This is a genomic window from Xanthomonas sp. WHRI 10207 (assembly GCF_040202975.1).
Taxonomy (GTDB): Bacteria; Pseudomonadota; Gammaproteobacteria; order Xanthomonadales; family Xanthomonadaceae; genus Xanthomonas.
In genome coordinates this window covers 791,986-907,328 of record NZ_JBEGDX010000001.1, presented here as the reverse complement: position 1 = coordinate 907,328, position 115,343 = coordinate 791,986, and the positions used below count along the sequence as shown (strand labels likewise).

Sequence of the window (115,343 nt, the reverse complement as noted above, 5' to 3'; positions counted from 1 at the left end):
AGACATGCGGCGCGGCCATGCTGGTGCCGCTCATTTCCACCATCAGGCTGGCCGGATCTTTGGGGTCGAAGTCGTAATACGCCGAGACGATTTTTTCGCCCGGCGCCACCACGTCGGGCTTGCCGCGGCCGTCGGCGGTGGGCCCGCGCGAAGAAAAATACGACACGCCGTAATTGTGCGGGCTGCTCTTGTGCACCGAGCCGACCACGATGGCCTCTTCCAGATTGCCCGGGTCGCTGATCGATAGATCCATGTTGGCCGGATAGGCATCGCCATCCTTGCCCATCAACCAGGCCAGCCCTTCGTTGCCGGCAGCCACCACCACCAGCACACCCTGCCGCCATAGCCGCCGCAACTCGTTGCAGAGTGGCGTAAAGCCGCAGCCATAGCTTTCCGGGTCGAAATAGCCGCCCAGGCTCAGATTCACCCCATGGATGACCAGCTCGCCTGCGCGCTCGTTGATGGCAGCCACCTGCTGCACGGCCTTGATCATCCACGAATCGCGCCCATCGCCGGCGTCGTCCAGCACCTTGAAGCCATACAGCTGCGCGTCCGGCGCCATGCCGGCAAATTCCAGCGGCGGGCCCGGCTTGCCCTGCGCATCCGGCAGCGTCGCCTGGCAGTGGCCGGCAATGATCCCGGCGATGTGGGTGCCGTGGCCGTGCCGATCGAGCCGGGCAAACGCATCGCCGTCGGCCCGCGTCAATCGCTTGGGCGCACCGCGCCGGGTGCAATCCCATTGCGCCACCACGGTATCGCGCTGGCCTTTGACGAAGAAATGCGGGTGACTGGCGGCGATGCCGGTATCCAGCACCGCCCAGCCGATCTGCTGCCCGCGCGCACGATAAGCATTGCGTGCTGCATCGGCATGCAGCACGTTGCCGGAGATGTGAATCAGCGCGCGCTTGCCGGCATCGCGCCACACCCGGCGAAACCCCAGCGCGCGGTAGCGACTCTGCAGCGATTCGATTTCGAAGCGGGTCAGGCGCGCGGACACGAAGCGCTGCAACCCGTCTTCCAACTCGATCGCCTCATCCAATGCGTCGCCCTCCAGGCCGGTGCTGCGCGCAGCGACTTCGCGCAGATGGCGCACCAGCACCGCCCGCACCCCGGCCGGATCGTTGCCGGCGAGCCGCCGGTCCAGTTCGATCAGGACTTCATGCCGATGCTCTGGGCCGTGCGCTTCGAGCTGCTCGCTGAGGTCCTTGATCAACACCGCATTGGAGACAGGCTGATCGAAGCCCATACCCACCGCCTGACGCACCGCTGCGCGTACCTGCGGGATCGACAAATAGCCCGAGCCCGAATGCGGGTTGTGCTGCCAGTCGGGATTGATCCGCGCCCCGGCAATGTTTTCGAAACGCCCCTTCGCGTTGGCGATGTCGTCGGTCAGATCCGGGTCCAGCGCGATCGGGTCACGCGTCTCGGCCACGTTGATCCACTGCTGCACGCACGCCGGGAACGGCAGCTTGCGGGTGCCGGTCCAGCGCTTGAACATGCTGCGCACCTGCGGCAACCCGAGCGGCGACCCCACGGTCAGGAACAGCGTCACCTCGCAGTCGGCCGCCTCAAGCTGCCGCAGCACGTCGTAAGCGATCATCGAGCCCTGGCTATGCGCGACCACCACGAACGGCCCGCCGCCTGCACGCAGCCGCTGGGTCAGGCTGTCGCGCATCGATGCCGCACGCTCGGGCACGAAGAACAGGTCGTGCACGTCCTGCAGCAACGCCGCAGAAATCAGCCGCAGCAGCACGCGGTTGATCGCATCGATCGGGCCCTTTGCCTGCACGCTGCCGGGTGCGCTCGCAGTCTCCAGTTCGTCGAGCAAACGATGCAGGTCGGCCCGCTCCTGATCGCTTTGTGCCAACGCATCGGCGAGCACGTGCAGATCCTGCCCGCCCGGCACCAGGCCGAGCGTACTCAATGCACGCTGCACGCTCTGGTTGAGCGCCGGCCCCACATCGCGACCATCGCAATTGCCGGGCTCTGCCACCGGATAGCGCTCGCGATTGACCCAGTACGCCAGCCGGGTGCGCTCGCCCATCGGACGCCCGAACAACGCCTTGTCCCACTGACAACGCAACACTTCGGCCGGCGGCTTGTTGCCGATGCCGTGGATGTAGATCACGGTGCGCGCCTTTCCCTGCACGCGGGCTGCCGCGGCGGCTTGTGCGCCTGACTTAGGCGCGCGCTTCTGTTGCGGCCGTGCCGGCTGTTTGGCAGTTGCAGTGGCCGGGCGCGGTGCTGCGCGTGTCGAACGTGGACGTGGGGGCTTACCTGTCGCCATCGCTTCGCTCCTTCGTTTACAGACTGTTCGGTCCGGTAGGACTGAAGCCACTGTAAGCGCTGTCCATCTCACCACTTGTGACAGGGCGCGCCGATCCCTACACTGACCACGTCAGCGTTTGATGCTTTCCCCGGGGGTGCACTGGTTTCGACGGGGGTCGCGAAGTCGCTTGGCGCATGCCGAGGGGGCAGCTTTCCTCGTTAATCCAGCAGCAAACTTTTAGTTGCCAACGACGACAACTACGGTTCGGACTTCGCTATCGCCGCTTAATTGGCTTTAGTTGTAGTTCTACAGCCGCCTAAGGCGAACCCCCGAAACTACTTGTGCCCGTGCTCGTAGATGTAGGGTCATTATCACGGAACCGCCGGTGGTGGCTGCCTGTCAGCTACCGGCTAAATCAAGCAGGCTGGTTTCCAGGTGCGCTTTGCCCGCCGTGCTGCCTGGGAATGAGATCTAACGGAGGGATAAGCATGTAGTGCCGGGGATGGAGTGCTTCCGGACGGCGGTTCGATTCCGCCCACCTCCACCACACAGCGGTCCTAAGAAGACCGACTAAGGCCGGGAATCCTCGAAAGAGGTTCCCGGCCTTTTTCATGGGCGCTGCGGCAGCCCGCCGCGTCAATTAGTGACGCGGGCTGTCGGTTCGGACGTGGTAACGATCGACCCTGCGAGAGGGCGGTCACACGCGCGGGCTAACGCAACGTCGCCGCGGAGTTGGTCAAACAGTGCGAGCAGCTCGGTCGCTTCCTGCTGCAGCAGGACCAGTGCGCTCTTGTTGGGCTCATCCATTGCATCTACCCCGACGGCGCTCGCCAGCGCTCCTGATGCACTCGAAGCAAACCGCATGCCAGCGTGCCGGTGCTGGTTGCTGCTCCGGCACTGGCTGGACCAACTAGCGCGACTCAGTGCCTGCAATGCGTGGCGCTTTCAAGCCCGGCTATGGCAATGGCCAGGTTGACGCCCTCCTCCTGGCTACACGTCGGCTCTGCACCGCTGGCGAACAAGGCGTTCAGCTCAGGCGGAGTCGAGTTGCCGTTGCGCTTCGGCGTGTATGGCCTCCATGGCATGCCCCCCCCCCTGCCGGCACTTCGCCCGGCGAACATGGCGCTGCGTTGATCGGGGAAGGTAGGCGCAAGCGCGGCGCCTGCGAGCTCGCGCTTCTCTACCCGTGCAGCTGTTTCGATGCGCCCAACCGCGGCCCAAGGCTCGCCGATGCCACGGCTTAGGGCGGCGCGACAAATCAGCCGACCGGTTAGAAGAAAAATACCCAAGGCACGCTTGGTTCTGCAGTGCGGCATGAGCGTACTGGCACCAGGGCATGGCACCGAGTCCTGCCTGCCCGCCTGCCAGATGGCTGATTGGCTGACTGATCGGCTGACTAACTGATTGAGGCACGGCGCTTGCATCGGCCTCAACCAGACAATCGGTGTTGGGGAACACGGTGTTGACCAAGAAAGCAAAACGCCATGCCGCTGGGGCTTTATTGCTCGGGGGAGCCATCTTCGTCCTGATCGGCATCGGCGGCTACTTCACCACGCAGCGCTCGCTGGCTGATGCGGGCTGGGTGACGCATACGCAGGAAGTGCTGGCAGGCATCGACGAAATCCAGGCCGGGCTGCTGTCGGCGGAGTCGTCGGTGCGTGGCTACGTGCTGACCGACAACGAGGCGTTCTTGGGCGTGTATGCCGATGCGATCGGGCGCCTGCCCGAGCGCATCGTACGGCTGGAGGCACTGGTGCAGGACAACCCGGTACAGGGACGCAATGTACGCGTGCTCAGCCGATTGGTGGACACACGACTGGTGCAGATCAACGATCTGCTGCACAGCTATCGCAGCCATGGCCTGGATGGCGCGCGCGGGTCGATTGCGCGCGGCGTGTTCCAGACCTCCTCGGCGTTGCGGCGCCAGGTGCAAACCATGACCGAGCTGGAACGTCACCAGCTGGTGAAGCGGACGCAGACCAATGCACTCAGTGCGCAGTGGGTGCTGCGGATGACCGTGACCGGCATCGTCAGCGGGCTACTGGTGATGCTGCTGGCTTACCGCTTGCTGGCGCGCGAGCTGCAACGCCGCGTGCGTGCCGAGGACGAGGCCAGCCATACCAGCGAGCAGTTGGTCGAGTCGTTTGCGACGCTGGAGCGCACCTCTGCGGGACTGGAAGCCTTGTCGCGCTACTCGGGATTGCTGCAAAACTGCCGCGATGCCGAAGAAGCGCTGGAAATTACCGCACGCACGATTGCGCCGCTGATTCCCGGCGCGGCCGGTGCGGTGTATTTGCTGCGCGCATCGCGCGATCGCGCCGAGCAGGTGGTGGCCTGGGGCGCGATGGCCGACGACGACAGCGCAAGCATCGCGCCGGAGACATGCTGGGCGCTGCGCCGCGATCGCACGCACGTGGTGGAAGATGCCAGCCAGGGCATGCTGTGTCGCCATACCGGCGCCAATCTTCCGACGCACGCCAGCACGGTATGCATTCCATTGTCGGCACAGGGCACACAGCTGGGCATGCTGGCGCTGCGCAGCGACCAACCAGGCGGCCTGAGTTCACTGACCGTGGCCGAAGCGGCGGCGGAACAACTCTCGCTGGTGCTGCATAGCCTGCGTCTGCGCGAAACACTGCGTCAGCAATCGATCCGCGACCCGCTCACCGGCCTGTACAACCGCCGCTATCTGGAAGAAGCGCTCAATCACGAACTGGCACGCTGCACGCGCCGAGTGCAGCCGTTGTCGGTGCTGATGCTGGACGTTGATCACTTCAAGCGGTTCAACGATCTGCATGGGCACAGCGGCGGCGACCGGGTGCTGGCGGCAATCGGCGAACTGCTGCTGGCGCAGACCCGTGGCGAAGATATCTGCTGCCGCTACGGTGGCGAAGAATTGACGATCATCCTGCCCGAGGTGGATCTGGCCACTGCGCGAAGGATGGCGGAAAAGTTGCGCGCCGGGATCGAGGGGTTGCAGGTGATGGCCGATGGCGTGTCGCTGCCGAAGATCACCGCATCGTTTGGCGCGGCGAGCTTTCCCGAGCACGCGGGCAATGCGGCGCAACTGCTGCGGCGCGCAGACGAAGCGCTGTACCGTGCCAAGCAAGCCGGGCGCAATCAGGTCATCAGCGCGCCGGAAGCGGCCGGCACAGAGTTGGCGCAGGAGTCCTGACAGCCGACAGGCCGATCGCAGATCCCGGCGATCGCAGCGCGATGATTGGATACGCGATATTTGATCGTCAGCCGGTCGCAAGGCGTCGGCCCGTCGCCAGGCCACCCCAGCGCGACTATGCATATACACTTATATCCGCAAGCCACAGATCATGAGAGGCGGTTCGCTGGGCAAGACGGCGTCGCCGAAGATGCGGCCTGACGCACCATGCCGACACAAGCACTCGCCGTGCCTGCCATACGTGTCGGCCGATTCTTCAGTAGCGCTGCATCACTGACCGGCCCGCCCATCCGCGTCGGCGGGAATCAGCCCTTCTCCAGCCAGCATGCCGTCGATGCGGGCACGCACCTAGAGGTCGCATCGTCGGGCTCGGCGCTGCGCAGTACCGCTTCGGTGCGCGCCTGGAAATCCGATAGTCGAAATCCGCATCTTCATCTGCAGGCAGCTGCGGCAGTCCGTTCTGCAACGCATCGAGGCGCGTCGCTAGCTCTTAGCGTTTTAGGCATAACAGGCTCCGACTCACAGCCGATACGGTTACCACACGGCCGTCAACAACGCACCAAGCCTTGCCATGCAACGCTTCATTTTCCTACCCGCTACAGCGGTAATTGCATGCTCAACTTTCGCGCAACCCGGCCGATAATGATGCCGACTCCGACAGAACCTTGCCTGTGATCCTTCACCTGCGGCGGGATTTCCGCCTCGGCATCGTCAAGATGCTTGGGCCAATCACCGCGCTGTTGCTTTGCCTCTATGCGGTGTACCTGGCCATGACCGGCCAGGCGATTGCGTGCCTCATCACTGCAGCGCTGGGTGTGCTGGCGATCTGGCGCGGCTGGCAGATGCGCGCGGCAGAACGCACGGGCGCTGGCGGTGTCTGGTTGGCATCGATCAATGTCGCCGGCTGCCTGGTGGCCTGCTGGACCGGGGGCGACGGCGCCCTGCCCTGGCTGTTTCCGGTGCTGGCAACCAATTATTTTCTGTGCGGGCCGCAACGCGCGGTGTTGCTGAGCCTGCCGTTGATGGTGGCATTGTTGTTCTTGCCCGGCTTGATCGTCAGCCCCGGTCAGGGCGTGTCGACGGTGGTGGTGACGCTGGTGACGTTGGCGGTGGGGTATTCGTTCTCGCTGCGCATGCAGGACGACCGCGTGCATCTGGAAGAGCTGGCGTCGCTGGATGCACTGACCGGCTTGCCCAACCGGCGCATGCTCGAACGCGCGTTGACCCATCAGATCGATCAGCGCCAACCGCAGGAGCGGCTCAACAGTCTGATCATCCTGGACCTGGACCATTTCAAAGAGGTCAACGATCTGTACGGGCATGCCGCAGGCGATGCCGCGCTGTCGGATCTGGCAACCATCTTGCGTTACGAAGTGCGCGAGCCGCATCAGGTGTTCCGGTTTGGCGGCGAAGAATTCGTGGTGTTGCTGCGCGCCGGCTCATCGGCGGAACTGGAAGCGGCCACCGAGCGCTTGCGCAAGGTGATCCGTAATGGGTTGCGTGGCCCGGGAGGACGCATCACGGTCTCGCTGGGAGCTGCGCGCCACGATGGCGAAACGCACTGGCAAGACTGGTTTTCGCGTGCCGATGCGGCACTGTATCTGGCCAAAAACAGCGGCCGCGATAGCGTACGGGTTGCCGACTGAGCACCGCGCCGCTGGCTGGCTGGATCGCGACATCGAACACGACGATTACGATCTTCTGCTAGACGGGGCGACCCAACGGCCGCCCCGTCCATCGGTCAACGATCGACCACCGCCACCGGTGCGGCGGGTGCTTCACCCTGCTTCCAGCCGCCCAGCGCCTTGTACACACCGACCACGCCGACATTGACTGCCGCCTCGGCCTGCGCCAACGCATCATCTGCCGCCAGCTGGGTGCGCTGTGCATCCAGCAAGGTCAGGAAGTCTTCCGAACCCTCGCGGTAACGGATCTGCGCGAGCTGCTCGGCACGTCGCGCGGCATTGGCCTGGTCCACCACGATGGCCAGACGCGCCTGCTGACGGCCGTAGCCGATCAAGGCGTTTTCAGTGTCTTCCAACGCCAGCAACACCGTTTGCTGGTATTGCGCCAATGCACCGTCGGCTTGAGCCTTGCTTGCACGCAGGCGTGCACGCACGGTGCCGAAGTCGAATGCAGCCCAGCTGATCGACGGGGTGATCGACCAGGCCTTTGCATTGCCCTGGGTCAACCTGGCCGCATCGCCGGACAGAAAGCCGACAAAGCCGCTCACGCTGATGCGCGGGAACAGATCGGCGGTGGCCACGCCGACCTGCGCGGTGGCTGCGGCCAGACGGCGCTCGGCGCTACGCACGTCCGGGCGCTGACGCAGCAATCCGGCCGTATCGCCCAGCGGCAACGGGCGCGCGAACGCCGGCATGCTGCGTGCGACCAGAGTGGCATCCAGCGCATTCGGCTGCTGGCCGAGCAACACGGCAAGACGGTGCCGGTATTGCGCCTCGGCGGTTTCCAGCAACGGAATATCCGCTTCGATAGCCTTCAAACGCGCCAGGCTGCTCTGCACATCCAGCTCGCTGCCGGCGCCCAGGTCCCAACGCGTCTGCGTCAGCTTCTGGGTATCGCGCAGATTGGTCAGGGTGCGCTTGGAGACATCGAGCTGCTTCTGGGTGCCGCGCAATTCAAAGTAATTGCGCGCCACTTCGGCTGCGACCGTGACCTGCACGTCCAGCAGGTTGGCCTGCTCGGCGTCGAGATCGGCGCGCGCCGCTTCCGAGGCGCGGCGCTGACGGCCGAACAGATCCAGCTCCCAGGCCGCATCCAGGCCCAGGGTGGTCTGTTCGGTGAGGAAGCGCTGATTGCCGGCGATCACCTGCTGCTGCTCGCGTCGATCGAAGCTGCTCTGCGCAGTGATATGCGGAGCCTGATCGAGACGACGCTCCACAAACACCGCACGTGCCTGCTTCACCCGCGACACCGCAATGCGCAGATCGTGATTGGCGAACAACGCATCGCGCACCAGTTGCTCCAGCACCGGGTCGTCGAACTGCGACCACCAGTTGCCGACCGGGGATTCAGCGCTGAAAGACGCATCCTGCGCGCCCTGCAGCGTGACCGAGGCGGGCGGGTCGGGCCGGTAATCCGGCCCCACCGCGCAACCGCTGAGCACCAGCGCGGCCAGCGCCGCGCCGAGCAATGTCCTTACCATGGCAAGGTGTCTCCCAAGTGGGTGTAGCTGCCGGTGGGGCCGTGCGCATCGATCAATGCCATCTGCACGCTGCTGTGTGCGCCCTGCTCGATGTCGATCTCGCCCTCACCACCGTTCATGTCGGTTTTGACGTAGCCCGGATGGATGGCGTTGACCTTGATCGAGGTGTCGCGCAGCTCGTAGGCCAGATGCACGGTCCAGCTGTTCAAGGCGCTCTTGGAGGCGTTGTAGGCAGGCACCTTGAAAGTGTAGATCGGCGAGCTGGGCTCGCTATGCAGGGTCAGCGAGCCGAGAACGCTGGACACGTTGACGATACGGCCGGCCAGCGAACGCTGCAGCAGCGGCAGGAACGCCTTGGTCACGCCGACCACCGCAAACAGATTGGTGTCGAAGGTGCGCTTCCAGGTGTCCAGGCTTTGCTCGGACGGCTTGCGCTGGATGTCGTCGATCATGATGCCGGCGTTGTTGACCAGGATGTCCAGGTGGCCGTGACGCTCCTTCACCGTGCCGACTGCCGCGGCGATGCTGATCTCGTCATTGACGTCCAGTTGAATCGCTTCCACCGGCAGGCCTTCGGCCTGCAGCTTGAGTGCAGCGGCCACTGCGTCGTCGCGCTTGCGACCGGCCAGCAGCGTGTGCACGCCGGCCTGTGCGAGTTGACGAACGGTTTCCAGGCCGATGCCGCGGGTGGCGCCGGTGACCAGTGCGATCTTGGTGTTGCTCATGTGGTGAATCCTCTTCAATTGGGGAAGTGATTGGCTTACGCCTTGACCGTGTCATGCGAAACGGCGGCCGGTGCAGCGGGCCCGCGACGGGTCACCCACTTGCGCAGCGCCACGTAGAACACGGGGGTCAGGAACAGGCCGAACAAGGTCACGCCCAGCATGCCGGCGAACACGGTGATACCGGTGACCGAGCGCACTTCGGCGCCGGCGCCATGGCCGAACACCAGCGGCACGGTGCCGGCGATGAAGGCGATGGAGGTCATCACGATCGGGCGCAGACGCAGGCGGCAGGCTTCCAGCGCGGCCTCGACAATGCCCTTGCCGTGCATCTCCAGCTCGCGGGCGAATTCCACGATCAGGATCGCGTTCTTGCACGCCAGGCCCATCAACACCACCAGGCCCACCTGCACGAACACGTTGTTGTCGCCGCCGGTGAGCCACACACCGAACAACGCAGACAGCAAGGTCATCGGCACGATCAGGATCACCGCCAGCGGCAGGGTCCAGCTTTCGTACAACGCGGCCAGCACCAGGAACGCCAGCAACACCGCCATCGGGAACACGATCAATGCCGAGTTGCCCTGCGTGGACTGCTGATAACTCAGGTCGGTCCATTCGATGTTCATGCCGTTGGGCAACACCTTCGGCGCCATGCCGGCCAGCGTGTGCATCGCCTCGGTGGACGACAGCACGCGCGGGTCGGCTTCGCCGATCAGATCGGCAGCCGGGTAGCCGTTGTAGCGGATCACCGGATCCGGGCCGTAGGTCTGGCCCAGCGTCACCATGCTGCCGATCGGCACCATTTGGCCGTTGGCATTGCGGGTGCGCAGGTTGGCGATGTCTTCGACGCTGTCGCGGAACTGTCCATCGGCCTGGGCGATCACCTGATAGGTGCGACCGAAGCGATTGAAGTCGTTGATGTACGACGAGCCCAGGTAGGTCTGCAGCGTGTCGAACAGATTGGTCAGCGGCACGCCCTGCGCCTTGGCCTTGTCGCGGTCGACCTTGGCATCGAGCTGCGGCACGTTGGCCTGGTAGGTACCGATCGGGAACTGCATGCCCGGCGTTTGCGCGATCGCACCGGACATCGCATTCACCGCACTCTGCAACTGGCCATAGCCCAGACCTGCACGGTCCTGGATATACAGCGAGTAGCCCGAGCCCTGGCCCAGACCCAGAATCGGCGGCGGCATGAAGGCGAACGCAAAGCCCTGCTGGATCTGACTAATGCGCGCGTTGATTTCCGCATTGATCTGCGCGGCGGTACGGGTGCGCTGACTGAACGGCTTGAGCGTCAGGAACACCGTGCCGGTGTTGGGCGTGTTGGTGAACTGCAGCGGATTCAAGCCCGGGAACGCAATCGCGTGGTCCACGCCTTCGGTCTGCAGCGCGATCTGGGTGATCTGACGGATCACCTCATTGGTGCGCTCCAGCGAAGCGCCTTCCGGCAGCTTGGTACCGGCGATCAGGTACAGCTTGTCCTGGGTCGGAATGAAGCCGCCCGGCACGATCTTGAACATGAAACCGGTGCCGACCAGCAGCAGCAGATACACCATGAACACCGCACCACGCTTGCCCAGCGCACGCGACACCGCGCCCTGATACTTGTGCGAGCTGCTGTTGAAGAAGCGGTTGAACGGGCGGAACAGCCAACCGAACAAGCGATCGATCAACCGCGACGGGCCGTCCTTCGGCGCGTCGTGCGCCTTGAGTAGCATGGCTGCCAGCGCCGGCGACAAGGTCAGCGAGTTGATCGCCGAAATCACCGTGGAAATGGCGATGGTCACCGCGAACTGCTTGTAGAACTGGCCGGTCACGCCCGACAGGAACGCCATCGGCACGAACACTGCGCACAGCACCAGCGCGATGGCGATGATGGGCCCGGACACTTCGCGCATCGCCTGATGCGCAGCTGCCAGCGGGGTAAGACCTTCTTCGATATTACGCTCGACGTTTTCCACCACCACGATCGCATCGTCGACCACGATGCCGATCGCCAACACCAGGCCGAACAGGCTCAAGGTATTGATCGAGAACCCCAGCAGATACAGCGCTGCGAACGTGCCCACCACCGACACCGGCACCGCCAGCAACGGAATGATCGAAGCGCGCCAGGTCTGCAGGAACAGGATCACCACCAGCACCACCAGCAGCACCGCTTCCAGCAGCGTGTGCACCACCGCGCTGATCGAGTCGCGCACGAACACGGTGGGGTCATACGCTGCCGACCAGGCCATGTCCTGCGGGAACTGCTTTTCCAGCTCGGCCATCTTGGCGCGCACGGCGTCCGACAATTCGATCGCGTTGGCACCGGGCGACTGGAACACGCCCATACCCACCGCGTTCTGGTTGTCCAGCTGCGAGCGCAAGGTGTAGTTGCCGGCGCCCAGCTCCAGACGCGCCACGTCGCTCAAGCGCACGATCTCGCCGCTGTTGCCGCTGCGGATCACGATGTTGCCGAACTCTTCTTCAGTGGTCAGGCGGCCCTGCGCATTGATCGACAGCAGGAAGTCGCTCTTGTTCGGCATCGGCTCGGCGCCGAGCTGGCCGGCGGAGACCTGCACGTTCTGCTCGCGGATCGCAGCGACCACGTCGCTGGCGGTAAGCCCGCGCGCGGCCACCTTGTCCGGATTCAGCCAGATACGCATGGCGTAGTCACCCGAACCGAAGATCTGGATCTGGCCCACGCCAGGCAGACGCGACAACTCGTCCTTGACCTTCAAGGTGGCGTAGTTGCTCAGGTACAGCGAGTTGTACTTGCCCTTGGGCGAGGTGAGATGCACCACCATGGTCAGCGTCGGCGACTGCTTCTGGGTGGTCACACCCTGCCGGCGCACGTCTTCGGGCAGACGCGCCTGCGCCTGGCTGACGCGGTTCTGCACCTGCACCTGTGCCTGGTCCGGATCGGTGCCGGGCTTGAAGGTCACGGTGACCACCAGCACGCCGTCCGAGCCAGCCACCGACTTCATGTACATCATGTTTTCGACGCCGTTGATCGCTTCTTCAAGCGGCGTGGCGACGGTCTCGGCGATGACCTTGGGGTTGGCGCCCGGATACACCGCACGCACCTGCACGCTCGGCGGTACCACTTCGGGGTATTCGCTGATGGGCAGCAGCGGCATGGCGATCAGGCCGGCCGCGAAGATGATGATCGACAGCACCGCGGCAAAGATCGGCCGGTCGATGAAAAAACGGGAAAAGTCCATTGGGGTGGTCCTGAAAGAGGTTGCCGCCGGGTGGCGGCGCGGCACAGCGGCCCCGATCCGGTCTGGGTGTCAGGCCGGTGGTCGAAGCGCGATGCAGCGATGAATCAGTTCGACGCGGTGCGTTTGTCCGATGCGGCGGCCATGGCCACGGCCTTGGCATCGACCGGCATGCCGGGCATGAAGATCTTCTGCACGCCATCGACCACGACGCGGTCGCCCGCGGCCAGACCCTTGCGCACGATGCGCAGGCCATCGGCACTGCGACCGAGCTCCACGTCGCGACGCTGCGCCTTGCCGTCCTTGTCGACCACGTACACGTACTTGCGGTCCTGGTCGGTCAACACGGCTTTTTCGTCGACCAGCATGGCCTTGAACTGGCCGCTGCCCAGCAACTGCACGTGCGCATACAGGCCCGGCGTGAACTGCCGCTGCGCGTTGTCGAGCACGGCACGCACCCGAATGGTGCCGGTGCTGCGGGTCACCTGGTTATCCAGGAAATCCACGCGCCCGGCGTGCGGGAAGCCCTGCTCGCCGACCAGGCCGATGCGCACCGGCAACTCGCCGCCGCGTTCGTCCGGACGCTCGCCGTTGCGGGCCATCTGCGAGTAGCGCAGGAAGGTGCCTTCGTCGGCATCGAAGTAAACGAACACCTTGTCCAGCGACACCAGCGTGGTCAGCACGCTGGCGCTGTCGCCGGCGGTGACCAGGTTGCCGGCGGTGACCATCGCGCGCCCGGCGCGGCCGTCGATCGGCGCGCGCACGCGGCTCCAGTCCAGATTGAGCTTGGCGGTGTCCACTGCCGCTTGTGCGGCCAGCAGATCGGCATCGGCCTGATCGGCGGCGGCGCGGCGCTGCTCCCAGATTTCGGTGGAAATGGCCTGCTGGTCGGAGAGTTTGCGCGCACGTGCCGCTTCGCTGCGCGCCAGCGTGGCCTGGGTGCGGGCCCGCACCATCGCTGCGTTGGCGCGGGCGAAATCGGCGCGGTAGCTACGGTCGTCGATGCTGAAGAGCACATCGCCCTTCTTCACTTCGGCGCCTTCGGTGTAATTCACCTTGTCGATGTAGCCGGACACGCGCGGGCGCAATTCGACGCTTTGCACCGCCTCGATGCGGCCGCTGAATTCGTCCCACTGGCTGATCTCTTTCATCAGCACCGGCGCGACGCTGACGCTGGGCGGCGGCGGCGCGCCAGTCTGCGCGGCACCGCCGCCGCAGGCGGCAAGCACGACCGCGAGCACGGCGCCCGTCAGAACAGTACGCATTGGAAAACGGAACGGGGTGGCGTTCGGGGTCATGGAGAGATCTCTCGAGTGGGGATGGGCAAATGCAGACCGGCCAGCCGGTCTACCGACGGCGCGGTAGAAAGACGACGACTGACGGTCACGATGGGTTGTCCGGGCTGGCCAGGCCCGGCGATGAGCGAGACGGCGGCGCGGCCGACATCCACGGCGCGAATCCATTCCGGGCACGCTTCCTTGGCACGGCCCGGCGTGCACACCGGTTGTTCGACCGAGAGCAGATGCACGCGCACGCCCAGCGGTTTGGCTTCTTCATGCAGCACCTGGGCGAGCATGCGGATGGCGGCGGCGGCCACCGAACTGTCGCCGTGTGCCGCCCAGGCGCGCAGCGCGCACGGGCTGCCCAGCAACAGATAGCGGCCGCCGCCGTCGGCTTCGGCCAGCAGCGGCAGCAGGTGGCGTGCCGCCGCCAGATGCGGCAGCACGTCGCGCTCCAGGCGCCGACGCAGTGCCGTCACCGGCCGATCCAGCAAGCGCCCGGCCTTCCGCGGGCTGCCCAGGCTGGCGATCACTGCGCCCAAGGGGCGCGGCCGCTGCGCCAGCTCGGTGGCCAGCGCCTGTGCCGAGGCGTCATCGGCCACCGAGCCTTGCAGGGTCTCCAGCAGCGGGGCATTGCCATGCTGCGCGCGTAGCGCGTCGAGCTTGGCGGCATCGCGTCCAATCACCAGCACCGGCATGCCGGCGTCGAGCAACGCGGTGACGATCCCGGCACCCACGTTGCCCGCACCGCCGATTACGACGGTTTCGGATTGGACCATCCCGATCATGGGACTTTCACTCCCGACATCGGGACAATTCCGCGCTGTATCCAGCGCGCCTGCAGTCCAGTTCGCTGCATGGGCGCACCGCCAGCCTGCCGCTTGGGCGAAGCAGAAAAGCCACGTGAAACGCTGGCACGCGGGCTTCTTGCCGAGGAAACCACCGGATCGAAAGCGCTTTCGATGGCGCTGCGGGCGTTAGAGGACAAGCCGAAGACATCGCACAACCACATGGCCGTGCTCCTGCATGGAGGGGATGCCGCACAAGCTAGGCCTGAAAGTAGCACTTGATTAGTCCGGATTTAGGGGAATAATCGTCCCGCAAGCGGTCCAATCCCTCCTGACCCCCGGAAGGCAGTCCCATGACACACGATCTCAACGACACCCTGATCTTCGTCAAGGTGGTCGAACAAGGCAGCTTCATTGCTGCCGCCAACGCACTTGGCCTGCCCAAGACCACCGTCAGCCGCAAGGTGCAGGAACTGGAAACGCGCTTGGGTGCGCGCCTGCTGCACCGGACCACGCGGCGCATCGGCCTGACCGAAGCCGGCTCGGTGTATCACGAACATTGCCAGCGCATCGCCCGCGAACTGGAAGAAGCCGAAAGCGCAGTCGGGCAATTGCAGTCCGGCCCGCGCGGCTGGCTGCGGTTTACCGTGCCGTATTCGCTTGGCATTACCTGGATCGCGCCATTGCTGGGCGAATTCCATGCGCAATACCCGGAAATCCAGCTGGATATGCATCTGGGCAACGAGAAGCTGGACCTGATCGGCGGCGAAGCCGATCTGGCATTGCGCGTCGGTGCCCTGCCCGATTCGAACCTGGTCGCACGCAAGCTCGGCAGCCTGCGCACGCAGGTGTTTGCCAGCCCGTCGTATATCGAACGCTATGGCGAGCCGCTGCATCCGGACGAGCTGCAATTCCATCGCACGCTGGCATTGCGCAAGAACCGCAACGTGCACAACAACCGCTTTTTCTGGTCGCTTAGCGATGGCAGCGATGTACGCGATTTTCCGGTCAATCCATTGATGGTGGCCAACGATCCGGCTGCGCTCAACGGTGCAGTGTTATGCGGCGAAGGGTTGCTGCTGACCGGCGATGTGATGGCCAAACCGTTCGTGCAATCGGGCTTGGTGCGCCGCGTACTCGCTGGCTGGACCGGGCCGGAAGTGGATTTCAACGCAGTGTTTGCCGGCGGCCGCCTGGTGTCGCCAAAAGTGCGCGCGTTCGTGGACTTTCTGGTGACGCGGATGAACTTCGACGCGGATTACATGATGGCCCAGTGCCCGGCACGGTTGGCTGCGCAAAAGGCCAACAGCGAGGCGGAAGTGGAAGTCGAAGTGGAAGCCGAACGTGCGGAAGGCAAGCGCATTCTGGAACACGTGACTGCGTGACTGCGTGCTTGAGTCGCGCGCGTTAGTCGAGCGGGCTTAGTTAGTCGAGTGGGCTTAGATGGATCCATCTCCCGTCGGGAGAAGCTGCCCGACGGGCGGATGCGGGTACGTGCGCAGGTCGAACTGGCAACATCACGCCGCGCTTTCGCTTGAAATTTCTGGTTCGACATAAAAAAGCAGGCCGCTCTCGCGGCCTGCTTCAGGACTTCTGCGCTAGCGAGGAATCACCAGCGCACACTTCACAGGTACGACGTACTCAACGCATGCCGGTGTTGCTGGCAGCACCTTCCGCACGCAGCGGAATCAAGCGAATTTCCACGCGGCGGTTCTGCGCGCGCCCGGCGTCGGTGCTGTTGTCGGCGATCGGGTAGCGCTTGCCGGCACCCATGGTTTCCATGCGTTCGCGCTGCACGCCCTGTGCGGTCAGATACTGCGCCACGGCGCCGGCACGCTCTTCGGACAGGCGCTGATTCACCGCATCGCTGCCGACGCTATCGGTATGGCCCACCACTTCCACCATGGTCTGGTTGTACTCGCGCAGCGTGGAGGCGACGCCATTGAGCGCACTATAGAACTGCGGCTTCAACGCAGACTTGCCGAAGTCGAAAGTGATGCCGTCGGGAAGGTTCAAGGTGATGTTGTCGCCCTGGCGCTGCACGTCGATACCGGTGTTGGCGGTGCGCTCACGCAGCGCGCGTTCCTGCCGATCCTGGTACTGGCCAACCGCCGCGCCGCTCAGTGCACCGATACCAGCACCGACCATGGCGTGCTGACGACGCTCGGTGGCGCTGTCGCCGGTGAGCAGGCCCGCAGCCACACCGATCGCGGTGCCGATCAGCGCATTGCGGCCGGTACGGTTCTGCTGTTGGGTCTGGTCGCCATATTGATCGCGCTGCACATACGAGCCGCCGGTGGCGCAGGCAGACAGCGCAATGGCGCTGACCAGGGCAACGGCGAGACTCTTGGTGGCTGCTGGGGACATGGTGTTCTCCTGTGGCCGGAACATCCGGCACTCAATCGTGGTGGCGAGGATAAACAGGCCAACGCGACTGGCGCATGATGAAAATGGTCATGGATGACGTACGGATAGCCGTCCATTCAGGAAAACGTTTTCGGTGGCCACATGCGAAAACAAGACGAAAACTGCAGCTGCCTGCGTTGCTACGCGACCGCATCGAAGACGCGTTGGGCGTTGCGACTCGCTTGCACTGCAGACGCACACGCAGATGCCGCAGCACACGCGCCGCAGTCAGCCCCGCGTTTTTGCATAGGCGGCCAACGCCGCATCGCGCCCTTCTGCAAGACCGATGATCGGTGTGCGCGGATACTCCGGTGCGAAGCGTGCGAGCGACAACGGATGCAGCCAGGGAGCGAAGCGTTCCTTCACCGCAAGCTTGCCGAGCTCGGGCACCCAGCGCGTGATGTAGGTGGCCTGCGGATCGAATTTTTCTGCCTGCGTGACCGGGTTGAACACGCGGAAATACGGCGCGGCATCGGCACCGGTGCCGGCCACCCATTGCCAGCCCATGGTGTTGTTGGCCAGGTCCGCATCCACCAGCGTGTCCCAGAACCAGCGCGCGCCTTCGATCCAGTGCACGCGAAGATGCTTGCACAGCAGACTGGCCACGATCATGCGCACACGGTTGTGCATCCAGCCGGTGTGCCAGAGCTGACGCATGCCTGCATCGACGATCGGAATGCCGGTGCGGCCGCGTTGCCAGGCCTGCAATGCGACCGGATCGACCTTGGCCCAGTCAAACCCTTCGAAGCGCGGGTTGAGATTCTGATTGGTGGTGTCCGGGAAGTGATGCAGCAGGTGATAGGCAAAATCGCGCCAACCCAGCTGGCGGATGTAGCCATCGATCTCGGCACCATTGCGCGCGTTGCGATGCGCTTCCAGCGTGCTGGCAATCCGCCACGGTGCGATCTCGCCGAAATGCAGATGCGGCGACAGTTGCGAGGTACCGACGCGATCGGGACGGTCGCGATTTTCGCGATACCCGTTGAGCGCACCGTCGATGAAGATCTCCAGCATTTCATGCGCACCGGCCTCGCCGGGCTGCCAGTGCTCCCAGAATCCTTGGTCCCAGTTCAAGCGCGGCAGCAACTGCAGCGACTCCAGCGCAACGGCTTTTACCTTCGCCGGCAACGGCGGCAAACTGCGCGGCGCCGGCACGGCAGTGGGCAGCTGCAACTGGGTCAGCGCGTTGCGCCAGAACGGGGTAAAAACCTTGTACGGGCCGCCCTGTTGCGTCGACAACTGCCAGGGCTCCAACAGCAACGCGGAATTGCAGCTTTGCACCTCAATGCCGCGCTCACGCAGGCTGCGCTTGATCTGCGCATCGCGCGGCTGGGTGGCCGGCTCGTATTTGCGGTTCCAATACACCGCCACTGCGCCGGTCTGCGCGATCACCTCATCCAGCACCTGCGCACTGTTGCCGGCACGGATGACCAGGCCGCTCCCCAACGCACGCAGCGCGTTGTCCAGCGCCGCAAGCGAACGATGCCGCCAGCTGCGCGAAGCCGCGCCAGGCGCCCACTCGCCTTCTTCGTGCGGTGCGTCGATGTAGAGCGGAATCGGGTCATGCCCGGCATCCAGCGCAGCGCGCAGGGCCGGGTTGTCCTGCAGACGCAGATCGCGACGGAACCAGACGATGGCGTATGACATGCGAACTCGGCAGCGGCGGTGAGGCTGCGCAGCATAAGCCAGCGCACGCAACGATGGCGCGATGCCCGGCCCACTCCGACATGCGGGTCGTCCGCCGGCAGCACACGTTGCGCGGCAGTGGATCGCTCACGCGTGACCGCAGCGCCCTCGATATCGCCCCACGCGCGCTTATGGACGAAGGCGCAAGCGTTGCCGCGCCACTGCCGTTCAACCGCCGCCCACGACCGCAGGCAGCGCTGGCAAGGTACTTACTCGAAGCTGCCCACCGAGTCGTGCGACAGATTGTCGAAGCGGGTGTATTCGCCGAAGAACTTGAGCTTGCACGAGCCGGTCGGTCCGCCACGGTGCTTGCCGATGATGATCTCGGCCAGGCCCTTGTCCGGCGAATTTTCCTTGTTGTAGTAATCGTCGCGGTAGATGAAGACGATCATGTCGGCGTCCTGCTCGATTGCGCCGGATTCGCGCAAGTCGGCCATCACCGGGCGCTTGTCGGTACGGGTTTCCAGCGAGCGGTTGAGCTGCGACAGCGCAATCACCGGCACGTTGAGTTCCTTGGCCAGGCCCTTGAGACCACGCGAGATTTCCGAAATTTCGGTCGCGCGGTTTTCGCTGTTGCCCGGCACCGACATCAGCTGCAGGTAGTCGATGACGATCAGGCCAAGATCGTGTTCGCGCTTGAGCCGGCGGCACTTGGAACGCAGCACTTCCGGCGACACGCCTGGCGTGTCGTCGATGAAGATCTTGGTTTCTTTCAGCATCTTGATCGCGCCGGTCACGCGCGCCCAATCCTCGTCTTCCAGCGCGCCGGTACGCAGACGCTGCGCATTGATGCGGCCGTTGGAGGAGATCAGACGCATCGCCAGCTGCGAGGCCGACATTTCCATCGAAAATACCGCCACGCCCTTCTTGGACTTGATCGCAGCGTATTCGGCGATGTTCAGCGCCAGCGTGGTCTTGCCCATCGCCGGACGCGCGGCCAGGATGATCAGATCGGTCGGCTGCAGGCCGGCGGTCATCGCATCGAAGTCGGTGTAGCCGGTCGGCAGGCCGGTGATGTTGCCGCCGTTTTCGAACCGGTTGCGCAGCTCTTCGAACGCGTCCTTCAATGCGCCCGGCATCGCCACGAAATCGGTGCGCCCGCGCGCGCCTGCTTCGGCGATCTTGAACACCGCTTTTTCCGCCGATGCCAGCAGCTCCACGCTCTCGCGCCCTTCCGGCTGAAAGCCATCGTTGACGATGGTGGTGCCCACTTCGATGAGCTGCCGCAGCACGGCCTTGTCGCGCACGATTTCCGCGTACGCGGCGATATTGGCCGCCGACGGCGTGGTGCTGGCCAGCTCGATCAGATACGCGCCATCGCCCACCTGCTCCAGCTTGCCCTGCGACTCGAACCACTCGCCCAGCGTGACCGCGTCGAACGGACGGTCTTTCTCGTTCAACTCGCGAATCGCGCGGTAGATCAGCCGGTGGTCGCGCCGGTAAAAATCGTTGTCGGTGAGCTGGTCGTTGACCCGATCGAACGCCTCCGGTGCCAGCATCAGCCCGCCAAGCACAGCTTGTTCGGCTTCGACCGAATGCGGCGGCACGCGCAACTGGTCCAGACGCGGCTCGGGACGATCGTAATCGTCGTCGTCACGATCACGATTGCGCTTGGAACGGAAACCAGGACGAGCGGACATGGACGAACAAACCTGACGCGGGGAGACGAGGGCAGGAAGCATAGTCATCGACGGCGCCGACGACCATGCACAACTCTGTGGATAACTGGTGGACAGCCAGTGCATCACCCTTGTACGCGAGCGCTGTCGCAGCAGCCGCGACCCTTGCCCTGCCTGGCTTTCAGCACCCTGACCAGGCTGCCCGGCGAGCGCGTACCCGCCGCGACAACGCTGTGATCAACTCAATGTTTGAGGTGCGCGACCAGGCCCAAAAACGCATCGACAAAGCTCTGCAGGAATTTGCGGCTGTCGGCATTGGCGATCTGATCGTCCGGGCCGAACAGACCGTCCTTGTACTGCAGGAAGACCTCCGGCTGGCCCAGCACATGCATGTTCAGATAGGCCAGCACATTGCGCAGATGCTGCTGTGCAGTCGCGGTACCGATCGGACCGACCGAGATACCGACCACCGCTGCCGGCTTGCCGCTAAACGCGCTGTCGCCGTAAGGACGCGAGCCGGTGTCGATGGCGTTCTTGAGCACTCCGGGAATCGAACGGTTGTACTCGGGCGTGACGAACAACACCGCATCGGCCGCGCAGATCTGCTGCTTTAGCCGCGTGCCCTCGGCCGGGTAGTCGCCGTCGCGGTCCTGGTTGTACAGCGGGATATCGCCGATCTCCACATACTCGAACACGGCCTTGTCGCCAGCCAGATGCTCCAGCGCGCGCGCAAGCTGACGGTTGTACGACTCTGCGCGCAGGCTGCCGACCAGGACGGCAATAGTGATCTTGCTCATGGGGGACGCTCCGTGGAATCAGGGCCCCACCCTACCCAGCCCCATGCTCAGAGCTGGTGAAACGCCGCCCGGCACCGGCGGCTCAACCGGCGGCGCACGCATCGACGGCGCATGGATCACGAGGATTTCGCCTGCAAGGCGTTGACGCTCCGCTCCTACCCGGCCTGATGTTCGAGCCGCGGCGCCCAGCGTCACACTTCACGCGGGCGCAGCAACGCCGTCTCCCGCACCTAGGGACGGTTGATCGCCACGATCATGGTCAGCGCGTCATTGCCGCGCGTTGTTCGCGCCAGTGCGCCTGCCAGGCCTGGAACATCAGCACCGTCCACAGGTGCGTATGCCATTTGCGTTCGCCACCGTTGAAGTCGCGCCATAGCCCGGCCACGGTGTCGGCAGCAAATACGCCCTCGCGCTCCAACGTGCCGTGCGCCAGCAGATCGTCTGCCCAACCATTCAAATCGCCACGCAGCCAGGCGCTGACCGGCGCGCCGAAGCCGCGCTTGCCGCGGTAGACCATCGGATCGGGCAGATAGCGGCACAACACACGCTTGAGCAGGTATTTGCTGACGCCGTCGCGGTACTTGAGCGAGAGCGGCAGCGACCAAGCGAATTCGGCCACGCGCCAGTCCAGCAGCGGTGCGCGCGCCTCCAGGCCCACCGCCATGGTGGTGCGGTCGACCTTGCACAACAGGTCGTCGGGCAGATACGCGGCAAAATCGGCCAGCATCATCGCGTCGGCCGGCGTGCCGGAGCCGTGCAGCGGGTCGGCAAGGCTGTAGAAACTGTCTGGCTCGGTGGCGCCCAGCACCACCGCCGCCGGGTCGCGCCAGCGCGAAATGCGATTGCGGTAAATGTCGCCGATGCCACGCGCGCCGGCCTCGGCCACCAGCGCGGCCAGCCCGCCGGTACGCGAGGATTCGCCATTGCTGCGCGCCGCCACCGCCATCAGGCGGCGCAACGGGCCAGGCACCAAGCCGTGCATGCGCCAGTTGCGCAACGCGCGCTGGTAGCGGCCATAGCCGAAGAACAATTCATCGCCGCCATCGCCGGACAGCGCCACGGTCACGCCGCCGCGTGCCAGGCGTGCCACCAGCGCGGTCGGCACCTGCGACGCATCGGCGAAGGGCTCGTCGAACATGTCCGGCAAGGTCGGCACCACCGCCAGTGCATCGGCGCCGCTGACGTACAGCTCGGTGTGGTCGGTGTGCAGATGCGTGGCCACTTCGCGCGCCAGCGGCGCTTCATCGTGATGCGAACCTTCAAAGCCGATGCTGAAGGTGTGCACCGGCTGGCTGCTTTGCGCCTGCATCATCGCGGTGACGATGGACGAGTCGGTGCCGCCGGACAAAAACACGCCCACGGGCACGTCGGCCACCATGCGTAGCGCCACCGCATCGCGCAGCACGCCATCGAGTTGTTCCTCGGCCTGCGCATCGGTGCCGGTAAATGGCGCTGCCAGAGCGCGCTGCATCGCTTCGCGCGCGTTCCAGAACGGCTGTTGCGCCTGATCGGGACGGTGCGCGGCCGCACCTGCCGCCACGGTCTGCGCATCCATCCGCAACACGCGGCCCGGCATCAACTTGAAGGTGCGCTCGTGGATGCAGGCAGGCGCCGGGATGTAGCCCAGGCGCAGCAGCAAGGTCAGCGCGTCGCGATCGACCCCATTGTCGAAATCCGGGTGCTGCCACAGCGCCTTGAGTTCGGAACCGAACACCAGCGTGTCGCCGGCCCAGCCGTAGTAAAGCGGCTTCTTGCCGACACGGTCGCGCGCCAGGAACAGGCAGTTGTCGCGCTCGTCCCACAGTGCGATGGCGAACATGCCATTGCAGCGGGTCAAGGTGTCGTCCAGCCCCCATTCCACCACCGCTGCCAACAGCACTTCGGTATCGGAATGCCCGCGGAAGCGATGCCCGAGCGCAGCCAGTGCGGCACGCAGTTGCGCAAAGTTGTAGACCTCGCCGTTGTAGGCCAGCACATAGCGGCCGTCGGCCGAGCGCATCGGCTGATGGCCCAGCGGCGACAGATCCAGAATGCTCAGCCGCTGGTGCGCCAGTGCCACGCCGGCCTGCGCATCGCACCAGGTACCTGCATCGTCCGGGCCGCGATGACGCAAGGCCGCGCCCATCGGTCGCACCAGCGCGTCGAGCTGCTCGCCATGCAGACGCGGCGACGCCAGCAGCATTCCTGCCAATCCGCACATGCTCAGCGCTCCTGCCGACTCATGCCGCCACCGCCGCAGGTGCGGGCATCGGCACGAAGCCCGACAGCGCCCGCACGCGTTGCAGCCAGGCACCGATCGCCGGCCAGCGCTCCAGATCGAAACCGCCGTCTTCGGCGCAATGCGTGTACGCAAACAGCGCGATGTCGGCGATGCCGTAGTCGCTCCCGGTGAACCAGGCGTGCTGCTGCAGATGCTGCTCCATCACCGCCAGTGCCTGGTCGCCGCGCACGCGTAGCTGCGGCAATTCGGCGCGGCGTGCGGCATCGCGCGGTGTCCACAGGCTGATGAAACGTGCCACCGCCAGATACGGTTCGTGGCTGTATTGCTCGAAGAACATCCAGCTCAGCGCCTGCGCACGTTGCCACGCATCGGTGGGCAGGTACGGCGTGCCTTCGGCCAGCCAGAACAGGATCGCGTTGGATTCGGTCAGCACGCGGCCGTCGTCGCGTTCCACCATCGGCACCTTGCCATTGGGATTCTTGGCCAGGTACTCGGGCGTGCGGGTCTGCCCCGCCACGCTGTCTACTTCGACCCAGTGATAACGGCTACCCAGCTGCTCCAGCAGCAGACGCACCTTGTAGCAGTTACCGGAACTGGACATGCCATGCACGGTCAACGGGGGACGCACGGTCGACATCAAGCTGGCTCCGCGACAACGACGAGGGGGCTGGCAGTGTCACAGCCCTGTGCGCCTTTGCAAAGCCCTTTGCACGCATCGGCAGCCGCCTGCCGCCACCGGTGCGGGCACTGCAATCGCCAGTCGGACTGCAACAGCGATGGCCCATCTCACCCCGTCGCCACAATCGCCACCGGCACGCCCAGCACGGCGATCACCACACCCAGCAGCGACAGCGTCAACGCCCAGGCACCGAAGGCGCGCGTGCGTCCGCACCCGGTGGCACCGGCAACGGCCTGCACCGAGCACACCGACCACCACAGGCCGCCGAGCATCAACAGCAGCACGCACATCGACAACTGCGCCATGCCGGCCGGATCGCTGGCGCCGCTCTGCAGCAGGGCCGGCTTGCCCTTGAGCGCCACCAGCCCGGCGAGCACGCACACCAGCCATGGCAAGACGCTGCCCGCCATTGCCGGCAGCAGCCGCGCGACCTGCGCCGCGCTACCCATCCAGCGCAACAACTGTTTGAGCAGCACGCAGCCCAGCACCAGCACCGCCCCAACTGCCAGGGCACCGGCAAGCTGCATCCACCATGGCAGCGCATGCAGCCACATCCACGCCGATACCAGCGTGGTCACGGCAAACACCGCCCAGGCACTGCGCCGCAGCCCGACCTGCTGCGGCATGCGCTGCGCCGTGCCGTGCGGGTCGAACAGCAGGCCGCCCAACCCACCGCCACGCCACCAGGCCAGGCAACCCAGCACCAGCACGATCAAAGCCAGCAACCCGACCAGCGGATAGCTCAGCGCCCGCCAATCGGTCGGTTGCTTGCGCCGCTGCGGCTTGAGGTCGTGATTGAAGTACAGCAGGTCGCGCGCACGCTCCATATCGGCCGCCGCACGCGCCACCCCGTTAGCGGGAATGCGGTCGGCGAAGCGCTGCCATTCGCCGACAATTTCGATGCGCCCATCGCGCATCGCAATCGTGCGCGAGAAGCGGAACCAGGGGTTGCTCACGCTCTGCGTGTCTGCATCCACTTTCGTCACCGGGTCGCTCTGCACGCGCACGGTCTGCCGCGCCAGCTGCGGCCCGCGCAGCACCAACGGGCTCTTGCGCGCCTCCTTGGGCAAGCTATCCATCCAGTCGCCGAGCTGAAACAGCGGAAAACCCACTTCATCGCCTTCTGCCACCGGCCATTCCAGCCGATAGGTTTCGTGCGTGCGCACATTCAATGCATCGCTATCGTCGATGGTCGGCGCATCGACCTGTGTCAGCGCGGTGTAGTACTGCTGCATGAACTCCAGATAGCGCTCGCCCATCGCTTGCGCGCCATCGTTTTCGAAGCTCGATGTCACCCGTTCACCGCGTCCCTGCCGATACGTGGTGTCCACGCTGAAAGTGGCGACGCGCTGCGGTTTGCGCAGCGAAATCACGATGTCTTCGATGACCTCCACCTGCGGCAAGGTCGGCATCGGCGCCGGTACGTCGACCAGGGCGTCCTGCCCGGCCAGGACCGGCAATCCACGTACGAACGGCAGCGGCCGACGCTGCGCAAGCGGGCCGTCCTCGCGGTCGCGCGTGGCATCTACCCAGACATCGCCCTGCGGCAGATGTGCGCGCACCACCACATGGTCGAAGGCGTAGGGGCTGGGCAGCCGCTTGTCCAGTGCGGCGCCCTTGTCGCTGCTGACCAGGACCGGTTCGGCGCGGATGCCGGCCAGCTGCAACAACGCAATCAACAAGGTCGCCTTGTCCTTGCAGTCGCCGTAGCGGTTGCGCAACGTCACTTCCGGCGCATGCGGCGCGTGCGAGTTTTCGCCCATGTCCAGGCCGACGTAGCGGATCTCGCCCTGCACGAAAGCCACCGCGCGCAACAATGCGCCCTGCGCATCGTCGCTGTGCAGCCGCAGGCTCTGCCTCATGCTGGCGGCCACCTGCGCATCCTTGAACGCATCCGGATACAACTGCGCGGCCCATGCGGCCACATTCGCCCAGTTGCCGGCAGTGGACACTTCGATCACGCCATACGGGTCCACATCGTCGGGAGCGCCTTTTTCCTCCTGCACCGCGGCGATATTGCTTGCCCCGATGTTCAACAGCGTGACCCCATCGGCACTGCTGACATTGCGGCTGAAGCCTGGCGCGCTGATGCGCCACTGCAAAGCCACGTCGGCGGGATAACGCACACGAATCCGCCGTTCGCCCAGCGGCACGCCGTAGCGCGCATCGAAGATGTCGTAATAGCCCTTGCCGAACACCGGGTTGCTGCCGGTGATGGTCACCCCGTAATCCACCCGGTCGCCGACGCGCAGGTCCGGCAAAGTGATCGACAGCGTCAGCGCACCATCGATCAAGCCTTCTTCCAGGCCGCTTTCGCGGCGTAGCTTGGCGTAATGCGCGCGGCTACGCATATCGATGCGCTGGCCCGCGCGCCAGACATCCAGGCTGTTGAGCTGCAACGTCTGATACTGCGGCTGGTAGTCGATGGAGATCTGCCCGGCCTCGTCCAGACTCTTGGCCCGCTGCACCGTATAACTCAGACGCCGATACGCGCGCGCCGCAGGGCCGGTCAGATCGACCTGATCGGAGACCAGTTCATAGCGCAATCCGCTCGCGCCCGGCACGCTGTCGGGCACCGCATCGGCGACCACCCATGCCGGCGCCGGCGCCATGCTCGGCGCCTCGTTCGCCTGCACCGGTGCGATCGCGATTGCGGCAATCGCACAGATCCCGCACACCGTCCAGAAGACGCCGTGTAGGCGCCGCATCACATCCTTGCCGATCAACACCTACTCCTCGTTAAAACGCGTTGAGTCCCGTCAGCGCACGTCCCACCACCAGCTGATGCACGGTTTCGGTGCCCTCGTAAGTAATCACCGATTCCAGGTTGAGCGCATGCCGGATCGCCACATGTTCGGTGGTGATGCCGGCCGCCCCCAGCAGGTCGCGGCATTCGCGTGCCACGTCCAGCGCCATGCGGCAATTATTCCACTTTGCCAGCGAGATCTGTTCCGGCCGCAACGTCCCGGCCTCCTTCAAACGGCCAAGCTGCAGCGCCAGCAGCTGTGCGGTGGAGATCCGTCGCGCCATGTCGGCCAGCTTGATCTGCGCGCTCTGGGTGGCCGCCAGCGGCCGGCCGAACAGGATGCGCTCGCCCGCGTAGGCCAGCGCCTCGCGCAGGCAGGCCACCGCTGCGCCGATGGCGCCCCAGGCAATGCCGTAACGCGCCTGGTTGAGGCAGCCCAGCGGCGCCTTCAACCCGGCCGCGTTCGGCAGGCGCATCTGCTCGGGCACGAACACGTTGTCCAGGAACAGCGCGGAGGTGACCGAGGCGCGCAGGCTCATCTTGTGGGTGATGTCCTGCGCAGTGAACCCGGGGCTGTCGGTGTCGACCAGAAAGCCGCACACGCCATCGTCGGTGTGCGCCCAGATGATGGCCAGGCTGGCGATGCTGCCGTTGGTGATCCACATCTTGGCGCCGTTCAAGCGCCAGCCGTCGCCATCGCGCACCGCACGGGTGGTCATCGCCGCCGGGTCCGAGCCGCCCTGCGCCTCGCTCAGGCCGAAGCAGCCGATCACGCGGCCTGCGGCCATCTCCGGCAACCAGCGTTGGCGTTGCGCGTCGCTGCCATAGGCATGGATGGGATACATGCACAGCGAGGACTGCACGCTGACGAAACTGCGCAAACCGCTGTCGCCACGCTCCAGTTCCTGGCAGATCAACCCGTAGGACACCGCCCCCAGACCCGCACCGCCATCGCCGACCGGCAGGCTGGCGCCAAGCAATCCCAACTGCGCCAGTTCCGGCACCCATTCGCGTGGGAACCGCCCCGCATCGAAGGCATCGCCGATCGCCGGCAGTACCCGGGCATCGGTAAAACGCGCGACGGCATCCTGCACCGCCCGCTCCTCGTCGGTCAGCAGCGCTCGTACATCGAACAGATCATCGGGACGCACCGGCATGCTGGTTTCCACCACAGGAGAGGCGGCGATTATCTGCCAGTTCCCGGCTCAGCATCGTTGTGTTCGTGAGGTAGCTCGCTGGGCTGAAACGAAAAGAGCCGGCAATGCCGGCTCTCTCGTTGCAGTGATGTCGATCCCTGCGGATTACTGACGGCTGCTCACCGCGTCCTGACGGGTGCCGGGATCGCCCGCCGTCGAGGCGGTCTGAGTCACCAGCTGACCATCGACCACAGCTAGACGATCGCTCGCCGGCTTGTCGTTCATCCGCACGGTCTTTTCGAAACCGTCATAGCGGTAGGTCACGTCGTAGGCCACCACGTTGTCGGCATCGCCCAGCGAAATGCGCTCGCCCGGCTTGCTGTCCATACGCATGGTGCCGGTGGTGCCGTCGGCATTGCGGTAGGTCACGTCGTAGCCCACCACACGCGACGAGCTCGAATTGGCGTTTTCGGTGTGGCACTGGCGTTCGGTGCGATCCACCACGCGGCCACCGACATGGTTGCGGTCCACACGATTGCCGACCATTCCACCACCGACAGCGCCGGCAACGGTCGCCAGCTTGCGGCCATTACCGCCACCCACCTGGTTGCCCAACAGGCCACCGATGACGGCGCCTGCGACGGTGCCGCCGACGTTGCCATCGCGTTCGGGCAGACGTTCCTGTACCACCACGTCGCGGCATACTTCGCGCGGCGAAGAACTGGTGGTGGTTTCGCGGATTGCGGCGCTGTTGACGACCTGCGCGTACTGCGGCTCGCGCTGGGTGATCGGTGCGACCTTGACCACGTCGGCGTATTCCAGACCGCGCGGCGCCGGCTGGCCGTTGGCGACGAAGTCGCCTGACGACGGACGGTTATTCATGAAGGCGGCCGTGGCCACGCCTCCTACCAGCAAGGCACCGGCAGCGACCAGTATAGTTGTCGTGTTGCTCTTCATGACCAGCTCCCTGCGGACGTGCCGCGTTGTTGACGGCGTGATTCCAGCACGTGAACCCTGAACGAAAACGCCCTCGCTCATGAACGCCGCGGTTAAGTTCAGCTAGCGGTTACTTCATGCACTTCTAACAGCCGGAGCTCTCGCATGCGAAATCCTCTGACCGCACGTGCCCTGGACTGGGCGGCCAAGCTGCGCTACCCCACGCTGTTCAAGCTGGCTGCAGCATTGTTTTTGGTCGATGTAGCGTTGCCCGACCCAGTCCCGTTTTTGGACGAACTGCTGTTCGGCCTGACCACGCTGCTGCTGGCGAACTGGAAAACCCGCAAGGCGCCGCTGCCGGCACCGGTGCGCCGCGACTGATGCAGTTGATCGACAGCCATTGCCATCTGGACGCCAGCGAATTCGACCACGACCGCGCTGCGGTGGTTGCCCGCGCGCGCGCGGCCGGCGTCGTGCACCAAGTGGTACCGGCGATCACCGCGGCCAGCTGGCCGAACCTGCGCGCAGTGTGCACGCAGGCTCCGGGCCTGCATCCGGCCTATGGCCTGCATCCGATCTTTCTCGATCAGCACCGCCCCGAGCACCTGGAACTGCTGGCCGAGTGGATCGAACGCGAGCGCCCCTGCGCGATCGGCGAATGCGGGCTGGATTTCTATCTGGAAGGCCTGGATGCGCAGACCCAGCGCGACTATTTCGATGGGCAATTGCGCCTGGCCAAACGCTTCGACCTGCCGCTGATCGTGCACGCACGCCGCGCCACCGAAGAAGTCATCGCGCGCATCAAGGCCATTGGCGGCCTGCGCGGCGTGGTGCACAGCTTTGCCGGCAGCCCCGAGCAGGCGCAGCAGTTGTGGAAGCTGGATTTCATGATCGGCCTGGGCGGCCCGGTCACCTACCCGCGCGCCAATCGCCTGCGCGGCCTGGCCGCAACCATGCCCCTGCAGCACCTGCTGCTGGAAACCGACGCACCCGATCAACCCGATGCCAGCATCCGTGGTGCGCGCAACGAGCCGGCCGCTCTGCGCACGGTGTTGGCGTGCATCGCGCAGCTGCGCGGCGAAGACGCCGAACACATCGCCACGCAAACCACGGCCAACGCGCGCGCCTTGTTCGGCTTGCCGGGCTGATAGACCAGCTGCCGCCGCAGCGCGCGCGTGCAGTTATGGCGACGCGGCAGCAACCTCGGCTACTGGCTTGGACGCAGCGGCCTTGGGCTTGAGCAACATCTCCAGCGCTTTGCCCACCGCCACAAACGCGAACGTGCCGGTGATATGCGTGGCCGCGCCCAGCCCGGCACCGCAATCCAGCTTGAGCGTGGCATCGGCATCGAGCTGCGGGCGAATGCCGCACACGCTGCCGTCGGCCTGCGGGTATTTGACGTTTTCCAGCGAGTACACCGCCGGCACGCCGAAATAGCGCTGCGCATTCTTGGGGAAATTGAAATCGCTACGCAGCTTCTTGCGGATCAGCGCCAGCATCGCATCGTGTTCGGTGCGCGAGACATCGCGCACGCGCACCAGGGTGGGATCGGTGCGCCCGCCGGCGGCACCCACGGTCAGCAGCGGCAGCTTGCGACGGCGGCACCAGGCGATGGTTTCCACCTTGACCCGGAAACTGTCGCAAGCATCGATCACCAGATCCAGCCCATCGCCCAGCAGCGTTTCGATATTGCCGGTGGTGAGAAACGCCTCCACCGCATCGACCTCGATCTCCGGGTTGATCGCCACGCAGCGCTCGGCCATGGCCCGCGCCTTGTTGCGCCCGTACTGCCCGGCCAGCGCCGGCAATTGCCGATTGGTGTTGGATACGCACAGGTCGTCGGCATCGATCAGGCGCAGATGCCCGACGCCGGTCCGTGCCAGCGCCTCCACCACCCACGAACCCACCCCGCCCATGCCGACCACTGCCACGCGGCAGGCGGACAGCCGATCCACCGTGCCGACTCCATACAGCCGGTCGATACCGGCAAAGCGTTCACGCCATTGTGCTTTCATCAGCCTATTTTACGCGCGCCACCTCCCGCGCGTCCGCCCCATCGCACGCCTTCCTGCCGGAGCAGCTCGCCATGTCCGCCACACCTCCCAACCAATCCCGCGCAGCCCGTTACGCCTTCATGCTGGTGCTGGGTGTGTTGATCGGGCTGATCACAACCGTGATGGTGGCGCGTGTGCTGCAGGCGCGGCGCGACCCGGTACCCGACAGCCTGATGCACGTGCTGGACTACCAATTGCGCGCGTTGCAGCCGACGCCGGGCGCCGTCTGCACACCCGCGCAGCAACTGGCGCGGCTGCAATCGCTGCGCTTGCTGGCCGACGAACTGGAACCGGCATTTCCACAGATCGGCGAGGACCGCCGCTTCGGCGAACATGCCCAGGCACTGCGTGTCGCTCTGGAGCAGGCGCAGCGCAGCGCGCCGTCCAGCTGCGCCGCGTTCGTGCCGATCAAACGGCAGATTTCAGAGGCCTGCGAGGCGTGTCACCGCGACTTTCGATGAGGCTGGATGAAGGCGGCGCTCGGGTTTCGTTAAGCCTGGAGTGATCCAGTTGGCAGACCGTTCACCTGGACCAACACAGGATGACGTCGCCGCGGCCCTGACCGCCTTCAGAACCATCCGGAGACATCTCATGAAGACCCGACTGCTTGTTATTGGCCTGGCTGCAACCGCGACCCTGGTCGGCTGCGCCACGTCCCAGCCCCAGTACGGCAGCTATCGCGGCGACCGCGGCTATGACCAGGGCTATTCCCAGCCGGCGCCGCGTTGCGTGGATTGCGGCATCGTGACCCGTATCGATGAAGTCGGCCCCACCCGCTCCGCCCCCACCGGCACCGGCGCGGTGCTCGGCGGTATCGTCGGCGCAGTGGCCGGCCGCCAGATCTCCAAGGAAACCGGCGGCAGCAAGGGCAACAAGAATGTGTCGGCCGTGGCCGGTGCCGCCGCCGGCGCACTGGCAGGCAACGCCATCCAGAACAACGTCACCAGCGACAGCTTCGACGTGCAGGTGCGCATGGACGATGGCCGCGTGGTCGTGGTCAACCAGCGCGATCTGGCCGGCGTGCGCGAAAACGCCTACGTGCGGGTGGTCAACGGCAAGGTGGTGCTGCGCTAAGCAGCGGCTGCCGCCAACGTGCAGACAACAAAAAGGCCCGGTAACGGGCCTTTTTGCTGGACGCGCGATGTATTACCCCCGGTGCCGTGGCTCAGACCAGCTGCACCGCATCGGCCTGCAGGCCTTTTTGACCTTGCACGACGGTAAAACTGACCTTCTGCCCTTCCTTGAGACTCTTGAAGCCCTGGATCTGGATGGCGCGGAAATGGACGAAGACGTCTTCGCCGTTTTCGCGACTGATGAATCCAAAGCCCTTGGCATCGTTGAACCACTTCACGACACCATTCTCGCGTTCGATATTGGACATCTCGACTGACTCCCTACGACACTGTGATGGACTGGCGGTGGCGGCTGTGATTGCAAGGAGGAAGCGAGGTACAAGGATGTAGCGGATCGGGCGATCTACCGCATCAGGCCACGATTCACGGTGACCTTTGCAAACAGCAGCGGCTGCAACTTAACCCGCACAAAACCAATTTTCAAGCATCCCTTGCGTATTTTTATAAAGCCTGAAATAGGACATTTCCAAACCATCATGGATACGACTGTCGTTTATTACGTGCTGGCTGGCGTACTGGTGCTGGTGGGCCTTGCCGGCGTCATCCTGCCCGCGCTGCCGGGCTTGCCGCTGGTCTTTGCCGGGCTGCTGGTGGCCGCCTGGGCCGACGGGTTCACCCATGTCGGTTGGGTTGCGTTGGTGATACTAGGCCTGATCACCGCGCTGTCTTTTGTCATCGACTTCCTGGCCACCCTGTATGGCGCGCAGCGCGTGGGGGCCAGCAAGATGGCGATGTGGGGCTCGGTGCTCGGCGCCATCGCCGGTATTTTCTTCATGCCGATCGGCTTGTTCGTCGGCCCGTTTGCCGGCGCGTGGCTGGGCGAGTACTACCAGACCCGCAAGACCGGCCAGGCCACCAAGGTGGGCTTCGGCACCTGGGTCGGGATCATGCTGGGCACGGCCACCAAGCTGGCGCTGGGCCTGTGCATGCTGGGCGTGTTTGCGATCGCCTGGTTCTTCTGACGCAGCAGTTAAAGCTCCCAAGCCGGCGCGGCCGCCGTCGCTGCAAGCATGCAGAACCCGCAGCGGCAGCGACCTGGCGAGCCTCGCGATATCTGTTTAATCGACCCGCCGCAGATGTTATGCCGCCGTGTACACATCGCGTATGCAGACGCGACCGTTAAGCTACGCGCCTGACGCGCCTGCCTGGCGCCTACACTCGGCCAGACTGCCCATGTCCAAGCACCGCACCCGTCCCCTGATGCTGATCGCCCTGGCCGCCGCGCCGTTGGCGCATGGGCAGGAAATCGCTCCACAACCCGCATCGCCGCAGGCCTGCACGTCCGTGACCTCGGATGCCGCGCGTCTGGCGTGTTACGACCAGGCGCTGGGCTACACCCCGCAGGCGGTGCAGGAAGCAGATGCCGCAGCGCAATTGGCCAAGCAGGCCGCCAAAGCGGAAGACAACCCCAAGAGCAGCCGTATGGGCGATTTCTTTCGCGCCGACGTCCAGCAGCAGCCGAAGGAAGAAGCGGTCGCCAATGCCGGCCGCGGCTCGCTGCTGGATCGCCGCTGGGAACTGGCCAAGGACTCCAAGCTGGGCACGTTTCAGCTGCGTGGCTACAAGCCGGTCTATCTGCTGCCGGCGTTCTGGACCAGCGACACCAACCGCACCCCGCAATCGCCGAATCCGGCCAACTCGGTCAGCACGCCGCAGCAGCTGGACAGCGCCGAGCTGAAGTTCCAGCTGAGCTTCAAGACCAAGGTGGTCGAAGACCTGTTCGGCGACAACGGCGACATCTGGATGGGCTACACCCAGAGCTCGCGGTGGCAGGCCTATAACTCCGATGCATCGCGCCCGTTCCGCGAGACCAATTACGAGCCGGAAGCGATGCTGGTGTTTCGCAACAACTACAGCCTGTTCGGCTGGAAGGGCCGCATGAGCGGCATCAGCCTCAACCACATGTCCAACGGCCGCGAAGATCCGCTGTCGCGTTCCTGGAACCGGGTGATCCTCAACATCGGTCTGGATCGCGAGAACTGGGCGCTGACATTGCGCCCGTGGTTCCGCATCAAGGAAGACCGTGCCGACGACAATAATCCCGACATCGAGGATTACATGGGTCGCGGCGATGCCACCCTGGTCTACAACAAGGATGGGCATGAATTTGCGTTGATCGCGCGGCATTCGCTGCGTGGCGGCGACCGCTCGCATGGCTCGGTGCAGCTGGATTACGGCTTCCCCATCACCAACCTGCTGCGCGGCCATGTGCAGGTGTTCGACGGCTACGGCGAAAGCTTGATCGACTACAACCACAAGGCCACCTATATCGGCCTGGGCGTGTCGTTGCTGGAGTGGTTCTGACGCGCCGATGTCGGGCGGCACGGGTGTAGACACGCACCCGTCGCCTCCTGCGGACATTGCCGCGCCGGTGCTGCATCTGCGCCGCGTCCACAGAAGATCGCCACAAAAAAGCCGGCATTGCTGCCGGCTTTTTTTGTGGCGATGACGATGGCGGTCGGCAGGCGTGTGGAGGATCGCTACTGCCGCTTTTCATGCGCCGACTCAGACGTCGAAGAAATCCACCTTGCCGTCCTTGAGGGTGTAGTAAGCCCCCACGACGCGGCATGCGCCTGCGCTCAGCGGTTCGAGCAAGGCGGGTTCGGAAGCACCGCGCAGGCGGTCGACCGTGCGCTTGACATTGGCCTTGACCGACGCTGCGAGCAGGTCGTCGCCGCCATTCTTCTTGGCGGTCAGCACGGCCGGGACGATCGGTTCGATCATTGCGCCGATCGCGCCGGGGAAGAACGCGCCCTGCTCCACCACCGACACCGCGGCGGCAACCGCGCCGCAGCTTTCGTGGCCCATCACCACCACCAACGGAACGCCGAGCTGGCTCACCGCATATTCGATCGAGCCCAATGCCGTGGTATCGACGGTGTTGCCGGCGTTGCGAACGATGAACATCTCGCCCAGGCCGCGACCGAACAGCAGTTCTGGCGGCACGCGCGAATCCGAGCACGACACCAGGATCACGAACGGGGTCTGGCCCAGCGCCAGTTCCAAGCGGCGCTTGCCGTCGGAGATCACCTTCTTGGGACGGTTCTGGACAAACGCAGCGTTGCCGTCACGCAGGGTCTGCAGCGCCTGCTCGGCATTCAAATCGGTTTTCTTGCTGGGCGCGGCGCGCAACGAAAATGGCAACGACGCGGCGGCGGCGGCCACCGGTGCGCAACATGCGCATTGCAACAGCTTGCGACGGGATACGGACTGCAACATGGTAGAGCCCCTGTTCTCTGGTGTGTCGCGCGATCGTACACCCCAGCGGGCATAACCTAACGGACTCTAGCGGCGCTATCGACGCACTACTTCGCTTTAGCGTGCGCGCCGCGGTCAGGTCCAGTCGGTCAGACCTTCGCGCCGGTAGGTTTCCTGGAACCCCGGCCGGGCCTTCATCCGCTGCGCATGCGCCTTCAGTGCCGGCCAGGTATCGGTCGCACGCGGCATGTTGCGCGACCAGCGCATCAACATGGTCAGCATGAAATCGGCGGCCGATACCGTCTGGCCGAGCAGATAGGGCCCGTGTTCCTGCAGATGCGCATCGACCTGGGTCCAGGCCGCTTCCAGTCTGTTGCGTGCCTGGGCCTGCGCTGCATCGGCGTGGGCAGCGCCGGCCGGCTCGTGCGGGTAGAACCAGGCGCGATAGGCCGGCTGCAAGGTATTGGCGCAGAAAAACATCCACGTGTAGTACGCCGCACGCTCGGGCGTGCCGACCGGCGGCGCCAGCCCGGCTTGCGGGTAGAGATCGGCCAGGTGCATGGCGATCGCGGCCGCTTCGGTCAACACCTGACCGTCCAACACCAGCGTCGGCACCACACCGGCCGGGTTGAGCGCCAGATAGTCCGGCGCCTTTTGCTCGCCGCGCTCGAAATCCAGCGGATGCAGCACGTGGGCAACGTCCAGTTCGATCAGCAGCCAGTGGACGACCAGGGCGGCGGTACTGGGGGTGTGATAAAGCGTGGCGGCCATGCGGGTTCTCGGGTCAGTTGGTACAGGCGCGCAGGCAGGCGAGCTTGCGCGGTTCGCAGCGATTGTCATCGCTCTGCTGGGTGCAGTCGAAGACTTGCGCCATGCAGTTGGCCCGTTGCGCCGGATTCTGTACGTCGTCGCAGCGCTTTCCACGCGGTGCTGCCCTGCTGCTGCAACTGGACTCGCTGGGTCGGTCGGCGCGGCATTGTCGGGCGCTGCTGTTGCACTGCGCGATGCAGCGATCCGCAGCCGAGGGTCCGTTGAACCGAGTCGCGGTGTCGTTTGTCCTGAGCGGCTTGCGCTGTGCGAACGGCCCCGGGGCGGCAGGCGGCGGCGCGTAGTTGCGCGAGGGAAACAACACCGTGGGTGCCTTTTGCTGCTGCGCCGCCGAACTCACGCTCAGGCACAACAACAACGCGATACAGACGAGTCGGAGCATTCCTGTTCTCCTTGAGTTACCGGCCAGTGCAGCGAGCATAGCCGGTTCGCGTGGGGCAACACCGGTCTTCCTTTGTCGAGAGGTCGCAGATGCTCCGCCTCCCGACAGCACTAGACCCGCTGCCGACAACCGCCTCCATCTACCCGGTTATCTGCGGCAAACAGCAAGACGTGTCATCGCCTCGCCGTTCCACATCAAGCCTGACGACCGCACTGGCGTGACGGTCGTCAGCCGGATGCAGACAGTGCGGAGAAAACACACCCGCGTGTCCGCGTACGTCTTGCACCAGCTGGCAGCCCGCCTTGCTGACGGGCTGCGCAGTCGGCGCCAAGAGTGGCTAACAAAACGTAGCGAGCAGTCGTCAGGTGGGTGTGGACGGCGCGCAGGAACCGGAGTGTACGAGTGATACATGAGGATTCCGAGCACCGGCCGCGCCCGCCTGGCGGCTGCACAGTAGTTTTGTCAGCTGCTCTAACGCGGTTACTTCACCACCACCGGAATCTTGCCGATACGCGACTGCCACAACCGCGGGCCGGTCTTGTGCACCGATTCGCCGGTGGAATCCACCGCCACGGTGACCGGCATGTCCTTGACCTCGAATTCGTAGATCGCTTCCATGCCGAGGTCTTCGAACGCCAGCACGCGCGCGGCCTTGATCGCCTTGGACACCAGGTACGCCGAGCCACCGACCGCCATCAGGTACACGGCCTTGTTGTCGCGGATCGCATCGATGGCCGCATCGCCGCGCTCGGACTTGCCGACCATGCCGAGCAGGCCGGTTTGTTCCAGCATCTGGCGGGTGAACTTGTCCATGCGGGTGGCAGTGGTCGGGCCGGCCGGACCGACCACTTCATCGCGCACCGGGTCGACCGGGCCGACGTAATAGATGAAGCGATTGGTGAAGTCGACCGGCAGCGTTTCGCCGCGATTGAGCATGTCGATCATGCGCTTGTGCGCGGCGTCGCGGCCTGTCAGCAGCTTGCCGTTGAGCAGGACCACTTCGCCCGGCTTGAAGCTGGCGACTTCTTCGCGGGTGATGGTGTCCAGGTTCACCCGACGCGCGTTGGTCGGGTTGTAGGTGAGCTTGGGCCAGTCTTCCAGCGACGGCGGGTCCAGCATCACCGGGCCGCTGCCGTCCAGGGTGAAATGCGCGTGGCGGGTGGCGGCGCAGTTGGGAATCAGCGCTACCGGCAAGTTGGCGGCATGGGTGGGATAGTCCTTGACCTTGATGTCGAGCACCGTGGTCAGGCCGCCCAGGCCCTGCGCGCCGATTCCGAGCGCATTGACCTTTTCGTACAGCTCCAGACGCAGTTCTTCGGCACGATTGGAGGCGCCACGCGCCTGCAGGTCGACGATGTCGATCGGCTCCATCAGCGCTTCTTTCGCCAGCAGCATCGCCTTTTCGGCAGTGCCGCCGATGCCGATGCCGAGCATGCCCGGCGGGCACCAGCCGGCGCCCATGGTCGGCACGGTCTTGAGCACCCAATCGACGATGGAATCGGACGGGTTGAGCATGGCGAACTTGCTCTTGGCTTCCGAGCCGCCGCCCTTGGCCGCGACGATCACGTCAAGATGGTCGCCCGGAACGATCTTGGTGTTGACCACTGCCGGCGTGTTGTCTTTGGTATTGGCGCGCTTGCCGGCCGGATCGGCCAGCACGCTGGCGCGCAACTTGTTGTCCGGATGGTTGTAAGCGCGGCGCACGCCTTCGTTGACCATGTCTTCCACGCCCATGGTCGCGTCGTCCCAACGCACGTTCATGCCGATTTCCAGGAACACGGTGACGATGCCGGTGTCCTGGCAGATCGGGCGGTGGCCTTCGGCGCACATGCGCGAGTTGATCAGGATCTGCGCGATGGCGTCCTTGGCGGCCGGCGATTCTTCGCGCTCGTAGGCGGCGGACAGGTTCTTGATGTAGTCGACCGGGTGGTAGTAGCTGATGTACTGCAGCGCATCGGCGACGGACTGGATGAGGTCTTCCTGCTTGATCGAGGTCACGGCTGGCTCTACGGCTGGCTGGGGCAATCCGCACATTTTAGAGCAAACCACGGCCGCGGCCGGATCTGGCATCTATTGAAGCGATTGACTGAGGCCTGCGCCGTGCGCCGCCCAGGCGCGACGGGATGAGAGCGCCACGCTCGCCGGCGACGATGGCGGCTGACCTGCGAGGGCGCAGGGAGCGCTGCGACATCGCACGCATGCCGCACCCGGAACACGGGCACGTGCAGAAGACCGAATGGACCTCCAACGGCTGTGCCGCTCTGGAAAAAGTCTCCGGCATTGCCCCCACGGTAGACGCGCGCCTGCAGGCCGCCGCGGCCCCACTCGACCCGCACAGGCGGTGGCGCTGCTGTCGCGGCTGGCCGAGGCATTGCGTCGAGCGGCAGATATCCCGGGCCGCTGCGATGCGTGCACGTCCTCCCCGGCGAGCGGCCCAACACTCCGCACCGACGCCGCGCGCGGCACACTAGTGCGATGTCAGCTTCCCGTACCAGCGCCACTGCGCCTGCCGCCCCCCGTACCGGCCCTACCCTGCGCGAGCGCCTGGATGCGCTGCGTAATCTGCCCCCGTTCCTGCGCCAGATCTGGCAGACCAGCCGCTGGTTGAGCGCCAGCAGCATCGGCCTGCGTGTGCTGCGCGCGTTGATGCCGGTGGCCACGCTCTACATCGGCAAATTGATCATCGACGAGGCGATTCACCTGGTCGGCCAGCCGCCGGCATTTGAGTCCTTTACGCAGGCGCTCAGCAGCGGGCGCTTGAACCGCTTGCTGGAATTGCTGGCGCTGGAATTGGCGCTGGCGATCGGCTCGGACCTGCTCGGGCGCATGGTCGGTTATGCCGATGCGCTGTTGTCGGAGCTGTTCAATAACGCGGCCAGCGTGCGACTGATGGAACATGCCGCACAACTGGATCTGGAGGATTTCGAAGACCCCGACCGCCAGGACAAGCTGGATCGCGCGCGGCGTCAGACCATGAACCGCATGAACCTGATGAGCCAGTTGTTCGGCCAGGTACAGGATGCAATCACCGTAATCAGCCTGGCGGTGGGGCTGGTGGTGTATGCGCCGTGGTTGATCGTGCTCCTGGCGGTGGCGCTGATCCCGGCCTTCATCGGCGAGGCGCACTTCAATGCGCTGGGCTATTCGCTCAACTTCCAGTGGACGCCGGAGCGCCGCCAGCTCGACTACCTGCGCCAGGTCGGCGCCAGCGTGGAGACTGCAAAAGAAGTCAAAATCCTCAACCTGCACCGCTTCTTGATCGCGCGTTACCGGCGCCTGGCCGACAAGTTCTTCCAGGCCAATCGCGCACTGGCGCGCAAGCGTGCGTCGTGGGGTGCGTTGCTGGCGGCGCTGGGTACGCTGGGCTACTACATGGCCTACGGCTATATCGCCTGGCGCACGGTGCGCGGGGATTTCAGCATCGGCGACCTGACCTTTCTGGCCGGCAGTTTCCTGCGTCTGCGTCAGTTGCTGGAAGGCCTGTTGATCGGGTTTTCGCAGGTCGCCGGCCAGGCCTTGTATCTGGACGATCTGTATTCGTTCTTCAACATCGTGCCGGAAATCCGCTCGCGCCCCAACGCCTTGCCGGTGCCGCGCCCGATCCGCCAGGGTTTCGTGTTCCAGGATGTGGGCTTCCGTTATCCGGACGCCGAGACGTGGACGGTGCGGCATCTGGATTTCGAACTGCGCGCAGGCGAAGTGCTGGCCCTGGTTGGCGAAAACGGCGCCGGCAAGACCACCCTGGTCAAGCTGCTGGCGCGGCTGTACGACCCCGACGAAGGCCGCATCCTGCTCGATGGGCAGGACCTGCGTGACTACGATCTGGACGATTTGCGCGCCAACTTGGGCGTAATCTTTCAGGACTTCGTGCGCTACCACCTGAGCGTGGGCGAGAACATCGGCGTGGGCCAGGTCGATGCGATGGACGATGCGCCGCGGATCCAGGCCGCTGCGCAGCGCGCAATGGCTGGCGAGCTCATCGACAGCCTGCCCGATGGCTACGATCAATTGATCGGCCGCCGCTTCAAGAACAGCGTGGATCTGTCCGGCGGGCAATGGCAGAAGATCGCCATCGCACGCGCCTACATGCGCGATGCGCAGCTGATGATCCTGGACGAACCCACCGCCGCGCTGGATGCGCGCAGCGAGTTCGAGGTGTTCCAGCGCTTCAAGGAGCTGTCCGACAACCGCACCGCGGTGCTGATCTCGCACCGCTTCTCCAGCGTGCGCATGGCCGACCGCATTCTGGTGCTGGCCGACGGGCGCATCGAAGCCAACGGCACCCACGCAGAACTGATGGCACAGGGCGGGCGCTATGCGGAGCTGTTCGAGCTGCAGGCGGCGGGGTATCGGTGATTTTGGGGATTGGGCATTCGGGATTGGGGATTGGCTCGAGCTGCTAGCCCTTTCGCGAGCCCCATACCTTCCAGGTCCCCAGGGGTCCGCTTTTGCGAATCCCAAATCCCAACTCCCGAATCCCAGATAGCCAAATGAGAGTTCATCTCATTTGACCAGCTTGAGGTAGAATTGCCGGGTATTCCTCCCACGACACTAAACCGGTATGTCTTCCGCTTTCGGCGCCGAAACGGTGCTTGAGGTCCGTCATTGGACCGATGCCTACTTCAGCTTCACCACGACCCGCGATGCCGGTTTCCGCTTCGAAAACGGCCAGTTCGTGATGATCGGGCTGGAAACCGAAACGCGGCCGTTGCTGCGCGCGTATTCGATCGCCAGCGCCAACTGGGAAGAGCATCTGGAGTTCTTCAGCATCAAGGTGCCGGACGGCCCGCTGACCTCGCGGCTGCAGCACATCCAACCGGGCGACAAGGTGCTGGTCGGCAAGAAACCCACCGGCACGCTGCTGATCAGCGACCTGCATCCGGGTCGTAATCTGTATCTGCTGGGCACCGGCACCGGCCTGGCGCCGTGGCTGTCGATCATCAAGGATCCGGAAACCTACGAGCGCTTCGACAAGGTGATCCTCACCCAGGGCGTGCGCTTCGTGCAGGATCTGGCCTATCGCGACTACTTCGAACGCGAGCTGCCACAGCACGAATTCCTCGGCGATCTGCTGCGCGAAAAACTGCTGTATTACCCGGCAGTCACCCGTGAAGCGTTTGCCAATCAGGGCCGCCTGACCGAGCTGATGGCCGATGGCCGCATGCAGCAGACGCTGGGCCTGCCGACCCTGGACCCGGCCAACGACCGCTTCATGATCTGCGGCAGCCCGCAGATGCTGGCCGACCTGCGCACGTTGCTGGACGCACGCGGTTTCCAGACCTCGCCACGCATCGGCACCCCGGGGCATTACGTGTTCGAGCGCGCCTTCGTCGAGAAGTGAAGCAACGCGCGGGCATGCCGCTACTGCACTGTCGTAGGAGCGCACCTGGGCGCGACGAAGCGTTCCCGGCACAGCCTCATCCCCGGTAACGCCTCGCATTTTCGGTAACGCCTCGTCGCGCCCGGGTGCGCTCCTACGATCCAGGCGCATCTAAAGATTGGGCGTGAGCCTGCGATGTCACGCGCCCAGCGCACGCTCGATATCGGCGGCCAGAGCCTTCGGCTTGGTGGTCGGTGCGTAAGATGTTCGAGCGCGCCTTCGTCGAGAAGTGAGGCAACGCGCGGGCATGCCTCTACTACAGCGCCGTAGGAGCGCACCTGGGCGCGACGAAGCGTTCCGGGTACAGCCTCATCCCCGGTAACGCCTCGCATTTTCGGTAACGCCTCGTCGCGCCCGGGTGCGCTCCTACGATCCCGCGGTGTTTAAAAGGTTGGCATGCGCCTGCGATGTCACGCGCCCAGCGCACGCTCGATATCGGCGGCCAGAGCCTCCGGCTTGGTGGTGGTGCGTAAGGTGTTCGAGCGCGCCTTCGTCGAGAAGTGAGGCAACGCGCGGGCATATCGCTACTGCACCGCCGTAGGAGCGCACCTGGGCGCGACGAAGCGTTCCCGGTACAGCCTCATCCCCGGTAACGCCTTGCATTTTCGGTAACGCCTCGTCGCGCCCGGGTGCGCTCCTACGAGCCCGCGGTGTTTGAAAGTTTGGGCATGCGCCTGCGATGTCACGCGTCTAGCGCACGCTCGATATCGGCGGCCAGGGCCTCCGGCTTGGTGGTCGGTGCGTAGCGCTCCAACACGGTGCCGTCGCGGCCGATCAGGAACTTGGTGAAATTCCACTTGATCGCCTCCGATCCAAGCACGCCGCGCTGTTCGTGCTTGAGCCATTGCCACAGCGGATGTGCGCTGCTGCCGTTGACCTCGACTTTGGACGCCAGCGGAAAATCCACCGCATAGTCGAGCGAGCAGAACTGCCGGATCTGTGCAGCATCGCCGGGCTCCTGGTGACCGAACTGATCGCACGGGAAACCGATCACTACCAGGCCACGCTCACGATAGCGCTGCCATAAGGCCTGCAACCCTGCGTACTGCGGGGTAAAGCCGCATTTCGAAGCCACATTCACCACCAGCACCACACTGCCGGCGTAGTCGCGCATCGATTGCGTGCGACCGTCCAGGTCGGTGAACTCAAAGGTGGATAGCGCGGTCATCGACAACTCTCGATAGGGAAAGCGCTAGCCTAACCCAGCCCTCTCGGCCCGCCACACCCTCTCCGCACAGCGCTATTTCTCGCCCATGTGACATCTGCGCACCGCGATCCAGCCGCGTATCGTTGGCTGTTCGCAGGTCTGTATGCAGGACGTCCGGCAGCGCATTCGCTGGAGCAGGCCTTGCAGCATGTCCCGATGTGTCGCCGAGCCGCTGGCGGCTGTCCTGGCCAAGTCCCGGCGTCTTGGCGGCCTTGGGTCCTGGCGTGACCTGGCGCATGGTCGCGTCCGCCAGCCAGACATGCCTTTTGTCACACGCCTGTCCCGGCGGGCTGGGTTAGCCTCGGCGGCTCGCACTTTGGAGCCACTCTCTTGACCACCCGTCTCGCTTTTGCCCTGGCCGCCTCCCTGGGACTTGCCATGCCGTCCTACAGCATCGCCGCACCCGCCACCACGCAGGCTGCCACCCAAGCCAACCCCTTCTTTGCCGACAGCACGCTGCCACTGCATTACCCGCAGTTCGACAAGATCAAAGACAGCGACTTCGCACCCGCCTTCGACGCCGGCATGACCGAGCAGTTGAAGGAAGTGGACAAGATCGCCACCCAGAAAGCCAAGCCGAGCTTCGACAACACCATCGTCGCACTGGAAAAGAGCGGCGCCACGCTCGATCGTGCCACCACGGTGTTCTTCAACCTGGTGGGTGCCGACACCAACGATGCACGCAAGAAACTGCAGGCCGACTATTCGGCCAAGTTCGCTGCGCATCGCGATGCGATTTCGCTCAACGGCAAGCTGTTCGCGCGTATCCAGAGCTTGTACGACCAACGCGCCAAGCTGGGCCTGGATGCGCAAGGCCTGCGCCTGGTCGAGAAGTACTACAGCGACTTCGTCCGCGATGGCGCCAAGCTCTCCGATGCCGACAAGACCACGCTCAAGGCGATGAATGCCGAGCTGGCCAACCTGGGCACCACCTTCAGCCAGAACGTGCTGGCCGAGGTCAATGCGGCGGCAGTCGTAGTGGATGACGTCAAGCAGCTCGATGGCCTGTCCGAGGAGCAGATCGCTTCTGCTGCCGAAGCAGCCAAGGCACGCAAGCTAGATGGCAAATACGTGATTGCGCTGCTCAACACCACCGGCCAGCCGCCGCTGACCCAGCTGAAGAATCGCGACCTGCGCAAGAAAATCTATGACGCGTCGGTCTCGCGCGGCAGCCATGGTGGTCAGTACGACAACACCGCGTTGGTGTCGCGCATCATGAAGCTGCGCGCCGACAAGGCCAAGCTGCTCGGCTTCCCGACCTACGCCGCGTACTCGCTGGAAAACCAGACCGCCAAGACCCCGGAAGCGGTCAACGCCATGCTCGGCAAGCTGGCACCGGCCGCGGTGGCCAACGCCAAGCGCGAGGCTGCCGATCTGCAGGCGATGATCGACAAGGAACAAAAAGCCGCACGCAAGCCGACCTTCAAACTCGAAGCCTGGGATTGGGCCTACTACAGCGAGAAGGTGCGCCAGGCCAAGTACAACTTCGACGAGTCGCAGCTCAAGCCGTACTTCGAGCTCAAGAACGTGCTGGAAAGCGGCGTGTTTTATGCAGCCAACCAGGAATATGGCCTGACCTTCAAGCAGCGCATCGACCTGCCGACCTACCGCGACGACATCACCGTCTATGACGTATTCGACGCCGACGGCAAGCAGCTGGCGATCTTCATCGCCGACATGTATGCACGCGAATCCAAGCGCGGTGGCGCATGGATGAACTCGTACGTGTCGCAGTCGGACCTGACCGGTTTCAAGCCGGTGGTGGCCAATCACCTCAACATCCCCAAACCGCCTGCCGGCCAGCCCACGCTGCTGACCTGGGACGAAGTGACCACCATGTTCCATGAGTTCGGGCATGCGCTGCACGGCATGTTCTCCGACGTCAAATACCCGTATTTCTCCGGCACCAGCGTGCCGCGCGACTTTGTGGAGTTCCCCTCGCAGGTCAACGAGATGTGGGCCGACGAGCCGTCCATCCTGAAGAACTACGCCAAGCATTATCAAAACGGCACCCCGATGCCGCAGGCCTTGCTGGACAAGGTGATTGCCGCGTCCAAGTTCAACCAGGGCTTTGCCACCACCGAATATCTGGGTGCGGCGATGCTGGATCAGAACTGGCATCAGATCAGCGCCAACCAGGTGCCCGATGCAGCCGGCGTCATGGCGTTCGAAGCCAAGGCCTTGCAGCAGGACGGCATTGCCTACGCGCCGGTACCGCCGCGCTACAAGACCCCATACTTCAGCCACATCATGGGCGGCTATGCGGCGGGCTATTACGCCTACATCTGGTCCGAAGTGCTGGATGCCAACACCCAGCAATGGTTCAAGCAGAATGGTGGATTGAGCCGCGCCAATGGCGATCGGTTCCGCAAGACGCTGCTGTCGCGCGGTGGCAGCGTGGATGCGATGGAGCTGTTCCAGAACTTTGCCGGGCATGCGCCGCAGATCGAGCCCTTGCTTGAAAAGCGCGGTCTGAGCGCGCAAGGCGGCGATGGCGCCACACCGGAAGCGCCGCAGTCCAAGCCGTGATTGGAGCTGCGTAACGACAACGCCGCCCGGAGCGATCCGGGCGGCGTTGTCGTTTTGGCGATGGCGTGCGTGGCAGCCATCGCGTATCGCTCAGGACTCTACGGCGTCCACGCCATTGAGTAATTTCTTGAGCAGTTTTTCCAGACGCGCCTGTTCGGCCTCGCTGATGTCGCCCGCCTGCTCGTGCAACAGCGTGCATGCTTCCGGCAACAGGCTTTCGATCAACGCCAGCCCGGCCGGTTGCAGGGAGAGCACGATCTTGCGCCGGTCGTCGGGACTGCTGCCCCGTGCGATCAAGCCCTTCTCGCACAACTGATCGGTGAGCCGGGTGATGTTGGCCGGCTTCTCGCTGGCCGCCTCTGCCGCCTCGGTCGGCGTAATGGCCTGCTCGGGCGTGCCGTACAACATCATCAGGATCTCGTATTCCGGCGGACTGATCCCGTACGGCCTGAGTCGCACACAACTGATGGTGTGCAGCCGCTTGTAGAGATGCTTGATCAACCTCACCAGGACAGCCGGCTCCCGCGGAAAGGCTGGATAGCGCGCGCAGGTGTGGTCTACGCGATTTGCGGTTGGATCGAAACTGCTCATATCACCCGTTTGGTTACATTACTGAATGGCCTGAGCATTCAATCACATCACTTGCGGGGCGACATCTCAGCGAGCGAAAAGATGTACATATTCCGGCGCGACCCACGGCATCAACGTGGATGCAGCGACCTCGGCCGTTTGCGTGCCATCCGAATATGGCCCGACCTGATAAGGCGGAAACACGAAGCGCACTGCGGTGATCTGTCCGGCCGCATTCAACACCGGCACGAACTGCGCGAAGTTGTCCACCTGCGCTGCGGTTCCTTCGGCAATCATGCGGTCGGCCGATGCGACCTGTTCGGCCTGTTCTTCGACCGGCACACGATCGGCTTCCACGCGCTGGGTGGCAGCGGCATGCAATTGCGCCGCGACATCGCGGCCGATCTTTTCCCAGCCGGCCGGGTCGGGAATCATCGCTTGCGCGGTCAGTTGCTTGCGCTCCTTGATCAGCCAGACGAAGCGCGCCACCAGCGGATCGCCATGCGCGCCGCCGGTATAGCGGCTGCCATCGGCGGAGACGACGATCAGGTCGGCGGTCTGCAATAGTTTTTCGAATGCCAGCGACAACTCATAGGGCGCTGCCGGTTTGTCGTTGCCCAGACCGGTTACCGCTTCCATCAGTTCGCTGCGGGCGTCCTGCGCATACGTGCGAATCAACGCGGCCAGTTCCGGATACGCATCCAGCCCAGGCGGATAGCTGATCCCGACCATATAAGCCGGCGCGTGTTCGATCACATCTTCCAGCGGGCCACTCTGCACCATCAGCGGTTCCGGAGGCGGCGTTGTCGCTGCGGCCGCATCGGCTGCCGGCTCGGTCGGCTCGACTACTGCCGGTTCGCGCTGCGTACAGCCCGCCAACAGGCCCAGCATCAGCAGACCCCGCACACTCTTGAATCCAAGCAACCGCACCATTCCCACCTGCTCCCCTGATCAAACCACCCACTGCTGTCCGTCAGGCCAGCAGATCCTGAAACTGTTGATGCCGGCGCACGTAGGCGGCGGCGTAACTGCACGCTGGCACGACCTTCAGGCCGGCCTCGCGCGCATGCTGCAAAGCAGACTCGACCAACGCGGCAGCAATACCGCGCCCGGCAATCGCATCCGGCACCAGCGTGTGCGTGATAGTCATGCGCGCACCTTCGAGCTGATACACCAGCTCGGCGCGATGTCCCTCGGTGTCAATAACGAAGCGCTGCTGTGTCGGGTCGTGTTCGGCGTGCACTGTCGCTGCCTCCATCGTGGTATGCGCCCGGCAGTGAATGTGCGGCAAGTGTGACCAGCGCGACGCCGCGCCTGCGTGAAAATGAATCCACGCTGTGACCGTTAGCCCGGCTCGGCAACGACATCCTTAAGTTCGCTCAACCAGCGCCGATAGCTGACTCGAAGGCGCTGCCTGCAACCGGTCTCCGGCCTGGCCAGCGCCCTCGCCTTACCAACGAGGAGTCACGCATGCAAAACGATTCGGCAGGAAACGGCACAGACAGCGACAGCTCACTGCTGGAAGGCTTGTTCCAGTTCGCCATCAACGGCGACACCCACAACCCCGACTTCGCGCAACTCAACGATACCGTCTACGAGCGTCTGCAGCAGGCCTACGGCGCGGTGTCGGGCGCGGCGCTCAGCACCGACCGGGAACGCAGCGCAGCCTGATGCCTGCGGCGCTCCACCTGCCAGGACCTGTGACGCCATGGCGTCGGTCCTGGCCCGGTTGCCGCACGCAACCGCTGCACTGACGCATTACCGCAACGCCGGCCAGCCCGGTACCCGAGCGGCCGGACCCGCCAGCGCCCTCAGCCGAAGCGCGGATTGGATAGCTGCTTCAGAAAGATCTGCCACACCCGCGGCTCCATGATCAGCATGAACATGACACCGAATGCCGCGCCGGCCAGATGCGCGCTGTGGTTGATGCGATCGCCGCCGCGGCGGTCCATCCACAGGCTGTAGCCGACGTAGAACACCGCGTAGATGATCGCCGGTGCCGGAATGAACAGCACCAGGATGATGGTCCACGGCTGCAGCAGGATGAAGGCGAACAGCACCGCCGACACCGCACCGGAGGCACCCAGGCTCAGATAATTGGGGTTCTTCTGGTTCTTCAGATAGCTGGGCAGGATCGACACCACCAGCGCGGCCAGATAGAACAACGGATAGGTCAGCACGCTGCCGGTCAGCTGCGTCATCACCTTTTCGATCACCCGTCCGAAAAAGAACAGCGTGATCATGTTGAAAACCAGGTGCCCCAGGTCGGCATGAATGAAGCCGTAGGTCACCAGGCGGTCGTACTGCCGGTTCTTGTCCAGCGCCGGCGGCCACAGGATGAGCCGGTCGGCAAGCTTGCGGTTATTGAACGCCAGCCACGAGACGATGCCGGTGATGGCGATCAGGATCAGGGTAATCATGCGGACCTCAGGCAGAACGGTAATTGTCGACCATGCGATAACGGCGCGCGTACAAGCCAAAGGCCAGTGCTGCCAGGAATGCGAAGGCCGCGAAGAAGAACATCAAAAATGCCGCTTCGCTGAGCCCAGTATCGGCGATATGCGAGGTCACCGTCGCATTGCGCACCGCCACGTTCGATAGCAGCACCCACAGATTGCCGACCGTGGTGGTCAGATACCAGAAGCTCATCACCACGCCCTTCATCGACGGCGGCGCCTGGCTATAAGCGAACTCGATGCCGGTGGCCGACACCAGCACCTCGCCGAAGGTGAGCAAGGCATAGGGCAGCATCTGCCAGGCGATGTGCATCGGCTCGCCGCCGTCCATGACGACCTGGATCGCGCCGACCGCAATCCACGCCACGCCACTGAAGGCGATACCGCTGGTCATACGACGCAACGGCGTCGGCTCCCAGCCACCACGGCGCAACAGCGGATACAGCACCAGGTTGTTGAAGGGAATCAGCAACATCACCAGCAGCGGATTGAGCGCCTGCATCTGCGAGGCGGTGAACCACGCCGGCATGGTCATCTCGCGTCCCTGCAACACCCAGGTCGAGGCCTTCTGATCGAACAACGAAAAGAACGGCGTCACCAACGCGAAGATCACCAGCACCCGCAGCAAGGCGCGCACGCCTTCGACCGCGGCATCCGGATGCGTACCGCGCGCGCGCTCCAGCTGCCACCAGGTGCCACCGCCGATCCCGGCCAGCAGCAACACCAGCGCCATGCACAGGCAGATGACGATGCCCAGCGGCTCGATCAGCGTCATGCAGGCCAGTGCAGCGACCACGGCGATGACTGCCAGTGCCAGACCAGGCCGCCCCTGCCCCGGCGCGCGGGCCAGCAATGCCGTGCGCAGCACCGCGCCGAACCTGTGCGGGTCTTTCGGCGGCAACGGCACCAGCACGTAGCGCTTGCGGCCCAGCCAGAACACCAGCGTGGCCACGAACATCAAGATGCCGGGAATGCCGAACGCCCACGACGGACCCAGATTCTTCAGTGCGAGCGGGATCAGCAACGAGGCGAACAACGAGCCGAAATTGATGATCCAGTAAAAGGCATCGAACACCACCTTGGCCATGTGCTTGTTGGACTGGTCGAACTGGTCGCCCATGAACGAGGCCACCAGTGGCTTGATGCCGCCCGCGCCCAGCGCGATCAGGCCCAGCCCGACGAAGAAGCCTTGACGGCTGCCCTCGAACATCGCCAGACACGCGTGGCCGGCGCAATAGATGAGGCTGAACCACAGAATCGTGTTGTATTTGCCGAACAAGCGATCAGCCAGCCAGCCGCCCAGCAGCGGGAAGAAAAACACCCCGATCATGAAGCTGTGCAGGATGTGCTTGGCTTCGGCCTCGCGGCCCGGCCCGCCAACCTCCTGCAGCAGCAGCGAGGTGATCAGAAACTGCACCAGGATGTTGCGCATCCCGTAAAAGCTGAAACGCTCGCAGGCTTCGTTGCCGATGATGAAAGGAATCTGGCGCGGCAGGCGCGCGCCGGCCGTGGGGCCCGGCAAGGTCGAGGTGGTCAAAGGCGGTCCGACGAGCTGAAAACAGGCCCTATCGTACCGGCGCCGAGCTGCCGGCCGCCATGCGCGCGCAGGTCGGCTGCTGGCGTTGCGCGCTCAGGACATCGCACCGCGCGCAGTCGACGCCGAGTGCATGCGTGCGCAGACCGCGTCGATAAGCGGTAAACAACGGGGTTTTCGATTCGCTCGCGCCCGCTTGAAGCCGGCGGCCATGCCGCAGTGCAGATTGGCCTGCCAGCTCGGCTCGGCTACATTGCAAACGTTTTCCTGGAACACTGGACCGCTGGATGCCCCGCTTCACCCGCCTGGCCCTGAGCCTGTTGTTGACCTGCGCCCCTGTCGCGCTGGCCGCCGAACCGCTGACCACCCAGGCCGAGCGCAGCGGCTTTGTGCAGACCGGCCGCTATGACGAAGTCATCGCGCTGTGCGATGCGTTTGCGCAGCGTTACCCGCAGGCGGTGCGCTGCGTCGAGTTTGGCACCACGCCGGAAGGCCGGCCGATGAAAGCCTTGATCGCCTCCACCAGCGGCGCACTGGACGCAGCCAGCGCCGCGCAGCGGAAGCTGCCGGTGGTCTTGATCCAGGGCGGTATCCACGCTGGCGAAATCGATGGCAAGGACGCGGGCTTTCTGGCCTTGCGCCAGCTGCTCGATGGCAAGGCCGGCAAGGGCGTGCTCGACACGTTGGTGTGGGTGTTCGTGCCGGTGTTCAACGTGGATGGACACGAGCGCTTCGGCGCCTGGAACCGCCCCAACCAGCGCGGCCCCGAGCAGATGGGCTGGCGTGTCACCGCGCAGAACCTCAATCTCAACCGCGACTACGTCAAGGCCGACGCGCCGGAGATGCAGGCCATGCTGCGGCTGGTACAGCAGTGGGACCCGCTGATGTACGTGGACCTGCATGTCACCGACGGCGCCAAGTTCGAGCACGACGTCTCGGTGCAGGTGGAGCCGGTGCATGCCGGCGATACCACCTTGCAGCGCGACGGCACGCGTTGGCGCGATGCGGTGCTGGGCGATCTGGCCAAGCAGGGTTCGCTGCCGCTGCCGTATTACCCCTCTTTCGTGCACGAAGACGACCCCAGCTCCGGCTTCGCCGACGACGTGTCGCCGCCGCGGTTTTCGCATGGCTATTTCCTGCTGCGCAACCGCTTCGGCATGTTGGTGGAAACCCACTCGTGGAAGGACTACCCCACGCGCGTGCGGGTCACCCGCAATGCCATCGTGTCGGTGCTGCAGCAGGCCGCAAAACATGGCAACGCCTGGCGCGCCGATGCGCTGGCAGCCGATCAGCGCGCCAGCCAGCTGGCCGGCATGCCCGAGCCGCTGCGCTTTGCCGCCGGCCCGGCTGCGCGCACCGTGGCGTTTCGCGGCTATGCGTATACGCGCACGCCGTCGCCGATTTCCGGCGCGTTGATGACGCGTTACGACGAGAGCAAACCGCAGATCTGGAAGATACCGCTGCGCGATCAGATCAAACCCGATCTGGTGGTCGACGCACCACGTGGCGGCTATCTGGTGCCGGCAGCACAAGCGGCCTTTGTCGCCGAGAAATTACGCCTGCATGGCATCGATTTCCGCATCGTCGCCAGTACGGCAGAGCATCCGGTGCAAACCTTCCGTGCCGACACCGCCAACTTTGCTGCGCGCTCGAACGAAGGTCACCAGACCTTGGAGGTCGGTGGGCAATGGCGCGATGAAACCCGCAGCGTGCCGGCCGGCGCGTTGTTCGTGCCGATTGCGCAACCCAAGGCACGCCTGTTGATGGCGATGCTGGAGCCGCAGGCACCGGACTCGTTGCTGCAGTGGGGCTTTTTCAACACGGCCTTCGAGCGCAAGGAATACATGGAGGCCTACGTGGCCGAAGACGTGGCGCGCGACATGCTGGCCAACGACGCCGCGTTGAAGGCGCAGTTCGAACAGCGCATCGCCAGCGACCCGGAGTTTGCCAACAGCCCGCAAGCGCGCCTGGAGTTCTTCGCCAAGCGTCATTCTTCGTGGGACGAGCGCTACCAGCTCTATCCGGTGCTGCGTACCGCGCAGACCGACTTCTAACCGCGCCGCCTCTCCAGGCGAGCGACCGAACCGCGCCTGTGCGCGGCTCCCATCCGGGCATCTCGATGCCCCCAATTTCGTAATGACCTAGTACGACAAGGACACCCCGTGCCACATCCCGCTATGAAACCGTTTACAACGACCACTCTTCGCCCTCGCCCGCTCGTCTTGGCGGTGGTCATGGGCCTGGGCATTGCGCTGACTGCGCCGTTGGCACTCGCACAATCCGCAGCGCCAGCGCAGCCATGGATGGACACCGCGTTGACCGCCGACCAACGTGCGGACCGGCTGCTGGCGCAGATGACCGACGACGAAAAATTCCAGATGCTGCGCAGCTATTTCGGCCTGGGTACCGACAAGATTCCCAAGCCGGAAGGCGCGCTGGGGTCGGCAGGCTATGTGCCCGGCATTCCACGCTTGGGCATCCCGGCGCAGCAGCTGGCCGATGCCGGCGTGGGCTTGACCAATCCCGGTGGCATTCGCAAGGGCGACTTCGCCACCGCGATGCCGTCCGGCCCCTCCACGGCATCCAGCTGGAACCCGCAGCTGGCCTTTGCCGGCGGCAAGACCATGGGCCGCGAATCCTGGCAGCAGGGCTTCAACGTGCTGCTGGCCGGCAGCGTCAACCTGCAGCGCGATCCGCGCAACGGGCGCAACTTCGAATACGCCGGCGAAGACCCGCTGCTGGCCGGCACCATGGTCGGCGAATCGATCCGCGGCGTGCAGAGCGAACACGTGCTGTCGACGATGAAGCACTTCGCGCTCAACGACATGGAAACCCGGCGCAACTTCCATAGCGCCGACATTGACGAGCAGGCAATGCACGAGTCGGACCTGCTGGCATTCGAGATTGCGCTGAAGATCGGCGACCCGGCGTCGGTGATGTGTTCGTACAACAAGATCAACGGCATCTACGGCTGCGAGCACGATTACCTGCTCAACCAGGTGCTCAAGCAGGAATGGAAATACCCCGGCTATGTGATGTCCGATTGGGGCGGCGTGCACAGCGGCTCCAAGGCCGCGCTGGCTGGATTGGATCAGCAATCGGCCGGCGAAGTGTTCGATGCGGCGGTGTTCTTCGATGCGCCGTTGCGCATGGCGGTGGGCGCCGGCGTGGTGCCGCGCGCGCGCTTCGACGACATGGTCAAGCGCGTGCTGCGCAGCCTGTTTGCGCATGGCGCGTTCGATCACCCGACCCAGCGCCAACCCATCGATGGCAAGGCCGGGCAACTGGCCGCGCAGCATGTGGCCGAAGAAGGCAGCGTGCTGCTGCGTAATGAGCAGGCCCTGTTGCCGTTGTCCAAGGATGTGCGCCGTCTCGCAGTGATCGGCGGCTACGCCGACAAGGGCGTGATGTCCGGCGGCGGCTCCTCGCGCGTGGACTACACCATCAATGGCGGCAACGCGGTGCCCGGGCTCACCCCGACCACCTGGCCGGGCCCGGTGATCATCCATCCGTCCTCGCCATTGCAGGCACTGCGCGCCGCATTGCCGAACGTGCAGATCGAGTACGTCGACGGCAAGGACCGCAATGCGGCCGCACGTGCGGCCAAAGCGGCCGATGTCGCCATCGTGTTCGCCACCCAATGGGCCGCCGAATCGGTCGACCTGCCGGACATGCAGTTGCCCGACAACCAGGATGCGTTGATCGACGCAGTGGCCAAGGCCAACCCCAAGACCACCGTAGTGCTGGAAACCAACGGCCCCGTGCGCATGCCCTGGGCCGAGCGCGTACCGGCGGTGCTGCAGGCGTGGTATCCGGGCATCGGCGGCGGCCAAGCGATCGCCAACTTGCTGACCGGCGCGGTGAATCCGTCCGGCCATTTGCCGGTGACCTGGCCGGTGGACGAATCGCAGCTGCCGCGCCCGTCGATTCCGGGGCTTGGCTTCAAGCCGGCCAAGCCGGGCGAAGACAGCATCGACTACGCCATCGAAGGCGCCAACGTCGGCTACAAATGGTTTGCCGCGCGCAAGCTCACCCCGCGTTATCCGTTCGGGCACGGTCTGTCGTACACGCAATTCCGCATGGGCGGCCTGCAGGTGAACGCGCAAGGCAGCACCCTCACCGCGCGCTTCGAGGTGGAGAACACCGGCCAGCGCGAAGGCGCCGCAGTGCCGCAGCTCTACGTCACCTTGCCCGATGGCCATGCCACGCCGCTGCGCCTGATCGGCTGGCAGAAGCTCACGCTCAAGCCCGGCGAAAAGCGCAGCGTGCAGGTGGTGGCCGAACCGAAGACGCTGGCCGATTTCGATGCCAAGGCACGTCATTGGAAGATCGCTGCCGGCACCTACCGCGTGCAACTGGCACGCTCGGCGAATGAGCCGGTGCAAAGTGCGGAGGTTACCTTGCAGGCTGCACAGCTACCGTAAACGGCGGCGGCGGGCGCTTGATCCATGCGTCCGCCACGCCCGGCTGCCGAGCGCTGCATGCCGCACACAAAAATGTAAGAAAGTGCGTTGACAGCCGCACGCGCAACTTGCACAATTCGCCCCCTGAGTCGCCCAGGTGGCGGAATTGGTAGACGCACTAGCTTCAGGTGCTAGCGGGGGCAACTTCGTGGAGGTTCGAGTCCTCTCCTGGGCACCACGACTCACGGTAGATCGTAAAAAACCTCGCTTCGGCGGGGTTTTTTGCGTTTGGGCGCTTGCTCTCTCGCACTACTGGCCGCTGAGCCGTGGCCTGTAGCAGGCAGTCTCCGGCGGCAGGTCCGGCGAACGATTCCGCCATCGCGCGGCCAACGCACCGGCCAAGCTCATGCCGGGCAGCAAGCGCATGCGTGGTGATCCCCTGTGATGTGTTGCCAGCAACACATCACAGCGCGCCACCGCGTCCAACAAACACCCAAGCGCCATAGCAATGACTTTCGACACGCGCCGCACGCGATCCAAACGCATGAGGATGTCTCGTCACCCTCATGGCAATCCCCGATGCGCCGCTCGCTGCCACTTGCCTTGCTGCTGATTGCCACGTTCAGCACGCCCGCGTGGCCACAGCAGGTCCATACCGGCGCGTCGCAGACGCATCGAGCCCAGGTGTCATCGCACCAATGCGGCATCGGCACGGCGTTCAATGTGCTCGCCGACAGCGGCGGCATCTGGCTTTACCGCGACACTGGCGTGCCGCGCGAGGTGTTCTTCCACGCTGGCGAGCTGAGCATCGATCACCAGGTGCAACAGATCAGCGCTGCCGACAGCGAGCGATTGCGCGAGATGGAACAACACACCCGCGCGCTGATGCCACAGGTCGCCGAGCTGGCACACGCGGTGGTCGACCTGAGCTACGACGCGCTGGGCGGCGTGATCGAGGTGCTGACCGGCAGTTCGCTCAACGCCCGCAAGATCACGCGCCTGCGCAAGCGTGCCAACGACTATGTCGATGGCACGCTTGGCAAGGGACGCTGGGACCAACAGGCCTTTGATGGGAACTTCGAGCGCTATGTCGAACACGAAGCCGAAGCCTTCAAAGGCAGCATCGCGCGTCACATGCTGTGGCAGATCATGACCGGCCGCTCGGATGCGATCGATGCACGCGCTAAGGCGATGGATGGCCAACTCGACGCCAGACTGGATACGCGGGCACGCGCAATCGAAGCCAGGGCCAGCGCCTTATGCAGCGATGTGCAAACACTACGCGCCTTGCAGGATGCACTGGATGTGCGTTATCAGGGCCATGCATTGCAGTTGCTCGATGCAATGCCGGAAGACGGCCGCAACACCATCACCGCAGCCGCGCGCGTACGCACAGTGGTTGAAAAAGATATCGCCAGCGATGGAGCGCTTGCGTTACCGCAACCGGTAAAACTGCAAGACGGCACCGAAGATGCGCCGGCAGCTTCGGTGACGCATCACTAGTGTGTCGGAGCGGCTGACAAATGCCGCGAGCGGGATCGGGCGCACCGCGCGGAGAAGCGGGTTGTAGGAGCGGCATCTGCCGATTGCGAACACCAGCCGCACTCGCCGGGAGATCGCGCAACGTGGCGTTAGCTGCACCTAGAGCGGCCAAAACGTGGCGAGCAGTCCTCAGGTGGGTACGGACGGCACGCTCAGAAATGCACTATACAAGGGTGTTCTGTGCCGCACTGAGCACCGGTCGCACCCGCCTAACGGTGAGCACAGTCGGCTTGTTAGCGGCTCTCAGTCGGCCGTGCTGGACTTGTCCTTGATCGCTTGCCTGATGCGCTTGGCGCGTGCGAGGTCTCCGGCCGCCTCATACGCCTCGGCAAGACTGTCCAGCGCATTGCTCGATGCCGGGAACAAGTCCACGTTGAGTGCAAACACCCTGATTGCGGCGGTGGCGCCCAGGTTGGACAGCACGGTGTAGCCGGTGGTGTTGATCGCCCGTTCGAGCGCCTCGTCGGAGAGGCCGGGCCGCGCCCGGAGTGCCTGCGCAAAGGTGCGGGGCTCCTGTTCGTCGGGAGCGCGCAGTGCGAAGGCGATCAGTGTTTCAGCCAGCGATTTACTGGGAAACCGTTGCGCTGAGAGCGTGGCAAGGATGCTGTCCAGCAGCACCCTGCTCCACACACCGCGCGCACTGCCATTAATGAGATAGACCACGCTGTAGCTGTCACCATCAAGCGTCGTATCGAACAGGATCCGCACCCGCACTCGCGCGCCGCCATCGTGGCCGACCGATTGATACGCGTCGTCTTGCCCGACCTCCCAGCCACTGGCGAACCAGCCGCGCTGCCCATTGGGAAGCGTCTGCGGTTGCCAGAGCTTGCGCAGGGTCTCCTTGCCCACCAGGCGCCCGGTCCGTACCGCCTCCAGAAACGTGCTCAGATCGTCGACGTTTGTGTACAACTGCCCATGCGCCAGCGCGTACTCCGGCAAGGCGACAGTGGGCTCCGGCTCCAGCTTACCGTCGGTGCCGAGATACGCGCTGGCTACGCGATGCGCAGGCAACAGTGGGAGTCCAATTGATGTGCGCGTCAGATGCAGCTTGGTGATGATCCGCTCCGATGCAATCTGCGGATACGGCTTGCGGTAGTGCGCCTGCAGTAGCTGCGCAAGCACCACGTAATTGGTGTTGGTGTAGCGCGTTTCGCTGCCGGGAACGTCAACCAAGGGCTGTGTGGCCAGTCGCTCGAACATCGCCTGCGCGCTGGCCGCAAAGCGCGCATTGGCCTCGTCCGCGCCACGCATCTGCGACGGTTCGAAGTACTCCGGCAGACCGGAGGTGTGATCGAGCAGCTGCCGAACGGTGATGTGCTTCCAGGGTTCGGGTAATGCAGGCACATACTGCCTGGCCGGCTGATCCAGGTCGATCTCACCTGCTTCCACTAATTGCATGATCAAGGTGCTGACAAACAGCTTGGCGACCGAAAACGCCGGAAAGATCTGCTCGGGCGTGACCGGCTGCTGCGTCTGCAGATCGGCAACGCCGTCGACTCCGCGAAACACCTGCTTGCCGTTGTGCACGACAACCACCGCCTGGCCGACGATGCCGTAGCGCTGCCGATTGATCTGCATTTGCCGGGTCAGGCGGTCGGCCAGGGGCTCAGGCGTGGCAGCGACGGGAAAGCAACAGCACACCGCAAGACACAGCAGCAACCATGCAAACCACTGCGGCAGGTGTAGTTGCCGCGCTGGCAGACGCGATGATCGCGACGTGGCTGGCGAAGCTCCATCCGTGAATGCCCTACCTGCCCAACACCTGACCATCGGCGCTGCTCCTGAGTGAACAGCGCCAGTCTAGCCCAGCGGCAAAACCTGCCCTGCGCTCAGTGCCCCCCAGCCGCCGCCGCGCCGCCGGCGCCCGCACCGAACGGCGGTTTGGCCAGCCACAGGAAGAAGATGATCGCCAGGAAGGTCCAGCCAAGCAGATAGAAGATGTCGTTGAAGCCCATCTGCGAGGCCTGGTGGTTGATCATGTTGTTGAGCGAGGCCGCGCCGCGTTGCAGGTCGCCCTGCCCCATCGCGGTGACCTGTTCCTGCATGCCGGGCGTGTAGACCGAGATGTGTTCGGTGATGTGCGCGTGGTGCACTTGCGTGCGGCGCGCCCACAGATACGTGGTCAGCGATGCAGCAAAGCTGCCGCCCAACGTCCGCAGGAACGTCGCCAGGCCGGAGCCGGCCGCGATCTCGCGCCCGTCCAGATCCGATAGCAGAATCTGCAGTACCGGCATGAAGAACAACGCCACGCCGACACCCATCACCAATTGCACGGTGGCCACGTGGCTGAAGTCCACCTGCAGGTTGAAGTTGGAGCGCAAGAAGCTGGTGAACGACAAAAAGATAAAGGCGACGGTGGCGAGCATGCGCAGATCGAACCGCAATGCGTACTTGCCCACGAACGGCGTCATCAACACCGGCAGGATGCCGATTGGCGCGGTGGCCAGGCCCGCCCAGATCGCGGTATAGCCCATGTCGCGTTGCAGCCACTGCGGGATCAACAGGCTCACGCTGAAGAACGCCGCATACGCCACCACCATCGCCAAGGTGCCGGCACGGAAGTTGCGGTGCCGAAACAGTTTGAGATCGACGATGGGGTCCTTGTCGGTGAGTTCCCAGATCACGAACACCACCAGCGCCACGGCGGCGACACAGGCCAGCACCACGATCTTGTCGGACGAGAACCAGTCTTCGTCATTGCCCAGGTCCAGCACCAGCTGCAGCGCGCCCACGCCGACCACCAGCAGGATCAGGCCGATGTAATCCATGCGCGGTTTTTCGAGCTGTTCGGGGCGATGCCGCAACTGTGACCCCACAATACTGCTGGCGATGATGCCCAGCGGCACGTTGATCAGAAAGATCCATTCCCAGCTGTAGTTGTCGGTAATCCAGCCGCCCAGGATCGGGCCGGCAATCGGCGCGACCACGGTGATCATTGCGAGCAACGCCAGCGCCTGCCCACGTTTTTCGCGCGGGTAGATCGACACCAGCAAGCTCTGGGTGATGGGATACATCGGCCCGGCGACAAACCCCTGCAGCGCGCGTGCGACCACCAGCATGCCCATGCTCTGCGCCAAGCCGCACAACAGCGATGCCACGGTGAACGCCAGCGTCGACCACACGAATAACTTGGTTTCGCCAAAGCGCCGGCTCAACCAGCCGGTCAGCGGCAACGCGATCGCCGTGCTCACCGCGAACGAGGTGATGACCCAGGTGGCCTGCTGCGAACTTGCGCCGAGATTGCCGGCAATGGTCGGCAACGAGACGTTGGCGATGGTGGTGTCCAGCACCTGCATGAACGAGGCCATGGCCAGGCCCATGGTGCACAACGCCACGCTGGCCGGACGAAAGCCGGCAGCGGGCGCCGGCGCCGCCGGGCCGCCGGACGCGGTGGGAGCTTGCGAAGACATGGTGGCTTAGCCCGCCTTGCTGGCAGCCTGCGACGGCAGGTTGTCCTGGATGATGCGATGGATGTCGGCGTCGGCAGCCTGCAACTGCTGCGCATACACATCGGTGGAGAACACCGAGCCGGTCGCCAGCTTGGTCGGCAGCACGCTGCCCTGCTGGTCATGCAGATTGACGTCGACCTTCATCGACAAGCCAATGCGCAGCGGGTTGTCGGCCAGTTGCTTGCTGTCCACCGCAATGCGCACCGGCACGCGCTGCACGATCTTGATCCAGTTGCCGCTGGCGTTTTGCGCCGGCAACAGCGAGAACGCGCTGCCGGTGCCCAAGCCCAGGCTCTCGATGCGACCGGTGTAGTCGACGCCACCGCCGTACAGATCCGAATGCAGTTCCACTTCCTGGCCCAGGCGCATGTGCTTGAGCTGGGTTTCCTTGAAGTTGGCTTCCACCCACACCTGCTCCAGCGGCACCACCGCCATCAGCACGCTGCCCGGCTGCACGCGCTGGCCAACCTGCGCCGAACGGCGTGCGACATAGCCGGACACCGGTGCCACCACACCAGTACGTGCGTGGTTGAGATAGGCCTGACGCACCTGCGCTGCAGCCGTCTGCACATCCGGCTGATTGGACAACGCGCTGTCGTCGATCAACGCACGGTTACGCTCGAAGCTCTCGCGCGAGCCGCTCACTGCTGCTTCGGCGGCAGCCAGTTCTTCGCGGACATGCGCCAGTTCTTCGTTGGAGATGGCGCCGCTGGCAGCCAGATTCTTGCGACGCGCAAAGTCGGCACGGGCGCTGCGCAAGGTGACTTCGCGTGCCGACAATTCGGCCTGAGCACCTTCCACGCTGCGGTACAGACCGCGCACCTGGCGCACGGTCTTGGCCAGGTTGGCTTCGGCCTGCTGCAGCGCCACTGCGGTATCGGCCGGGTCAAGTTGCACCAGCAGCTGGCCGCGTTCGACACGCATGCCGTCTTCGGCACCGATGCTGACCACCGTGCCGCCCACCATCGGGGTGATCTGCACCTGGTTACCCTGCACGTAGGCGTCGTCGGTGTCCTCGTACCAGCGGCCGACCAGGACGTACCAGGTCACGATGCCGATGATCGCCAGGATCACCACAATGGCCACGATGCGCAGCGCCGCACGGCGCTTGCTCGGTGCGGCGGGCGCGGGTTGGGAAGAAGTTGGAGTCGTCTGGCTCATCGTCGATGTCTCAGGAATTCGGTTGTGCGGAAGTGGGCGCGGTGTGTGCGGTGTCGCGTGCGGGCTCCGGCGTGAATCCGCCGCCCAGCGCACGCTGCAACCTCACCGAGGCCAAAAGTTGTTGCGACTGCAGCCCGGCCATGCGCTGGCGTGCGACGAGCAATTGCTCCTGCACGCTGAGCACGTCCAGATAGCCGCCGATACCGGCGCGGTAGCGCTGCTGCGCCAGATCGAATGCCGCAGCAGCGGTCTGCACGGCGTCGTCCTGCGCACGTGCGCGTTGCTCGAGCGAACGTACTGCGTTGGCCTGGTCGGCCACTTCGCGCAGTGCCGCGATCACTTTCTGGTTGTAGTCGGCCACCGCCAGGTCGTATTGGGCGTCGCTGCCGGCCAGGTTGGCGCGCAGCTTGCCGCCGTCGAAAATCGGCAGGCTCAATGCCGGCGCAACCACGCCGAACACCGACGCGCTTTCCAGTAACTGGCCGACATCGCGGTTCACTACGCCGCCCAGGGCAATGATGTTGAAACTGGGATAGAAGCGCGTCTTGGCCGTGGCGATGTCCTTGTCGGCCGCCTCCACGCGCCAGCGCGCAGCCACCACGTCCGGGCGACGGCCGAGCAGATCGGCCGGCAGGTTGCTCGGCAGCTGCGCGGCAATGGTCGCGCCCAGCACCGGGCGTGCGATGTCCAGCCCGCGGTCCGGGCCCTGGCCAAGCAACGCCGCCAGCGCGTTACGCGCCTCGTCGATCTGTTGCTGCGACGACTGCACCTGCTGCTGCGCGGCCGGCACCCGGGCCTGCGCCTGACGCAGTTGCAGATCGCTGTCGATGCCGGCACTGCGGCGCTGCTGGGTGAGCTCCACGGTCTTGCGCGAGCGCGCCAGTTCTTCGTCGGCCACATCGTGCAGACGCCAGGCGTAGTCGAGCTGCGCATAGGCTTCGGCGATCGCCGCCGACAGGTTCAGGCGCGCTGCCTGCGCATCCACCTCGGCCGCGTGCGCGGTGTCCACCGCCGCTTCCCAGGCGGCGCGCTTGCCGCCCCACAGGTCCACGCCGTAGCGGAAATCCACCACCAACTGACCGTTACCACCAAAGCGTCCGCCGCGTTCCTCACCGGCCACCGATTCCGGCAACTGCACGCCTGCGTAGCCGCCGGAGACCGACAGGCTGGGGCCGCGATCGGCCTGCGCGGTGCCGATACGGGCCTGTGCCTGGCGCAGGCGCGCGTCGGCGGCGTCAAGGCTGGGACTGTGCTGCAGGCCTTCGCCGATCAGCGCATTCAATTGCGCATCGCCCAGCGCGCGCCACCAATCGCTAGCCGGCCATGCGGCCGGACTTAACCCGGCTTGCGCCAGGGTGCGCTCGGCATGCAGCTGGCTGGCGTCGAGCACGGTGCCTTGCGGCGCCAGCCCACGGCTGCTGGCGCAGGCGGCCAGCGCAAGCGTCAACGCGGTGAGAACAAGCGGCCGCGCCAGGCGCATCGAGCGCGGGCGCAGCGTCTGGATGAAGGAACTAGCAGCGTTCATGAGTTGAGTGCATCGCGGACACGGATAAGAAGGGAGGTGAGTTGCTCGCGCTCAGGGGCATCCAGGTCGCGCAGGCCATGCTCGATCGCACGTTCGCCGCGCAAGCGCAGCCGTTCCCACAGCGCCACGCCCTGCTCGGTCATGACGATCTGCAGCGCGCGCCGGTCCTGGGCATGCGGCTCGCGCCGCACTGCGCCCAAGGCCTCGAGCTTGTCGAGCAGGCGGGTCACCGCGCTCGGCGTCTGGTCCAGCGCCTGCGCCAGTTCGTTGGCCGTGCAGGGCGAACGCACTGCCAGGATCTTCAGACCGACGTAGTGACTGAAACCGAAGTCGGGCAGCTCGCCCTTCATCTCGGCATCGAGCTGACGCATCAGCGCGTCGCGCACCTGGCGCAACAGCAACCCGAACGACGGCGGAGCGGTGGGGGTTAAATTCATGCAGCACATTTTGTTCCGAAAAATATATTTGTCAACGCAAATATCTCAACCGGGATTAAACCGTCAGCAAGGATCGTCACCTTACGCGCCACTCCGTCTGGCCCGGTAATACAATCAGGCCAATGACTATCGAAAACCCGCCAACGACCGTGGACGCCCTTCCCCCTGGCGTACGTGCCAGCTTCGAATGGGCCGACGGGCCGGTGCTGATCGCTTTCCTGGCCGACCTGCGCGCGGTGTGGGCGCCGGAGACCGCCTGGCATACGCATGTGCGCGGGCAATTGATGTTTGTCGAGCAAGGCGTGCTGACCGTGCACACCGAGCAAGGCGCGCTGTCGCTGCCACCGGGTTGCGCCGGCTGGATGCCGCCCGGCCAGCAGCACACCGTAGAGCTGGCCGGTCCGATGCGCGGCTGGGGCGTGGTGGTGCGGCCGGATGCCTGCGCCGCCCTGCCTGCGCAAGGCGGCGTGATCCGGCTGACCGGGTTGGCGCGCGAAGCGATCATGCGCGCCGCCAGCTGGCCGCTGGATCAGCCGCTGGATACCGCCCAGCAACGGCTGGCCGCGGTGCTGCTGGACGAGCTATGCCAGGTCCAGATCGACCACCTGCACCTGCCGATGCCGGCCGACCGCCGCCTGCTGCGGATTGCCCGGCAATTGCTCGCCACCCCCGCCGACCCGCGCCCGCTCGATGCCTGGGCCGATTGGGGCGGGCTGTCGCCGCGCAGCCTGAGCCGACATTTTCGCGACGAGACCGGGTTGAGTTTTGCGCAGTGGCGCCAGCAGGCCCGACTGGCCGAAGGTCTGCGCCGGCTCAGCCAGGGCAGCGCCGTGGCGCAGGTGGCCGATCAGCTCGGCTACAGCAGCCCCAGTGCCTTCGTCAGTGTGTTTCACCGCCATTTCGGCGCCCCGCCCACCCGTTATCTGGCTGCCGGCCACGCGCGCGGCTTGGCATCCCCCGCCGCATCCGGATAATCGGCGCTCTTCGAGTCCGCGCTCTGGTGCGGGTTCTTCTTTCGCAGGACCTGGCTTTACATGACCGATCTGACCCGCCCCACCTTCCACGGCTTCGAACAGCTGCCGCTGCGCGAGTACGCCGAACGCGCCTATCTCGATTATTCGATGTACGTGGTGCTCGACCGCGCCCTGCCGTTCCTGGGCGACGGCCTGAAGCCGGTGCAGCGCCGCATCATCTTCGCGATGAGCGAGCTCGGCCTGAACGCGGCCGCCAAGCCGAAGAAGTCCGCGCGCACCGTGGGCGATGTCATCGGTAAGTACCATCCGCACGGCGACAGCGCGTGCTACGAAGCGCTGGTGCTGATGGCGCAGCCATTCTCGTACCGCTACCCGCTGATCGAAGGCCAGGGCAACTTCGGCTCCACCGACGATCCCAAGTCGTTCGCGGCGATGCGTTACACCGAATCCAAGCTCACCCCGATCGCCGAAGTGCTGCTGGGCGAGATCAGCCAGGGCACCACCGACTGGGCGGCCAACTTCGACGGCACCCTGGAAGAGCCGACCTGGTTGCCGGCGCGCCTGCCGCACCTGCTGCTCAACGGCACCACCGGCATTGCCGTCGGCATGGCCACCGACGTACCACCGCACAACCTCAACGAGATTGTCAGCGCGCTGCTGCGCCTGCTCGACGACCCCGATGCCACGGTCGCCGACCTGTGCGAACACGTGCTGGGCCCGGACTACCCGACCACCGCGGAGATCATTACCCCGGCCGCCGACCTGCGCGCCATCTACGAGACCGGCCATGGCAGCGTGCGCGCACGTTCCACCTATAAACGGGAACACGCCAACATCGTCATCGATGCGCTGCCGTATCAGGTGTCGCCATCCAAGGTGATCGAACAGATCGCCCAACAGATGCGCGCCAAGAAGCTGCCGTGGCTGGAAGATATCCGCGACGAATCCGACCACACCAGCCCGGTGCGTGTCGTCCTGGTGCCGCGCTCCAATCGCGTGGATGCCGAGCAGTTGATGGGCCACTTGTTCGTCACCACCGATCTGGAACGCAGCTACCGCGTCAACCTCAATGTGATCGGTCTGGATGGCCGCCCCAAGGTCAAGAACCTGCGCCAGCTGTTGACCGAGTGGCTGACCTTCCGCAGCGACACCGTCACCCGCCGCCTCAACCATCGCCTGCAGAAGGTCGAGCGTCGCCTGCACCTGTTGGAAGGCTTGTTGATCGCTTTCCTCAATCTGGACGAAGTGATCCGCATCGTCCGCAGCGAAGACGAACCCAAGCCGGTGTTGATCGCCCGTTTCGCGCTCAGCGAGGAACAGGCCGAATACATCCTGGAAACCAAGCTGCGTCAGTTGGCGCGCCTGGAAGAAATGAAGATCCGCGGCGAGCAGGAAGCGCTGGCCAAGGAACGCGCGCAGTTGATGGCCATCCTGGAAAGCAAGACCAAGCTGAAGAAGCTGATCAAGGACGAGCTCACCGCCGACGCCAAGAAGTTCGGCGACGCGCGTCGCTCGCCGCTGGTGCAGCGCGGCGCGGCGCAGGCGATCGACGAAACCGAGATGGTCGCCAGCGAACCGATGACGGTAGTGCTGTCGGAAAAGGGCTGGGTGCGTGCAGCCAAGGGCCACGAGGTCGATCCAGCCGGCATGTCGTATCGCGATGGCGACAGTCTGCTGACCGCGGTGCGTAGCCGCAGCACGCATCAGGTGGCGTTTCTGGATTCGGACGGCCGCGCCTATTCCACTGCCGTGCATACCCTGCCCTCTGCACGTGGTAACGGCGAACCGCTGACCGGGCGTTTTTCGCCGGCCTCCGGCGCGTCGTTCCAGGTCATGGCCAGTGCCGACAACGCCACCCGCTTCGTGCTGGCGTCCTCGCACGGCTACGGCTTCGTGACCCGTTTCGAAAACCTCACTGGCCGCAACAAGGCCGGCAAGGCGATGCTCAACCTGACCGCCGGCTCGCATGTATTGAGCCCGGCGCAGGTGAGCAACCCGCAGACCGACCGCATCGTTGCCGTCACCAGCGCCGGCAACCTGCTGGCCGTGCCGGCCACCGACGTGCCTGAGCTGGACAAGGGCAAAGGCAACAAGATCATCGAGATCCCCAAGGCCAAACTCGGCACCGAGCGCGTGGTGGCGGTGGTCGCGGTGGCACCGGGCAACACCCTGCTGGTACGCAGCGGCGCCCGCACCATGAGCCTGTCGTTCAAGGATCTGGACACCTATGTGGGCACACGTGCGAGTCGTGGCTCGTTGTTGCCGCGAGGGTGGCAGAAGGTGGATGGACTGGAAGTGCAGTAACGGCCTGTTATCGCGGTGATGCGCGGCGGCGCGGTTGCATTGCCACCGCCGCGTTTCACTGAGGCGCGGCAAAAGGTCGATGGACTGGAAGTGCAGTAACGGCCTGTCATCCGATCGGCACGCGCGGCGGCGCGACTGACATCTCCGCCACCTCGGTTTACCGAGGCGGCGGCAAAAGGTGGAAGGACGGGATTTTCCATTGCAATGAATCACCAACGCACCGCGTTGCGGCGCATTGGCTGGGAGGTTCAATGCTGTACGCGGATGGCCAAGAATCAAAAGCCGGTGATCTCATCGAGATCGACTCGCAATATCGCGGGAAAGTCGTTGCCTGCATGGACATGGCCGATTATCTTCCGGGACACGAGAGCTGGAGCTATCTTGGCAACGGCATCATGGTCGATACGGATTTTGGTGGCCTGGTTCATTACGATCAGGCGTCTGCGGATGCAGAAGGACTACTGCTCATTGCGCGTCTGCAAGCCAGTTGAATCATGCAGTCAGGTCCGTCCATGGCACGCGACCTGATTTGAGCAATTGCTGTAGCGTCTCTGCCAAGAGCAGCGAACAAGATGACTGCGCTCACCGCCAGGCGGACGCGGCAGGTGCTCGGTGCGGCAGGGACCATGCGTACGCTCCGGTCCCTGCGCGCCGTCCACACCCACCTGACAACTGCTCGCTACGTTTGTTGGCCGCTCTACAGCACCGGACATGTTTCGGTGAGCCATCCTCGTGGCATGCAACCACGCAGGCAGCGATTTGATCGATGCACTTGGCAGCAAAACGCACTCCATCACCCGCAACACTGAGCAAACCTGCCGCGCTGCGCGCACAGGCGCGATTTTTTTCGTAAGCGCGATGCCGCACTGCGTTGCACCAACACGACGAGACCATGGACACAAATTTCTGGCTACAGCGCTGGCAGGACGGGCAGACCGGCTTTCATCAGGATGAGGTGATGCCGCTGTTGCAAAAGCACTGGCCCGCACTGCAGTTGCCACACGCTGCACGCGTGTTGGTGCCGCTCTGCGGCAAGACGCTGGATCTGCATTGGCTGGCTGCGCAAGGCCATCGTGTCCTGGGCGTGGAGCTCTCGCCGCTGGCCGTGACGCAGTTCTTCGATGAGGCCAACCTGCAACCGCAGCGCCACACCAGCAGCGCTGGCGAACATTTCGTCGCCGGCCCCATCGAGATCATCTGCGGTGACGCCTTTGCGCTGGACGCAAGCGTGTTGGCCGATTGCACGGCGATCTACGACCGTGCCGCGCTGGTGGCCTTGCCGGCGGATCTGCGCCGGCGGTACTTGGAAACCACCTACGCGCGCTTGCCTGCAATGTGTCGCGGGCTACTGATTACGCTGGATTATCCGCAAGCCGAAAAGGCCGGCCCACCCTTCGCGGTGGATGCGGCCGAGGTGCAGACGCTGTTTCAGGCGCAATGGCAGGTGCAGCAGTTGGAACAGCGCGACATCCTTGATCAGGAACCGCGCTTCCGTGCCGATGGCGTCACCGCACTCTCCACCGCGGTGTATCGCCTGCAACGCAGCTGAGACCCGGCACCACAGCCGGTGTCGGCTACATCGCGGCTGACCGCAGGCAATGTCGAGACAATGTCTGCAACGCCACTCTCGACGCCTGGACGGCCTTGACGAAAAACGCCGGCACCAAGCCGGCGATCTAGCTCAGCTCGACCAGCGGTAGAGCGATCAGATCAGCACATCCGATCGGGGCGCAATCGATGCGTGGGCCGTCAATCGCGATGGCCCATATGCCTCCGCCACCTCCGCCACCGCCGCGCGGCCTTGCACCGCACAGCGGTCGGCAGCGATCCCGCAATCAACCGGCCACGTGGCCCTTGTCGATCTTCGAGGTCTGGTACAGCTCCAGGCCGATCCGCTTGATCAGGCCGAGCTGCTGCTCCAGCCACCAGGCATGATCTTCTTCGGTGTCCTGCAGCTGCTTGAGCAGCATGTCGCGGCTGACGTAATCGCCGTGCTCTTCGCACAGCTTCATGCCGGCAGCGAGCGCCGCGCGTACTTCGTATTCCACCACCAAATCGCGCTCGAGCATCTCGACCACGGTCTTGCCTGGCGCAAACTCCGCCGGACGCATATCCGGGTCGCCTTCCAGGAACAGGATGCGACGTAGCAACGCGTCGGCGTGCTCGGTCTCTTCCTGCATCTCATGGTTGATGCGCTCGTACAGCGCCATCAGGCCCTGATCCTCGTAGCGGCGCGAATGCAGAAAATACTGGTCGCGTGCCGCCAGTTCGCCGCGTAGCAGCTGCTTGAGGTAATCGACGACTTCGGGATGGCCTTTCATGGTGTGCTCCAGCAACGCAATGCGCGCATGGTGCACTAAGCCGGCGGGCAATGATCTAATCGGAATCACTTTCAGTTGCGCTTGCGGCAAGACCCGTCGCGGTCATGATCTGCGGCCACACTGAGACGCCCCACACCACCACGGCGCAGCCGCAAACGGGCGGTATCGGCCGGCACTGCACTTGATGCGCCGGTGCTGCTGCTCCCGCCCCACTGCCCGCCCAGGTCTGTCGGCTACCCACGAACCACGCTCCAAGGAATAGACGATGCGCAAATGGCTGACCCGGCTGATGTTGGCAACTGTGGTGCTGGTGCTCGCCGCCGGCCTGACGCTGTATCTGCTGCTGCGCGGCAGCCTGGCGCAGTTGGACGGCGAGACGCCCTTGACCGGCCTGACCGCCCCAGTCGGCGTGCAGCGCGACCACAACGGCGTGGTCACCATCGACGCGGCCAGCCAGGCCGATGCGATGCGCGCACTCGGCTACGTGCATGCGCAGGAGCGCTATTTCGAGATGGATCTGATGCGCCGCGCGCCTGCCGGTGAATTGTCCGAACTGTTCGGCCCCAAAGCGGTGGATCTGGACAAGCGCAACCGCGTGCATCGGCTGCGCGCACGCGTGCATGCCAACCTGGACATCGCCGCCGGCAGCCAGCGCGCGGCGCTGCAGGCCTACACCGACGGCGTGAATGCAGGTCTGGCCGCGCTGCCGGTGCGGCCGTGGCCATATCTGCTGCTGCGCCAGACCCCGCGCGCCTGGACGTTGGAGGACTCCATCCTCACCGGCCTGGCGATGTATGCCGACCTGCAGGACAGCGACAATCAGACCGAACTGGCTGCCGCGCGCATCCGCGCTGTGGTGCCGCCCGCCCTGGCGGCGCTGCTCGATCATCAAGGCTCCAGTTGGGACGCGCCGCTGTTCGGTGCGGCGCACGGCGATGCCGTGTTGCCCGATGCGGCTGCGCTGGATCTGCGTCGCTTGCCGCATCCGCCCGCTACACCGCCTGCCGAGCAACCCACCCCGGGCAGCAATAATTTTGCAGTGGATGGCAGCCTCACGGCCGACGGCCGCGCCATCGTCGCCGACGACATGCATCTGGGCCTGCGCGCGCCCAACATCTGGTTCCGCGCGCGGCTGCGCTATCCCGATGCCGCGGCGCCGGACGGCAAAGTGGACGTCACCGGCTTCACCCTGCCCGGCCTGCCCGCGGTGGTGGTCGGCAGCAATGGCCATGTGGCCTGGGCGTTCACCAACAGCTATATCGACACCGCCGACTTTGCGCGGATTCCCGCTGCCACGCCCGAGCATCCGCAAGCGCTGACCACGCATGTCGAAACGATTCGTGTGGCGGGCGCTGCGCCGGTGCGCCTGGACGTACGCGAAGCGGCGTGGGGGCCGATCCTGCATGAAAACCAGGATGGCAGCCTGCTGGCGCTGCGCTGGGCCGCGCAGCTGCCCGGCGCGATCCGTCTGGACTTCGCACAGATGAGCAGCGCACGCGACCTGCAGAGCGCATTTGAAGTGGCCGACCGCTCGGGCATTCCGGCACAGAACCTGTTGCTGGCCGACCGCAGCGGGCGCATCGCCTGGCGCCTGATCGGCGCACGTCCTGCACGCAACGCTGGATGCAGCCCGACCGGCATTGCCGAGCTTGCGACCTCTGCAGCTCAGCCGACCTTGCCCACACCTCCTGCGCAGACCGGCACACCGCCGCCCACCTGCATGCCATGGCCGGTACGCAGCGATGCGGCGCCGGCATTGGTCGACCCGCCCTCGCATCGGCTATGGACCGCCAATAGCCGCGTGGTCGATACGCAACAACTGGCCACGCTTGGCAATGCCGGCTACGACCTCGGCGCGCGTGCGCAGCAGATCCGCGACGACTTGTTCGCAAAGCAGCGCTTTAGCGAGCGCGATCTGCTGGCGATCCAGCTGGACGACCGTGCGCTGTTGCTGACGCGGTGGTGGCAGCTGTTGCGCAGCGTGGTCGAGCACAGCAAAGACCCGGCGTTGCAGCAGATCGAACAAGCAACGCGCCAGTGGGACGGTCATGCAACCACCACGTCGGCCAGCTACCGCATCGTGCGCGATTTCCGCAGCAAGACCATCGATGCGGTAGAAGCCGGTCTGCTGGCGCCCGCCCAATCCGCATTGGGCGAGCAGTTCCTGACGCCGCGTCGCGCACAGCTGGAAGGCATCGTCTGGCCGATCTTGCAGCAGCGCCCCGCCAACCTGCTGCCGCCTGCCTTTGCAAGCTGGGACCAATTGCTGAGCGATGCTGCACGCAATGCGCAAGCGGAGTTGGTGGCGCAGGCCGACCCAGGCCAGCCACTCGACAAACGCACCTGGGGCGAGCGCAACACCGCCGCCATCTGCCACCCGATCGCACGCGCGCTGCCGGCGTTGGCCGCGCGCTGGCTGTGCATGCCGGCCGACCAACTCCCAGGCGACCGCGACATGCCGCGCGTCCAGGGCCCGGCCTTTGGCGCCTCCGAACGCATGGTGGTGTCGCCCGGCCACGAGCAGGACGGCATCGTGCACATGCCCGGCGGCCAGAGCGGCCACCCACTGTCGCCGTTCTGGGGCGCCGGCCACGACGACTGGGTCCACGGCCGTCCGACTCCGTTCCTGCCGACCACCACAACGCACACGCTGCGTTTGCAGCCGCAGTAAGCGCGCTGGCGTTGTCCGATCTGTCGGATACCGGTCTCGATGCAAGCGAAGAAATGATTGAGCCGCAGTAGCCCCTCTCCTGCGGGAGACCTGCCGACCACCACAACGCACACGCTGCGTTTGCAGCCGCAGTAGGCGCGCTGGCGTTGTCCGATTTGTCGGATACCGGTCTCGACGCAAGCGAAGAAATGGTCGAGCCGCAGTAACCCCTCTCCTGCGGGAGAGGGGTTGGGGTGAGGGTACGTGCGCACGCCAAGCGACCGATGGCATGCGATGCGACGCAGCCTCGGCTTATTTCAAGCGGCTTGTGCATGACAAACACCACGAGGCTTCGTGTGTCCCCTCATCCGCCCTTCGGGCACCTTCTCCCATCGGAAGCAGGAGAGCGCTGCACTTCTGACGTCTGCATTTAAAGCAACTAACAAAATGACTGTGCAGCCACCAGGCGGGCGCGGCCGGTGCTCGATGCGGTATGGACCACGCGTACGCTCCGGTTACTCCGCGCACCCGCCTGACGACTGCTCGCTACGTTCTGTTAGCCACGCCTATGAGGTGCGTTTGGCGTTTGGCGTTTGGCGTTTTGGATGCTGCACCTCGCACATCTGCACGTTTCAGCGTCCAGGCATCCGCACGGCTGGCAGGGCATGTGATCAAGCGAGCACATCATGATAAGATGCATTTGATAACCATTATCATTAACGACCAATGCGCCCCACGCTTCTTGTCACCGCGCTGACCGCTGCGCTCGCCCTGCCCTCGCCCTCCGCTTTCGCTCAGCACACCAGCACCTCGCCTGCGGTCACCGAACTGGATGGCGTCAACGTGGTCGGTCGGGCGCAGACGTTATACAAATCCGACGATGCAGCGGTCGCCACGCGTACCGACACGCCGCTGGCGCTGGTGCCGCAATCGGTGCAGGTGCTGCCGCGCGAGTTGATCGACGACCAGGCCGCGCGCCAGATCACCGATCTGTATCGCAGCATCAGCGGCATCAGTTTCTTCAGCTACGCGGGCGTCACCTTGCGGGGTTTTCGCCAGGAAAACGTGCTGTATGACGGTCTGCGTGGCGATCCGTATGCCGGTTTTTCGGTGCCGCAGCTGTTCAACATCGAACGCGTGGAAGTGCTCAAGGGTCCGGCCGGTGCGTTGTATGGCGGCGGCGAACCCGGCGGCGTCATCAATTACGTCACCCGCAAGCCTGCGCACCAGCCGCAGCGGCGGGTGGAGCTGCAGCTGGGCAATCAATCGTTCGGCGCAGCGTCGTTCGAAGCCACTGGTCCGGCACGCGAAGACGGCCGCATCCGCTATCGCATCGGCGCCTATGCCGATGGCGAGGATGGCTTTCGCCGGAACACCGATAGCCAAAGCCAGATCGGCGATGCCTCAGTGGCCTTCGATGTCGGCGACACCGGCGAGCTCACCCTGCAATACACCGATATCACCCAGGACCTGGGCGGCAATCGCCTGCGCGGCGTGCCGGTCGATGACGACGGCAACTTCCTCACCGACCGTCGCTGGAACCACAACGAACCCACCGATTTTCTCGACATGCGCGCCAAGGTCGCCTTCGCGCAGTATCGGTTTGCGCCCTCCAGTGCGTGGGATGTGGACATGGCGCTGCGCTGGTTCAAAAACGATGAGCACCAGATCTATCACGAGCCGATGGGCTTGATCGACCGCGATCGCGACGGCACCGCCGAGTGGATGACGCGGCAGTTGCGCAACCAGTACCGCGACAACGATGCCATTTCCAGCAACGTCAATGCGGTGTTCCGCACCAGCACCGGTGCCATCGCACACAAGCTGCTGATGGGCGCCGATTACTATCGCCTGGACGCCGATTTCCGCGCACAAACAGCCAATACCGCAGATAGCGGACGCGTGCGCGGGCCGGTGCCGGGCATCGACCTGTTCAACCCGGTCTACGGGCGTAGCGGCTTTTACGATTACGGCCTGGACACGCTGCCCTGGCGTACCACCAGCACGCGTAGCCTGCGCTACGGCGCGTATCTGCAGGACGAACTGACGCTGACCCCACGCTGGTATGCGATGGCCGGACTGCGCTGGGATGGCTTCAAGGACGACAACCTGCTGGATGGCTCGCGCATTACCGGCAACGACCTCAGCTGGCGCGTGGGCAGCACCTTCGTGCTGCGCGATGGCGTCAATGCCTATGCGAGTTATGCCAGCGGGTTTGTGCCGCAGGACGCGGCAAATCAGGATCCGAGCGTCGGCGGGCCGTTCGACCCGGAGCGCAGCAAACAATGGGAGCTTGGCCTGAAGACCGCGCTCAACGATGGCGGCTTGACGCTCAACACCGCGCTGTATCGCATCGAGCGCAGCAACATCGTGCAGGCCAATGGCAGCGTCGTCGATGGCGTCAACCAACTATCTGCGCTGGGCCTGGTGCGCAGCGAAGGGCTGGAGGTCGACCTGCTGGCCGATCTGACCCAGCGCTGGGTGCTCAACCTGACCTACGCCTACAACGATGCGCGCGTGCTCGATGCCGGTAGCGACGGCATCACCAATGCATCGGGCGATCGCTTCGCCAATGCACCACGCAACACGCTCGGGCTGTGGACCCGCTACGACTTGACGGCCTGGCGCTCGGCGGTGGCCTTCGGCGCCGACTACGTGGGCGAGCGCGTCAGCCTGGACGGCCAGCGCGTCAAGCCGTACGCCATCTACGACATCAGCTGGCAGACGCAGTGGGACGCATGGAAGCTGCAGATCAACGTCAAGAATCTATTCGACAAGGTGTACGCGATGAGCGGCTTCAATGCGCGTGGCGGGCACTTTCCGGGTGAGCCGCGACGCATCTATGCGCAGTTGGCCTATACCTTCTGAGCACGGCGACTCGTCGCTCAAACATCTGCAGCACGGACGCTTGCAACGCCGGCGTTGCCCTCCGGCAAGCATCGCCATCACGATCACGCTTGCGTCCATGCAACACGCACTCGCCACCGCCGCAACTGCGCGTTGAAGCACAGTTGCACTGCGCACGATTGCCACGCAATGAACCTGCGCCGAATCGCGCAGGCGGTCATGGGCTGGAACTTAACGTTTGGTGGGACACACTAGAGGCCGTCGCGATCTGGAGATCTCTCCACACCGATCGCCCCCCTCCCCTCACTGACCGGAATCCGCATGCCTCAGCTTGCCCGCTCCGTTTCCGCCCTGTTGCCCCTGGTGTTTGCAGCCGCCTGCTCGGCCGCACCACCGGCCAAATCCGGCCCACCCGACGCGCCTGTCGCCAGCTGCACCGCCAAGGTGAAGCCGGGGCAGGATCTGCAAAAGGCCATCGATAAACTGCCGCAAGGCGATACGCCGTCGGTGTTGTGCCTGGAAAAAGGCGAATTTCCGCTGCGTGGGCTGGTCTCGATCCACCGCGGCAACCTGACCTTGCGCGGCAAAGGCCCAAGCACAGTCTTGCGTATGGCCGATGGCGTGCAGCAACCGGCACTGGTGGTGGGCGACTACGAAAATCAGCAGCCGACCGGCGTGATCCGCAATGTCAGCATCGAAGACATGCAGATCGTTGCCAGCACCGGCGACAAGGAATTCATGCCCGAGCGCCCGTACCTGAGCAACAGCGCGGTGGTGGTGCGCTCCGGCCAAGGCATTCGCCTGGCTGGGTTGCAGGTCAACAAGTGCCGTAGCGCCTGTCTGTTGAGCGAATACGACACGCGCGAGATTACCATCGAAAACAACGATGTGTCCGGCGCGATCTGGGACGGCGTGTCGTTCAACCGCACCGCCAAGGTCACCATGGTCAACAACTACATCCACGACAACGTGGCGGCCGGGTTGACCACCGAACATCTGGAAGACAGCGAGATCCGCAACAACCGCTTCGAGCGTAACGGCAGCCAGGGCATCTATCTGTCCGATGCGCGGCGCAACCGCTTCAGCAACAACGTGTTCGATGGCAACAAGGTGGCCGGCGTGTTCCTGGCCTGCGCCATCCGCTATCGCACGCCGGAAATCCTGTGCTGGGACAACAGCATGAGTCAGGACAACGTGTTCGAGAACAACCGCTTCTCCAATACGCCGTTCACCTACACCATCGGTGTGGACCGTGCCGCCAACTGCACTGCGGCCGACTTCAAGCCCAACCTGTGGCGCAACAACCAGGCCGATGTGGCCGGTGTGGATATCGAGCCGCAGCGCTACGGCTATTGCGTGCGCCACGAGCAATAAACACCTGTACTACAGGGCGGCCGGCAGCGCGTTGGCGCATGCCGGCCGCTGCAGTTGCAACGCGCGTTACGAGGCCAGTGCCTGTTCGTGCACGCCAGCGATCGCACGGCCCGACGGGTCGGCCATTGCCGCAAAACTCGCATCCCAGGCAATCGCGGTCGGCGACGAGCACGCAATCGACTTGCCGCCCGGCACGGTTTCTGCGGCCGCCCGGCTCGGGAAAAACTGCTCGAACAGGCTGCGATAGAAATACGCTTCCTTGGTCTGCGGCGGGTTAACCGGAAAACGCCGGTCGGCCGCAGCCAGCTCGCGGTCGCTCACATGCGCGGCGGCATGCGCCTTGAGCCCATCGATCCAGCCGTAGCCAACGCCATCGCTGAACTGCTCTTTCTGCCGCCACAGGATCGATTCCGGCAGATAACCGGCGAATGCTTCGCGCAGCACGCCCTTTTCCATACGCGTGGCGCCGGTGCTGGTCTTGTCGATCATCTTGAAGCTGGCATCCATGCGCATGGCCACATCCAGGAACTCGCGGTCCAGGAACGGCACGCGTGGCTCAACGCCCCAGGCCATCATCGACTTGTTGGCGCGCAGGCAATCGAAGTTGTTGAGTGCATCCAGCTTGCGTACCAATTCCTCATGGAATTCGCGCGCGTTCGGTGCTTTGTGGAAGTACAGATAGCCACCAAAGATTTCGTCGCTGCCTTCGCCCGACAGCACCATCTTGACGCCCATCGCCTTGATGCGCCGCGCCAGCAGAAACATCGGCGTGGACGCGCGAATGGTGGTGACGTCGTAGGTTTCGATGTGACGGATCACTTCCGGCAACGCGTCCAGGCCCTCTTCGAAGGTGTATTCGAACCCGTGGTGCACGGTACCCAGCGCTGCGGCGGCCACTTCTGCAGCGGCAAGATCGGGCGAGCCTTTCAAGCCGATCGCGAACGAATGCAGCCGCGGCCACCAGGCTTCGGTGGTGTCGTTTTCTTCGATGCGATGCCGTGCATAGCGCGCGGCGACGGCTGCGACCAACGACGAATCCAGGCCGCCCGAGAGCAACACGCCGTACGGCACGTCGGTCATCAACTGACGATGCACCGCCCGCTCGAAGGCTTCGCGCAATTCCTGCAGTTGCACCTGCACGCCTTCCACTTCGCCGTATTCGCGCCAGGCGCGTTCGTAGTAGCGGCTCAATGCGCCGGTGGCGCTGTCGTACCAATGGCCCGGCGGAAACTGTGCGGCATCGGCGCAATCGTCCACCAGCGATTTCAGCTCGGAGGCCACGCGCAGGCGGCCTTCGCGATCATGCCCCCAGTACAGCGGCACCACGCCGATCGGGTCGCGCGCAATGATCACGCGCCCGGCCGCCTTGTCCCACAGTGCGAACGCAAAGATGCCGTTGAGGCGGTTGAGATACGAGGCCGGTGCATCTTCGCGATACAGCGCGTTGATCACCTCGCAATCGGAACCGGTCTGGAAGGCGTACGGCTGCTGCAGCTCCTGCTTGAGTTCGCGATGGTTATAGATTTCGCCATTCACCGCCAAGGCCAGCTGCCCATCTTCCGAGAGCAAGGGCTGCGAGCCGCCGGCCGGGTCGACGATGGCAAGCCGCTCGTGCACCAGGATCGCGCCGGTGTCGACATACACGCCGCTCCAGTCCGGACCGCGATGCCGCTGCCGCTGCGAACATTCCAGCGCCTGCCGGCGCAGGGCCCGCAGATCGTCGCCGGGTTGCAGGCCGAAAATGCCGAAGATGGAACACATGGAAACACTCCTGATGAAACTGCGGGGATGGATGGCCGGTGGACGAGCATGCTGCTTGGAAGTGACGCCCAAAAAAAAACCCGCATCGGCCGATGCGGGTTTTCTGATTCCTGGGCGTTTGGATGTACTTCGCCTAGTCGCAGACCCGCATCGGCCGCGCACGATTATTCGCGCGCAGCGTGTTGCGGTTGGCGTTATTAAGCTTGGCGAGGTGGATGACCATGTAACCGACGCTAACCGTTCGTTTTCGCTGGCGCAACTGTTTCAGCGGCAACGACGGCGGCGCAGCGCTTGCTCAACCGATCAACAAGCGTTCGACAAGCGTGCGGTACAGCGACGGCAGCGCCTCCAGATCGGCCACGCGCACATGCTCGTCGACCTGGTGGATCGACGCGTTGACCGGGCCGACCTCGATGCATTGCGCGCCCAGCGGCGCGATGAAGCGCGCATCGGAGGTGCCACCGCCGGTGCTCTCCTCCGGCGGCGCGCCGGCGAACTGGCCCAACACTTCGCGCGCGACGCTGCGCAGGCGCCCCTCCGGGGTGTAGAACGGCTCGCCGCTGCGGTGCCAGCGCACCGTGTAATCCAGCGCATGGCGATCCAGCACCGCAGTGATTTCTGCTTCCAGCCGCGGCGCATCCCACTGCGGGGTGTAACGCAGATTGAAGGCGACCTGCAGCTCGCCGGGGATCACGTTGTTGGCACCGGTGCCGGCATGGATGTTGGAAATCTGCAGACTGGTGGGCGGGAAACTTTCGAAGCCGTCGTCCCAGCGCCGTGCGACCAATTCGGCCAACGCGGGCGCTGCCAGATGGATCGGGTTGCGCGCCTTGTGCGGATACGCCACATGGCCCTGCACGCCGTTGACGGTCAGCGTGCCGGACAGGCTACCGCGGCGTCCAACCCGCAGCAGGTCGCCCAGTCGCTCGGTGGACGAAGGCTCGCCGGTGATGCACCAATCGATCGCTTGCCCACGTTCGCGGAACAGATCGGCCACACGCCGCACACCATCGATGGCATCGCCTTCCTCGTCGGAGGTCAACAACACCGCCAACGTACCGGGGTGCTCCGCATGGGCCGCAACAAACTGCTCGGCGGCAATCACGAAGGCAGCCACGCTGCCTTTCATATCGGCGGCACCACGCCCGTACAGCACGCCATCGCGGATCTGCGGATCGAACGGATCGCTGGTCCACGCTTCGCGCGGGCCAGGCGGCACCACATCGGTATGCCCAAGCAGCACCAGCACCGGCGCGCCACTGCCGTGCGTGGCCCACAGATTATCGACTTCGCCCAAGCGCAGGTGCTCGCAGGCGAATCCGGCAGCGGCCAGGCGCTGCGCGATTACGGCCTGGCAGCCGGCATCCACCGGGGTCACCGAGGCGCGCGCAATCAAATCACGGGTCAGATCCAGCACATCACTCATCGAAACATCACCATAGCGAGGCCGCACCAGCGGCGTGGATGGATCATGGACAGCGTAGAGCAAGCGCACTGACCATGTCCGCGCCGCGCGCGTTGATCACCGCGCGCGGTGCGTCGTGGTACGGCGGTCTACGCTGCAGCAAGCTGCAACCAGCATGGCCGTCTTTCGCCACCGCAGCAGCCACCGCTGCGGCGGCATTGCCGGCAGCGTCGCGACTGCAGCTGCTCAGCCCACACCAAACGCTTTCTTGAAGCCGTTATCGGAAAAGCCCTGGGTCAATGCACCATCATCGGTGACGACCACCGGCCGGCGGATCAACTGCGGATACTCGCGCAATAACAGCTTCCACTCCGCCTCCGAGCCGGGCGCCTTCTTGTTGTCAGGCAACTGCCGCCAGGTGGTGGACGACTTGTTGATCAAGGCATCGAATCCGCCCGCTTTGCCGGCCCACTCCAACAGTGTCTCCGGCGACGGCTTGTTGTCGCGGTAATCCACAAACGTGTAAGCGACACCGAAGCGGTCCAGCCACTTGGTGGCCTTTTTGCAGGTGTCGCAGTTCTTCAATCCATACAACGTGGTCATGTCGTGCTCTCTTCAACTGCATGGTGCGCGCCCGCACGCGCCAGCAAGGTGGTGGCCAACGCGGTGGGGTCTTGCCCGTGCGCAGGCAGGAACACCACCCGTGCGCGCTCACTGTGGAATTTCAACGCCAGCCGTACCGGTGGAACCAGCCAGGCCGGATCGACCGCACGCAACTGTGCAAGGTCCACACGCTGCGACCGCCCCTGCTGCACGATCTCCAGCGCATCGCCGGCATCGCGCACCTGCGCCCATCGCCTGCACAACACGATATGCCGCACGGTCAGCCCAAGCATGGCGACAGGCGCCAGCCAGCGCAGCACGTCCAGCTGCTGCGGCACGCCGTCGCGCGCCAGCGAGCCCGCCACGTAGACCGCAGCCCATCCCAGCCACAGGGCCGGGATGCCCCACCGGATCCAGCCACTGCCCGGACGCGACAGCAGGGTGCCGGCGGATGCGGGTGCGGTACTCAATCGGCCAGACCGCGCAGCAGCTCGTTAACGCTGGTCTTGCTGCGTGTCCTGGCATCCACCTGCTTGACGATCACTGCGCAATACAGCGAATGCGAACCGTCCTTGGACGGCAGCTGACCAGACACCACCACGCTGTAGGGCGGCACATAGCCGTAGGAAATCTCGCCGGTGGCGCGGTTATAGATGCGTGTGCTCTGCGAAATGAACACGCCCATGCCGATTACGCTGTGATGGCCGATGACCACACCTTCGACCACTTCCGACCGCGCGCCAATGAAGCAATGGTCTTCGATGATGGTCGGGCTGGCCTGCAGCGGTTCGAGCACGCCACCGATGCCGGCACCGCCGGACAGATGGCAGTGCTTGCCGATCTGCGCGCACGAGCCCACCGTTGCCCAAGTGTCGACCATGGTGCCTTCGCCGACATAGGCGCCGATATTGGTGAAGCTCGGCATCAGCACCACGTCCTTGCCGAAATAGGTGCCGCGACGCGCGACCGCACCGGGCACCACGCGCACGCCGGCCTTGCGGAAGTCGGCTTCATGGAAGCCGGCAAAGCGCGATTCCACCTTGTCCCAGAACGGCGCCGGCTGCGCGTCAATCACCGCCATCTCGTTGACGCGGAAATACAGCAGCACGGCTTTCTTCAACCACTCGTTGACGGTCCAGCCGCCCTGCCCGTCCGGCTCGGCCACGCGGAATTCGCCGCTTTCCAGGCCATCGATCACGCGGGTGACGATCGCGCGGGTGGAGCCGTCGATCTCATCCATCGTCAAGGTGGCGCGGCGCTCGAAGGCGCTTTCGATGCCGAACTTCAGTTCATCGCTGCCCACATGGGTTGCCGCGCTCTGCACGGCAATCGGCAGTTTCTTCGCAGCGGCCGCTTTCTTTGCAGCTGGCGCCGACACCACGCCGGTCGCCTGCTTGGCCACGCGCGGTGCACTGGCGGCCTTCTTTTCAGCAGTCTTCTTTACAGCAGCCTTGTTTACAGCGGTGTTCTTGACCGGCGCGGTCTTGACCGCCGCCGTCTTGACGGCGCCCTTCTTGCCGACGCTCGCGACCGGCTTGGTCGTGTCCGCTGCGGGCGTCTTGCCGGCCTTGGCGGTGGAGGTGGCTGCGCGCTTGGGTGCGGCGCTGGCGGTGGTCGCGCCGGGCTTGCGCGCGGTCTTCTTGGTGGTGGCCATGGGGGTCTCCGGACGTACTAGGCGGGGTCGAGACAGGCGCACAACGCATCGCGCAGGGCCTGCCGGGCGGATTCGGACAACGGGCGATCGTGCTCGTCGGTGATCTGGAACTGATCTTCCGCACGCTCGCCAAAGGTGGCGATGCGCGCGTCGTGCACGCGCAGATGTTGCATGCGCAGGACATACGCCACATCGGCGAGCAGCCCGGGGCGATCGGGGGCGACCAGACTGATGCGGGTGCGGCGGCCGCCGGCGCTTTCACTGAATTCCACACGCGGCGCAAAGCGGAAATGCCGCAACTGGCGCGGCACGGCACGCCGCGATGGCCGTACTTTTTGCAGGTCGCCGGCCAGCACCTGGCGTAGCGCGGCGGCAAGACGCTGCGGATCGCCATCGGCATAGCCTTCCTGCGGCAGCACTTCGAACACGTCGAAGATTGCGTCGTGCGGCGCGTCTAGCACGCGCGCGCGATGGATGCCGTAGCCCTTGCGATCCAGCGTGGCGACGATCGCCGAAAACAGGCCATCGCGGTCTGGCGAATACACGAACAGTTCCAACGCATCGTTGTCCGGCACCGCACGACGCGCTTTGACCAGGGTCTGGCCGATCTGCACTTCGATCAGCGAGACGGCCTGCCAGGCAAGCTGCTCGGGACGGAAGCGCAGGAAGTTTTCGTCCGGCATGCCGGCGAACTGGCGGTCGATGGTGGCATCGTCATGGCCTTGCGCCTGCATCAGCGCGCGTGCGGAGTCGCGCGCTTCGCGCAAGCGCTCCTCGCGCGGCGGCGGATGTTCCAGGCCTTCGCGCAGCGCGCGACGCGCGGCGAAATACAGATCCGCCAGCAACCGGTCCTTCCACGCATTCCACAGCTTGGGGCTGGTGCCGGCGATGTCGGCGCAGGTCAACAGATACAGATAATCCAGCCGTTCGCGGGTACCGACCAGGGTGGCGAAGCGATGGATCACCTCCGGGTCGGAGATGTCCTGCTTTTGCGCAGTCACCGACATGCGCAGGTGCTGCTCCACCAGCCAGGTCACCAGTTCGGTATCGCCTTCGCTGAGCCGATGCGCAAGACAGAACGCGCGCGCATCCACTGCGCCCAGTTCGGAGTGATCTCCACCGCGGCCTTTGGCGATGTCGTGGAACAACCCGGCCAGCAGCAGCAATTCCGGCTTGCGCAGCCGCGGCCAGACTTCGTGGGTGATCGAAAAACGCTCGTCCGCACGGCCGGCGGCGAACAGCGCGATGTTCCGCAGCACCATCAATGTGTGCTGGTCCACCGTGTAGACGTGAAACAGATCGAACTGCATGCGACCGGACACACTGGCAAACGCCGGAATCCACTGCCCCAGCACACCCAGCCGCGCCATGCGATTGAGCGTTTCCACCGCACGCGGGCCGCGCAGCAGCGCCATGAAACGGTCGCGCGTGGCGGCATCGGCCACGTCGTATGCCGGCAGTTGCTGCAGCACTTCGGCCAGCGCGCGTGCGGTCAACGAATGCAACCCGCGCACATCGCGATGCGCGGCCCACTGCGCAAACAGTGCGAATACCCGCAGCACATCGCCGTCCGGCCAGCTGTCGGCATCGGCGGCCAGATAACCGCGACGCAGACTGAAACCGTCGCCCAGCGGCTCCGGTACCGCCTCGCCATCGAACTGTTCTTCGAAGCGCTGCAGCAGCCGGTCGCTGATCCGGCGGATCAACGCAGCGCTGCGGTAAAAGCGCTGCATCATTTTTTCCACGCCCAGGCTTTCCGGGTCGTCGGCAAAGCCCAGCCGCTGCGCCAGGGTCTTTTGATAATCGAAACGCAGGCGTTCTTCCGGCCGGTTGGCCACGATGTGCAGCCCGAAGCGCAGCCGCGCCAATTCTTCGCGCTCGCGCCGCAACGCAGCCGCTTCGTCGAAGCCGACATGGCCCAGCCCGACCAATGCTTCCAGATCCTTGACCCCGAACGCGCGCAACGCCATCCAGCCCAGGGTCTGCAAATCGCGCAGGCCACCCGGGCCGTCCTTGATGTCGGGTTCGAGATTGTCGGCGGTGTCACCAAAGCGCTGATGCCGTGCCAGCAATTCTTCGCGCTTGGCCTGGAAGAAATCGCGCGGCGGCCACACCCATTGCGGTGCGATCGCCGCAGCCAGTGCCGCACGCGCATCGCCATCGGCTACCAACGGCCGCGACTCGATCAACGCGGTGAGCACGGTCTGATCGATCGCAGCGGCGGTGCACTGCGCCGGCGAGCGAACCGCATGACTGATCGGCAGGCCAACGTCCCACAACAATGCGAACAACCGCGCCAGCGCCTGCTCGTGGCGTTGCTGCACGGCGGTGTCGCCCAACACCAGCACGTCCACGTCCGAACGCGGAAACAGCTCGCCGCGGCCATACCCACCGACCGCATGCAGCGACAGGCCGCTATCGGCCGGAATGCAGCGGGTCCAGGCGTTGCGCATCAACTGGTCGACCGCGCGTGCGCGTAGCGCAACCAGACGTTCGATCGGTTCGCCCTGATCGAAGCGTTTGCACAGCCGCATGTCCGCGTGCACCAGCAGCGGACGGGCCTGCGCGGCCCATTCCGCATCGCCGGCGACGCCCGGGTCGGGTCGATCCGCCGGCGTGGCCGTCATACCGGCGCGGGCGAATTGGCAGACAGCGTCAGCACATCTACGCCGTCTTCGGTCACTGCGACCATGTGCTCCCACTGCGCGGACAACTTGCGGTCCTTGGTGACCACGGTCCAGCCGTCGGGCAGTGTCTTATGGTGATAGGTGCCTTCGTTGATCATCGGCTCGATGGTGAAGGTCATGCCCGGCTTGAGCACCAGGCCTTCGCCCGGACGGCCGTAATGCATCACCTGCGGTTCGTCGTGATAGACCTTGCCGATGCCGTGGCCGCAGTAATCGCGCACCACGCTGAAACGTTCGGCCTCGGCAAACTTCTGGATCGCATGGCCCACATCGCCCAGCGTGGCGCCCGGCTTGACCGCGCGGATGCCGCGCCACATCGCTTCATAGGTGGTGTCCACCAGGCGTTTGGCCATCACCGACGGCGTGCCCACGTAATACATGCGGCTGGTGTCGCCGTGCCAGCCGTCCTTGATCACGGTGACATCGATATTGACGATGTCGCCTTCCTTCAACACCTTGGCCGCGCTCGGAATGCCGTGACAGATCACGTTATTGACCGAGGTGCACACGCTCTTGGGAAAGCCGCGATAGCCAACGTTTGCAGGAATGGTGCCCTGCACGTTGACGATGTGGTCGTGGCAGATGCGGTCGAGCTCGGCAGTGGTCACGCCTGGCTTGACGTGCGGGCCAACGATGTCGAGCACCTCGGCGGCCAGACGGCCGGCGATGCGCATCAGTTCGATTTCTTCTTTAGTTTTTAGATTGACGCTCATGACCCCGATTATCGCCGATTCGGGCTGAATCTGAACGACCCGCGGCAGCGTTTTTTGCAGGACACAGTGTCGACAGCACAAGCGGACCGGGCAACAGCAAACCGTCGCGAGCGCCTATTCATGTGTGACGCAGTTCCTCTTGCGTCAAGAATCCTGCGAGCGAAGTCATCAATAGGACATCGCAAATTTCGCAAAAGATGCAAGCGAAACAGCTAGATACAAGATGAATTCGCAGTTATGTTTGGCACAGTTGATGCATTGCATGGAGGGCGACAGCTTGTCGCGTCATCAAAGACCTGACCGGTCAAGGAAATGTCCATGCGCACTGTCTGCCCTGTCCTGCTCTCCATCGGCCTGCTCTCGACCATCGGCATGGCGACGGCAGCAGATACAACCACCTTCAACGTCAAGATCGCCGTCACCAAGGCCTGCACCATCACCGCCGCCTCCGCCACGGACGTCGACTTCGGCTCGGTGCTCTCCACCTCGACCGCCAATGCCGATGCCAACGGCAGCGTGACCGCCCAATGCACCGCATTGACGCCCTACAACATCGCGCTGAGCGCGGGCAGCAACGCGGGCACCGCCAACGATGTGACCACCCGTCGCATGAAGAACGCCGACCCACTGGTCACCACCAACAACTTCATCGCCTATCAGCTCTATCAGGATCTGGGCCGCAGCACGGTGTGGGGCAGCACCACCGGCACCAACACCCTGAGCCGCACCGCCACCGGCATCAACCAGGTCTACCCGGTCTACGGTCGTGTGACCAATCCGTCGGTCAACAACGCCGCGACCGGTAGCTACCAGGACACGATCACCGCGACCATCGTCTATTGAGCTCACGCATGCCATCGCAACAGCTGCCGTCGCGCCTCCGTGCGTGGCTGGTCCCGGTTGGACTCGCCCTGAGCCTGTCGCTGAGCTGCGCCTGGCTGTTGCCGCCTGCGCAGGCGGCCAGCCTGCAGCTGGCGCCGACCTCGCTGACCCTGAGCGCAGAACAGACCGCCGACGGCCTATGGCTGAGCAACAGTGGCGGCGCGCCGGTGCAGGTGCAGACCCGCGCCTATCGCTGGACCCAGCGCGATGGGCAGGACCAGCTCGATCCGACCCAGGAAATCCTGATCAGCCCACCGATGCGCACCTTGGCTGCGGGCGAGCGCCAACTGATTCGCGTGATCCGCGCCGGGCCTGCGCCCACTCGCCAGGAGCTCTGCTACCGCATCATCGTCGACGAACTGCCCAGCGCCGATGCCGATCGCAAGGGCATGCAGTTCGTGCTGCGCTACTCGGTGCCGATCTTCGTCCTGCCACCCGGCAAGGCCGAGCCCACGCCCACCCTGAGCGCGCAGGTGATCGCCGGCACCGACGGCAATGCGCAGATCCAGATCAGCAACAGCGGCTCCGGGCATGCGCAGGTCGCCGATCTGCAGCACCGGGTCGATGGCGCAACCAAGACCACCTTGAACGGCTTGGTCGGCTACGTGTTACCGGGCCAGACCATGCGCTGGTCGCTGGGCGCACCGCTGGCGCAGTTCGGCCGCGGCTCCATCGTCGCAAGGATCAATGGTGAGGCTGACGAACGCACCTTGTTGGCCGCGCCCACGGCGCCGTGATGCGGCCCGGCTGGCGATGACGCTGCTTGCGACCGCCACCGGGTTTGCGAACGCCATGGCCGGCGATCTCGCCGATGTCGCATCGTTGCCCGACCAGATTGCGCAAAGCGCCGCCACACAACCGCAGTCGCTGTATCTGGACGTCACCTTGAATCAGGCCGATCGCGGCCTGGCGCCGTTCGAACTGGTCGACGGCCATTTGCGTGGCTCGGTGGAAACGCTGCGCAAACTCGGCTTCATCCTGGCCGATCGCCTGCCCGGCGAATTAGTCGATCTGGATCGGCTACCCGATGTGGAAGTGCGCTACGACGCCGCGCTGCAGCGGCTGGCGCTGCAGGTACCGCTGGCACAGCTGTCGCTGTCCACCACCGTGCTCAAGGCCGAAGAAGCCGCCCCGCCCAGCGCCACCGCATCGCCGGGCATGCTGCTCAATTACGACTTCTATGCCACGCGCAATGCCGGCTCCAGCAGCATGTCGCTGGCCACCGAACTGCGCGGCTTCGGCCTGGGTCGCGGCATGGTCGATACCACCGCCATTTTTCTGGCCTACGACCGCCCGCAGGACCAACGCTGGCGCAGCGAGGCGGTGCGCCTGGACAGCGCTTGGCAGATGGATTTCCCCGACAGCGCCACCAGCCTGCGGGTGGGCGATTTCTACAGCGGGTTCGTCGACTGGAGCCGTTCGCTGCGGCTGGGCGGCGTGCAGATCGGCCGCAATTACGCGCTGCAGCCCTATCGCGTGCTGACCCCGACGCCCAGCTTTCTGGGCGAAGCGGCGGTGCCCTCCACGGTGGAGCTGTATGTCGATGGCCTGCGTCAATACAGCGGCCAGGTACCGGCCGGGCCGTTTCAACTGGCCGCGCAACCGGGCATCAGCGGCACCGGGCAGGCGCAGATCGTGGTGACCGATGCCTTCGGCCGGGTGCGTCGGCTGGACTTCGCGTTTTACGGCACGCCGCAACTGCTGGCGCGCGGCATTTCCGAGTGGTCGGCAGGCATCGGCCATCTGCGCCGCGACTATGGCGTGCGTTCGTTTTCCTATGCCTCGCAGCCGGTCGCCAGCGCCAGCTTGCGCAAGGGCCTGCGCGACGACTTCACCATCGAGGCGCACACCGAAGCCGGCGGCGGCGTGGTCAATGCTGGCGCAGGCGGGGTGTGGTTGCTCGGCGCTGGCGGCGTGTTCAATGCGGCCTACGCGCACAGCAGGATGCATGCGCTGCGTGGCGGCCAGTCCGTGCTGGGCTACGCATGGAACAACCGGCGTTTCAACGTAAATCTGGGCACCCAGCGTACCCACGGCGATTACCGCGACCTCGGCGCGTTGCAGGGCAGCCTGCCGGCGCGCGTCAGCGACCGCGCCGCATTCGGCGTCAATGCCGACCCGATCGGCTCGCTGGGCACCAGCTACGTGCGCCTGAGCTACCCGCAAGGCGACACCTCGCGTTATGCCAGCGTGTTCTGGTCGCGCAGCTTCGGGCGCAACTGGGCCGCCAATCTATCCGGCAACCAGAACCTGGATATCCGCAGCGACCGCAGCCTGTATCTGTCGCTGTCCACCACCTTCGGCGAATTGCGCCAGGCCAGCGCGTCGATGCAGCGCAACGGCAATCGCACCGGGTTTGTGGCCGATGTCAGCCAGCCGCTACCCGGCGACGGCGACCTGGGCGGCATCGGCTGGCGCGTGCAGGCACGCGCGGGCGACGATGCCAGCGGCGGGCTGGCCGAGCTGGGCTGGTTGAACCGCGTCGGCCGCTACAACTTCGGCGCCGCCACCCAGGACGGCGACCAGTTCGGCTATGCCAGCGCCAGCGGCAGCCTGGTGTGGATGGACGGCCGCAGCTTTGCGGCGCGCGACGTCCAGGACGCGTTTGCGGTGGTGTCCACCGACGGCCAGGCCGGCATTCCGGTAAGGCTGGAAAACCGCTTGATCGGGGTCACCGATGCACGCGGCACCTTGTTGGTGACGCCGCTGCAATCGTGGCAGCGCAATCAGCTATCGATCGACACGCTGAGCCTGCCGGCGGACCTGCGCGTGGATCGGGTCGACACCACGGTGACGCCGCGCCAGCAATCCGGTGTGGCGGTGCGCTTCGGCATCACCCGCGTGCGGGCTGCGGTGATCGTCTTGCACGACGCAAATGGCACGCCGGTGCCGGTGGGCAGCGTGGCGCAACGCGAAGGCGATGCCGAACGCGTGGTGGTCGGCTACGACGGCGAAACCTATCTGGACAATCTGCAGAACGACAACCGCATCCTGGTGGAGTTGCCGGATGGCCGCTGCATCGCGCAGTTCGCGTATCCGGCCGACGCCGGCCGCATTCCGCGGGTCGGCCCGTTGCGCTGCATCGCGGAGCCGACGCCATGAGCGTGCAGGCTCTCTGGCGGGTCTTGCTTGCACTGAGCCTTGCACTGCTCTGGCTGACGCCCAGCCAGTCGGCGCATGCCGATACCACCTGCACGGTGACGTTGGGGACGCCCTTGGCCTTCGGCAACGTGGCCGCCAATGGCGCCACCGATGCGGTCGCGAGCTTCAACGTGTCCTGCGCCACAACCGCGCTCAGCGTGCTGGGCCAGGCGCGGGTGACGCTGTGCCTGGACCTGGGGCCCGGCAGTGCCAGCGCAGGCGTGTATACGCCGCGCCGCATGCTCAACGCCACCAGCGATGCGTTGAGCTATCAGATCTATAGCGACGCGGCACGCACGCAGGTCTGGGGCGCTACCGGATCGAGCACGCCGTCACCGCTGGTGCTGAGTTTCGCCTATTCGGTACCGATCCTGGTCGGCGGCTCGCAGACCACCACGGTCACCTTCTACGGACGCATTCCCGGCAGCCAGACGCTGTCGGTGGGCAACCACACCAGCAGCTTCGGCGGCGCCGATACGGTGATGCGCTACGCCTACAACGAAAGCATCATCGGCGGCATCCAGCCGCCGGCCAACTGCAACACGGGCGGCAGCGGTGCCAAGACCGCCAGCAACGCGTTCCCGTTCACCGCCTCGGCCAATGTGCCGGCGCGCTGCAATACCTATGTCACCACCGATCTGGATTTCGGCAGCATCGCCGGCAGCATCGACACCCAGATCGACCGCAGTTCGACCATCAGCCTGGCCTGCACCAACCGCACCGCCTGGAACATCGGCCTGGACGTCGGCGTCAACGCTAGCGGCGGCACCCGACGGATGCGCCACGCCAGCAGCGCCAACTTCATCACCTACGAGCTCTACAAGGACTCGGGCCGCAGCAACCGCTGGGGCACCACGGTCGGGGTCGACACCCTGGCCGGCACCGGCAACGGGGTCGCACAAACGGTCACCGTCTATGGCCGCGCGCCGGCGCCGCAGCTACCCATCGCGGGGGCCTATACCGACACGGTGACTGTCTCGATCACTTACTGACCGTTAATTAAGTTCGCTTCGGGGGCGTCGCTATTTGTAACGACTCCAATGCAAACGATTGCCTTCATGACGCCGGTCACCTTCCTGAAGTGCTTCACGCTGGTCGCCCTCGCTTGCAGCGCCGCTGCCGCAACTGCGTCCACTAACCGCGGCCCGGACAACTCCAGCCTGCACATCGGCCTGCGCCTGCTCAGCGGTTGCGAGCTGCGCACGACCCCGCCGCGCGCCAGCTGCTCGCGTGGCACGCCGGTCGCGGTTGCGCAGCCGTCGCGCAACGTCAACACCCCGTCGACCACCAGCACGGGCCAGGACGCCAGCGCACTTGCAGGGCCTGCGCCCAGCGGTGCGACGCGCATCACCACCATCGCGTTCTGAGCATGGCCGCCACCCACCCGCGCTGCAGCTGGCTGATCCTGGGCCTGCTATGCATGGCCGCTAGCGGCAGCGCTGTCGCTGCCGAAATCGCCATCGCCCCAACCACCGCACACATCCCGGCCGATAGCGACCAGGCGGCGGTCTGGCTGTACAACCAGGCGGCGCAACCGTGGCGCGCCGATGCCAAGCTTTACCGCTGGAGCCAGGACGGTGGGCGCGAAGTACTGGAACCGGCCGTCGGCGCCACCGTCAGCCCCAGCCAGTTCGAAATCCCGGCGCAAGGCCGCCAGCTGTTACGGGTCATCCGCCTCGGCCCTAGCCCGGCCCGGACCGAAGACAGCTATCGGTTGGTAGTGACCCAACATGCAGTGGGCGATGAAACCGAGCTGTTGCGGTATTCCACTCCGGTGTTTGCGATGCCCAGCGAGCCGGGCGAGTTGCACCCGCAGCTGCAGGCGACGCTGTCCGGCCAGGGCAGCGGCCGCAGCTTGCGCATCCACAATGCCGGCGTGCACCACGCCCGCCTGGCCGACCTGGCCTTTATCGATGCCGGCGGTACCCGACACAGCATCGGCAACGATCTAGCCGGCTATGTGCTGCCCGGCCAGACCCGGCAATGGGCGCTGCCAGCAACCCTGTCCGCCGATCTGGGACGCTTCGTGGCCCGCGTCAACAGCGATACCGAAACCACGCTCGCGCTGCAGCCCTGAGGCCCCTCGCCCGCCAATCCGGCGATGCCGGCAGTGCACATTGCATATAACCGGCCCGGCCGGCTATACTCCGCCGGCTGCTTTGCGTCTTTGCCGCATCGCGCCGCCCACGTCGGACGTCACCGACGAATCCACACCTGCTGCCGCCATCCGTGCCGGGGTGCCCTCACAAGGGTTCGTCGCGGAGGCAACAGGGAAGCCCAACCCCGGAATCTTGTGCGTTTGATGCGAGTGTTCTCGCAGCGCCCGCACTCCCTGCGCTGACTTCAAACAACAGCTGCGCACGGCGATTCCGCTACCAGGAGTTTTTTCAATGCCTCAGGTCACCATGCGTCAGATGCTGGAAGCCGGCGTCCATTTCGGCCACCAGACCCGCTACTGGAACCCCAAGATGGCGCCGTACATCTTCGGCGCGCGCGGCAAGATCCACATCATCAACCTCGAGAAGACCGTCCCGCTCTTCAACGACGCGATGAACTTCCTCTCCTCGATCGCGCAGAAGCGCGGCACCGTGCTGTTCCTGGGCACCAAGCGCAGCGCGCGCGAGTCGATCAAGGAAGAAGCCGAGCGTTGCAACATGCCGTTCATGACCCAGCGCTGGTTGGGCGGCACGCTGACCAACTTCCGCACCGTCAAGCAGTCGGTTGCCCGCCTGAAGGAACTGGAAGCCGCTGAAACCGACGGCACCTTCGAAAAGCTGGTCAAGCACGAAGTGCTGGGCCTGCGTCGCGAGCGCGAAAAGCTGGACGCGTCGCTGGGCGGCATCAAGGAAATGAACCGTCTGCCCGACGCGATCTTCGTGATCGACATCGGCCATGAAGACATCGCCATCAAGGAAGCCAAGAAGCTCGGCATCCCGGTGATCGCCGTGGTCGACACCAACTACGATCCGGCCCTGGTCGACTACGCCATCCCAGGTAACGACGACGCCATCCGCGCCGTGCAGCTGTACGCACGTGCCGCTGCCGATGCCGTGCTGGAAGGCAAGGCTGCTGCGCCGAACTCGGCGTCGGTGCGCGAAGAAGAGTTCTCGGCTGACGCCGGCGACGAAGGCAAGGGCCGTCGCGCCCCGGCCAAGAAGTCCGCCGAGAAGAAGGCCGACGCACCGGCCGCTGCTGCGGCACCGGCAGCAGCTGAAGCACCTGCAGCACCGGCTGCCGAGTAATCGGCATGCAATGCGGCCGCTCCATGCTGGGCGGCCGCAGCCCCGACGGGTCCATCGCGACCCGTCGCTGAGGCCACCAAAGATTTTTACGGGGGCGGCCCGCACGCTGCACCGTCTCCTCACTGGCGGAACACTTCCGCCGTACGCATTCGTCCATACGAGGTAATTCCATGGAAATCACTGCTTCCCTGGTCAAGGAACTGCGCGAGCGCACCGGCGCCGGCATGATGGAGTGCAAGAAAGCACTCGTCGAAAACGCTGGCGACATCGATGCCGCTGCCGAGTGGCTGCGCAAGTCGGGTCTGGCCAAGGCCGACAAGAAGGCCGACCGCGTTGCTGCCGAAGGCCGCATCGCCACTGCACAGGCCGGCGGCAAGGCCGTGCTGGTCGAAGTCAATTCCGAGACCGACTTCGTCGCCAAGGATGAGAACTTCCTGGCCTTCACCGAGGTCGTGGCCAACGCCGCACTGAACTCCGACGTCGCCGATGCCGAAGCGCTGAAGAGCGTCAAGCTGGACAGCGGCGAGACCATCGAAGAGCGTCGCGCTGCGGTCATCGCCAAGGTTGGCGAGAACCTGCAGGTGCGTCGCCTGGCCCGTATCGACAGCGCCAACAACGTCGCGGCCTACGTGCACGGCGGCCGTATCGGCGTGCTGGTCGAGCTGAAGGGTGGCGACATCGAGCTGGCACGCGGCATTGCCATGCACATCGCCGCAATGAACCCGCCGCACATCAAGGCATCCGACGTCCCGGCCGAGTTTGTCGCCAAGGAAAAGGAAATCGAACTGGCCAAGATGTCCGAAAAGGACAAGTCCAAGCCGGCCGAGATCCTGGAAAAGATCATCAGCGGCAAGATCAGCAAGATCGTCAACGAAGTCACGCTGTACGGCCAGCCATATGTGCTGAACACCGATCAGACCGTCGAGCAAGCCGTCAAGGCCGCTGGTGCCGACGTGATCGGCTTCCAGCGCCTGGCCGTTGGCGAGGGCATCGAGAAGGTGGTGGAAGACTACGCCGCCGAAGTGATGAAGCAGGCCGGTCTGGCCTGATCTTCGCCACAGAGTGAAAAAAGCCGCGGCCATGCCGCGGCTTTTTTTTGCCTGCCAATCCGCGCTACATCGAAGCGCGCGAAACTGAAGCACACACATCCGTGGTGCCTGCAACCGGCCTCGACGCTATAGATGTCGTCGGCCGTGCCGCTAAGCCTAGATGCCAACCAGACTCTCAGCACCCCTCACGCATGCGTTCCAGCGCAGCGACTGCGAGCCGTGGCGTGCTCAAACTCACCGAACGCAGCTGTATGCTTACGTTCACTGTTGGCGATGACTCATGCAACCAGATCTCCAGGCCGCCCTGCACTACTGCCGTAACCTGCCATCGCCGCCCGGCGTCGCGCTGCGCATCATCGAGCTGGCGCAGGACCCGGATGTGGACATGACCACCACCGCGAAAGTCATCGGCATGGACATCGCCCTGAGCGCACGCATGCTGCGCGTAGCCAACTCACCGCTTTACGCCAGCCGCCGCCGTGTCGACAACCTCGGCCAGGCGCTGACCATGCTCGGCCTCAACGCGACCCTGAGCCTGGCGCTGGGGTTTTCGATGGTGCACGGCGTGCGCAGTACCTTCGTCGCGCACCCGTTGCATGAGCGCATCTGGCGTCGTGCCGGGCTATGCGCGCTGGCCAGTCGCATCCTGGGTCAGGCCTATGGCATCCGCAAACCCGAAGAATTGATGCTGGCCGGCCTGCTGCAGGACATCGGCAAGCTGGCACTACTGCAAGGCGCGCCCGAGCTGTATGCGCCGCTGCTGGAACAGGCGCCCGACAACGCATCGCTGCTGGATGCCGAACGCGAACACCTGGGTGCCACCCACGCCGAAATCGGCGCCTGGCTTGCGCACCAGTGGCAATTACCGCACTACCTGCAGAACGCGATCGCGAAAAGCGAAGAAGAACCGTCAGGCCTGGAGCCCTTCATGGCCTGCGTCGCGCTGTCCGGACGTCTGGCCGACATCTGGCTCTCCGCCAGCGCGGCTACCGCCACCGAGCATGCGCAGCGCCAGGCCCAGGACGTGCTGGAACTGGATGCCGAACGCTTCGAAAAAGTGATCGAACGCATCGCCGAATCCTTGCCCGAGCTCGAGGCCTTATTCGACATCCGCGTGCCGCAACCCGAGCACATCCAGCTGATCTTCGAGCAGGCGCGCGAGCTGGCCCTGCTGCGCAGCCTGCGCGAATTGCAGGATGTGGCCGAAGCGCGCCGCCATGCCGACGAATCGGAAAACCGCATGCGCCATCTGGCCGAGCAGGCCAGCCGCGATGCGCTGACCGGCGTATTCAATCGGCATCAGCTCGGCACCGCGCTGGCGCATGAGTTCGAACTGGCATCACGGCAGGCCTGGCCGCTGTCGATCGCCTTCATCGATCTGGACGATTTCAAGCGCGTCAACGATGCGCACGGCCATCTGGTCGGCGACGAGGTGTTGCGCAACTTTGCGCAGACGCTGCAACGCATGGTGCGCACCAGCGACCTGGTGGCACGCTATGGCGGCGAAGAATTTCTGGTGATCCTGCCCAACACGCCTGCCGATGCGGCGTTGATGGTGATCGAGCGCATCCTTGCCGAAACCGCGCGCACGCCGATGGCGCAACTGCAGGGCGGCCCACTGCACATCACCTTCTCTGCGGGCCTGGCCACGCATGGCGGCATCGAGCGCCAGTTCGAAAGTATCGAACACCTGTTGCAGGCCGCAGACAGCACGCTGTACCGCTCCAAGCATCGCGGCCGCAACCGCGTCACCGCCTACGATGCGACCGATGTTCCGACGCCACCGAACCCGCGGGCGCACTGAGCGGCACGTCACCTCGATGACGACAAAGGAATTTTTACCACGCCCGGTGGCACGCTTCCGCTAGAATTGCCGGCGTTTGTCGTCCCCCACCCCCGAGGTCTCCCCATGTCCGAACTTTCCTATCGCCGCATTCTTCTCAAACTTTCCGGGGAGGCGCTGATGGGAGACGGGGATTACGGCATCGATCCCAAGGTGATCAACCGCCTCGCCCATGAAGTGATCGAAGCGCAGCAGGCCGGCGCACAGGTCGCACTGGTGATCGGCGGCGGCAACATCTTCCGCGGCGCCGGCCTGGCCGCCAGCGGCATGGACCGCGTCACCGGCGACCACATGGGCATGCTCGCCACCGTGATCAACGCGCTGGCCATGCAGGACGCGCTGGAAAAGCTCGGCGCCAAGGTGCGCGTGATGAGCGCGATCAAGATCAACGACGTCTGCGAAGATTTCATCCGTCGCCGCGCCATGCGTCACCTGGAAAAGGGCCGTATCGCGATTTTCGCCGCCGGCACCGGCAACCCGTTCTTCACCACCGATTCGGGCGCGGCGCTGCGTGCGATCGAAATCGGTGCCGACCTGCTGCTCAAGGCAACTAAGGTCGATGGCGTGTACGACAAGGACCCGAAGAAGCACACCGACGCGGTGCGCTACGACAGCCTGACCTACGACGAAGTCATCATGCAGGGCCTGGAAGTGATGGACACCGCCGCCTTCGCGCTGGCACGCGACAGCGATCTGCCGCTGCGCATCTTCGGCATGAGCGAGCCCGGCGTGCTGCTGCGCATCCTGCGCGGCGAGCAGATCGGCACCTTGGTGCAGGGCCGTAGCTGAGTTTTTCGGATTAGAGAATCGGGATTTGTGATTCGTCACAGCATGGATCGGGCGCTCCGCTCGTGCCCGATCCACCGCAGCGCCTGGCGTGAACGCGCCAGGCAGGTGAACCGGCTGCGCCGGCTTACGCAGGCTGGCGAGTCGTGAAACCCCAGTCCCGGCTATAATCCCCGGATTCAGCTCCACACGGATTCCGGCGATGCTCAACCAGATCAAACAAGACGCGCAGGCGCGCATGACCAAGAGCATCGATGCTCTGCGCCATTCACTGACCACCGTGCGTACCGGCCGCGCTTCGCCGGCGCTGCTGGACGGCATCAAGGTCAAGGCCTACGGCACCGACACCCCCCTCAATCAGGTTGCCAGCATCAGCGTGTCCGAAGGCCGCTCGCTGGTGATCAGCCTGTTCGACAAGGGCATGATCAAGGACGTGGAAAAAGCCCTGTACGCCTCGGATCTGGGCCTGACTCCGACCGTGGTGGGCACCGTGATCCGTCTCAACCTGCCGCCGCTGACCGAGGAGCGCCGCAAGGAGCTCAGCAAGTCCGTGCATGGCGAAGGCGAAGACAGCAAGGTCGCCATCCGCAACATCCGTCGCGATGCCAATCAGCAGGTCAAGGATCTGCTGAAAGACAAGAAGGTCACCGAAGACGAAGCCCGTGCCGCCGAAGACGACATCCAGAAGTTGACCGACAAGGCCATCAAGGATGTGGATGAGGTCGTCAAGGGCAAGGAACAGGAATTGATGACGGTCTGATCGTGGCATCGCCTGCCATGCATCCAGTCCCTTCTACCGACGCAGTCCCGCGCCACATTGCCATCATCATGGATGGCAACGGGCGTTGGGCGCAGCGTCGGCGACGTCCGCGCATGATCGGCCATCGCGCCGGTGCGCGGGCGGTCAATCGCACCATCGATTTCTGCCTGGAAAAGGGCGTGTCGGCGCTGACCCTGTTCGCGTTCTCCAGCGAAAACTGGGGCCGCCCGCAGGAGGAAGTCGATTCGCTGATGAAGCTGTTCCTGCATGCGCTCGACCGCGAGGTCGAAGAACTGCAACGGCGTGGCGTGCAGGTGCGTTTCATCGGCGAGCGCAATCGCTTCGCTGCGCCGTTGCGCGACCGCATGGCCGCTGCCGAACGCAGCACCGCGGGCAATGCGCGACTGGTGCTCAGCATCGCGGCCAGTTACGGCGGCCGCCAGGACATCGCGCTGGCGGCACGTGCGCTGGCCGAAGAGGTGGCGGCCGGCCGCCTGCAGCCGCATCAGATCGACGAGGCCCTGCTGTCCAGCCGCGTCGCACTGTCCGACCTGCCGGCGCCGGATCTGTTCATCCGTACCGGTGGCGATACCCGCATCAGCAATTTCCTGCTCTGGCAGCTGGCCTACACCGAGCTCTGGTTCACCGAAACCTTGTGGCCGGAGTTCGATGCCGGCGTGCTGCAGCAGGCGCTGGACGACTATGCCGGGCGCGAACGCCGCTTTGGCCTGACCAGTGCCCAGATCGCCGACAAGGCGACGGAGATCTCCTCCGCATGACCAAGACCCGCGTGATTGCTGCGCTGATCATGGCGCCGCTCGCCATCTGCGCGATCGTGCTGCTGCCCACCCAATGGCTGGCGGCGCTGGCAGCGATTCTGTTCCTGACCGGCCTGTGGGAGTGGCTCAAGCTCTCCGGCATCGACGACAGCCTGCCGCGCACTGTGCTGCTGATGCTCAATCTGCTGCTGATGGTGCTGATGGTGTGGGCGTCGGCCGGCTCGATGGTGCTGTTCCAGATCGCCGCCCTGGTGGGTGTGGCCTGGTGGGGACTGGCGCTGCTGTGGCTGCGCTTTTTCACCTTCGGCGCCGATCATGGCAACGGCCAGGCGCGCGCGCTCAAGCTGGCGGCCGGCACCCTGGCGGTGCTTCCCGCCTGGGCCGCGCTGGTGCTGCTGCACGCCAACCCGGACAAGGGCAACCTATGGCTGCTGACCGCCCTGACCATGGTCTGGGCGGCCGACTCGGGTGCGTATTTCGCCGGACGTGCGTTCGGCAAGCACAAGCTGGCGCCTCGCATCAGTCCGAACAAGACCATCGAAGGCCTGCTCGGCGGCATGGTTGCCGGCATCGCGGTGGCCTGCGCCTTCGGCTGGCTGGCCGGACTGACCTTGGCGCATGTGCCGCAGTTGGTCCTGGTCGCGGCGGTGGCGGTGCTGGCGTCGGTGCTCGGCGATCTATTCGAGAGCCTGCTCAAGCGCCACGCCGGCGCCAAGGACTCGGGCACGGTGATTCCCGGCCACGGCGGCGTACTGGATCGCATCGATGGCGTGCTCGCCGCCCTGCCGGTGTTCGCACTCGGCAAGGAAATTCTCGGATTCTAAGCATGGCTGGCTCTTCTCCCCGCCAGGTCGCCATCTTCGGCGCGACCGGCTCGATCGGTACGTCGGCACTGGACGTGATCGCCCGCCATCCCGAGCGGCTGCGCGCCAGCGTGCTGTCTGCGGGCCGCCAGGTCGACGCCTTGCTGGCGCTGTGCGCCACGCATCGGCCAGCGCATGCGGTGATTGCCGACGAGGCGCTGTACCCGGCCCTGCGTGACGGTTTGCGTGCCGCCGGCCTCACCACCCAGGCGCATGCCGGCACCGCGGCGCTGGATGCGCTGGGCGGCAGCGATGCCTGCGACACCGTGGTGGCTGCCATCGTGGGCGCCGCCGGCCTGCCGTCCACCCTGGCCGCCGCCCGCGCCGGCAAGCGCCTGCTGCTGGCCAACAAAGAGTCGCTGGTGCTGGCCGGCGAGCTGCTGACCCGCACCGCTGCTGCGGCGGGCGCGGAAATCATTCCGATCGACAGCGAACACAGCGCCATCTTCCAATGCCTGCGCTCGTGCGACGCCAGCCGCGGCGTGCGTCGGGTGGTCCTGACCGCGTCCGGTGGCCCGTTCCGTGGCTGGGATCGCACCGCGCTGGCGGCAGTGACGCCCGCGCAGGCGGTTGCGCACCCGAAGTGGTCGATGGGCCCGAAGATTTCGGTGGACTCGGCCACCCTGATGAACAAGGGCCTGGAAGTCATCGAGGCGCATCATCTGTTTGGCCTGCCCGGCGAGCAGATCGACGTGCTGGTACACCCGCAAAGCCTGGTGCATTCGTTGGTGGAATTCGTCGACGGCTCCACCCTGGCCCAGCTTGGTCTGCCGGACATGCGCACCACGCTGGCGGTCGGTCTGGCGTGGCCGGAGCGGGTGGAATCGGGCGTGGCGGGACTGGATCTGCTGCAACAGGGCCGACTGGATTTCGAGGCGCCCGACACCGATGCATTCCCCTGCCTGCACCTGGCCTGGGAGGCTTTGCGCGCCGGCGGAACCGCGCCGGCGATCCTGAACGCGGCCAACGAAGTGGCTGTTTCAGCGTTTCTTCAGGGCCAAATAGGTTTCCTAGCGATCCCTGCGTTGGTCGAACACACGCTGACAACGCTCTCACGGCACAATGCCGACTCCCTCGACACCCTGCTTTTTGCCGATGCGCAAGCCCGGCAAATCACTGAACGCGCCCTCGCCAACTACGCCCATCATGCTTGATCGATCCACGCAGCCGAGTTGCATCCATGGGTGATTTCATCGGTTCGGTCTGGTGGATGATCGTCAGCCTGGGTCTATTGGTGACGTTCCACGAATTCGGACACTTCTGGGTCGCGCGACGCTGCGGCGTCAAGGTGCTGCGGTTTTCAGTGGGCTTTGGCAAGCCGCTGTGGATGCGCCGCGACCGCCACGGCACCGAATTCGTGGTGGCGGCGATCCCGCTGGGTGGCTACGTCAAGATGCTCGACGAGCGCGAAGGCGACGTACACCCGGCCGAACTGGATCAGGCATTCAATCGCAAGACGGTGTGGCAGCGTATCGCGATTGTTGCTGCCGGCCCCATCGCCAATCTGCTGCTGTGCATGGCGATGCTGTGGGCGATGTTCGTGGTCGGCAAGCAGGATTATTCGGCCACTGTGGGCCGCGCCGATGGTCTGGCCGCCGAAGCGGGGCTGACACCGGGCGAGCGCATCGTGCGCATCGACGGACGCAGTGTGAGCAGCTGGAGCGATGCCAGCATGCAGCTCACCACTGCGGCCATGGATCGGCGCGATATCCAGCTGCGCACCGCCGTCGAGGGTGGCGGCAACAGTGAGCACACCTTGCGTCTTTCGCAGTTGCCGGTCGGTTTCGACGAGCGCCGGGTGGCATCGCTGGCCGGCATCGGCTGGCAGTTCATGTTGCAGCCGCCGGTGATTGCCGAAGTGGTGCCAGGTTCGGTGGCCGACGGCCTGCTCAAGCCGGGCGATCGCATCGTGGCCATCGATGGCCAGCCAATCCGCTCGGCCCAGGACATCATTCCGCAGGTGCAGGCGCTGGGCGCGCACGGCGGGCCGGGCATGATCGAAGTGGCGCGCGGCGAAGACCGCCTTGCGCTGGAAATCGCACCGCGCAAATCGCCGCAAGGCCAGTGGATGATCGGGGTCCGCCCCGCCGCCGCGCCGGCGCCGGAATACGATAGTCGCCAGCAGTACGGCATCTTCGCTGCGGTGCCGGCAGCCATCCGCGAAACCGGCAAGATGACCGCCGATTCGCTGGGCATGATGAAGCGCATGCTGACCGGCCAGGCCTCGGTCAAGAACATTTCCGGCCCGGTCACGATTGCCCGCGCCGCCAACGCCTCGGCCGAACGCGGGCTCGACTGGTTCCTGTATTTTCTGGGCTTGCTGTCGCTCAGCCTGGCGATCATCAACCTGATGCCCATCCCGATCTTGGACGGTGGGCATCTGCTGTATTACCTTATTGAGTTGGTCAAGGGCAGCCCGATCAGCGAACGGGCCATGATTGCCGGGCAATATGTCGGCCTGGCGGTTCTTGCCGGGCTGATGGGACTGGCGTTCTACAACGACATCCTCGGCCTGGTTCCACGATGAAATTGCTCCACTCTTTCCGCCTGTTGTCGTCGTCATACGTCGGCATCCAGCAACACCCGAAATCGACTCCAACCGGATGTGACATGACGCGTCTTCCCACTCGCCGCCTGCTTGCCCTCGCTCTTGCCGCCGGCCTCAGCCTGCCAGCCGTTGCCCTGGCCGCAGAGCCGTTCGTTGCCAGCGACATCCGCGTCGACGGCCTGCAGCGCATCGCTTCCGGCACCGTGTTCACCTATCTGCCGGTGAACCGCGGCGACACCGTGGACGACACCAAGGTGGCCGACTCGATCCGGGCGCTGTACCGCACCGGCTTCTTCGAAGACGTGCAGCTGGACCGCCAGGGCAACATCCTGGTGATCACGGTCAAGGAACGCCCGGCGATCAACAAGCTCACCGTGACCGGCAACAAGGACATCAAGTCCGAAGAGCTGCTCAAGGGCCTGGGCGATATCGGCCTGACTGAAGGCGGCACCTTCGATCGCCTGAGCCTGGACCGCGTGACCCAGGAACTGACCCGTCAGTACAACAACCGCGGCAAGTACAACGTTGAGATCACTCCGACGGTCAGCCCGCTGGACCGTAATCGCGTCGATGTGGCCATCGCGATCAAGGAAGGCAAGGCGGCCAAGATCCGTCACGTCAACCTGATCGGTACCGAAAAGTTCGCCAACGAAGACATCCTGGAGAACTGGGAATCCAAGGAGCACAACTGGGCCTCGTGGTATCGCCGCGACGACCAGTACTCCAAGGAAAAGATGTCCGGCGACCTGGAGAAGCTCAACTCCTGGTACCTGGACCGTGGCTATGTCGACTTCAGCATCGACTCCACCCAGGTGGCGATCAGCCCCGACAAGCGCGACATGTTCGTCAGCGCCGGCGTCACCGAGGGCGAGCAGTACAAGATTTCCGACATCAAGGTCACCGGCGACACCGTGCTGCCGCAGGCCGATATCGAGCGCCTGGTGATTCCCAAGGCCGGCGATATCTTCTCGCGCGCGCTGCTGGAATACACCTCCGATGCGATCACCAACACGCTGAGCAACGTCGGTTACGCGTTCGCCAAGGTCAACCCGCTTCCGACGCCGAACCGCGAGGACCGCACCGTTGCGGTGAACCTGCAGGTGGTGCCGGGCCCGCGCGTGACCGTGCGCCGGATCCTGTACAAGGGCAACAGCCGCACCTCCGACGAAGTGTTGCGCCGCGAAATGCGCCAGTTCGAAAACACCTGGTATTCGCAGGCTGCGATCGACCGTTCCAAGATCCGTCTGCAGCGCCTGGGCTACTTCGAGTCGGTGAACGTGGAAACCCCGGCGGTGCCTGGCAGCAACGACCAGGTGGACGTGATCTACGACGTCAAGGAAACCACTTCCGGCAGCTTCGTGTTCGGCCTGGGTTATTCGCAGAGCTTCGGTGTGACCACCTCGGTGCAGTTGTCGCAGAACAACTTCCTGGGCGGCGGTAACCGGGTGGCGGTGGAAGCCTCGCGCAGCACCTTCCAGCAGCGTTACGCGTTCTCCTATACCAACCCGTTCTTTACCGACGATGGCGTGTCGCTGGGCTACAACCTGTCGTGGCGCTCGCTGGATTACTCGGACTTCAACACCGCGCAGTTCAACAGCAAGAACGGCTCGGCGCAGGTGGTGTTCGGCGTGCCGATCACCGAGAACGACACCGTCTCGGCAATGATCGGCATCGACAGCAACCAGATCACCACGTTCCCGGGCACCACGCCGCAGGCGATCGTCGATTACATCGATGCGATCGGCACGCGCACCTTCCATGCCTGGCGCAGCGAGCTGGGCTGGGCGCGCGACACCCGCAACGACTTCTTCATGCCGACCCGCGGCATGTACCAGCGCGTCGGTCTGGAAACCACCCTGCCCGGCTCCACGGTCGAGTACTACAAGCTCAACTACCAGATCTCCAACTATTGGCCGATCATCCCGGCGCTGGTGTTGAACACGCGCTTCGAGCTGGGTTACGGCGATAGCTATGGCAATGACAGCACACGCGTCGTGGCCGGCCCCAATGGCACTTCGCGCACCATCACTGCGACCGGCCTGCCGTTCTACGAGAACTTCTACGCCGGCGGTACCAACTCGGTGCGCGGCTTCGAAGACAACACCCTGGGTCCGCGCTCGGAGCCGATCAACGGCTTCAACCGCGGCCAGCCGCTGGGTGGGTCGTTCAAGACCGTCGGCTCGGTGGAAATGTACTTCCCGAAGCTGTTCGACAGCCCGTCGGCGCGCATCTCCGCGTTCTTCGACTTCGGTAACGTGTACGACGGCGTGGACAACTTCAAGGCCAACGAGTTGCGCGCCTCCACCGGTGTGGCGCTGTTGTGGCGCGCCCCGGTCGGCCCCATCTCGATCAGCTACGCGTTCCCGCTGAAGAAGGAAGACAACGACGAGATCGAGCGCCTGCAGTTCACCTTCGGCGGCCAGTTCTAAGACGCACGCAAAACAATGGCGGCCCGACTGATCGGGCCGCCATTGTTTGTCTGTCATGTCTGAGGTGTTACAGGCTCAGAAGTAGCTCTGGAACAGCGTGCTCAGGCAGGTCGCCGTCCCGCTCCAATCGGATGTATCCACACACTGGACCTGCTGGTCCCAGAAGCTATGAGCGTCGGCACGCTCCTGCGCGAAATCATCGGCCGAGGCGCTGCTGACTGCGCCCAACAGGACCACGCCTGCGAACATGGAGAGGAGAGTTTTCATATGCTTCTTCCTGGGTTAGCCGCTCGGTTGCGGCCAGGCAACAGATACGCCTGACTGTTTAGCGAATTTTTGGCGATGTTTTTTTTCCGTAAAAACAGCCACTTACTGTTTACGCGAGGTTCACCTGATGCCCCTGACTGCCAGTGCGATTGCCGAACAATTTGGTCTGACCGTCGTGGGCGACGGCGCGACCGAGGTCACCGGGGTGGCGACGCTGGCGCACGCCGGAGCGGGCCAGCTGAGCTTCCTGTCCAACCCGCGCTATCGGCCGCAGTTGGCTGACACGCAGGCTGCCGTAGTGGTGGTGAGCGCCGAGGACGCCGAGGCGGCGCACAGCACCGTGCTGGTTGCCAAGGACCCGTACACCGCATTCGCCAAGATCGCCGCGTTGTTCGATGTGGCACCGGTGCGCGAGCCCGGCATTCATGCCTTGGCGGTGATCGACCCCAGCGCACAGGTGTCGCCTGGCGCGCATGTTGGCCCGTTCGTCAGCATCGGTGCGCGCAGCCGCGTGGGCGATGGCTGCATCATCGGCACCGGCAGCATCATCGGCGAAGACTGCGTGGTGGACGATGGCAGCGAGCTGATCGCCCGCGTCACCCTGGTCACCCGGGTGCGGCTGGGCAAGCGCGTGCGGATTCATCCCGGCGCGGTGATCGGCGCCGATGGCTTCGGCCTGGCGATGGATGCCGGCCACTGGATCAAGGTGCCGCAGCTGGGCGGCGTGGTGATCGGCGACGACTGCGAGATTGGCGCCAACACCTGCATCGACCGCGGCGCGCTGGAAGACACCGTGCTGGAAGAAGACGTGCGCGTGGATAACTTGGTGCAGATCGCCCACAACTGCCGGATCGGCGCGCACAGCGCGATCGCCGGCTGCACCGGCATCGCCGGCAGCGCCAAGATCGGCCGCTATTGCCTGCTCGGCGGGCATGTCGGCGTGGTCGGCCACCTGGAGATCTGCGACAAGGTCGTGATCACCGGCAAGTCGGTGGTGCGCAATTCCATCCATGAGCCGGGCGAATATTCGTCTGGCACCCCTCTCACCGACAATCGCACGTGGCGCAAGAATGCCGCGCGTTTCAAACAACTCGATGCGCTGGCAAGGCGCATCCTGGCTGTGGGCAAGGAGAACGCATGAGTTACCCCGTTTACGAGCTGCCGATCGACGTCAATCAGATCCAGACGCTGATCCCGCACCGCTACCCGTTTCTGCTGGTCGACCGGGTCATCGAACTGGACCTGGAAGCCAAGCGCATCGTCGGGCAGAAGAACGTCAGCATCAACGAGCCGTTCTTCCAGGGCCACTTCCCGAACCGTCCGGTGATGCCGGGCGTGTTGATCATCGAAGCGCTGGCGCAGGTGGGTGGCGTGATGACCCAGCTCGGCCTGGGCCGCGATGCGTTGTCCCAGCTGTTCTACATGGTCAAGGTGGACAATGCGCGCTTCAACAAGCAGGTGATCCCCGGCGATGTGCTGATCATGGAGGTGCAGATGAAGCGCCTGATCCGCAATGTGGGATGCTTCTATGGCGAGGCCAAGGTCAACGGCGAAATTGTGGCCAGTGCCGAGGTGATGTGCGCCGGCGCCAGGTAATGACCCGCTCCCGGAGTGAGACACGATGCGTGATTCGACACCTTTGATTCATCCCACCGCCGTCATCGACCCGTCGGCGCAACTGGCCGACGACGTGCGCGTTGGCGCGTTCTGCCTGATCGGCGCCGATGTCCACATCGGTGCCGGGACCGAGGTGGGGCCGCATTGCTCGATCCACGGCCCGACCCGGATCGGCCGCAACAACCGCTTCATCGGGCATGCGGCGATCGGCGGCGAACCGCAGGACAAGAAGTACGCCGGCGAGCGCACCGAGCTTACGATCGGCGACGGCAACGTGATCCGCGAATTCGTCACCATCAATCGCGGCACCGGCGGCGGCGGCGGCATCACCGTAGTCGGCAACGACAACTGGATGCTGGCCTACACGCATGTGGCGCACGACTGCCATGTCGGCAACCACTGCGTGTTCTCCAACAACACCACGCTGGCCGGCCACGTCACCGTGGGCGATTACGTGATCATCAGCGGCTTTGCCGGTGCGCATCAGTTCTGCCGTATCGGCGCACACGCCTTCCTGGGCATGGGCGCGCTGACCAATGGCGACGTGCCGCCGTTCACCATGGTCGGCAGCGAGTCGCTGGGCCGCCCGCGCGGCATCAACAGCGAAGGCCTCAAGCGCCGCGGCTTCGATGCCGAGCGCATCACCGCCATCAAGCGCGCCTACCGCACGCTGTACGTCGCCGGCCTGCCGCTGGCCGACGCCAAGCTGCAACTGGCCGAACAAGCCAAGGACAGCGAAGACGTCCGCGGCATGCTCGAGTTCATCGAAGCGGCAGAAAGGCCGTTGCTGCGATGACGGGAATCGGGAATCGGGAATCGGGAATCGTGGACGGCCAGCGCAACGGCCCGTCGGTCGGCAGCGTTCCGACTGCACGACCGATTCCCCATTCCCCACTCCCGATTCCCAGCGCGCGCAAGCGCGCGCCCCGCATTGCCCTGATCGCCGGCGAAGCCTCCGGCGACATCCTGGGCGCCGGGCTGATTGCGCAGTTGCGGCTGCGGTATCCCGATGCGGAATTCGTGGGTATCGGTGGCGATGCGATGCGCGGTGCCGGTTGCCAGACCTGGTTCGATGCCAGCGAGCTGGCGGTGATGGGGCTGACCGAAGTGCTGCGCCATCTGCCGCGCCTGCTCAAGCTGCGCCGCGCCTTCCGCGAGCGCGTGCTGGCTTGGAAACCGGACGTGTTCATCGGCATCGATGCGCCGGATTTCAATCTGCCGGTCGAACGCTGGCTCAAGCAGCGCGGCATTCGCACCGTGCACTACGTCAGCCCATCGGTGTGGGCATGGCGCGAGAAACGTGCCGAGAAGATCGGCGCCAGCGCCGACCTGGTGCTGTGCCTGTTCCCGATGGAGCCGCCGATCTACGCCAAGCACGGCGTGGATGCGCGCTTTGTCGGCCACCCGATGGCCGACGACATCGCCTACAAGGCCGACCGCGAAGCGGCCCGCGCCACATTGGGAATTTCCGCCTCCAGCACCGTGCTGGCAGTGCTGCCGGGCAGCCGGCATGGCGAGATCAGCAAGCTGGGCGACACCTTCTTCCAGGCCGCCTGGCTGGTCTCCGAGCACCTGCCCAACCTGCATGTGCTGGTCCCCGCCGCCAACCCGGGCTGTAAGCAGTTGCTGGCCGAACAGCTGTCGCGCAGTTCGTTGCCGGTGATGCGCTCGCACCTGCTCGACGGCCAGGCGCGCACCGCGATGCTGGCGGCCGATGTGGTGCTGCTGGCCTCGGGCACCGCCACGCTGGAGGCGATGCTGGTCAAGCGGCCGATGGTGGTCGGCTACAAGGTCGCGCCGCTGACCTATCGCATCGTCAAGACACTGGGCTTGCTCAAGGTCAACCGCTACGCGCTGCCCAACATCCTGGCCAACGCCGACCTCGCCCCCGAGCTGATGCAGGACGACTGCACTCCGGAACGGCTGTGTGTCGCGCTGCTGGATTGGTTCAAGCACCCCGACAAGGTCGCCGCCCTGCAACCGCGTTATCTGGCCCTGCACGCCGAACTCCGCCGCGACGCCTCCGCACGCGCAGCCGATGCGGTGGCGGGGCTGCTTGAGGGTGGGGATTCGAGAGTGGGGATTGGGGAATCGACAGGAGCAAGCCCATGAAGCGCTCCATCTCCCCTGCTGCCGTGGTCGCTCCGACGACGCAGAACACGCTCTTCCACGATTCCCCAATCCCGATTCCCGATTCCCGGCTCTTGATCGCCGGCGTCGACGAAGCCGGCCGGGGGCCGCTCGCCGGGCCGGTGGCGGTGGCGGCGGTGGTGTTCGACCCGAGCAAACCGCGCATCAACGGGCTGGACGATTCCAAGCAGCTCAGCGCCGAGCGCCGCGAGCAGTTGTATGCGCGCATCGTCGACCGGGCGCTGGCGTGGTCGGTGGTGTTGATCGACAGCGAAGAAATCGACCGCATCAACATCTACCAGGCCACCATGCTGGGCATGCGGCGGGCGGTGGAAGGCGTGGCGCACGTGGCCGGGTTTGCGCGCATCGACGGCAACCGTGTGCCCAAAGGACTGCCCTGCCCGGCCGAGGCGCTGATCGGCGGCGACGCGCTGGACCGCGCCATCATGGCCGCTTCGATCGTGGCCAAAGTCACCCGCGATCGGCTGATGCACGAACTGCACGCGCAGCATCCCGAATACCGCTTCGACCAGCACAAGGGCTATGCCACGCCGGTGCATCTGACTGCGCTGCGAACCCATGGGCCGTGTCCGCAGCATCGCCGCAGCTTTGCGCCGGTGCGGCTGGCGCTGGAAGGCCGTGAAAGCCTGGACCCGGGACCGGGGACCGGGGACCCGCAACAGCTGCAGGTCGTGGAGCTGGTTGTCCGACCATAGGCGGCCGGCGGCTGGCCATCGCTGGTTTGGCTTTTCTTCGGGACTGGTGGGCCGGAACATCTGCGCATTGTGCAATCCGTCGCTGGGGTTGCAGGCATGGATCGTTCTACCCGCACAGAACCTGAATTCCTCATCAGCCAAGCATCTCCCCAAGGCCCCGGCAGCTGGCGATTCAGCGCTTTCCCGGGTCCCTGCTGGCCGATCCTGGGTCCCGCACCCACCTGTCAAGCCTTGTTCGTCCCCGCCCCCGCCGGTACCCTGACCGCGCATTATTCCGGTCTCGCATGTCCACTTCCCGTTTCGTCCATCTGCACGTCCACACCGAGTTCTCGTTGGCGGATTCCACTATCCGCGTGCCCGAGAAACCGGATCAGGCTGACCCGAAAAAGGCCAAGCAGGCCAACCTGCTGAGCCGCGCGGTCGAGCTCGACATGCCATCCCTGGCGGTCACCGACCTCAATAACCTGTTCGCGCTGGTCAAGTTCTACAAGGCCGCCGAAGGCGTCGGCATCAAGCCGATTGCCGGCGCCGACGTGATGATCGCCACCCCGGACATGACGCCCTGGCGCATGACCCTGCTGTGCCGCGATCGCGAGGGCTACCTGAGCCTGTCGCGGCTGCTGACGCGCGCCTGGATGGAAGGCCACCGCCCCGAAGGCGGCGTGGCGATCCACCCGGAATGGCTGCAGGCCGGGCATGCCAACCTGTTCGCCCTGGCCGGCCGCGACAGCCTGGCCGGCCGCCTGTTTTCCGAGGGCCGCGCCGATCTGGCCGAGCAACAGCTCGCCGACTGGCAACGCGTGTTCGGCGATGGCCTGCACCTGGAGCTGACCCGCACCGGGCGCGAGGGCGAAGAGCGCTTCAACCAGTTTGCCCTGCATGCCGCCGGCGTGCGCGGGCTGCCGGTGGTGGCCAGCAACGATGTGCGCTTTCTGTATGCCAGCGACTTCAATGCGCACGAGGCGCGCGTGTGCATTTCCTCCGGCCGCGTGCTGGACGACCCCAAGCGCCCGCGCGACTACAGCGACCAGCAGTACCTGAAGTCCGGCGATGAAATGGCCGCGCTGTTCGCCGACGTGCCCGATGCGATCGACAACACGCATGCGCTGGCGCAGCGCTGCAACATCGAGATGCGCCTGGGCACCTACTTCCTGCCCGCCTACCCGGTGCCCGAAGACGAGACGCTGGACAGCTGGATCCGCAGCCAGTCGCGCGACGGTCTGGCCGCGCGCCTGGAAAAAAGCCCGATCGCGCCCGGCAAGACCCGCCAGGACTATGTCGACCGGCTCGAATTCGAGCTGGACACCATCATCAAGATGGGCTTCCCCGGCTACTTTCTGATCGTTGCCGACTTCATCCAGTGGGGCAAGAACCAGGGCATCCCGATCGGCCCGGGCCGCGGTTCCGGTGCCGGCTCGCTGGTGGCCTGGGCACTGCAGATCACCGATCTGGACCCGCTGCCGTACAACCTGCTGTTCGAGCGCTTCTTGAATCCAGAGCGCGTGTCGATGCCCGACTTCGACATCGACTTCTGCATGGATCGCCGCGACGAAGTCATCGACTACGTGGCGCGCAAGTACGGCCGCGAGCGGGTCAGCCAGATCATCACCTACGGCACCATGGCCGCCAAGGCAGTGGTGCGCGACGCCGGGCGCGTGCTTGGCTTCACTTATGGTCTGGTCGACAGCGTCGCCAAGCTGATCCCCAACATCCTGGGCATCACGCTCAAGGATGCGATGGGCGAAGGCAAGGATTCGGAGATGGCCTCGCCGGATCTGATCCAGCGCTATCAGGTCGAAGACGACGTACGCGACCTGATGGACCTGGCGCGCCAGCTCGAAGATCTCACCCGCAACGCCGGCAAGCACGCCGGCGGCGTGGTGATCGCGCCCGAACCGCTGAGCGAGTTCTGCCCGCTGTTCGCCGAACACGACGAAGACGGCCGCGGCAAGAATCCGGTCACCCAGTTCGACAAGGACGACGTCGAAGCGGTGGGCCTGGTGAAGTTCGACTTCCTCGGCCTGCGCACGCTGACCATCATCGACTGGGCGGTCAAGGCGATCAACGTGCGCCACGCGCGCGCCGGCATCGACCCGGTCGACATCACCACCATTCCGCTCGACGACGTGCCCACCTACAAGGGCGTGTTCGCCTCGGGCAATACCGGTGCGGTATTCCAGTTCGAATCCTCGGGCATGCGCCGCCTGCTCAAGGACGCGCGCCCGGACCGTTTCGAAGACCTGATTGCGCTGGTGTCGCTGTACCGCCCCGGCCCGATGGACCTGATCCCGGACTTCAACGCGCGTAAGCACGGCCAGCAGGAGATCATCTACCCCGATCCGCGCACCGAAGCGATCCTGAAAGACACCTACGGCATCATGGTGTATCAGGAGCAGGTGATGCAGATGGCGCAGATCGTCGGCGATTATTCGCTGGGCGGCGCCGACCTGCTGCGTCGTGCGATGGGCAAGAAGGTGCCGGCCGAAATGGCCAAGCACCGCGAAATCTTCCGCGAAGGTGCGGCCAAGGGCGGCGTGAGCGCGGCCAAGGCCGACGAAATCTTCGACCTGATGGAGAAGTTCGCCGGCTACGGCTTCAACAAGTCGCACGCCGCCGCCTACGCACTGGTCAGCTACCAGACCGCGTGGCTGAAACGCCATTATCCGGCCGAATTCATGGCCGCGACGCTGTCCTCGGACATGGACAACACCGACAAGGTGGTCGGCTTTCTCGATGAAGTGCGCAACCTCGGCCTCACCGTCAAGCCGCCGCGCGTCAACGAATCGGCCTATATGTTCGAGGCCGCCACCCCGGACACCATTCAATATGGTCTGGGCGCGATCAAGGGCGTGGGCCACGGCGCATGCGAGGCGATTGTCGAAGAGCGCCAACGCGGCGGCGCGTACACCACGTTGCTGGATTTCTGCACGCGCGTAGGCACCGCAAAGCTCAACCGCCGCACGCTGGAAGCGATGATCAATGCCGGCGCGATGGATGGCCTGGGCAGCAACCGCGCCTCGCTGATGCTGCAATTGCCGGAAGTGATGAAGGCGACCGAGCAGATGGCGCGCGAACGCGCTTCCGGCCAGAATTCGCTGTTCGGCGGCGCAGATACGAGTGCGCCGGCGCTGCGTCTGGACCTGCCCGAAAGCAAGGAATGGCCGCTGGGCCAATTGCTCACCGGCGAGCGCGAAACGCTGGGTTTTTATCTCAGTGGTCACCCGTTCGACCCGCACCGCGACGAAGTCCGCGAGCTGGTCGGCTGCGATCTTGGGTCGCTGGAAAAGATCCTTGCCTCGCAACAACGCGGCGGCGGGGGTGGCGGCGATGGCGAAAAACGCGCCTGGCGCCCGGAAGTCAGCGCCATTCTGGCCGGCCAGGTGATCGGCGTGCGCCGCAAGGGCGACAGCCAGGTCTTCGTGCAGCTGGAAGACGGCCGCGGGCGGGTGGAATGCAGCGCGTTCTCCGATGCGATGGCCGAGTTCGGCCACCTGCTCACCCGCGACCGCATCCTGATCGTCAAGGGCGGCCTGCGCGAGGACGAATTCAACGGCGGCTACAGCCTGCGTATCCGCCAATGCTGGGACTACGAGCAAATCTGCGCCGAGCATGCGCAACGACTGTCGCTGCGCCTGGATCTGCGTGAAAAACAGGCCTTCAAGCGCATCGACGCCCTGCTGGCCAAGCACCGCCCCGGCAAGACGCCGCTACGTCTGGACCTGCTGCTGCGCGCCCCCGGCGGCGGCGTCGCCGGCATGCTCGACCTCAATGGCAGCAACTCGGTGCGCATCGATCAGCACCTGATGGACAGCCTGCGCGCCGATCCGGCGGTGCGTACGTTGAAGATCAAGTACAGCCCACCGTGGGCGTGAGAATTGGGAGTCGGGAATGGGGAATCGCAAGAGCGAACCCCCGATTTCTTGCTCTGATTCCCGATTCCCCATTCCCGATTCCTCTCCCAACCCCACCGTACGGGTCCATCGGACGCATTCGGCTACACTCCCCGCCTTACGTTGACGACGCCATTGCATGAATCCTAACTACCTCGACTTCGAGCAACCCATCGCCGATCTGGAAGCCAAGATCCAGGAACTGCGCAACGCCAGTACCGGGCCTGCAGTCAATGTGGAGACCGAGGTACGGGCGCTGCGCGACAAGGCTCGCGTGCGCACCGCACAGATCTTCCGCGACCTGTCGTCGTGGCAGATCTCGCAGTTGGCACGCCACCCGCAGCGCCCCTACACGCTGGACTACATCAACACCATTTGCGACGAATTCCAGGAACTGGCCGGCGACCGCGCCTATGCCGACGACAAGGCGATTGTCGGTGGCCTGGGCCGTATCGACGGCCGCCCGGTGGTCATCATCGGGCACCAGAAGGGCCGCGATACTAAGACCAAGGTGGCGCGCAATTTCGGCATGCCGCGTCCGGAGGGTTACCGCAAGGCGCTGCGCCTGATGAAGCTGGCCGAGCGCTTCCGTCTGCCGTTGCTGACCTTCATCGACACCCCCGGCGCCTACCCCGGCATCGGTGCCGAAGAACGCGGCCAGTCCGAAGCGATCGCGCGCAACCTGCTGGAAATGGCCGAGCTGAAAGTCCCGGTGATCTGCACCGTGATCGGCGAAGGCGGCTCCGGTGGCGCGCTGGCCATCGGTGTCGGCGACCGCACCCTGATGCTGGAGTACGGCACCTACTCGGTGATTTCGCCCGAAGGCTGCGCCTCGATCCTGTGGAAGGATGCGGGCAAGGCCAAGGACGCTGCCGAACAGCTCGGCCTCACCGCCAAGCGCCTCAAGGGCCTGGGACTGGTCGACAAGGTGATCCGCGAACCTACCGGCGGCGCACACCGCAATCCCGAACAGATGGGCAAGCGCCTGAAGGCCGTGCTGCTCAACGAGATGGACGCGCTGGAGAAAATCCCGGTCGAGGCACTGCTGCAACAACGCTACGAGCGTCTGCGCAGCTACGGCGCCTACGAAGGAAACTGAATCCTGCGGCTCCGCGTGGCGGAGCCTTAAGGAACTTGCACCAGGGACAAGGACTCCTACCGGCATGAGCCCACTCATTCTGCTGTCGATCGTGTTGCAAATCGCCTGCTGCGTGCATGTCGTACGCAGCGGCCGGCCGCTGTACTGGATCTTGATCCTGCTGACGTTTTCGTATTTGGCCGTGTTGATCTACGCGTTTGTCGCGGTCATCCCGGACATGCGTAACGACCCGACCGCACGGCGTGGTTTGCAGCGCGTGCGCCGGAAGCTGGACCCGCAGCGCGACCAGCGCGATGCCGCCCGCAAACTGGATGTCTCCGACACCCCGGAAAACCGCCGCCAGCTGGCACGCACGCTGCTCGAACAAGGCAACTATGCGCAGGCCGCCGAGGTGTACGAAGGCGCCTTGCGTGGCCTGTATCGCGACGACCCGGACCTGATGCTGGGGCTGGCGCAGGCGCAGTTCGGTCTTGGCAATGCCGCGCAGGCACGCCAGACCCTGGATGCCTTGATCGCCGCGAACCCCAACTTCCGCTCGCATGACGGGCATCTGCTGTACGCACGCGCGGTGGAAAGCAGCGGCACCATCGAAGAAGCGCTGCACGAATACGAGACGCTGGTGCAGGGCTACCCAGGCGAAGAAGCACGCGTGCGCTACGCGCAGCTACTAAAACGCGCCGCGCGCCCGGAGGAAGCCAAGGCCGTGTTCGACCAGGTGGTGCGTCGCGCTGCGGCCTCGCCCAAACATTACCAGCGCGAGCAACGCAGCTGGATCGATCAGGCACGCAAGGGTCTGAGCGAGTTGAGTTCGATCGCCTGAGTCAGGCCTGCGTTTTGCGTGCACCTATCCGTCGCAATGCTGGCGCACTCGCTGCGTAGATGGAGTGCAAGCCAATCGCACTCCGCTGCGGGATATCGCCAATGACGAGCATCGTGTTGCTTGTCCGGATGTGCTGCGCGATCGCTGCAGAGCGTGCAGCGCACGGCTGCACTGCAGGCAGTGCTACGCCAGCCCGCAGTGTTTTTTCCAGCGAATGCATCGGCATCCGTCGATGTGCCTGCGTCGCGGCGACTTCAGCACCTGGCGCGTGCCGACGAGGCGACGCCAAGAGCAGCTAGCAAGCCTACTGCGCTCCCCGCCAGGCAGGCACGGCTGCTGCGCGGCGCGGCCTGTACCACACGGATACTCCGGCTCATGGCGCGCCGTCCACGCCTACCGCACCACTGCTCGCCATGTCTTGAGTAGCCGCTCCACGCCGCCTTGCGCGCATCACCGCTTAAAAAGGCTTGGCCAGCACCAGCCAGATCACGCCGACCAGCAGAATCACCGGCACCTCGTTGAACAAGCGCAACGCCCGACCGCTCGGGACCGCACGGCCCTGATCCACGCCCTTCAGCCAGCGTCCGGCCACGATGTAGTGCGCCAGGATCAGTGCCACCGCGAACAGCTTGGCGTGCAGCCAGCCGCCGGTCACCATCGTGGGGAAATCCGGTATCACCCGGTAGCCTTGCCACAGCACCGCGCCCAGCAGCAGCGCCAGACCGAGCATGCTGTGGCCGAACCTGTAGAGGCGGCGGCCCATCAGCACCAGCCGTGCACGCACGGAGGGTTCGCTGCCGGCTTCGGCGATGTTGACCAGAATGCGCGGCAGGTAGAACACCGCTGCCATCCAGGCGATCACGAACAACAGATGGAAGGTCTTGATCCACAAATACAGGGTCATGCGCTGGCTCCGCTGGCTCGCGTAGGATGACCCGCATTTTCACCTATCCGCGCACGCGAAAGCAGCTGAGCCCCATGCAGCAGTCAGACGAAAAACAGTACGACGCCCAGTATTTCCGCCGCTGGTACCGCGATGCCGGGCTGGCCGACCCGGCCCGGCTGCGACGCAAGGTCGCACTCGCCGTCGCACAGGCCGAGTACTACCTGGAGCGGCCGATCCGCAGCGTGCTGGATATCGGCTGCGGCGAAGCTGCCTGGCGCGCCCCCTTGCTGGCGCTGCGACCCAAGCTCAGCTACCTGGGCTTCGACAGCAGCGCATACGCCTTGCAGCGCTACGGACGCAGCCGTCAGATCCACCCTGCCCGCTTTGGCGATTTCGCCTGGCTACGTCCCTGCGCACCGGTGGACCTGCTGATCTGCTCGGACGTGCTGCATTACGTGCCCACGCGCGAATTCAACCAGGGCCTGCCGGGGCTGGCCGACATGTGCGCAGGCGTGGCGTTTCTGGAGACGTTTGCGCAGGAAGACGCGTTCGAAGGCGATCACGACGGCTTTCAGCCACGCCCGGCGCGCTGGTATCGCAAACGCTTTGCCAGCGTCGGCTTCGCCGCGCTGGGTTCGCATTGCTGGTTGTCGCCGCAGTTGGCAGGTGAGGCGTCGGCGCTGGAGCATGGTTGACGCAGCGTTGGCTGTTTGAGGCAGTTATCGTGTGTAGCGTCGCTCCGTACCCTCACCAATCTCCCGCAGGGAGAAGGGCTTACTCCTGTCAGACCCGCCGTTACCCTGCGGGCGAGCGCGATCTCCCAGCCCAGCGAGCTGTTCCTTCTCCCACCGGGAGAAGGAACAGCTCGCTGGGGCGGATGAGTGTACGGACGAAGCCACAGAAAGTTGGATGCACATGTGGCTTCGCCCGTACCCGCCCCCCCCTCTCCGGCAGGGAGACAGAGGCTTACCCCGCCGGCGAACGCGATCTTCAAGCCGTGCGAAGCCGCTCGAAAGACCACGACCAGCGGCAGCTAAAGCTGCTTACGCATGCCCTAGCTTCTGTGACAGCGTCTACCGTCCGGAGCCCCATTAAGGTGCAAATGCGCCAAACCCGGTATGCTGCGCGGCAGCAAAACCGCACGGATGGGTGGAATGCTTTATCAACTGCATGAGCTGACCCGCAATCTGCTAGCCCCCTGGGTGCATCAGGCCCAGGCGAACGCCAAGATGTTTTCCGACCCCGACAGTCTGTGGGCCTCGCTTCCCGGCGCCGAACGCATGGCGGCCAGCAATGAGCTGTTCCATCGGCTGGGCAAGGAATACGAAAAGCCTGCCTGGGCGCTGGACGATGTCGAGGTCGACGGCCACTCGCTGCCGATCATCGAACGCGAGGTGCTGAGCAAGCCGTTCTGTCGCCTGCTGCGCTTCAAGCGTTTCAGCGACCACGTCGAGCTGATAGGCAAGATGAAGGAGCAACCGGCCGTGCTGGTGGTGGCGCCGTTGTCCGGCCATCACGCCACGCTGCTGCGCGACACCGTGCGCACCCTGCTGCGCAACCACAAGGTCTATGTGACCGATTGGGTGGACGCGCGCATGGTGCCGCTGGAGGCCGGTGCGTTCCGACTCGAGGACTACATCACCTATATCCAGGACTTCATCCGCCATATCGGCGCCGAGCGCC

At 64.8% G+C, this 115,343-nt stretch carries 92 protein-coding genes, 1 tRNA gene, 5 other RNA genes and 1 pseudogene (2 of these 99 only partly in view); 54 read left to right on the top strand and 45 right to left on the bottom strand.

Going from position 1 to position 115,343, the window contains the following annotated elements:
- A protein-coding gene (locus ABQU90_RS04035; RefSeq protein WP_323522059.1) for a S8 family peptidase crosses the window boundary here: on the bottom strand, window positions 1–2,287 show its 5' portion. It extends 161 nt beyond the left edge of the window; the window shows 2,287 of its 2,448 coding nt (coding positions 1–2,287); its start codon is at window positions 2,285–2,287; its stop codon lies beyond the left edge, outside the window.
- Window positions 2,288–2,419: 132 nt separating this feature from the next.
- On the opposite strand from ABQU90_RS04035, the gene ssrA reads away from it, so the two are divergent.
- Window positions 2,420–2,816, top strand: a transfer-messenger RNA (tmRNA) gene (gene ssrA / locus ABQU90_RS04030).
- A 912-nt stretch (window positions 2,817–3,728) separates the two neighbouring features.
- The gene (locus ABQU90_RS04020; RefSeq protein ID WP_323522058.1) at window positions 3,729–5,444 is read left to right on the top strand and encodes a sensor domain-containing diguanylate cyclase; all 1,716 of its coding nucleotides are present in this window, start codon (window positions 3,729–3,731) and stop codon (window positions 5,442–5,444) included.
- A gap of 270 nt (window positions 5,445–5,714) precedes the next feature.
- Here ABQU90_RS04020 and ABQU90_RS04015 read toward each other — a convergent pair.
- Window positions 5,715–5,910 (bottom strand): annotated as a pseudogene (locus tag ABQU90_RS04015) (hypothetical protein).
- Between the two features lie 205 nt (window positions 5,911–6,115).
- Between ABQU90_RS04015 and ABQU90_RS04010 the strand changes: the two are divergent.
- Window positions 6,116–7,090, top strand: coding sequence for a GGDEF domain-containing protein (locus tag ABQU90_RS04010; RefSeq protein ID WP_055846208.1), 975 nt, complete (start codon window positions 6,116–6,118; stop codon window positions 7,088–7,090).
- A 95-nt stretch (window positions 7,091–7,185) separates the two neighbouring features.
- On the opposite strand, the gene ABQU90_RS04005 is transcribed toward ABQU90_RS04010, so the two are convergent.
- The 6 genes from ABQU90_RS04005 to ABQU90_RS03980 form a co-directional block, all read right to left on the bottom strand.
- The gene (locus tag ABQU90_RS04005) at window positions 7,186–8,610 is read right to left on the bottom strand and encodes an efflux transporter outer membrane subunit (protein ID WP_055844938.1); all 1,425 of its coding nucleotides are present in this window, start codon (window positions 8,608–8,610) and stop codon (window positions 7,186–7,188) included.
- On the bottom strand, window positions 8,604–9,335 hold the full coding sequence (locus tag ABQU90_RS04000) for an SDR family oxidoreductase (protein ID WP_115512091.1): 732 nt from the start codon (window positions 9,333–9,335) through the stop codon (window positions 8,604–8,606). The genes ABQU90_RS04005 and ABQU90_RS04000 overlap by 7 nt, the downstream gene beginning before the upstream one ends.
- 35 nt (window positions 9,336–9,370) lie before the next feature.
- A complete protein-coding gene (locus ABQU90_RS03995; RefSeq protein ID WP_055844944.1) occupies window positions 9,371–12,541 on the bottom strand; it encodes an efflux RND transporter permease subunit in 3,171 nt (1,056 codons plus the stop codon).
- 104 nt (window positions 12,542–12,645) lie between these two features.
- Window positions 12,646–13,836, bottom strand: a complete 1,191-nt coding sequence (locus tag ABQU90_RS03990; protein ID WP_055844946.1) for an efflux RND transporter periplasmic adaptor subunit — start codon at window positions 13,834–13,836, stop codon at window positions 12,646–12,648.
- Window positions 13,833–14,606 (bottom strand): SDR family NAD(P)-dependent oxidoreductase, encoded by a 774-nt coding sequence (locus ABQU90_RS03985; protein WP_323522057.1) that lies wholly within the window; start codon window positions 14,604–14,606, stop codon window positions 13,833–13,835. The genes ABQU90_RS03990 and ABQU90_RS03985 overlap by 4 nt, the downstream gene beginning before the upstream one ends.
- On the bottom strand, window positions 14,603–14,830 hold the full coding sequence (locus ABQU90_RS03980) for a hypothetical protein (protein ID WP_323522056.1): 228 nt from the start codon (window positions 14,828–14,830) through the stop codon (window positions 14,603–14,605). The genes ABQU90_RS03985 and ABQU90_RS03980 overlap by 4 nt, the downstream gene beginning before the upstream one ends.
- 129 nt (window positions 14,831–14,959) lie before the next feature.
- On the opposite strand from ABQU90_RS03980, the gene ABQU90_RS03975 reads away from it, so the two are divergent.
- On the top strand, window positions 14,960–15,991 hold the full coding sequence (locus ABQU90_RS03975) for an XC_2801 family transcriptional regulator (RefSeq protein WP_055844956.1): 1,032 nt from the start codon (window positions 14,960–14,962) through the stop codon (window positions 15,989–15,991).
- 256 nt (window positions 15,992–16,247) lie between these two features.
- Here ABQU90_RS03975 and ABQU90_RS03970 read toward each other — a convergent pair whose 3' ends face one another.
- The 9 genes from ABQU90_RS03970 to ABQU90_RS03930 all read right to left on the bottom strand — a co-directional run bounded on the left by ABQU90_RS03970 (window position 16,248) and on the right by ABQU90_RS03930 (window position 28,853).
- A complete protein-coding gene (locus ABQU90_RS03970; RefSeq protein ID WP_055844961.1) occupies window positions 16,248–16,973 on the bottom strand; it encodes a YiaD family glycine zipper/OmpA-like lipoprotein in 726 nt (241 codons plus the stop codon).
- A gap of 267 nt (window positions 16,974–17,240) precedes the next feature.
- Window positions 17,241–18,659: a cryptochrome/photolyase family protein gene (locus ABQU90_RS03965; RefSeq protein WP_323522055.1), complete on the bottom strand. Its 1,419-nt coding sequence runs from the start codon at window positions 18,657–18,659 to the stop codon at window positions 17,241–17,243.
- A 248-nt stretch (window positions 18,660–18,907) separates the two neighbouring features.
- Window positions 18,908–20,338: a replicative DNA helicase gene (locus tag ABQU90_RS03960; protein WP_055844967.1), complete on the bottom strand. Its 1,431-nt coding sequence runs from the start codon at window positions 20,336–20,338 to the stop codon at window positions 18,908–18,910.
- A gap of 221 nt (window positions 20,339–20,559) precedes the next feature.
- Entirely contained in the window at window positions 20,560–21,114 is a 555-nt protein-coding gene (locus tag ABQU90_RS03955) for an NADPH-dependent FMN reductase (RefSeq protein ID WP_323522054.1), read from the bottom strand.
- Between the two features lie 259 nt (window positions 21,115–21,373).
- Window positions 21,374–23,314 carry an asparagine synthase (glutamine-hydrolyzing) gene (asnB, locus tag ABQU90_RS03950; RefSeq protein ID WP_055844972.1) on the bottom strand — a complete coding sequence of 647 codons (1,941 nt, stop codon included), beginning with the start codon at window positions 23,312–23,314 and terminating at the stop codon, window positions 21,374–21,376.
- Window positions 23,315–23,333: 19 nt separating this feature from the next.
- The gene (locus tag ABQU90_RS03945; protein WP_311240451.1) at window positions 23,334–23,972 is read right to left on the bottom strand and encodes a glutathione S-transferase family protein; all 639 of its coding nucleotides are present in this window, start codon (window positions 23,970–23,972) and stop codon (window positions 23,334–23,336) included.
- 149 nt (window positions 23,973–24,121) lie between these two features.
- A complete protein-coding gene (locus tag ABQU90_RS03940; RefSeq protein WP_323522178.1) occupies window positions 24,122–26,665 on the bottom strand; it encodes a DUF3857 domain-containing protein in 2,544 nt (847 codons plus the stop codon).
- Between the two features lie 88 nt (window positions 26,666–26,753).
- Entirely contained in the window at window positions 26,754–27,929 is a 1,176-nt protein-coding gene (locus tag ABQU90_RS03935) for an acyl-CoA dehydrogenase family protein (protein WP_323522053.1), read from the bottom strand.
- Between the two features lie 132 nt (window positions 27,930–28,061).
- On the bottom strand, window positions 28,062–28,853 hold the full coding sequence (locus tag ABQU90_RS03930) for a glycine zipper 2TM domain-containing protein (protein WP_323517239.1): 792 nt from the start codon (window positions 28,851–28,853) through the stop codon (window positions 28,062–28,064).
- A 144-nt stretch (window positions 28,854–28,997) separates the two neighbouring features.
- On the opposite strand from ABQU90_RS03930, the gene ABQU90_RS03925 reads away from it, so the two are divergent.
- Window positions 28,998–29,213 carry a DUF6116 family protein gene (locus tag ABQU90_RS03925; protein WP_115512099.1) on the top strand — a complete coding sequence of 72 codons (216 nt, stop codon included), beginning with the start codon at window positions 28,998–29,000 and terminating at the stop codon, window positions 29,211–29,213.
- Complete coding sequence (locus ABQU90_RS03920; protein WP_323522052.1) at window positions 29,213–29,980, top strand: TatD family hydrolase; 768 nt, start codon at window positions 29,213–29,215, stop codon at window positions 29,978–29,980. The genes ABQU90_RS03925 and ABQU90_RS03920 overlap by 1 nt, the downstream gene beginning before the upstream one ends.
- Before the next feature lie 33 nt (window positions 29,981–30,013).
- On the opposite strand, the gene ABQU90_RS03915 is transcribed toward ABQU90_RS03920, so the two are convergent.
- Window positions 30,014–30,847, bottom strand: coding sequence for a tRNA threonylcarbamoyladenosine dehydratase (locus tag ABQU90_RS03915; RefSeq protein WP_323522051.1), 834 nt, complete (start codon window positions 30,845–30,847; stop codon window positions 30,014–30,016).
- Between the two features lie 71 nt (window positions 30,848–30,918).
- Here ABQU90_RS03915 and ABQU90_RS03910 point away from each other — a divergent pair, with 71 nt between their 5' ends.
- Window positions 30,919–31,347, top strand: a complete 429-nt coding sequence (locus ABQU90_RS03910) for a hypothetical protein (RefSeq protein ID WP_115527471.1) — start codon at window positions 30,919–30,921, stop codon at window positions 31,345–31,347.
- 130 nt (window positions 31,348–31,477) lie between these two features.
- Window positions 31,478–31,960, top strand: coding sequence for a glycine zipper 2TM domain-containing protein (locus ABQU90_RS03905; protein WP_055844992.1), 483 nt, complete (start codon window positions 31,478–31,480; stop codon window positions 31,958–31,960).
- A gap of 91 nt (window positions 31,961–32,051) precedes the next feature.
- Here ABQU90_RS03905 and ABQU90_RS03900 read toward each other — a convergent pair whose 3' ends face one another.
- Window positions 32,052–32,267: a cold-shock protein gene (locus ABQU90_RS03900; RefSeq protein ID WP_055844995.1), complete on the bottom strand. Its 216-nt coding sequence runs from the start codon at window positions 32,265–32,267 to the stop codon at window positions 32,052–32,054.
- 228 nt (window positions 32,268–32,495) lie between these two features.
- Between ABQU90_RS03900 and ABQU90_RS03895 the strand changes: the two genes are divergently transcribed.
- Both ABQU90_RS03895 and ABQU90_RS03890 read left to right on the top strand, forming a co-directional pair.
- Window positions 32,496–32,981 (top strand): DUF456 domain-containing protein, encoded by a 486-nt coding sequence (locus ABQU90_RS03895; RefSeq protein ID WP_115553414.1) that lies wholly within the window; start codon window positions 32,496–32,498, stop codon window positions 32,979–32,981.
- A 211-nt stretch (window positions 32,982–33,192) separates the two neighbouring features.
- The gene (locus ABQU90_RS03890) at window positions 33,193–34,323 is read left to right on the top strand and encodes a phospholipase A (RefSeq protein ID WP_115527470.1); all 1,131 of its coding nucleotides are present in this window, start codon (window positions 33,193–33,195) and stop codon (window positions 34,321–34,323) included.
- A 201-nt stretch (window positions 34,324–34,524) separates the two neighbouring features.
- On the opposite strand, the gene ABQU90_RS03885 is transcribed toward ABQU90_RS03890, so the two are convergent.
- The 5 genes from ABQU90_RS03885 to ABQU90_RS03865 form a co-directional block, all read right to left on the bottom strand.
- Window positions 34,525–35,163, bottom strand: coding sequence for a carbonic anhydrase (locus tag ABQU90_RS03885; RefSeq protein WP_193552545.1), 639 nt, complete (start codon window positions 35,161–35,163; stop codon window positions 34,525–34,527).
- 189 nt (window positions 35,164–35,352) lie between these two features.
- Window positions 35,353–35,988 (bottom strand): glutathione S-transferase family protein, encoded by a 636-nt coding sequence (locus ABQU90_RS03880; RefSeq protein WP_323522050.1) that lies wholly within the window; start codon window positions 35,986–35,988, stop codon window positions 35,353–35,355.
- Between the two features lie 13 nt (window positions 35,989–36,001).
- On the bottom strand, window positions 36,002–36,466 hold the full coding sequence (locus ABQU90_RS03875) for a hypothetical protein (RefSeq protein ID WP_323522049.1): 465 nt from the start codon (window positions 36,464–36,466) through the stop codon (window positions 36,002–36,004).
- A 296-nt stretch (window positions 36,467–36,762) separates the two neighbouring features.
- A non-coding RNA gene (locus ABQU90_RS03870) (sX9 sRNA) lies at window positions 36,763–36,838 on the bottom strand.
- Window positions 36,839–36,907: 69 nt separating this feature from the next.
- Window positions 36,908–38,425, bottom strand: coding sequence for a fumarate hydratase (locus ABQU90_RS03865; protein WP_323522048.1), 1,518 nt, complete (start codon window positions 38,423–38,425; stop codon window positions 36,908–36,910).
- A gap of 477 nt (window positions 38,426–38,902) precedes the next feature.
- Here ABQU90_RS03865 and ABQU90_RS03860 point away from each other — a divergent pair, with 477 nt between their 5' ends.
- Both ABQU90_RS03860 and ABQU90_RS03855 read left to right on the top strand, forming a co-directional pair.
- Window positions 38,903–40,783 carry an ABC transporter ATP-binding protein gene (locus ABQU90_RS03860; protein WP_115561727.1) on the top strand — a complete coding sequence of 627 codons (1,881 nt, stop codon included), beginning with the start codon at window positions 38,903–38,905 and terminating at the stop codon, window positions 40,781–40,783.
- A gap of 205 nt (window positions 40,784–40,988) precedes the next feature.
- On the top strand, window positions 40,989–41,768 hold the full coding sequence (locus ABQU90_RS03855) for a ferredoxin--NADP reductase (RefSeq protein ID WP_005988314.1): 780 nt from the start codon (window positions 40,989–40,991) through the stop codon (window positions 41,766–41,768).
- A gap of 721 nt (window positions 41,769–42,489) precedes the next feature.
- Here the strand turns inward: ABQU90_RS03855 and ABQU90_RS03850 are convergent.
- A complete protein-coding gene (locus ABQU90_RS03850) occupies window positions 42,490–42,975 on the bottom strand; it encodes a glutathione peroxidase (RefSeq protein WP_115512108.1) in 486 nt (161 codons plus the stop codon).
- 369 nt (window positions 42,976–43,344) lie between these two features.
- Here ABQU90_RS03850 and ABQU90_RS03845 point away from each other — a divergent pair, with 369 nt between their 5' ends.
- The gene (locus tag ABQU90_RS03845) at window positions 43,345–45,543 is read left to right on the top strand and encodes a M3 family metallopeptidase (RefSeq protein ID WP_323522047.1); all 2,199 of its coding nucleotides are present in this window, start codon (window positions 43,345–43,347) and stop codon (window positions 45,541–45,543) included.
- 90 nt (window positions 45,544–45,633) lie between these two features.
- Here the strand turns inward: ABQU90_RS03845 and ABQU90_RS03840 are convergent, their stop codons facing one another.
- The 3 genes from ABQU90_RS03840 to ABQU90_RS03830 all read right to left on the bottom strand — a co-directional run bounded on the left by ABQU90_RS03840 (window position 45,634) and on the right by ABQU90_RS03830 (window position 47,371).
- Entirely contained in the window at window positions 45,634–46,134 is a 501-nt protein-coding gene (locus tag ABQU90_RS03840) for a MarR family winged helix-turn-helix transcriptional regulator (protein WP_055845019.1), read from the bottom strand.
- A 66-nt stretch (window positions 46,135–46,200) separates the two neighbouring features.
- Window positions 46,201–47,046, bottom strand: coding sequence for a DUF3298 and DUF4163 domain-containing protein (locus tag ABQU90_RS03835; protein ID WP_323522045.1), 846 nt, complete (start codon window positions 47,044–47,046; stop codon window positions 46,201–46,203).
- Between the two features lie 40 nt (window positions 47,047–47,086).
- Complete coding sequence (locus ABQU90_RS03830; RefSeq protein WP_323522044.1) at window positions 47,087–47,371, bottom strand: GNAT family N-acetyltransferase; 285 nt, start codon at window positions 47,369–47,371, stop codon at window positions 47,087–47,089.
- A gap of 212 nt (window positions 47,372–47,583) precedes the next feature.
- Here ABQU90_RS03830 and ABQU90_RS03825 point away from each other — a divergent pair, with 212 nt between their 5' ends.
- Window positions 47,584–47,784 (top strand): hypothetical protein, encoded by a 201-nt coding sequence (locus ABQU90_RS03825; RefSeq protein WP_323522042.1) that lies wholly within the window; start codon window positions 47,584–47,586, stop codon window positions 47,782–47,784.
- A 140-nt stretch (window positions 47,785–47,924) separates the two neighbouring features.
- On the opposite strand, the gene ABQU90_RS03820 is transcribed toward ABQU90_RS03825, so the two are convergent.
- Window positions 47,925–48,533 carry a rhomboid family intramembrane serine protease gene (locus ABQU90_RS03820; protein WP_323522041.1) on the bottom strand — a complete coding sequence of 203 codons (609 nt, stop codon included), beginning with the start codon at window positions 48,531–48,533 and terminating at the stop codon, window positions 47,925–47,927.
- Window positions 48,534–48,540: 7 nt separating this feature from the next.
- Window positions 48,541–50,106 (bottom strand): POT-type proton-dependent oligopeptide transporter, encoded by a 1,566-nt coding sequence (locus ABQU90_RS03815; protein WP_323522039.1) that lies wholly within the window; start codon window positions 50,104–50,106, stop codon window positions 48,541–48,543.
- 284 nt (window positions 50,107–50,390) lie between these two features.
- Here ABQU90_RS03815 and ABQU90_RS03810 point away from each other — a divergent pair, with 284 nt between their 5' ends.
- The 4 genes from ABQU90_RS03810 to ABQU90_RS03795 all read left to right on the top strand — a co-directional run bounded on the left by ABQU90_RS03810 (window position 50,391) and on the right by ABQU90_RS03795 (window position 56,009).
- A complete protein-coding gene (locus ABQU90_RS03810) occupies window positions 50,391–52,157 on the top strand; it encodes a M14 family metallopeptidase (RefSeq protein ID WP_323522037.1) in 1,767 nt (588 codons plus the stop codon).
- Between the two features lie 180 nt (window positions 52,158–52,337).
- Entirely contained in the window at window positions 52,338–54,527 is a 2,190-nt protein-coding gene (locus ABQU90_RS03805) for a beta-glucosidase family protein (RefSeq protein WP_323522035.1), read from the top strand.
- 130 nt (window positions 54,528–54,657) lie between these two features.
- A tRNA-Leu gene (locus ABQU90_RS03800) sits at window positions 54,658–54,744 on the top strand.
- 341 nt (window positions 54,745–55,085) lie between these two features.
- Window positions 55,086–56,009, top strand: coding sequence for a DUF2884 family protein (locus ABQU90_RS03795; protein ID WP_323522034.1), 924 nt, complete (start codon window positions 55,086–55,088; stop codon window positions 56,007–56,009).
- Window positions 56,010–56,291: 282 nt separating this feature from the next.
- Here the strand turns inward: ABQU90_RS03795 and ABQU90_RS03790 are convergent, their stop codons facing one another.
- The 5 genes from ABQU90_RS03790 to ABQU90_RS03770 form a co-directional block, all read right to left on the bottom strand.
- Window positions 56,292–57,626, bottom strand: coding sequence for a serine hydrolase domain-containing protein (locus ABQU90_RS03790; RefSeq protein ID WP_323522033.1), 1,335 nt, complete (start codon window positions 57,624–57,626; stop codon window positions 56,292–56,294).
- A 251-nt stretch (window positions 57,627–57,877) separates the two neighbouring features.
- Window positions 57,878–59,458 (bottom strand): DHA2 family efflux MFS transporter permease subunit, encoded by a 1,581-nt coding sequence (locus ABQU90_RS03785; protein ID WP_115512116.1) that lies wholly within the window; start codon window positions 59,456–59,458, stop codon window positions 57,878–57,880.
- Window positions 59,459–59,464: 6 nt separating this feature from the next.
- On the bottom strand, window positions 59,465–60,658 hold the full coding sequence (locus ABQU90_RS03780) for an HlyD family secretion protein (protein WP_055845048.1): 1,194 nt from the start codon (window positions 60,656–60,658) through the stop codon (window positions 59,465–59,467).
- Window positions 60,659–60,668: 10 nt separating this feature from the next.
- Window positions 60,669–62,183, bottom strand: coding sequence for an efflux transporter outer membrane subunit (locus tag ABQU90_RS03775; RefSeq protein ID WP_323522031.1), 1,515 nt, complete (start codon window positions 62,181–62,183; stop codon window positions 60,669–60,671).
- Window positions 62,180–62,620, bottom strand: a complete 441-nt coding sequence (locus ABQU90_RS03770; RefSeq protein WP_115561715.1) for a MarR family winged helix-turn-helix transcriptional regulator — start codon at window positions 62,618–62,620, stop codon at window positions 62,180–62,182. Before ABQU90_RS03770 ends, ABQU90_RS03775 begins: the two co-directional genes overlap by 4 nt.
- Window positions 62,621–62,742: 122 nt before the next feature.
- Here ABQU90_RS03770 and ABQU90_RS03765 point away from each other — a divergent pair, with 122 nt between their 5' ends.
- The 5 genes from ABQU90_RS03765 (at window position 62,743) to ABQU90_RS03745 (ending at window position 67,447) form a co-directional block, all read left to right on the top strand.
- Complete coding sequence (locus ABQU90_RS03765) at window positions 62,743–63,594, top strand: AraC family transcriptional regulator (protein ID WP_055845056.1); 852 nt, start codon at window positions 62,743–62,745, stop codon at window positions 63,592–63,594.
- Between the two features lie 60 nt (window positions 63,595–63,654).
- Window positions 63,655–65,898 (top strand): DNA topoisomerase IV subunit A, encoded by a 2,244-nt coding sequence (gene parC / locus ABQU90_RS03760; RefSeq protein WP_055845059.1) that lies wholly within the window; start codon window positions 63,655–63,657, stop codon window positions 65,896–65,898.
- Between the two features lie 251 nt (window positions 65,899–66,149).
- Entirely contained in the window at window positions 66,150–66,389 is a 240-nt protein-coding gene (locus ABQU90_RS03755; RefSeq protein ID WP_323517262.1) for a hypothetical protein, read from the top strand.
- 128 nt (window positions 66,390–66,517) lie between these two features.
- Window positions 66,518–66,592: non-coding RNA, sX9 sRNA (locus ABQU90_RS03750), on the top strand.
- Window positions 66,593–66,790: 198 nt separating this feature from the next.
- The gene (locus ABQU90_RS03745) at window positions 66,791–67,447 is read left to right on the top strand and encodes a thiopurine S-methyltransferase (RefSeq protein ID WP_323522029.1); all 657 of its coding nucleotides are present in this window, start codon (window positions 66,791–66,793) and stop codon (window positions 67,445–67,447) included.
- 286 nt (window positions 67,448–67,733) lie between these two features.
- Here the strand turns inward: ABQU90_RS03745 and bfr are convergent, their stop codons facing one another.
- Complete coding sequence (gene bfr, locus ABQU90_RS03740; protein ID WP_074059611.1) at window positions 67,734–68,219, bottom strand: bacterioferritin; 486 nt, start codon at window positions 68,217–68,219, stop codon at window positions 67,734–67,736.
- 265 nt (window positions 68,220–68,484) lie between these two features.
- On the opposite strand from bfr, the gene ABQU90_RS03735 reads away from it, so the two are divergent.
- The 4 genes from ABQU90_RS03735 to hpaM all read left to right on the top strand — a co-directional run bounded on the left by ABQU90_RS03735 (window position 68,485) and on the right by hpaM (window position 75,090).
- Window positions 68,485–70,890 (top strand): penicillin acylase family protein, encoded by a 2,406-nt coding sequence (locus tag ABQU90_RS03735; RefSeq protein ID WP_323522028.1) that lies wholly within the window; start codon window positions 68,485–68,487, stop codon window positions 70,888–70,890.
- A 472-nt stretch (window positions 70,891–71,362) separates the two neighbouring features.
- Window positions 71,363–71,431: non-coding RNA, sX9 sRNA (locus ABQU90_RS03730), on the top strand.
- A 164-nt stretch (window positions 71,432–71,595) separates the two neighbouring features.
- Window positions 71,596–73,737 (top strand): TonB-dependent siderophore receptor, encoded by a 2,142-nt coding sequence (locus ABQU90_RS03725; RefSeq protein WP_323522026.1) that lies wholly within the window; start codon window positions 71,596–71,598, stop codon window positions 73,735–73,737.
- A gap of 300 nt (window positions 73,738–74,037) precedes the next feature.
- Window positions 74,038–75,090, top strand: a complete 1,053-nt coding sequence (gene hpaM, locus ABQU90_RS03720) for a type III secretion-associated outer membrane-bound protein HpaM (RefSeq protein WP_055845076.1) — start codon at window positions 74,038–74,040, stop codon at window positions 75,088–75,090.
- A gap of 66 nt (window positions 75,091–75,156) precedes the next feature.
- Here the strand turns inward: hpaM and asnB (ABQU90_RS03715) are convergent, their stop codons facing one another.
- The 7 genes from asnB (ABQU90_RS03715) to map form a co-directional block, all read right to left on the bottom strand.
- On the bottom strand, window positions 75,157–76,851 hold the full coding sequence (gene asnB, locus ABQU90_RS03715) for an asparagine synthase B (protein WP_323522025.1): 1,695 nt from the start codon (window positions 76,849–76,851) through the stop codon (window positions 75,157–75,159).
- 295 nt (window positions 76,852–77,146) lie between these two features.
- The gene (gene dapE / locus ABQU90_RS03710; protein ID WP_115514403.1) at window positions 77,147–78,277 is read right to left on the bottom strand and encodes a succinyl-diaminopimelate desuccinylase; all 1,131 of its coding nucleotides are present in this window, start codon (window positions 78,275–78,277) and stop codon (window positions 77,147–77,149) included.
- A gap of 225 nt (window positions 78,278–78,502) precedes the next feature.
- Window positions 78,503–78,859 (bottom strand): arsenate reductase, encoded by a 357-nt coding sequence (locus tag ABQU90_RS03705; protein WP_115561709.1) that lies wholly within the window; start codon window positions 78,857–78,859, stop codon window positions 78,503–78,505.
- On the bottom strand, window positions 78,856–79,329 hold the full coding sequence (locus tag ABQU90_RS03700) for a hypothetical protein (RefSeq protein ID WP_323522022.1): 474 nt from the start codon (window positions 79,327–79,329) through the stop codon (window positions 78,856–78,858). Before ABQU90_RS03700 ends, ABQU90_RS03705 begins: the two co-directional genes overlap by 4 nt.
- Window positions 79,326–80,513 carry a 2,3,4,5-tetrahydropyridine-2,6-dicarboxylate N-succinyltransferase gene (gene dapD, locus ABQU90_RS03695; RefSeq protein WP_323522020.1) on the bottom strand — a complete coding sequence of 396 codons (1,188 nt, stop codon included), beginning with the start codon at window positions 80,511–80,513 and terminating at the stop codon, window positions 79,326–79,328. Before dapD ends, ABQU90_RS03700 begins: the two co-directional genes overlap by 4 nt.
- Before the next feature lie 17 nt (window positions 80,514–80,530).
- Window positions 80,531–83,140: a [protein-PII] uridylyltransferase gene (locus ABQU90_RS03690; protein WP_115527448.1), complete on the bottom strand. Its 2,610-nt coding sequence runs from the start codon at window positions 83,138–83,140 to the stop codon at window positions 80,531–80,533.
- On the bottom strand, window positions 83,137–83,913 hold the full coding sequence (map, locus tag ABQU90_RS03685; protein ID WP_055845099.1) for a type I methionyl aminopeptidase: 777 nt from the start codon (window positions 83,911–83,913) through the stop codon (window positions 83,137–83,139). Before map ends, ABQU90_RS03690 begins: the two co-directional genes overlap by 4 nt.
- Window positions 83,914–84,231: 318 nt before the next feature.
- On the opposite strand from map, the gene ABQU90_RS03680 reads away from it, so the two are divergent.
- From ABQU90_RS03680 to bamA, 16 genes are all read left to right on the top strand, one after another.
- A complete protein-coding gene (locus tag ABQU90_RS03680; protein WP_323522018.1) occupies window positions 84,232–84,756 on the top strand; it encodes a Csu type fimbrial protein in 525 nt (174 codons plus the stop codon).
- A gap of 8 nt (window positions 84,757–84,764) precedes the next feature.
- Window positions 84,765–85,532 carry a fimbrial biogenesis chaperone gene (locus tag ABQU90_RS03675; protein ID WP_311240310.1) on the top strand — a complete coding sequence of 256 codons (768 nt, stop codon included), beginning with the start codon at window positions 84,765–84,767 and terminating at the stop codon, window positions 85,530–85,532.
- 16 nt (window positions 85,533–85,548) lie between these two features.
- Window positions 85,549–87,897 (top strand): fimbria/pilus outer membrane usher protein, encoded by a 2,349-nt coding sequence (locus tag ABQU90_RS03670; RefSeq protein WP_323522016.1) that lies wholly within the window; start codon window positions 85,549–85,551, stop codon window positions 87,895–87,897.
- On the top strand, window positions 87,894–88,928 hold the full coding sequence (locus ABQU90_RS03665; RefSeq protein ID WP_323522014.1) for a Csu type fimbrial protein: 1,035 nt from the start codon (window positions 87,894–87,896) through the stop codon (window positions 88,926–88,928). The genes ABQU90_RS03670 and ABQU90_RS03665 overlap by 4 nt, the downstream gene beginning before the upstream one ends.
- A gap of 48 nt (window positions 88,929–88,976) precedes the next feature.
- Entirely contained in the window at window positions 88,977–89,303 is a 327-nt protein-coding gene (locus ABQU90_RS03660) for a hypothetical protein (protein ID WP_055845111.1), read from the top strand.
- 2 nt (window positions 89,304–89,305) lie between these two features.
- Window positions 89,306–90,013, top strand: a complete 708-nt coding sequence (locus tag ABQU90_RS03655) for a fimbrial biogenesis chaperone (RefSeq protein WP_323522012.1) — start codon at window positions 89,306–89,308, stop codon at window positions 90,011–90,013.
- A 313-nt stretch (window positions 90,014–90,326) separates the two neighbouring features.
- On the top strand, window positions 90,327–91,178 hold the full coding sequence (gene rpsB, locus ABQU90_RS03650) for a 30S ribosomal protein S2 (protein WP_115512133.1): 852 nt from the start codon (window positions 90,327–90,329) through the stop codon (window positions 91,176–91,178).
- A gap of 170 nt (window positions 91,179–91,348) precedes the next feature.
- Window positions 91,349–92,227, top strand: coding sequence for a translation elongation factor Ts (tsf, locus tag ABQU90_RS03645; RefSeq protein ID WP_055845120.1), 879 nt, complete (start codon window positions 91,349–91,351; stop codon window positions 92,225–92,227).
- 280 nt (window positions 92,228–92,507) lie between these two features.
- A complete protein-coding gene (locus tag ABQU90_RS03640) occupies window positions 92,508–94,031 on the top strand; it encodes a sensor domain-containing diguanylate cyclase (protein WP_115553379.1) in 1,524 nt (507 codons plus the stop codon).
- Between the two features lie 105 nt (window positions 94,032–94,136).
- The gene (gene pyrH / locus ABQU90_RS03635) at window positions 94,137–94,859 is read left to right on the top strand and encodes a UMP kinase (protein WP_046963035.1); all 723 of its coding nucleotides are present in this window, start codon (window positions 94,137–94,139) and stop codon (window positions 94,857–94,859) included.
- Between the two features lie 199 nt (window positions 94,860–95,058).
- On the top strand, window positions 95,059–95,616 hold the full coding sequence (gene frr / locus ABQU90_RS03630) for a ribosome recycling factor (protein WP_055845126.1): 558 nt from the start codon (window positions 95,059–95,061) through the stop codon (window positions 95,614–95,616).
- 17 nt (window positions 95,617–95,633) lie between these two features.
- A complete protein-coding gene (gene uppS / locus ABQU90_RS03625) occupies window positions 95,634–96,395 on the top strand; it encodes a polyprenyl diphosphate synthase (protein WP_055845128.1) in 762 nt (253 codons plus the stop codon).
- A complete protein-coding gene (locus tag ABQU90_RS03620) occupies window positions 96,392–97,219 on the top strand; it encodes a phosphatidate cytidylyltransferase (protein WP_115512137.1) in 828 nt (275 codons plus the stop codon). Before uppS ends, ABQU90_RS03620 begins: the two co-directional genes overlap by 4 nt.
- 2 nt (window positions 97,220–97,221) lie before the next feature.
- Complete coding sequence (locus ABQU90_RS03615; RefSeq protein WP_323522009.1) at window positions 97,222–98,412, top strand: 1-deoxy-D-xylulose-5-phosphate reductoisomerase; 1,191 nt, start codon at window positions 97,222–97,224, stop codon at window positions 98,410–98,412.
- Between the two features lie 26 nt (window positions 98,413–98,438).
- Window positions 98,439–99,785, top strand: a complete 1,347-nt coding sequence (gene rseP, locus ABQU90_RS03610; protein WP_115512139.1) for an RIP metalloprotease RseP — start codon at window positions 98,439–98,441, stop codon at window positions 99,783–99,785.
- A gap of 83 nt (window positions 99,786–99,868) precedes the next feature.
- Window positions 99,869–102,235, top strand: coding sequence for an outer membrane protein assembly factor BamA (gene bamA / locus ABQU90_RS03605; protein WP_055845140.1), 2,367 nt, complete (start codon window positions 99,869–99,871; stop codon window positions 102,233–102,235).
- Between the two features lie 75 nt (window positions 102,236–102,310).
- On the opposite strand, the gene ABQU90_RS03600 is transcribed toward bamA, so the two are convergent.
- Window positions 102,311–102,502: a hypothetical protein gene (locus ABQU90_RS03600; RefSeq protein ID WP_115527438.1), complete on the bottom strand. Its 192-nt coding sequence runs from the start codon at window positions 102,500–102,502 to the stop codon at window positions 102,311–102,313.
- 127 nt (window positions 102,503–102,629) lie between these two features.
- On the opposite strand from ABQU90_RS03600, the gene lpxD reads away from it, so the two are divergent.
- The 9 genes from lpxD (at window position 102,630) to ABQU90_RS03555 (ending at window position 113,201) form a co-directional block, all read left to right on the top strand.
- Window positions 102,630–103,643 carry a UDP-3-O-(3-hydroxymyristoyl)glucosamine N-acyltransferase gene (gene lpxD, locus ABQU90_RS03595; RefSeq protein ID WP_311240305.1) on the top strand — a complete coding sequence of 338 codons (1,014 nt, stop codon included), beginning with the start codon at window positions 102,630–102,632 and terminating at the stop codon, window positions 103,641–103,643.
- A complete protein-coding gene (gene fabZ / locus ABQU90_RS03590; protein WP_115512143.1) occupies window positions 103,640–104,098 on the top strand; it encodes a 3-hydroxyacyl-ACP dehydratase FabZ in 459 nt (152 codons plus the stop codon). Before lpxD ends, fabZ begins: the two co-directional genes overlap by 4 nt.
- A gap of 25 nt (window positions 104,099–104,123) precedes the next feature.
- Complete coding sequence (gene lpxA, locus ABQU90_RS03585) at window positions 104,124–104,915, top strand: acyl-ACP--UDP-N-acetylglucosamine O-acyltransferase (protein WP_055845151.1); 792 nt, start codon at window positions 104,124–104,126, stop codon at window positions 104,913–104,915.
- A 29-nt stretch (window positions 104,916–104,944) separates the two neighbouring features.
- The gene (gene lpxB, locus ABQU90_RS03580; protein WP_323522177.1) at window positions 104,945–106,231 is read left to right on the top strand and encodes a lipid-A-disaccharide synthase; all 1,287 of its coding nucleotides are present in this window, start codon (window positions 104,945–104,947) and stop codon (window positions 106,229–106,231) included.
- A complete protein-coding gene (gene rnhB, locus ABQU90_RS03575; RefSeq protein ID WP_323522006.1) occupies window positions 106,228–106,965 on the top strand; it encodes a ribonuclease HII in 738 nt (245 codons plus the stop codon). Before lpxB ends, rnhB begins: the two co-directional genes overlap by 4 nt.
- 284 nt (window positions 106,966–107,249) lie before the next feature.
- Window positions 107,250–110,837 carry a DNA polymerase III subunit alpha gene (gene dnaE, locus ABQU90_RS03570; RefSeq protein ID WP_115512146.1) on the top strand — a complete coding sequence of 1,196 codons (3,588 nt, stop codon included), beginning with the start codon at window positions 107,250–107,252 and terminating at the stop codon, window positions 110,835–110,837.
- 157 nt (window positions 110,838–110,994) lie between these two features.
- Window positions 110,995–111,954: an acetyl-CoA carboxylase carboxyltransferase subunit alpha gene (locus ABQU90_RS03565; protein WP_055845163.1), complete on the top strand. Its 960-nt coding sequence runs from the start codon at window positions 110,995–110,997 to the stop codon at window positions 111,952–111,954.
- A 64-nt stretch (window positions 111,955–112,018) separates the two neighbouring features.
- A complete protein-coding gene (locus tag ABQU90_RS03560) occupies window positions 112,019–112,774 on the top strand; it encodes a tetratricopeptide repeat protein (RefSeq protein ID WP_055845166.1) in 756 nt (251 codons plus the stop codon).
- A 350-nt stretch (window positions 112,775–113,124) separates the two neighbouring features.
- Window positions 113,125–113,201: non-coding RNA, sX9 sRNA (locus tag ABQU90_RS03555), on the top strand.
- Window positions 113,202–113,231: 30 nt separating this feature from the next.
- On the opposite strand, the gene ABQU90_RS03550 is transcribed toward ABQU90_RS03555, so the two are convergent.
- Window positions 113,232–113,678 (bottom strand): CopD family protein, encoded by a 447-nt coding sequence (locus tag ABQU90_RS03550; RefSeq protein ID WP_115512148.1) that lies wholly within the window; start codon window positions 113,676–113,678, stop codon window positions 113,232–113,234.
- A gap of 74 nt (window positions 113,679–113,752) precedes the next feature.
- On the opposite strand from ABQU90_RS03550, the gene ABQU90_RS03545 reads away from it, so the two are divergent.
- Both ABQU90_RS03545 and ABQU90_RS03540 read left to right on the top strand, forming a co-directional pair.
- Window positions 113,753–114,355, top strand: coding sequence for a methyltransferase (locus ABQU90_RS03545; RefSeq protein ID WP_161963024.1), 603 nt, complete (start codon window positions 113,753–113,755; stop codon window positions 114,353–114,355).
- Between the two features lie 423 nt (window positions 114,356–114,778).
- Window positions 114,779–115,343, top strand: the start of a protein-coding gene (locus ABQU90_RS03540; protein ID WP_005993627.1) for a polyhydroxyalkanoate depolymerase. The gene runs 779 nt beyond the window's last position; the window shows 565 of its 1,344 coding nt (coding positions 1–565); the start codon lies at window positions 114,779–114,781; its stop codon lies off the right edge, out of view.

Bases quoted from the DNA above. Each gene is read 5' to 3' on its own strand.
- ABQU90_RS04005 (WP_055844938.1), bottom strand. From the start codon at position 8,610: ATGGTAAGGACATTGCTCGGCGCGGCGCTGGCCGCGCTGGTGCTCAGC.
- ABQU90_RS04000 (WP_115512091.1), bottom strand. From the start codon at position 9,335: ATGAGCAACACCAAGATCGCACTGGTCACCGGCGCCACCCGCGGCATC.
- ABQU90_RS03995 (WP_055844944.1), bottom strand. From the start codon at position 12,541: ATGGACTTTTCCCGTTTTTTCATCGACCGGCCGATCTTTGCCGCGGTG.
- ABQU90_RS03990 (WP_055844946.1), bottom strand. From the start codon at position 13,836: ATGACCCCGAACGCCACCCCGTTCCGTTTTCCAATGCGTACTGTTCTG.
- ABQU90_RS03985 (WP_323522057.1), bottom strand. From the start codon at position 14,606: ATGATCGGGATGGTCCAATCCGAAACCGTCGTAATCGGCGGTGCGGGC.
- ABQU90_RS03980 (WP_323522056.1), bottom strand. From the start codon at position 14,830: ATGTGGTTGTGCGATGTCTTCGGCTTGTCCTCTAACGCCCGCAGCGCC.
- ABQU90_RS03975 (WP_055844956.1), top strand. From the start codon at position 14,960: ATGACACACGATCTCAACGACACCCTGATCTTCGTCAAGGTGGTCGAA.
- ABQU90_RS03970 (WP_055844961.1), bottom strand. From the start codon at position 16,973: ATGTCCCCAGCAGCCACCAAGAGTCTCGCCGTTGCCCTGGTCAGCGCC.
- ABQU90_RS03965 (WP_323522055.1), bottom strand. From the start codon at position 18,659: ATGTCATACGCCATCGTCTGGTTCCGTCGCGATCTGCGTCTGCAGGAC.
- ABQU90_RS03960 (WP_055844967.1), bottom strand. From the start codon at position 20,338: ATGTCCGCTCGTCCTGGTTTCCGTTCCAAGCGCAATCGTGATCGTGAC.
- ABQU90_RS03955 (WP_323522054.1), bottom strand. From the start codon at position 21,114: ATGAGCAAGATCACTATTGCCGTCCTGGTCGGCAGCCTGCGCGCAGAG.
- asnB (WP_055844972.1), bottom strand. From the start codon at position 23,314: ATGTGCGGATTGGCAGGAATGCTGCTGGCGTCGCCGCGTCTGCATGGC.
- ABQU90_RS03945 (WP_311240451.1), bottom strand. From the start codon at position 23,972: ATGTCGACCGTGCGTCCCCCGTTGACCGTGCATGGCATGTCCAGTTCC.
- ABQU90_RS03930 (WP_323517239.1), bottom strand. From the start codon at position 28,853: ATGAAGAGCAACACGACAACTATACTGGTCGCTGCCGGTGCCTTGCTG.
- ABQU90_RS03925 (WP_115512099.1), top strand. From the start codon at position 28,998: ATGCGAAATCCTCTGACCGCACGTGCCCTGGACTGGGCGGCCAAGCTG.
- ABQU90_RS03920 (WP_323522052.1), top strand. From the start codon at position 29,213: ATGCAGTTGATCGACAGCCATTGCCATCTGGACGCCAGCGAATTCGAC.
- ABQU90_RS03915 (WP_323522051.1), bottom strand. From the start codon at position 30,847: ATGAAAGCACAATGGCGTGAACGCTTTGCCGGTATCGACCGGCTGTAT.
- ABQU90_RS03910 (WP_115527471.1), top strand. From the start codon at position 30,919: ATGTCCGCCACACCTCCCAACCAATCCCGCGCAGCCCGTTACGCCTTC.
- ABQU90_RS03905 (WP_055844992.1), top strand. From the start codon at position 31,478: ATGAAGACCCGACTGCTTGTTATTGGCCTGGCTGCAACCGCGACCCTG.
- ABQU90_RS03900 (WP_055844995.1), bottom strand. From the start codon at position 32,267: ATGTCCAATATCGAACGCGAGAATGGTGTCGTGAAGTGGTTCAACGAT.
- ABQU90_RS03895 (WP_115553414.1), top strand. From the start codon at position 32,496: ATGGATACGACTGTCGTTTATTACGTGCTGGCTGGCGTACTGGTGCTG.
- ABQU90_RS03890 (WP_115527470.1), top strand. From the start codon at position 33,193: ATGTCCAAGCACCGCACCCGTCCCCTGATGCTGATCGCCCTGGCCGCC.
- ABQU90_RS03880 (WP_323522050.1), bottom strand. From the start codon at position 35,988: ATGGCCGCCACGCTTTATCACACCCCCAGTACCGCCGCCCTGGTCGTC.
- ABQU90_RS03875 (WP_323522049.1), bottom strand. From the start codon at position 36,466: ATGCTCGCTGCACTGGCCGGTAACTCAAGGAGAACAGGAATGCTCCGA.
- ABQU90_RS03860 (WP_115561727.1), top strand. From the start codon at position 38,903: ATGTCAGCTTCCCGTACCAGCGCCACTGCGCCTGCCGCCCCCCGTACC.
- ABQU90_RS03855 (WP_005988314.1), top strand. From the start codon at position 40,989: ATGTCTTCCGCTTTCGGCGCCGAAACGGTGCTTGAGGTCCGTCATTGG.
- ABQU90_RS03850 (WP_115512108.1), bottom strand. From the start codon at position 42,975: ATGACCGCGCTATCCACCTTTGAGTTCACCGACCTGGACGGTCGCACG.
- ABQU90_RS03840 (WP_055845019.1), bottom strand. From the start codon at position 46,134: ATGAGCAGTTTCGATCCAACCGCAAATCGCGTAGACCACACCTGCGCG.
- ABQU90_RS03835 (WP_323522045.1), bottom strand. From the start codon at position 47,046: ATGGTGCGGTTGCTTGGATTCAAGAGTGTGCGGGGTCTGCTGATGCTG.
- ABQU90_RS03830 (WP_323522044.1), bottom strand. From the start codon at position 47,371: ATGGAGGCAGCGACAGTGCACGCCGAACACGACCCGACACAGCAGCGC.
- ABQU90_RS03825 (WP_323522042.1), top strand. From the start codon at position 47,584: ATGCAAAACGATTCGGCAGGAAACGGCACAGACAGCGACAGCTCACTG.
- ABQU90_RS03820 (WP_323522041.1), bottom strand. From the start codon at position 48,533: ATGATTACCCTGATCCTGATCGCCATCACCGGCATCGTCTCGTGGCTG.
- ABQU90_RS03810 (WP_323522037.1), top strand. From the start codon at position 50,391: ATGCCCCGCTTCACCCGCCTGGCCCTGAGCCTGTTGTTGACCTGCGCC.
- ABQU90_RS03805 (WP_323522035.1), top strand. From the start codon at position 52,338: ATGGGCCTGGGCATTGCGCTGACTGCGCCGTTGGCACTCGCACAATCC.
- ABQU90_RS03795 (WP_323522034.1), top strand. From the start codon at position 55,086: ATGCGCCGCTCGCTGCCACTTGCCTTGCTGCTGATTGCCACGTTCAGC.
- ABQU90_RS03790 (WP_323522033.1), bottom strand. From the start codon at position 57,626: ATGCAGATCAATCGGCAGCGCTACGGCATCGTCGGCCAGGCGGTGGTT.
- ABQU90_RS03785 (WP_115512116.1), bottom strand. From the start codon at position 59,458: ATGTCTTCGCAAGCTCCCACCGCGTCCGGCGGCCCGGCGGCGCCGGCG.
- ABQU90_RS03780 (WP_055845048.1), bottom strand. From the start codon at position 60,658: ATGAGCCAGACGACTCCAACTTCTTCCCAACCCGCGCCCGCCGCACCG.
- ABQU90_RS03775 (WP_323522031.1), bottom strand. From the start codon at position 62,183: ATGAACGCTGCTAGTTCCTTCATCCAGACGCTGCGCCCGCGCTCGATG.
- ABQU90_RS03770 (WP_115561715.1), bottom strand. From the start codon at position 62,620: ATGAATTTAACCCCCACCGCTCCGCCGTCGTTCGGGTTGCTGTTGCGC.
- ABQU90_RS03765 (WP_055845056.1), top strand. From the start codon at position 62,743: ATGACTATCGAAAACCCGCCAACGACCGTGGACGCCCTTCCCCCTGGC.
- parC (WP_055845059.1), top strand. From the start codon at position 63,655: ATGACCGATCTGACCCGCCCCACCTTCCACGGCTTCGAACAGCTGCCG.
- ABQU90_RS03755 (WP_323517262.1), top strand. From the start codon at position 66,150: ATGCTGTACGCGGATGGCCAAGAATCAAAAGCCGGTGATCTCATCGAG.
- ABQU90_RS03745 (WP_323522029.1), top strand. From the start codon at position 66,791: ATGGACACAAATTTCTGGCTACAGCGCTGGCAGGACGGGCAGACCGGC.
- bfr (WP_074059611.1), bottom strand. From the start codon at position 68,219: ATGAAAGGCCATCCCGAAGTCGTCGATTACCTCAAGCAGCTGCTACGC.
- ABQU90_RS03735 (WP_323522028.1), top strand. From the start codon at position 68,485: ATGCGCAAATGGCTGACCCGGCTGATGTTGGCAACTGTGGTGCTGGTG.
- ABQU90_RS03725 (WP_323522026.1), top strand. From the start codon at position 71,596: ATGCGCCCCACGCTTCTTGTCACCGCGCTGACCGCTGCGCTCGCCCTG.
- hpaM (WP_055845076.1), top strand. From the start codon at position 74,038: ATGCCTCAGCTTGCCCGCTCCGTTTCCGCCCTGTTGCCCCTGGTGTTT.
- asnB (WP_323522025.1), bottom strand. From the start codon at position 76,851: ATGTGTTCCATCTTCGGCATTTTCGGCCTGCAACCCGGCGACGATCTG.
- dapE (WP_115514403.1), bottom strand. From the start codon at position 78,277: ATGAGTGATGTGCTGGATCTGACCCGTGATTTGATTGCGCGCGCCTCG.
- ABQU90_RS03705 (WP_115561709.1), bottom strand. From the start codon at position 78,859: ATGACCACGTTGTATGGATTGAAGAACTGCGACACCTGCAAAAAGGCC.
- dapD (WP_323522020.1), bottom strand. From the start codon at position 80,513: ATGGCCACCACCAAGAAGACCGCGCGCAAGCCCGGCGCGACCACCGCC.
- ABQU90_RS03690 (WP_115527448.1), bottom strand. From the start codon at position 83,140: ATGACGGCCACGCCGGCGGATCGACCCGACCCGGGCGTCGCCGGCGAT.
- map (WP_055845099.1), bottom strand. From the start codon at position 83,913: ATGAGCGTCAATCTAAAAACTAAAGAAGAAATCGAACTGATGCGCATC.
- ABQU90_RS03680 (WP_323522018.1), top strand. From the start codon at position 84,232: ATGCGCACTGTCTGCCCTGTCCTGCTCTCCATCGGCCTGCTCTCGACC.
- ABQU90_RS03675 (WP_311240310.1), top strand. From the start codon at position 84,765: ATGCCATCGCAACAGCTGCCGTCGCGCCTCCGTGCGTGGCTGGTCCCG.
- ABQU90_RS03670 (WP_323522016.1), top strand. From the start codon at position 85,549: ATGACGCTGCTTGCGACCGCCACCGGGTTTGCGAACGCCATGGCCGGC.
- ABQU90_RS03665 (WP_323522014.1), top strand. From the start codon at position 87,894: ATGAGCGTGCAGGCTCTCTGGCGGGTCTTGCTTGCACTGAGCCTTGCA.
- ABQU90_RS03660 (WP_055845111.1), top strand. From the start codon at position 88,977: ATGCAAACGATTGCCTTCATGACGCCGGTCACCTTCCTGAAGTGCTTC.
- ABQU90_RS03655 (WP_323522012.1), top strand. From the start codon at position 89,306: ATGGCCGCCACCCACCCGCGCTGCAGCTGGCTGATCCTGGGCCTGCTA.
- rpsB (WP_115512133.1), top strand. From the start codon at position 90,327: ATGCCTCAGGTCACCATGCGTCAGATGCTGGAAGCCGGCGTCCATTTC.
- tsf (WP_055845120.1), top strand. From the start codon at position 91,349: ATGGAAATCACTGCTTCCCTGGTCAAGGAACTGCGCGAGCGCACCGGC.
- ABQU90_RS03640 (WP_115553379.1), top strand. From the start codon at position 92,508: ATGCAACCAGATCTCCAGGCCGCCCTGCACTACTGCCGTAACCTGCCA.
- pyrH (WP_046963035.1), top strand. From the start codon at position 94,137: ATGTCCGAACTTTCCTATCGCCGCATTCTTCTCAAACTTTCCGGGGAG.
- frr (WP_055845126.1), top strand. From the start codon at position 95,059: ATGCTCAACCAGATCAAACAAGACGCGCAGGCGCGCATGACCAAGAGC.
- uppS (WP_055845128.1), top strand. From the start codon at position 95,634: ATGCATCCAGTCCCTTCTACCGACGCAGTCCCGCGCCACATTGCCATC.
- ABQU90_RS03620 (WP_115512137.1), top strand. From the start codon at position 96,392: ATGACCAAGACCCGCGTGATTGCTGCGCTGATCATGGCGCCGCTCGCC.
- ABQU90_RS03615 (WP_323522009.1), top strand. From the start codon at position 97,222: ATGGCTGGCTCTTCTCCCCGCCAGGTCGCCATCTTCGGCGCGACCGGC.
- rseP (WP_115512139.1), top strand. From the start codon at position 98,439: ATGGGTGATTTCATCGGTTCGGTCTGGTGGATGATCGTCAGCCTGGGT.
- bamA (WP_055845140.1), top strand. From the start codon at position 99,869: ATGACGCGTCTTCCCACTCGCCGCCTGCTTGCCCTCGCTCTTGCCGCC.
- ABQU90_RS03600 (WP_115527438.1), bottom strand. From the start codon at position 102,502: ATGAAAACTCTCCTCTCCATGTTCGCAGGCGTGGTCCTGTTGGGCGCA.
- lpxD (WP_311240305.1), top strand. From the start codon at position 102,630: ATGCCCCTGACTGCCAGTGCGATTGCCGAACAATTTGGTCTGACCGTC.
- fabZ (WP_115512143.1), top strand. From the start codon at position 103,640: ATGAGTTACCCCGTTTACGAGCTGCCGATCGACGTCAATCAGATCCAG.
- lpxA (WP_055845151.1), top strand. From the start codon at position 104,124: ATGCGTGATTCGACACCTTTGATTCATCCCACCGCCGTCATCGACCCG.
- rnhB (WP_323522006.1), top strand. From the start codon at position 106,228: ATGAAGCGCTCCATCTCCCCTGCTGCCGTGGTCGCTCCGACGACGCAG.
- dnaE (WP_115512146.1), top strand. From the start codon at position 107,250: ATGTCCACTTCCCGTTTCGTCCATCTGCACGTCCACACCGAGTTCTCG.
- ABQU90_RS03565 (WP_055845163.1), top strand. From the start codon at position 110,995: ATGAATCCTAACTACCTCGACTTCGAGCAACCCATCGCCGATCTGGAA.
- ABQU90_RS03560 (WP_055845166.1), top strand. From the start codon at position 112,019: ATGAGCCCACTCATTCTGCTGTCGATCGTGTTGCAAATCGCCTGCTGC.
- ABQU90_RS03550 (WP_115512148.1), bottom strand. From the start codon at position 113,678: ATGACCCTGTATTTGTGGATCAAGACCTTCCATCTGTTGTTCGTGATC.
- ABQU90_RS03545 (WP_161963024.1), top strand. From the start codon at position 113,753: ATGCAGCAGTCAGACGAAAAACAGTACGACGCCCAGTATTTCCGCCGC.